93 protein-coding genes and 8 tRNA genes (2 of these 101 cut by a window edge) are annotated in these 115,343 nt (G+C 62.1%); 34 read left to right on the top strand and 67 right to left on the bottom strand.

Annotated elements, in window-relative coordinates:
• Together BLU37_RS17905 and BLU37_RS17900 are read left to right on the top strand one after the other, a co-directional pair.
• Positions 1 to 579, top strand: partial view of a glycosyl transferase family protein gene (locus BLU37_RS17905; RefSeq protein WP_090207147.1) — the 3' portion only. Its footprint begins 423 nt before the window's first position; the window shows 579 of its 1,002 coding nt (coding positions 424-1,002); the start codon falls outside the window, past its left edge; the stop codon is at positions 577 to 579.
• Positions 580 to 669: 90 nt separating this feature from the next.
• The gene (locus BLU37_RS17900; RefSeq protein WP_090207144.1) at positions 670 to 1,668 is read left to right on the top strand and encodes a glutathione S-transferase family protein; all 999 of its coding nucleotides are present in this window, start codon (positions 670 to 672) and stop codon (positions 1,666 to 1,668) included.
• Positions 1,669 to 1,873: 205 nt separating this feature from the next.
• Here BLU37_RS17900 and cysG read toward each other — a convergent pair whose 3' ends face one another.
• From cysG to BLU37_RS17865, 7 genes are all read right to left on the bottom strand, one after another.
• Positions 1,874 to 3,268, bottom strand: coding sequence for a siroheme synthase CysG (gene cysG, locus BLU37_RS17895; protein ID WP_090207142.1), 1,395 nt, complete (start codon positions 3,266 to 3,268; stop codon positions 1,874 to 1,876).
• Positions 3,269 to 4,549 (bottom strand): serine--tRNA ligase, encoded by a 1,281-nt coding sequence (serS, locus tag BLU37_RS17890; protein WP_090207140.1) that lies wholly within the window; start codon positions 4,547 to 4,549, stop codon positions 3,269 to 3,271.
• A gap of 16 nt (positions 4,550 to 4,565) precedes the next feature.
• Positions 4,566 to 4,940, bottom strand: a complete 375-nt coding sequence (crcB, locus tag BLU37_RS17885; RefSeq protein ID WP_090207135.1) for a fluoride efflux transporter CrcB — start codon at positions 4,938 to 4,940, stop codon at positions 4,566 to 4,568.
• Positions 4,937 to 6,262 (bottom strand): replication-associated recombination protein A, encoded by a 1,326-nt coding sequence (locus BLU37_RS17880; protein ID WP_090207132.1) that lies wholly within the window; start codon positions 6,260 to 6,262, stop codon positions 4,937 to 4,939. Before BLU37_RS17880 ends, crcB begins: the two co-directional genes overlap by 4 nt.
• A gap of 20 nt (positions 6,263 to 6,282) precedes the next feature.
• Positions 6,283 to 6,906: an outer membrane lipoprotein chaperone LolA gene (lolA, locus tag BLU37_RS17875; RefSeq protein ID WP_090207130.1), complete on the bottom strand. Its 624-nt coding sequence runs from the start codon at positions 6,904 to 6,906 to the stop codon at positions 6,283 to 6,285.
• Positions 6,907 to 6,964: 58 nt separating this feature from the next.
• Complete coding sequence (locus tag BLU37_RS17870; RefSeq protein ID WP_397428642.1) at positions 6,965 to 9,436, bottom strand: DNA translocase FtsK; 2,472 nt, start codon at positions 9,434 to 9,436, stop codon at positions 6,965 to 6,967.
• 402 nt (positions 9,437 to 9,838) lie between these two features.
• Positions 9,839 to 10,525, bottom strand: a complete 687-nt coding sequence (locus tag BLU37_RS17865) for an MlaA family lipoprotein (protein WP_090207127.1) — start codon at positions 10,523 to 10,525, stop codon at positions 9,839 to 9,841.
• Positions 10,526 to 10,729: 204 nt separating this feature from the next.
• On the opposite strand from BLU37_RS17865, the gene BLU37_RS17860 reads away from it, so the two are divergent.
• On the top strand, positions 10,730 to 11,338 hold the full coding sequence (locus BLU37_RS17860; RefSeq protein WP_090207124.1) for a phosphatase: 609 nt from the start codon (positions 10,730 to 10,732) through the stop codon (positions 11,336 to 11,338).
• 122 nt (positions 11,339 to 11,460) lie between these two features.
• Positions 11,461 to 11,724 (top strand): DUF4404 family protein, encoded by a 264-nt coding sequence (locus BLU37_RS17855; protein WP_010444488.1) that lies wholly within the window; start codon positions 11,461 to 11,463, stop codon positions 11,722 to 11,724.
• A gap of 82 nt (positions 11,725 to 11,806) precedes the next feature.
• On the opposite strand, the gene BLU37_RS17850 is transcribed toward BLU37_RS17855, so the two are convergent.
• The 5 genes from BLU37_RS17850 to BLU37_RS17830 all read right to left on the bottom strand — a co-directional run bounded on the left by BLU37_RS17850 (position 11,807) and on the right by BLU37_RS17830 (position 23,043).
• The gene (locus tag BLU37_RS17850; RefSeq protein WP_090207121.1) at positions 11,807 to 16,666 is read right to left on the bottom strand and encodes an NAD-glutamate dehydrogenase; all 4,860 of its coding nucleotides are present in this window, start codon (positions 16,664 to 16,666) and stop codon (positions 11,807 to 11,809) included.
• Positions 16,667 to 16,985: 319 nt separating this feature from the next.
• Positions 16,986 to 19,856, bottom strand: coding sequence for a glycoside hydrolase family 99-like domain-containing protein (locus BLU37_RS17845; protein WP_232000330.1), 2,871 nt, complete (start codon positions 19,854 to 19,856; stop codon positions 16,986 to 16,988).
• 8 nt (positions 19,857 to 19,864) lie between these two features.
• Positions 19,865 to 21,226 (bottom strand): ABC transporter ATP-binding protein, encoded by a 1,362-nt coding sequence (locus tag BLU37_RS17840; RefSeq protein WP_090207115.1) that lies wholly within the window; start codon positions 21,224 to 21,226, stop codon positions 19,865 to 19,867.
• On the bottom strand, positions 21,216 to 21,965 hold the full coding sequence (locus tag BLU37_RS17835) for an ABC transporter permease (RefSeq protein ID WP_090207112.1): 750 nt from the start codon (positions 21,963 to 21,965) through the stop codon (positions 21,216 to 21,218). The genes BLU37_RS17840 and BLU37_RS17835 overlap by 11 nt, the downstream gene beginning before the upstream one ends.
• 157 nt (positions 21,966 to 22,122) lie before the next feature.
• Entirely contained in the window at positions 22,123 to 23,043 is a 921-nt protein-coding gene (locus tag BLU37_RS17830; RefSeq protein WP_331716677.1) for a glycosyltransferase family 2 protein, read from the bottom strand.
• Between the two features lie 308 nt (positions 23,044 to 23,351).
• On the opposite strand from BLU37_RS17830, the gene BLU37_RS17825 reads away from it, so the two are divergent.
• The 9 genes from BLU37_RS17825 (at position 23,352) to BLU37_RS17785 (ending at position 35,865) form a co-directional block, all read left to right on the top strand.
• Positions 23,352 to 23,708, top strand: a complete 357-nt coding sequence (locus BLU37_RS17825; RefSeq protein ID WP_090207106.1) for a hypothetical protein — start codon at positions 23,352 to 23,354, stop codon at positions 23,706 to 23,708.
• 178 nt (positions 23,709 to 23,886) lie between these two features.
• The gene (locus tag BLU37_RS17820; RefSeq protein ID WP_010446020.1) at positions 23,887 to 24,846 is read left to right on the top strand and encodes an AAA family ATPase; all 960 of its coding nucleotides are present in this window, start codon (positions 23,887 to 23,889) and stop codon (positions 24,844 to 24,846) included.
• An 8-nt stretch (positions 24,847 to 24,854) separates the two neighbouring features.
• Positions 24,855 to 25,799: a DUF58 domain-containing protein gene (locus BLU37_RS17815; RefSeq protein WP_010446019.1), complete on the top strand. Its 945-nt coding sequence runs from the start codon at positions 24,855 to 24,857 to the stop codon at positions 25,797 to 25,799.
• The gene (locus BLU37_RS17810) at positions 25,796 to 26,290 is read left to right on the top strand and encodes a DUF4381 domain-containing protein (protein WP_010446018.1); all 495 of its coding nucleotides are present in this window, start codon (positions 25,796 to 25,798) and stop codon (positions 26,288 to 26,290) included. The genes BLU37_RS17815 and BLU37_RS17810 overlap by 4 nt, the downstream gene beginning before the upstream one ends.
• Entirely contained in the window at positions 26,283 to 27,359 is a 1,077-nt protein-coding gene (locus BLU37_RS17805) for a vWA domain-containing protein (protein ID WP_090207102.1), read from the top strand. The genes BLU37_RS17810 and BLU37_RS17805 overlap by 8 nt, the downstream gene beginning before the upstream one ends.
• The gene (locus tag BLU37_RS17800) at positions 27,356 to 29,119 is read left to right on the top strand and encodes a tetratricopeptide repeat protein (RefSeq protein ID WP_090207100.1); all 1,764 of its coding nucleotides are present in this window, start codon (positions 27,356 to 27,358) and stop codon (positions 29,117 to 29,119) included. Before BLU37_RS17805 ends, BLU37_RS17800 begins: the two co-directional genes overlap by 4 nt.
• A complete protein-coding gene (locus BLU37_RS17795) occupies positions 29,116 to 30,759 on the top strand; it encodes a BatD family protein (RefSeq protein WP_090207097.1) in 1,644 nt (547 codons plus the stop codon). Before BLU37_RS17800 ends, BLU37_RS17795 begins: the two co-directional genes overlap by 4 nt.
• Positions 30,760 to 30,982: 223 nt before the next feature.
• The gene (locus tag BLU37_RS17790; RefSeq protein WP_090207094.1) at positions 30,983 to 32,227 is read left to right on the top strand and encodes an exonuclease SbcCD subunit D C-terminal domain-containing protein; all 1,245 of its coding nucleotides are present in this window, start codon (positions 30,983 to 30,985) and stop codon (positions 32,225 to 32,227) included.
• Positions 32,224 to 35,865, top strand: coding sequence for an AAA family ATPase (locus BLU37_RS17785; protein ID WP_090207090.1), 3,642 nt, complete (start codon positions 32,224 to 32,226; stop codon positions 35,863 to 35,865). The genes BLU37_RS17790 and BLU37_RS17785 overlap by 4 nt, the downstream gene beginning before the upstream one ends.
• A 35-nt stretch (positions 35,866 to 35,900) precedes the next feature.
• Here the strand turns inward: BLU37_RS17785 and BLU37_RS17780 are convergent, their stop codons facing one another.
• The 12 genes from BLU37_RS17780 to BLU37_RS17725 form a co-directional block, all read right to left on the bottom strand.
• The gene (locus tag BLU37_RS17780) at positions 35,901 to 36,107 is read right to left on the bottom strand and encodes a hypothetical protein (protein WP_010446011.1); all 207 of its coding nucleotides are present in this window, start codon (positions 36,105 to 36,107) and stop codon (positions 35,901 to 35,903) included.
• A 279-nt stretch (positions 36,108 to 36,386) separates the two neighbouring features.
• Positions 36,387 to 36,566, bottom strand: a complete 180-nt coding sequence (locus tag BLU37_RS17775) for a hypothetical protein (RefSeq protein WP_010446010.1) — start codon at positions 36,564 to 36,566, stop codon at positions 36,387 to 36,389.
• Positions 36,567 to 36,722: 156 nt separating this feature from the next.
• The gene (locus BLU37_RS17770; protein ID WP_090207085.1) at positions 36,723 to 37,895 is read right to left on the bottom strand and encodes a lactonase family protein; all 1,173 of its coding nucleotides are present in this window, start codon (positions 37,893 to 37,895) and stop codon (positions 36,723 to 36,725) included.
• Positions 37,885 to 38,169 carry a DUF5629 family protein gene (locus BLU37_RS17765; RefSeq protein WP_019361212.1) on the bottom strand — a complete coding sequence of 95 codons (285 nt, stop codon included), beginning with the start codon at positions 38,167 to 38,169 and terminating at the stop codon, positions 37,885 to 37,887. Before BLU37_RS17765 ends, BLU37_RS17770 begins: the two co-directional genes overlap by 11 nt.
• Positions 38,170 to 38,338: 169 nt before the next feature.
• A complete protein-coding gene (locus tag BLU37_RS17760) occupies positions 38,339 to 40,714 on the bottom strand; it encodes an efflux RND transporter permease subunit (protein WP_090207082.1) in 2,376 nt (791 codons plus the stop codon).
• A gap of 34 nt (positions 40,715 to 40,748) precedes the next feature.
• Positions 40,749 to 41,801 (bottom strand): WD40/YVTN/BNR-like repeat-containing protein, encoded by a 1,053-nt coding sequence (locus tag BLU37_RS17755; protein WP_090207078.1) that lies wholly within the window; start codon positions 41,799 to 41,801, stop codon positions 40,749 to 40,751.
• A gap of 338 nt (positions 41,802 to 42,139) precedes the next feature.
• Positions 42,140 to 44,797 (bottom strand): aminopeptidase N, encoded by a 2,658-nt coding sequence (gene pepN / locus BLU37_RS17750; RefSeq protein ID WP_090207075.1) that lies wholly within the window; start codon positions 44,795 to 44,797, stop codon positions 42,140 to 42,142.
• 12 nt (positions 44,798 to 44,809) lie between these two features.
• Positions 44,810 to 45,640 carry a DUF2797 domain-containing protein gene (locus BLU37_RS17745; RefSeq protein WP_026007503.1) on the bottom strand — a complete coding sequence of 277 codons (831 nt, stop codon included), beginning with the start codon at positions 45,638 to 45,640 and terminating at the stop codon, positions 44,810 to 44,812.
• On the bottom strand, positions 45,637 to 45,897 hold the full coding sequence (locus BLU37_RS17740) for a YeaC family protein (protein WP_010446000.1): 261 nt from the start codon (positions 45,895 to 45,897) through the stop codon (positions 45,637 to 45,639). The genes BLU37_RS17745 and BLU37_RS17740 overlap by 4 nt, the downstream gene beginning before the upstream one ends.
• Positions 45,898 to 45,930: 33 nt before the next feature.
• Complete coding sequence (locus tag BLU37_RS17735; protein WP_019361216.1) at positions 45,931 to 46,812, bottom strand: rhomboid family intramembrane serine protease; 882 nt, start codon at positions 46,810 to 46,812, stop codon at positions 45,931 to 45,933.
• A complete protein-coding gene (locus BLU37_RS17730; RefSeq protein WP_172833119.1) occupies positions 46,809 to 47,783 on the bottom strand; it encodes a metallophosphoesterase in 975 nt (324 codons plus the stop codon). The genes BLU37_RS17735 and BLU37_RS17730 overlap by 4 nt, the downstream gene beginning before the upstream one ends.
• The gene (locus BLU37_RS17725; RefSeq protein ID WP_010445996.1) at positions 47,780 to 48,670 is read right to left on the bottom strand and encodes an NAD(+) kinase; all 891 of its coding nucleotides are present in this window, start codon (positions 48,668 to 48,670) and stop codon (positions 47,780 to 47,782) included. The genes BLU37_RS17730 and BLU37_RS17725 overlap by 4 nt, the downstream gene beginning before the upstream one ends.
• Here BLU37_RS17725 and BLU37_RS17720 point away from each other — a divergent pair.
• Together BLU37_RS17720 and BLU37_RS17715 are read left to right on the top strand one after the other, a co-directional pair.
• The gene (locus BLU37_RS17720) at positions 48,566 to 49,726 is read left to right on the top strand and encodes a DUF1853 family protein (protein ID WP_408003603.1); all 1,161 of its coding nucleotides are present in this window, start codon (positions 48,566 to 48,568) and stop codon (positions 49,724 to 49,726) included. The genes BLU37_RS17725 and BLU37_RS17720 overlap by 105 nt on opposite strands.
• Positions 49,727 to 49,894: 168 nt before the next feature.
• A complete protein-coding gene (locus BLU37_RS17715; protein WP_019361219.1) occupies positions 49,895 to 50,446 on the top strand; it encodes a cytochrome b in 552 nt (183 codons plus the stop codon).
• Here the strand turns inward: BLU37_RS17715 and BLU37_RS17710 are convergent.
• On the bottom strand, positions 50,424 to 51,353 hold the full coding sequence (locus BLU37_RS17710) for a 1-aminocyclopropane-1-carboxylate deaminase/D-cysteine desulfhydrase (RefSeq protein ID WP_090207066.1): 930 nt from the start codon (positions 51,351 to 51,353) through the stop codon (positions 50,424 to 50,426). The genes BLU37_RS17715 and BLU37_RS17710 overlap by 23 nt on opposite strands.
• A 227-nt stretch (positions 51,354 to 51,580) precedes the next feature.
• On the bottom strand, positions 51,581 to 53,617 hold the full coding sequence (locus BLU37_RS17705) for an NADPH-dependent 2,4-dienoyl-CoA reductase (RefSeq protein WP_090207064.1): 2,037 nt from the start codon (positions 53,615 to 53,617) through the stop codon (positions 51,581 to 51,583).
• A 210-nt stretch (positions 53,618 to 53,827) separates the two neighbouring features.
• On the opposite strand from BLU37_RS17705, the gene BLU37_RS17700 reads away from it, so the two are divergent.
• Together BLU37_RS17700 and BLU37_RS17695 are read left to right on the top strand one after the other, a co-directional pair.
• A complete protein-coding gene (locus BLU37_RS17700) occupies positions 53,828 to 54,967 on the top strand; it encodes a nitrilase-related carbon-nitrogen hydrolase (RefSeq protein ID WP_010445988.1) in 1,140 nt (379 codons plus the stop codon).
• Positions 54,964 to 56,004 (top strand): AraC family transcriptional regulator, encoded by a 1,041-nt coding sequence (locus BLU37_RS17695; protein WP_026007504.1) that lies wholly within the window; start codon positions 54,964 to 54,966, stop codon positions 56,002 to 56,004. The genes BLU37_RS17700 and BLU37_RS17695 overlap by 4 nt, the downstream gene beginning before the upstream one ends.
• A 425-nt stretch (positions 56,005 to 56,429) precedes the next feature.
• Here the strand turns inward: BLU37_RS17695 and BLU37_RS17690 are convergent, their stop codons facing one another.
• The 20 genes from BLU37_RS17690 to leuC all read right to left on the bottom strand — a co-directional run bounded on the left by BLU37_RS17690 (position 56,430) and on the right by leuC (position 76,469).
• Positions 56,430 to 57,317: a DUF2242 domain-containing protein gene (locus BLU37_RS17690; RefSeq protein ID WP_090207061.1), complete on the bottom strand. Its 888-nt coding sequence runs from the start codon at positions 57,315 to 57,317 to the stop codon at positions 56,430 to 56,432.
• Between the two features lie 374 nt (positions 57,318 to 57,691).
• A tRNA-Asp gene (locus tag BLU37_RS17685) sits at positions 57,692 to 57,768 on the bottom strand.
• Positions 57,769 to 57,882: 114 nt separating this feature from the next.
• Positions 57,883 to 57,959 (bottom strand) — tRNA-Asp (locus tag BLU37_RS17680).
• 72 nt (positions 57,960 to 58,031) lie between these two features.
• Positions 58,032 to 58,107: transfer RNA gene (locus tag BLU37_RS17675), tRNA-Val, on the bottom strand.
• 135 nt (positions 58,108 to 58,242) lie between these two features.
• Entirely contained in the window at positions 58,243 to 59,022 is a 780-nt protein-coding gene (locus BLU37_RS17670) for an SDR family oxidoreductase (RefSeq protein ID WP_090207058.1), read from the bottom strand.
• On the bottom strand, positions 59,019 to 60,230 hold the full coding sequence (locus tag BLU37_RS17665) for an O-succinylhomoserine sulfhydrylase (RefSeq protein ID WP_029533388.1): 1,212 nt from the start codon (positions 60,228 to 60,230) through the stop codon (positions 59,019 to 59,021). The genes BLU37_RS17670 and BLU37_RS17665 overlap by 4 nt, the downstream gene beginning before the upstream one ends.
• Before the next feature lie 62 nt (positions 60,231 to 60,292).
• The gene (purF, locus tag BLU37_RS17660) at positions 60,293 to 61,798 is read right to left on the bottom strand and encodes an amidophosphoribosyltransferase (protein WP_010445976.1); all 1,506 of its coding nucleotides are present in this window, start codon (positions 61,796 to 61,798) and stop codon (positions 60,293 to 60,295) included.
• Between the two features lie 41 nt (positions 61,799 to 61,839).
• The gene (locus BLU37_RS17655) at positions 61,840 to 62,397 is read right to left on the bottom strand and encodes a CvpA family protein (RefSeq protein WP_010445974.1); all 558 of its coding nucleotides are present in this window, start codon (positions 62,395 to 62,397) and stop codon (positions 61,840 to 61,842) included.
• A 94-nt stretch (positions 62,398 to 62,491) separates the two neighbouring features.
• Positions 62,492 to 63,187 (bottom strand): SPOR domain-containing protein, encoded by a 696-nt coding sequence (locus BLU37_RS17650; protein ID WP_090207056.1) that lies wholly within the window; start codon positions 63,185 to 63,187, stop codon positions 62,492 to 62,494.
• The gene (gene folC, locus BLU37_RS17645) at positions 63,171 to 64,478 is read right to left on the bottom strand and encodes a bifunctional tetrahydrofolate synthase/dihydrofolate synthase (RefSeq protein WP_090207053.1); all 1,308 of its coding nucleotides are present in this window, start codon (positions 64,476 to 64,478) and stop codon (positions 63,171 to 63,173) included. The genes BLU37_RS17650 and folC overlap by 17 nt, the downstream gene beginning before the upstream one ends.
• Complete coding sequence (gene accD / locus BLU37_RS17640; protein WP_010445968.1) at positions 64,475 to 65,395, bottom strand: acetyl-CoA carboxylase, carboxyltransferase subunit beta; 921 nt, start codon at positions 65,393 to 65,395, stop codon at positions 64,475 to 64,477. Before accD ends, folC begins: the two co-directional genes overlap by 4 nt.
• 106 nt (positions 65,396 to 65,501) lie before the next feature.
• Positions 65,502 to 66,122 carry a phosphoribosylanthranilate isomerase gene (locus tag BLU37_RS17635; protein WP_010445966.1) on the bottom strand — a complete coding sequence of 207 codons (621 nt, stop codon included), beginning with the start codon at positions 66,120 to 66,122 and terminating at the stop codon, positions 65,502 to 65,504.
• Between the two features lie 63 nt (positions 66,123 to 66,185).
• Entirely contained in the window at positions 66,186 to 67,010 is an 825-nt protein-coding gene (gene truA / locus BLU37_RS17630) for a tRNA pseudouridine(38-40) synthase TruA (RefSeq protein ID WP_010445965.1), read from the bottom strand.
• A 138-nt stretch (positions 67,011 to 67,148) separates the two neighbouring features.
• Positions 67,149 to 69,743: a FimV/HubP family polar landmark protein gene (locus tag BLU37_RS17625; RefSeq protein WP_090207050.1), complete on the bottom strand. Its 2,595-nt coding sequence runs from the start codon at positions 69,741 to 69,743 to the stop codon at positions 67,149 to 67,151.
• 209 nt (positions 69,744 to 69,952) lie between these two features.
• A complete protein-coding gene (locus tag BLU37_RS17620) occupies positions 69,953 to 70,954 on the bottom strand; it encodes an aspartate-semialdehyde dehydrogenase (protein ID WP_090207048.1) in 1,002 nt (333 codons plus the stop codon).
• 180 nt (positions 70,955 to 71,134) lie between these two features.
• Positions 71,135 to 72,247: an aspartate-semialdehyde dehydrogenase gene (asd, locus tag BLU37_RS17615; RefSeq protein ID WP_010445962.1), complete on the bottom strand. Its 1,113-nt coding sequence runs from the start codon at positions 72,245 to 72,247 to the stop codon at positions 71,135 to 71,137.
• A 69-nt stretch (positions 72,248 to 72,316) separates the two neighbouring features.
• A complete protein-coding gene (gene leuB / locus BLU37_RS17610; protein WP_010445960.1) occupies positions 72,317 to 73,399 on the bottom strand; it encodes a 3-isopropylmalate dehydrogenase in 1,083 nt (360 codons plus the stop codon).
• Positions 73,400 to 73,455: 56 nt separating this feature from the next.
• Positions 73,456 to 74,220, bottom strand: a complete 765-nt coding sequence (locus tag BLU37_RS17605) for a class I SAM-dependent methyltransferase (protein WP_090207045.1) — start codon at positions 74,218 to 74,220, stop codon at positions 73,456 to 73,458.
• 176 nt (positions 74,221 to 74,396) lie between these two features.
• Entirely contained in the window at positions 74,397 to 75,041 is a 645-nt protein-coding gene (gene leuD / locus BLU37_RS17600) for a 3-isopropylmalate dehydratase small subunit (RefSeq protein WP_090207042.1), read from the bottom strand.
• 9 nt (positions 75,042 to 75,050) lie between these two features.
• Entirely contained in the window at positions 75,051 to 76,469 is a 1,419-nt protein-coding gene (gene leuC, locus BLU37_RS17595; protein ID WP_010445953.1) for a 3-isopropylmalate dehydratase large subunit, read from the bottom strand.
• 154 nt (positions 76,470 to 76,623) lie between these two features.
• Here leuC and BLU37_RS17590 point away from each other — a divergent pair, with 154 nt between their 5' ends.
• The gene (locus tag BLU37_RS17590) at positions 76,624 to 77,514 is read left to right on the top strand and encodes a LysR family transcriptional regulator (RefSeq protein WP_010445951.1); all 891 of its coding nucleotides are present in this window, start codon (positions 76,624 to 76,626) and stop codon (positions 77,512 to 77,514) included.
• A 66-nt stretch (positions 77,515 to 77,580) separates the two neighbouring features.
• A complete protein-coding gene (locus BLU37_RS17585; protein WP_090207041.1) occupies positions 77,581 to 80,856 on the top strand; it encodes a sensor domain-containing protein in 3,276 nt (1,091 codons plus the stop codon).
• A gap of 160 nt (positions 80,857 to 81,016) precedes the next feature.
• Here the strand turns inward: BLU37_RS17585 and BLU37_RS17580 are convergent, their stop codons facing one another.
• The 10 genes from BLU37_RS17580 to gltX form a co-directional block, all read right to left on the bottom strand.
• Positions 81,017 to 81,466 carry an Hsp20 family protein gene (locus tag BLU37_RS17580; protein ID WP_010445947.1) on the bottom strand — a complete coding sequence of 150 codons (450 nt, stop codon included), beginning with the start codon at positions 81,464 to 81,466 and terminating at the stop codon, positions 81,017 to 81,019.
• A 121-nt stretch (positions 81,467 to 81,587) separates the two neighbouring features.
• On the bottom strand, positions 81,588 to 82,547 hold the full coding sequence (locus tag BLU37_RS17575) for a tRNA dihydrouridine synthase (protein WP_090207039.1): 960 nt from the start codon (positions 82,545 to 82,547) through the stop codon (positions 81,588 to 81,590).
• 77 nt (positions 82,548 to 82,624) lie between these two features.
• Complete coding sequence (locus tag BLU37_RS17570; protein WP_090207036.1) at positions 82,625 to 83,059, bottom strand: acyl-CoA thioesterase; 435 nt, start codon at positions 83,057 to 83,059, stop codon at positions 82,625 to 82,627.
• A gap of 43 nt (positions 83,060 to 83,102) precedes the next feature.
• On the bottom strand, positions 83,103 to 83,936 hold the full coding sequence (locus BLU37_RS17565; RefSeq protein ID WP_090207034.1) for an alpha/beta fold hydrolase: 834 nt from the start codon (positions 83,934 to 83,936) through the stop codon (positions 83,103 to 83,105).
• 30 nt (positions 83,937 to 83,966) lie between these two features.
• Entirely contained in the window at positions 83,967 to 84,506 is a 540-nt protein-coding gene (locus BLU37_RS17560) for a TetR/AcrR family transcriptional regulator (RefSeq protein ID WP_090207031.1), read from the bottom strand.
• A gap of 186 nt (positions 84,507 to 84,692) precedes the next feature.
• Positions 84,693 to 84,768, bottom strand: a tRNA-Glu gene (locus tag BLU37_RS17555).
• A 125-nt stretch (positions 84,769 to 84,893) separates the two neighbouring features.
• Positions 84,894 to 84,969: transfer RNA gene (locus BLU37_RS17550), tRNA-Ala, on the bottom strand.
• A gap of 56 nt (positions 84,970 to 85,025) precedes the next feature.
• Positions 85,026 to 85,101 (bottom strand) — tRNA-Glu (locus tag BLU37_RS17545).
• Positions 85,102 to 85,186: 85 nt separating this feature from the next.
• Positions 85,187 to 85,262 (bottom strand) — tRNA-Ala (locus BLU37_RS17540).
• A gap of 238 nt (positions 85,263 to 85,500) precedes the next feature.
• Positions 85,501 to 86,982 (bottom strand): glutamate--tRNA ligase, encoded by a 1,482-nt coding sequence (gene gltX / locus BLU37_RS17535; protein WP_029534153.1) that lies wholly within the window; start codon positions 86,980 to 86,982, stop codon positions 85,501 to 85,503.
• 224 nt (positions 86,983 to 87,206) lie between these two features.
• Between gltX and BLU37_RS17530 the strand changes: the two genes are divergently transcribed.
• From BLU37_RS17530 to BLU37_RS17505, 6 genes are all read left to right on the top strand, one after another.
• Complete coding sequence (locus BLU37_RS17530; RefSeq protein WP_090207028.1) at positions 87,207 to 88,253, top strand: HlyD family secretion protein; 1,047 nt, start codon at positions 87,207 to 87,209, stop codon at positions 88,251 to 88,253.
• 49 nt (positions 88,254 to 88,302) lie between these two features.
• The gene (locus BLU37_RS17525) at positions 88,303 to 89,793 is read left to right on the top strand and encodes an MDR family MFS transporter (protein ID WP_172833118.1); all 1,491 of its coding nucleotides are present in this window, start codon (positions 88,303 to 88,305) and stop codon (positions 89,791 to 89,793) included.
• Between the two features lie 163 nt (positions 89,794 to 89,956).
• Positions 89,957 to 90,901 carry a 2-hydroxyacid dehydrogenase gene (locus BLU37_RS17520; protein WP_090207022.1) on the top strand — a complete coding sequence of 315 codons (945 nt, stop codon included), beginning with the start codon at positions 89,957 to 89,959 and terminating at the stop codon, positions 90,899 to 90,901.
• 259 nt (positions 90,902 to 91,160) lie between these two features.
• On the top strand, positions 91,161 to 92,987 hold the full coding sequence (locus BLU37_RS17515) for a glycoside hydrolase family 15 protein (protein WP_090207020.1): 1,827 nt from the start codon (positions 91,161 to 91,163) through the stop codon (positions 92,985 to 92,987).
• 186 nt (positions 92,988 to 93,173) lie between these two features.
• Positions 93,174 to 93,677 carry a hypothetical protein gene (locus BLU37_RS17510; protein ID WP_090207016.1) on the top strand — a complete coding sequence of 168 codons (504 nt, stop codon included), beginning with the start codon at positions 93,174 to 93,176 and terminating at the stop codon, positions 93,675 to 93,677.
• 279 nt (positions 93,678 to 93,956) lie between these two features.
• A complete protein-coding gene (locus BLU37_RS17505) occupies positions 93,957 to 95,279 on the top strand; it encodes an Nramp family divalent metal transporter (RefSeq protein WP_090207013.1) in 1,323 nt (440 codons plus the stop codon).
• A gap of 46 nt (positions 95,280 to 95,325) precedes the next feature.
• Here BLU37_RS17505 and BLU37_RS17500 read toward each other — a convergent pair whose 3' ends face one another.
• Complete coding sequence (locus BLU37_RS17500) at positions 95,326 to 97,533, bottom strand: M12 family metallo-peptidase (RefSeq protein WP_090207011.1); 2,208 nt, start codon at positions 97,531 to 97,533, stop codon at positions 95,326 to 95,328.
• A 410-nt stretch (positions 97,534 to 97,943) separates the two neighbouring features.
• Here BLU37_RS17500 and BLU37_RS17495 point away from each other — a divergent pair, with 410 nt between their 5' ends.
• The 3 genes from BLU37_RS17495 (at position 97,944) to BLU37_RS17485 (ending at position 99,625) form a co-directional block, all read left to right on the top strand.
• Complete coding sequence (locus tag BLU37_RS17495) at positions 97,944 to 98,807, top strand: LysR family transcriptional regulator (RefSeq protein WP_090207008.1); 864 nt, start codon at positions 97,944 to 97,946, stop codon at positions 98,805 to 98,807.
• A 163-nt stretch (positions 98,808 to 98,970) separates the two neighbouring features.
• Positions 98,971 to 99,321 (top strand): toxin, encoded by a 351-nt coding sequence (locus tag BLU37_RS17490; RefSeq protein ID WP_090207005.1) that lies wholly within the window; start codon positions 98,971 to 98,973, stop codon positions 99,319 to 99,321.
• Complete coding sequence (locus BLU37_RS17485) at positions 99,311 to 99,625, top strand: helix-turn-helix domain-containing protein (protein WP_090207003.1); 315 nt, start codon at positions 99,311 to 99,313, stop codon at positions 99,623 to 99,625. The genes BLU37_RS17490 and BLU37_RS17485 overlap by 11 nt, the downstream gene beginning before the upstream one ends.
• Before the next feature lie 31 nt (positions 99,626 to 99,656).
• On the opposite strand, the gene hcnC is transcribed toward BLU37_RS17485, so the two are convergent.
• The 6 genes from hcnC to lepB form a co-directional block, all read right to left on the bottom strand.
• Positions 99,657 to 100,925, bottom strand: coding sequence for a cyanide-forming glycine dehydrogenase subunit HcnC (gene hcnC, locus BLU37_RS17480; RefSeq protein WP_090207000.1), 1,269 nt, complete (start codon positions 100,923 to 100,925; stop codon positions 99,657 to 99,659).
• 3 nt (positions 100,926 to 100,928) lie between these two features.
• Entirely contained in the window at positions 100,929 to 102,326 is a 1,398-nt protein-coding gene (gene hcnB / locus BLU37_RS17475) for a cyanide-forming glycine dehydrogenase subunit HcnB (protein ID WP_090206997.1), read from the bottom strand.
• Positions 102,323 to 102,637: a cyanide-forming glycine dehydrogenase subunit HcnA gene (gene hcnA / locus BLU37_RS17470; RefSeq protein ID WP_010445913.1), complete on the bottom strand. Its 315-nt coding sequence runs from the start codon at positions 102,635 to 102,637 to the stop codon at positions 102,323 to 102,325. The genes hcnB and hcnA overlap by 4 nt, the downstream gene beginning before the upstream one ends.
• Before the next feature lie 223 nt (positions 102,638 to 102,860).
• Positions 102,861 to 103,283 carry a hypothetical protein gene (locus tag BLU37_RS17465; protein ID WP_090206995.1) on the bottom strand — a complete coding sequence of 141 codons (423 nt, stop codon included), beginning with the start codon at positions 103,281 to 103,283 and terminating at the stop codon, positions 102,861 to 102,863.
• Positions 103,284 to 103,376: 93 nt separating this feature from the next.
• A tRNA-Asn gene (locus tag BLU37_RS17460) sits at positions 103,377 to 103,452 on the bottom strand.
• A 108-nt stretch (positions 103,453 to 103,560) separates the two neighbouring features.
• Entirely contained in the window at positions 103,561 to 104,229 is a 669-nt protein-coding gene (gene lepB, locus BLU37_RS17455) for a signal peptidase I (RefSeq protein WP_010445910.1), read from the bottom strand.
• 261 nt (positions 104,230 to 104,490) lie between these two features.
• Here lepB and BLU37_RS17450 point away from each other — a divergent pair, with 261 nt between their 5' ends.
• The 4 genes from BLU37_RS17450 to BLU37_RS17435 are packed head-to-tail and all read left to right on the top strand — an operon-like array spanning position 104,491 to position 107,483.
• Positions 104,491 to 105,663, top strand: a complete 1,173-nt coding sequence (locus BLU37_RS17450; protein WP_197678410.1) for a SpoIIE family protein phosphatase — start codon at positions 104,491 to 104,493, stop codon at positions 105,661 to 105,663.
• Positions 105,660 to 106,229 carry a SiaB family protein kinase gene (locus BLU37_RS17445; RefSeq protein ID WP_010445906.1) on the top strand — a complete coding sequence of 190 codons (570 nt, stop codon included), beginning with the start codon at positions 105,660 to 105,662 and terminating at the stop codon, positions 106,227 to 106,229. The genes BLU37_RS17450 and BLU37_RS17445 overlap by 4 nt, the downstream gene beginning before the upstream one ends.
• A 19-nt stretch (positions 106,230 to 106,248) precedes the next feature.
• Positions 106,249 to 106,638 (top strand): DUF1987 domain-containing protein, encoded by a 390-nt coding sequence (locus BLU37_RS17440; protein ID WP_090206992.1) that lies wholly within the window; start codon positions 106,249 to 106,251, stop codon positions 106,636 to 106,638.
• A 23-nt stretch (positions 106,639 to 106,661) separates the two neighbouring features.
• Complete coding sequence (locus BLU37_RS17435) at positions 106,662 to 107,483, top strand: GGDEF domain-containing protein (protein WP_029534248.1); 822 nt, start codon at positions 106,662 to 106,664, stop codon at positions 107,481 to 107,483.
• Here BLU37_RS17435 and BLU37_RS17430 read toward each other — a convergent pair.
• Both BLU37_RS17430 and BLU37_RS17425 read right to left on the bottom strand, forming a co-directional pair.
• Positions 107,462 to 108,787 carry an OprD family porin gene (locus BLU37_RS17430; protein WP_090206989.1) on the bottom strand — a complete coding sequence of 442 codons (1,326 nt, stop codon included), beginning with the start codon at positions 108,785 to 108,787 and terminating at the stop codon, positions 107,462 to 107,464. The two genes, BLU37_RS17435 and BLU37_RS17430, sit on opposite strands and share 22 nt — an antisense overlap.
• A gap of 451 nt (positions 108,788 to 109,238) precedes the next feature.
• Positions 109,239 to 110,435, bottom strand: a complete 1,197-nt coding sequence (locus tag BLU37_RS17425) for an amino acid aminotransferase (RefSeq protein WP_090206986.1) — start codon at positions 110,433 to 110,435, stop codon at positions 109,239 to 109,241.
• Between the two features lie 338 nt (positions 110,436 to 110,773).
• Here BLU37_RS17425 and uvrB point away from each other — a divergent pair, with 338 nt between their 5' ends.
• Together uvrB and BLU37_RS17415 are read left to right on the top strand one after the other, a co-directional pair.
• Positions 110,774 to 112,789, top strand: coding sequence for an excinuclease ABC subunit UvrB (gene uvrB, locus BLU37_RS17420; protein ID WP_090206983.1), 2,016 nt, complete (start codon positions 110,774 to 110,776; stop codon positions 112,787 to 112,789).
• A gap of 44 nt (positions 112,790 to 112,833) precedes the next feature.
• Positions 112,834 to 113,805, top strand: coding sequence for a hypothetical protein (locus tag BLU37_RS17415; protein ID WP_090206980.1), 972 nt, complete (start codon positions 112,834 to 112,836; stop codon positions 113,803 to 113,805).
• Between the two features lie 4 nt (positions 113,806 to 113,809).
• On the opposite strand, the gene BLU37_RS17410 is transcribed toward BLU37_RS17415, so the two are convergent.
• A complete protein-coding gene (locus BLU37_RS17410; RefSeq protein WP_090206979.1) occupies positions 113,810 to 114,385 on the bottom strand; it encodes a hypothetical protein in 576 nt (191 codons plus the stop codon).
• A 190-nt stretch (positions 114,386 to 114,575) separates the two neighbouring features.
• On the bottom strand, positions 114,576 to 115,343 hold the 3' portion of the coding sequence (locus tag BLU37_RS17405) for a diaminopimelate epimerase (protein WP_090206972.1). Its footprint extends 225 nt past the window's final position; only the last 768 of its 993 coding nucleotides appear in the window; the start codon falls outside the window, past its right edge — the gene reads right to left on this strand; it ends in the stop codon at positions 114,576 to 114,578.

Genomic DNA, 115,343 nt, shown 5'->3' with positions numbered 1-115,343 from the left:
GAAACCCTGCAAATCCCGCTGTGTCGCAACTGGCAGGCCGTCGAGCAGGCTCTGACCGCCGGCAATCTCGCGTTTGCACCACTGGGCGATTGGGCGCCGCAACTGCAACGGATGATCGACCTGCGCAATACCCTCGGTCTGCGCTCGCCGATTCACTCGCTGGCGCGCATCCTCAATCCGCTGGGCGCGCGCTGCGGTCTGCAGAGTATCTTCCACCCCGGCTATCAGGCGGTGCATCGCGAGGCCAGCCGGTTGCTGGGCGATACGGCCATCGTGATCAAGGGCGATGGCGGCGAGATCGAGGTCAATCCCGACAGCACCAGCCACCTGTACGGCACGGCCAACGGCGAAAACTGGGACGAGGAATGGCCGGCCCTGTCCGAACAGCGCCATGTCAAACCGGCCTCGCTGGAACCCGAACACCTCAAGGCGATCTGGCGCGGCGAGGTCGAGGACAGCTATCCGCAATTGGCCCTGCTGTCGACCATGGCCCTGGCCCTGCGTGGCCTGGGAATGCCCCGCGAGCAGGCCTTCGAAAAGGCCCGGATTTACTGGAGCAAGCGAGATAAATCGATTTAATCGATCATTCAACCCCAGGATTTGCGCTATTTATTCGAACGATTCTCTTTAGACTGGACTCCAATGCATCACTGCCAAGGAGTTTTTTCAATGGGTCTCTTGATCGAAGGCCGCTGGCATGACCAGTGGTATGAAAGCAGCAAAGACGGCGCCTTTCAGCGCGAGCAGGCGCAGCGCCGCAACTGGGTGACCGCCAATGGCGAAGCGGGCCCCAGCGGCGAAGGCGGCTTTGTCGCCGAGGCCGGCCGCTACCATCTGTATGTTTCCCTGGCCTGCCCCTGGGCCCACCGCACGCTGATCCTGCGCAAGCTCAAGGGCCTGGAAAGCCTGATCGACGTCTCGGTGGTCAGTTGGCTGATGCTGGAGAACGGCTGGACCTTCGACAAGACCCACGGCTCCACGGGCGATCATCTTGATGGCCTGGAATTCATGCATCAGCGTTATACCGCCGACACCGCCGATTACACCGGCCGCGTGACCGTACCGGTCCTGTGGGACAAGAAGCTGAAACGTATCGTCAGCAACGAGTCGGCGGAAATCATCCGCATGTTCAACAGTGCGTTCAACGAACTGACCGGCAATCACTTGGATTTCTACCCCGAAGCCTTGCGCACGGTGGTCGACGAGTGGAATGAGCGGATCTATCCGGCGGTGAACAACGGCGTCTACCGTGCCGGCTTCGCCACCTCGCAATCGGCGTATGAAACGGCTTTCGACGGGCTGTTCGCCGAGCTGGACCATCTGGAGCAGCACCTGTCGCAGCAGCGCTACCTGGCTGGTGAATACCTGACCGAAGCGGACGTGCGACTGTTCACCACGATGATCCGGTTCGATGCGGTGTACCACGGTCACTTCAAATGCAACCTGCGGCGGATTGCCGATTATCCGAACCTGTCGAACTGGCTACGGGAAATGTATCAGTGGCCGGGCGTGGCCGAGACGGTGGACTTTGCCCACATCAAGGGGCATTACTACGCCAGCCATCGGACCATCAATCCGACAGGGATCGTGCCCAAGGGGCCAGAGCAGGATTTCACCGTCAGCCATGACCGCGAGCGACTGGCAGGGCGTGGGGTCTGGAAACAGTAGGCCGCGAGGCTCGCGTCGATCTCTGCGCGTAAACACCAGACCGTCGGTTCCTACAGCGAGGCAGTGCGGACACAAGCCCAACGTACGACACACGACCTGTAGGAGCCGGGCTTGCCCGCGAAGCTTTTGGCGACCTTGACGGCGCCTCCGCAGGCAAGCCTTGCTCCTACAAAGCCAGGAAAGTCGTGCCGTTACAGCGTCGGCGTCAGACTTGCCCCTGGGCGCCTTCGAACCAGGCCAGTTTCTCGCGAAGCTGGACCACTTCCCCGACGATCACCAGCGTCGGCGCACGAACCTCATGCTCCGCCACCAGTTGCGACAGGTTAGCCAGGGTGCCGGTAAACACCCGCTGGTTCACCGTGGTGCCCTGCTGGATCAGCGCCGCCGGCGTATCCGCCGAACGGCCGTGCCTGATCATCTGCTCGCAGATCACCGGCAAGCCCACCAGGCCCATGTAGAACACCACGGTCTGTGCCGGCGCCACCAGGTCGCCCCACGGCAGATCGGTGCTGCCATCCTTCAAGTGACCGGTGACGAAACGCACGGACTGCGCATAGTCACGGTGAGTCAGTGGAATCCCGGCGTAGGCTGAACAACCGCTGGCCGCCGTGATACCTGGCACCACCTGGAATGGAATGCCATGGGCCGCCAGTTCCTCGATCTCTTCGCCGCCACGGCCGAAAATGAACGGATCACCGCCCTTCAGGCGCAGTACCCGCTTGCCCTGCTTGGCCAACTCCACCAATTGCAGGTTGATCTGGTCCTGGGGCACCGCGTGATCGGCGCGGCGTTTACCGACGTAGATACGATCGGCATCCCGACGACACAGTTCGAGAATCGCCGGCGCCACCAAACGGTCGTATAGCACCACGTCCGCTTGCTGCATCAGACGCAAGGCGCGGAAGGTCAGCAGGTCGGGATCACCCGGCCCCGCCCCCACCAGATACACCTCACCCGGCGCATGCGGTGGCGCGCCATTGATCTTCTCCACCAGCAGGCGCTCGGCTTCAGCCCCCTGCCCGGCCAGTTGCCGATCGGCGATCGGCCCCTGGAACACCTCTTCCCAGAACGCCCGACGCTGCTGCACAGCCGGAAACAGCGCCTTGACCTGATGACGGAAACGCGCCGCCAACCCGGCCAATTGGCCATAGGTCGACGGAATCCAGGTTTCCATCTTGGCCCGGATCAACCGCGCCAAAACAGGGGCATCACCACCGCTGGAGACCGCGATCACCAGCGGCGAACGGTCGACGATGGCCGGGAAGATCACGCTGCACAGGGCCGGCGCATCCACCACGTTGACCGGCACGCAACGCCGACGGGCATCGGCAGACACCTGGGCATTGAGCGGTTCATCGTCGGTCGCGGCAATGACCAGCACACAACCGTCCAGGTCGGATTCGACATAACCGCGCAACAGCCTTTCACCGCCGCTACCATCGATCAACTCGCACAACTGGCTTTCAATCTCGGGCGCAACCACCCGCAACACCGCACCGGCATCGGCCAGCAAGCGAGACTTGCGCAAGGCAATCTCGCCGCCGCCGACCACCAGCACACGGCTGCCACGCAGGTTGTGAAACAGCGGAAGAAATTCCATTTAGCCGATGACCTCAATGCCGCCCATGTAGGGCTTGAGCACGCCTGGAACGCGAATCGAACCGTCGGCCTGCTGGTAGTTTTCCAGCACTGCCACCAGGGTACGGCCCACGGCCAGGCCGGAGCCGTTCAGGGTGTGGACCAGTTCCGGCTTGCCGGTTTCGGCGTTACGGAAACGCGCCTGCATGCGGCGAGCCTGGAAGTCGCCACAGTTGGAGCACGACGAAATCTCGCGGTACTTGTCCTGGCTTGGGACCCACACTTCGAGGTCGTAGGTCTTCACGGCGCTGAAGCCCATGTCGCCGGTGCACAGCGCCAGTACGCGATAAGGCAGTTGCAGCAGTTGCAGGACCTTCTCGGCGTTGGCGGTCAGGCCTTCCAGAGCTTCCATCGATTTCGACGGTTCGACCACCTGGACCATCTCGACCTTGTCGAACTGGTGCTGACGAATCATGCCGCGGGTATCACGCCCCGAGGCGCCGGCTTCACTGCGGAAACACGGGGTGTGGGCGACGAACTTCAACGGCAGTTGCTTCGGATCGAGGATCTCGCCGGCGACGATGTTGGTCAGCGACACTTCGGCGGTCGGGATCAGGTACAGATCGGCCTCGCCTTCGCGCGTGATCTTGAACAGGTCTTCCTCGAACTTCGGCAGCTGACTGGTGCCCACCAGGGCCGGAGCCTGTACCAGGTACGGCGTGTAGGCTTCTTCGTAGCCGTGCTCGCTGGTGTGCAGGTTGATCATGAACTGCGCCAGAGCACGGTGCAGACGGGCAATCGGCCCACGCAGCAGGGCGAAACGCGCGCCGGACAGTTTTGCGGCGGTCTCGAAATCCAGCCAGCCGAACTTCTCGCCCAGGGCAACGTGATCCTGGATCGGGAAATCGAAGGCGGTCGGCGTGCCCCAACGACGCACTTCAACGTTGCCGTCTTCGTCGGCACCGACCGGCACCGATTCGTGCGGCAGGTTCGGGATACCCAGCAGGATCTGGTCCAGCTCGGACTGGATGGCGTCCAGCGCGGCCTTGCCTTCAGTCAGCTCGGTGCCCATGTTTTCAACGCTGGCCATCAGCGGTGCAATGTCTTCGCCGCGCTGCTTGGCCTGGCCGATACTCTTGGAAACCGCATTACGCTCGGCCTGCAATTGTTCGGTGCGGGTCTGCACCACCTTGCGCTGGCTTTCCAGCTCTTCGATGCGGGCAACATCGAGGCTGAAGCCACGGGAGGCCAGACGATCCGCTACGTCCTGAAGGTTGCTACGTAACAGTTTGGAATCGAGCATGTCGGTTTCTCGTTATTCAGAGTTTGGTCAAGAACAGGCCGGCCCAGGTTGCGAGCAGCCCGCCGAATACGCTCAGGGCCGCATAGCCCAGGGCAACAAGCCCCTGCCCGCTTTCCAGCAGGCGGATCGTATCCAGTGAAAAGGATGAAAAGGTGGTCAGGCCGCCAACGAACCCCACGATCAGACCGGCGCGGATTTCCACCGGGACCTCGGGACGCAGCAAAAACAGGCCGTAGAGCACGCCAATCACCAGGCAGCCCACGATATTAACGGCCAACGTCGCGGTATAGAAGTGCTTAGGCCAATTGGCGTTGATCAGGTTGCCCGCGGCAAAGCGTATCAAGGTACCGATGATGCCGGCGACGGACACGGCAAGCACGGTACGGATCATGGTTTTCTCCGCTGTCTCGGGCTCTGCCGATCCAATGCAGCGAGGTGATTGAGCTTCTCGCCAATCTTCAACTCCAGCCCGCGCGGGACCGGCTGGTAGAAGGCCTGCGGCTCCAGTTGCTCAGGAAAGTAGTCTTCGCCGGCGGCATAGGCATCCGGCTCGTCGTGGGCATAACGGTATTCCTCACCGTAACCCAGCTGCTTCATCAGCTTGGTCGGCGCATTGCGCAGGTGCAGCGGAACCTCCAGCGAGCCATGTTCGGCGGCACTGGCCATCGCGGCCTTGAAGCCCATGTACACGGCGTTGCTCTTTGGCGCACAGGCCAGGTAGGTGATGGCCTGGGCCACCGCCAGTTCGCCTTCGGGGCTGCCGAGGCGCTCCTGTACGTCCCAGGCTGCCAGGCACAGGCTCAGGGCCCGTGGATCGGCGTTGCCGATATCCTCGCTGGCCATACGTACCACCCGCCGCGCCAGGTACAGCGGATCACAGCCACCGTCGAGCATCCGCGCGAACCAGTACAGCGCAGCGTCCGGATTGGAGCCACGAATCGACTTGTGCAGCGCGGAAATCTGATCGTAGAAAGCCTCACCGCCCTTGTCGAAACGCCGGCGGGTGTCACCCAGCAGACTCTGCAGTAAATCGACGCCGATTTCAGCGCCGTCTTCGGCCAGGTCCGAGGCGTTTTCCAACAGGTTGAGCAGGCGTCGACCATCGCCATCCGCCGCCGCCAGCAGCATCTGGAACCCTTCGTCACCCAGGCTCAACTGACGCTTGCCCAGGCCGCGCTCTTCGCTCAGGGCGCGCTGCACCAGCTTGCGCAGAGCTGCCTCGTCGAGGCTCTTGAGCACATAGACCCGGGCCCGCGAGAGCAATGCGTTGTTCAATTCGAACGAGGGGTTCTCGGTGGTGGCACCGATGAAAATCAGCGTGCCGTCTTCCACATAGGGCAGGAACGCATCCTGCTGGGACTTGTTGAAACGATGGACTTCATCGACGAACAGGATGGTGCGCCGGCCATACTGCCCGGCCTGCTGCTTGGCGACGTCCACCGCCTGGCGGATCTCCTTGACCCCGGCCAGCACCGCCGACACGGTTTCGAAATGCGCCTCCGAGACTTCCGCCAGCAGCCGTGCCAGGGTGGTCTTGCCCACCCCCGGCGGCCCCCAGAAGATCATCGAGTGCAACGCGCCCTGCTCCAGGGCTTCGCGCAACGGCTTGCCCCGGGCCAGCAGATGCTCCTGGCCGACGTACTCATCCAGATTGGTCGCCCGCAGACGGGCGGCCAGCGGCTGGGCGATCGGGGCGCGGCTAAACAGGTCCATGGGCTGCGTTTGAAACCTCTTTATTCCTGGATGACGTCAGCACCCTTGGGGATGTCGAACTTGAAGCGCGCCGCGTCGATCGGCTCGTTGGCCTTGACGGCGGTAAACAACAGGTTGGTACGCTGGCCGACGCTGTCGATCAGTTGCATGTCGTTGACCAGACCGTTGCGGAACGACAGGCGCAGGCTGTCGAACAGGGTGTCCTTGGTTTTCGGCTTGAGCACGAAGTCGATCACGCCGCCGGCTTCCTTGGAGGTGATATCGAAGCTCTCGCTGATCTTCGAGACGTCGCCGGACAGCAACAGTGCCGGGGTCTGGGTCAGGCGCAGGTCAAGTTTCTTGATGGTCACCTGTTCCAGGTCCGGGTCCCACAGGGTCACCTTCTGGCCGTCGGAAACCATGGTCTGTTCCTGTGGCGCATCGGTGTGCCAGTAGAACAGGCCCGGACGCTTGAGGGACATTTCACCTGCGGTTTCCTGCAACTGGGTTCCGCCGCCGTCCAGGGTCAGTTGCGAAAACCGCGCGGTCAGGGTCTGGGATTTTTCGAGCAACTGCGTCAGGCGTGCCACATCCTTCTGGTCGGCATGGGCCGACAAGGTGGTCAACGCCAGAATCGGCAACAACAGCATGCGAATAACACGCATGGGAGTCCTCATGGAATTCGTTTGAAGGATATGCCGCATGATCTCATGCGGCACGGAATCAGTCGCGCATCGGCCCGGGAGCAATGACTTCACGCGAGCCGTTGGTGTTCATGGCGGTCACCACCCCGGCCATCTCCATCGCCTCGATCATCCGGGCAGCCCGGTTATAACCGATCTTCAGCTTGCGTTGGACCGCCGAAATCGACGCCCGACGGCTTTCCAGGACGAACTGTACCGCTTCGTCATACAACGCATCGGTTTCGGCATCGTCGTCGCCACCCCCGCCACCGCCTTCGAAACCGCTGCCGGCTTCTTCGACACCATTGAGGATGTCGTCGTTGTACTCCGGCGCACCGCGCAGCTTCCAGGCTTCAACCACCCGGTGTACTTCATCGTCGGAGACGAAGGCGCCATGGACACGAATCGGCAGGCTGGTACCCGGCGGCATGTAGAGCATGTCACCGTGGCCCAGCAACTGCTCGGCCCCGCCCTGGTCAATGATGGTCCGCGAGTCGATCTTGCTCGACACCTGGAACGCCATGCGGGTCGGGATGTTGGCCTTGATCAGGCCGGTGATCACGTCCACCGATGGCCGCTGGGTCGCCAGGATCAGGTGGATACCGGCGGCCCGCGCCTTCTGGGCGATACGGGCGATCAGCTCCTCGACCTTCTTGCCGACGATCATCATCATGTCGGCGAATTCGTCGACCACCACCACGATGGTAGGCAGCTTGTTCAGCAGCGGCGCTTCGTCGTGGATGCTTTCGCGGTTGTACAAAGGATCGGCGATCGGCTCGCCACGGTCCTGGGCTTCCTTGATCTTGGCGTTGAAACCCGACAGGTTGCGCACGCCCATCTTCGCCATCAGCTTGTAGCGCCGCTCCATCTCGGCAACGCTCCAGCGCAGCGCATTGGCGGCATCCTTCATGTCGGTGACCACCGGGCACAGCAGGTGCGGAATGCCTTCGTAGATCGACAATTCGAGCATCTTCGGGTCGATCATGATCAGCTTGGCGTCTTCCGGGCCGGACTTGAACAGGATCGACAGGATCATCGCGTTGACCCCCACCGACTTACCCGAACCGGTGGTACCAGCCACCAGCAGGTGGGGCATCTTCGCCAGGTCGGTGATCACCGGCCGGCCGCCGATATCGTGCCCGAGGGCCAGGGTGACCGGCGATTTGAAGTTGTCGTACTCGGGCGTCGACAGCACTTCGGAGAAACGCACGATCTGCCGGTCCTCGTTGGGAATCTCGATACCGACGGTGGTCTTGCCGGGAATCACTTCCACCACCCGCACGCTGGTCACCGCCAGCGAACGCGCCAGGTCCTTGGCCAGGTTGGCGATACGACTGACCTTCACGCCGGCTGCCGGCTGGATTTCGTAACGGGTAATGACCGGGCCCGGATGGATCGAGTCCACCGATACTTCGACCCCGAACTCCTTGAGCTTGATTTCCAGCAGGTGGCCGACGGCCGCCAGGGATTCGGGGGAATGATTGAGCTGCTTCTTCTCGGCGGCATCGAGGATGGAGATCGGCGGCAAGGTGCCTTCGACCGCACTGTCGACGAACAGCGGCGCCTGCTTCTCTTTCTCCACCCGCTTGCTCGGCTGCGGCGGCTTGACCGGTGCCGGCATGATCACTGGCGGCACCTGTTTCTCGCGCTCGGACATGTGCTTGCTCAGGGCCTGCTCACGCTCGATCAGGCGTTCCTTGGCCTTGGCCTGCTCGCGCTTGTCGGGCACCGCCGGAGCGACCACCTCGTGGACCCGGTCATCCACCTCGCGCAGTTGCGCCACCAGTTGCTTGCGCTCGATCCGCGCCGACCACCAGCGATTCAGCGCGCCCTGGAACAGTTCGAACAGGTCGAGGGTGATCTTGCCGGTGACATCCATCACCTTGAACCACGACAGGTCGGTGAAGACCGTCAGGCCGAACAGAAACAGGGCAATGAACAACAGGGTACTGCCCTGGATGTTCAAAGCGTTGCGCGCCAGGTCGCCAAGACTCTCGCCCAGGGCACCGCCGGCACCGGCTGGCAAGCCGGTCGGCGAGTGAAAATGGATATGCGCCAGCGCCGCACCGGACAACACCAGGAACACCAGACCGATCAGGCGCCAGGAAAACAGCCAGCCGCTCCACTGCCAGGGCTCGTGACGCTGACGGAAGATCTGATAGGTCTTGATCGCCAGCAGCAACGGAAATACATAGGCAAAGTAACCCAGCACCATGAACAGGATGTCGGCGCTGTAGGAGCCGGCGGGACCGCCGAAATTCTGCACGTCATCGATCTTGCTGTTATGACTCCAGCCCGGATCATCCTTGCCATACGTCAGCAAGGCCATCATCAGGAACAGGCACAAGGCGCCGATGGCAATCAGCGCGCCTTCCTTGAGGCGGTAGTGCAGTTGCTGGCGCCAGAGCGGCACGACTGCTTTAGGCGGTGTTGCGGTGGATTTCTTCAAAACGCGTCTTTTCCTGCGCCCGGGGCGCGCCCAACTGTTGATTGACGACAAAATACTGCCCATTCGGGGCAGATGAACAGCTATCCGGCGAGACCGTGGCTATGTTGATATCAGCCCTTGATGACCGGTCTTTGCCATGCCGGGAACGCTTATCGCTACAAGATGGACATTGTACGGGTTTGCGAGCCCGATGCCACGCGGTTGCCGCTGCTGTGCAGCATAGCCAACCGCGCTGTCCATCCGGTTCAATTTGAGCATGCATTCTCTTTCGTGACAAAGGGTTATGACGTGTTTTCATGATCGGACCCGGGCCTGGGCGCCTGATCGCAGACACGCCGGACGTTTCAATAGCCGACCGTTTACGACCACATTCTCCCCTGAGAGTTGCAACCATACCGATGTGCTGGCCGCGATCGAAAAAAAAGGCGACTCCAGGAGTCGCCTTTTGGCTTGCGGGACCGAAAATCAGAAATCGTCCACGACCTTGCCGTCTTTTACCTTGAACTCGCGGTTCTGCAAATAGGCATTGCGGATGAAGATGTACTTGTCGCCGCTGATCAGCTTCTCGCTCGACAACAGGCTCGCGCGGGTGTCGATCACGTCCAGGCCGAAGGTGATGTTGCGCGCAGGCACGTCATGGATGTAACGGTAGGGTTCGGTGTAGCTGTCGACCACCTTGGCGGGCGCATCCCGCAGAGTGCTCGGGCCGAAGAACGGCACAACCACGTAAGGACCACTGCCCACACCCCAATGACCGAGGGTCTGACCGAAGTCTTCGTCGTTGCGTTGCAGCCCCATCCGGGTACCGACGTCGAAGAGGCCGCCTACGCCCAGGGTGGTGTTGAGCAACAGGCGCGCGGTATCGACACCCGCAGCCTGTGGCTTGAACTGCAGGACGTCGTTGACCAGGTTGCCGACATCACCGAAGTTGCGAAAGACATTGTGAATCCCGTCTTCGAGGAACTGCGGGGTCACGGCCTGATAGCCCTGGGCCAAGGGTTTCAGTGCGTAGGTGTCCAGCACATCGTTGAACTTGAAGATTGGACGGTTGACGCTTTCCCACGGATCTTCGTCCGCCGCTTGCGCGGCAAATGGCACCAGCGCCACGCTGGCACACAGAGACAGTCGAGCTAGACGATCGATCCAGCGCATAAAAAGAAACTCCTTGGATGAGACGGGTACGGGCGCCATGCCCTGACGACTTGCACAATGACCTCAGTATAAAGCGGATACCCGGATTTAGGCAGTATGGCCCGGATAAGTCCTACAAAGAATTACCAATCAGGCTGATAGCAACCCGTCATCCAACTGTAATGGCAGCGCCTTATTCTGCGAAGTCATTTCAGGGACGCCGCCATGCCACTCACCGCCGCCGCACCACTGCCCACGCCCACCGCCCTGCTCTTTGGCCTGACCGGCTGCCTGGTGGACTTCGGTGCCAGGGCCCGGCCCGGCCAGCGCGTCGATGAGCACCGCCACGCCACACCTGGGGCACTGGAAGTATTACAGGATTTGAAACAGCTTGGCGTGCCTTGTGCCTGGATGGACGAATTGCCCCACGAAGTCAGTCTCCCTCTGGCCGCCACCTTGCCTGGCTGGATCAAGCCCGCCGGCGTCGCTCAGCATGCCCGCTGGCCCGCGCCCAATGCCTGCTGGCAGGCGCTGATGGAGCTTGGCGTGCAGCAATTGGAAGGCTGCGTGCTGGTCAGCGGCGAACCACGCCTGCTGCAATCGGGACTCAATGCCGGTCTGTGGACCATTGGGCTGGCCTCCTGCGGTCCCTTGTGCGGCCTGACCCCACTCGAGTGGCAGGCGTTGAGCCGCGAGGAGCGGGAAAAGAAGCGTGGCAAGGCAACCCTGGCGCTGTTCAGCCTCGGTGTGCACTCGGTCATCGATCACCTGGGCGAACTGTCCACTTGCATGACCGACATCGCCCAACGTCGCCTCAAGGGCGAAAAACCCTGATACGAGGATCTTGATCGGGATCAGGCACGGATCGCCCGGGTGGATTACTCTGAATGTCAGGCACAGACCTTTCTCGTCACCAGCAGGTCTATGCCAGAGACTATTCACAGAAGGAAACCACCATGTCGGCCCGCGACCTGCAAGAACAGCTCAATACCCTGCGTGAGCAACTTGAACAGAACCCACCGCTGCCCGAAGAAAAGCGCGCAGACCTGCATGAACTGATGCAACAGATCGAACTGCAGCTACAACTGGAAAGCGCCACCCAGGACAGCAGCCTGTCAGATGGTGTGAACCTGGCGGTGGAACGCTTCGAAATCGAGCATCCGGCAATTGCCGGCACCTTGCGCAATATCGTGCAGACGCTGGTCAATATCGGCGTCTGACCTCCCCCCCCAGATACACCAGACGAAAAAAGCCCCGGCTCTCACAAGCCGGGGCTTTTGGTCTAGCGCTTACCGACGACTATCAGAGCACTGGCTGACCGCTCAATGCCAGGTCCATCAGCTCACGGTTGGCGACTGCGTACATGGCGTAGTCGGTGCCGCTGGCGGCACGGATTTCCACCAGCATCGCACGCCAGCGATCGGCCATGCTCGCGTTCTGCTCCAGCCACAGGGCTACACGGGCCTCCATGTCTTGCGGCGCATCGGCCAGCTTGAGCACCGAGATGGTGATCGCACGCTGCTGCCAGTCGACATCGTCACGGAACGCTTCGCGGGCCTGAGCCTGCCAGTTGTTGGCCACCCGCAGATCGCTGATCTGCTGGGAGTACCAGGTCAGGTCGAGCGCACTGCCGACCGCGAAGTAGGCCCTGGCCACCTCGGCGGCGTCGTGGCCGGTCACATCAGCGGCCTCGATGATCGGCAACAGGGTGTACAGGTGCGTGGTGCCAGCCACCATCCGCGCCAGCAGCTCAGGTACGCCAGCCTCGACGTAGGCCTGGTAGCGGGTCTGCCAGACTTCGCGGGTCGGGCCTTCCAGCAACTCGTCGAGCTTGAGGCCCAACGCCGCCAGGTGCGGACCAAAGTGCGCGACATCACGGGCAGCATCCTGCTCGTTGCGTCGGCTGCGCAAGAACCAGCGCGTGGCGCGACGGCCCAGGCGCATCAGCTCGTCCATCAGCTCCAGCTGGGTCTCGGCCGCAACCTTGTAGTCCAGGGCTTCGATCTGACGGAACCAGTGTGGCAGGTGGAAGATGTCCCGCACGATCACGTAGGCACCCGCCACGTTCGCCGGGCTCATGCCGGTGGACTCCTTCAGGCGCTGCACGAAGGTGATGCCCATGTGGTTGACCAGGTCGTTGGCGATCTGGGTGCTGACGATCTCGCGCTTGAGGCGATGACGACGCATGGCATCGGCGAACTTGCTCACCAGCATCGGTGGGAACGCGGTTTCCATGTCGCGGGTCAGGTACTCGTCGTCCGGTACCTTGGAGTCGAGCAGCGCAGCCTTGAGGTCGATCTTGCTGTAGGAGATCAGCACCGACAGTTCGGCGCGGGTCAGCCCCTGGCCGGCCGCGAAACGCTCGGCCAGTTGCTCTTCCGACGGCAGGAACTCGATGGCCCGGTCCAGCTTGCCACGGCCTTCCAGATCGCTCATCAGGCGCTTGTACTCGGCGATGCGGTCGTAGGCACGACGCGCCGCCAGGGACAGGGCCTGGGTCTGCTTGTAGTTGTTGCCCAGCACCAGGCCGCCGACCTCGTCGGTCATGCTGCCGAGCAACTGGTTGCGCTGCTTCTCGGTCATATCGCCGGCCTGCACCACTTCGTTGAGCAGGATCTTGATATTCACTTCATGGTCGGAGCAGTCCACGCCACCAGCGTTGTCGATGAAGTCGGTGTTGGAGCCGCCGCCATTGAGGCCGAACTCGACGCGACCGAGCTGGGTCATACCCAGGTTGCCGCCCTCGCCCACCACCTTGCAGCGCAGTTCGTTGCCGTTCACCCGTAGCGCATCGTTGGCCTTGTCGCCGACATCGGCGTGGCTTTCGGTGCTGGCCTTGACGTAAGTACCGATACCGCCGTTCCACAACAGGTCCACTGGCGCCTTGAGCAAGGCGTTGAGCAGCTCGGTCGGGGTCAGCTTGTCGGCACGGATGTCGAAGCGCTCTTTCATCTGCGGCGAAATGGCGATGCTCTTCGCGCTACGCGAGAAGATGCCGCCGCCCGCGGACATGATGCTGGTGTCGTAATCGGACCAAGCCGAACGCGGCAGGTCGAACAGGCGCTGGCGCTCGGCGAAGCTGGATGCCGGCTCCGGGTTCGGGTCGATGAAGATGTGCAGGTGGTTGAACGCCGCGACCAGCTTGAGCTTGTCGGACATCAGCAGGCCGTTGCCGAACACGTCGCCGGCCATGTCGCCGATACCGACCACGGTGACGCTGTCTTCCTGGACATTGATGCCGCGCTCGCGGAAGTGGCGCTGCACGCCGACCCACGCGCCCTTGGCGGTGATGCCCATCTTCTTGTGGTCGTAGCCGGCCGAACCACCGGAGGCAAAGGCGTCGCCAAGCCAGAAGCCGTAGTCGATGGCGATGCCGTTGGCGATGTCGGAGAAGGTCGCGGTGCCCTTGTCCGCCGCCACCACCAGGTAGGGGTCATCGTCGTCATGACGCACGACGTTGGCCGGTGGCACCAGGGCGCCATCCTTCAGGTTGTCGGTGATGTCCAGCAGACCGGAGATGAAGATGCGGTAGCAGGCGATACCTTCGGCCGCGATCTCGTCCCGGCTGCCGCCCAATGGCAGGCGACGCGGCAGGAAGCCACCCTTGGCGCCCACCGGCACGATCACCGAGTTCTTCACTTGCTGGGCTTTTACCAGGCCCAGGACTTCGGTACGGAAGTCTTCCTCACGGTCCGACCAGCGCAGACCGCCGCGCGCAACGTTGCCGAAGCGCAGGTGCACGCCCTCGACCCGTGGCGAATAGACGAAGATCTCGAACTTCGGTACCGGCTTGGGCAGCTCGGGAATCGCGTGCGGGTTGAACTTGAAGCTGAAGTACGACTTGTTCTGGCCGTTGGCGTCGGTCTGGTAGAAGTTGGTCCGCAGGGTCGCCTTGATCAGGTCGAGGTAGCGACGCAGGATGCGGTCTTCGTTCAGCACCTGGACGTCGTCCAGGGCACTCAGGATCGCCTGTTCCAGACGCTGCTGCTTGTCGTCCAGGTCCTCGGCGCTGAGCTTGCGGGCCAGGTAGAAACGGGTCTTGAACAACCGCGTCAGTTCGCGGGCGATATCGGTGTGGTTGTTCAGGGTACTGGCGATGTAACCCAGGTCGAAGCCCAGGCGGATCTGCTTGAGGTAGCGGGCGTAGGCACGCAGCAGCGCCACGTCACGCCATGGCAGGCCGGCAGTCAGCACCAGGCGGTTGAACGCATCGTTCTCGGCATCGCCACGGACGATGTGGACGAAGGCGTCCTGCAGGGTGTCGTTCAGTTGCTGGATATCCAGGTCCAGGCCTTCGGCGGCGGTGAAGGCGAAGTCATGGATCCAGAACTCGCGGCCGTTGCTGTGGCGCAGGCGGTACGGGAACTCGCCCAGCACGCGCAGGCCGAGGTTTTCCAGGATCGGCAGGACGTCGGACAGGGCCAGCGGGGTATCGGCATGGTACAGCTTGCAATGCAGCTCACGCTGGCCGGACACCTGGCCCAGCGGCTGGTAGAAGCTCATGACCAGCGGATTGGCTTCGGTCAGGCTCAGCAGGTGCTGCATGTCGACCACGGCCGAATGCGCGGCGAAGCGCTCGCGATAACCAGCCGGGAAGCCTTTCGGGAAGTCCGCCAGCACGTTGGTGCCATGGGCTTCGCCGAAGCTCTCGACCACCAGGCTGGCATAGTCGTCCTGCCAGCTGCGACAGGCCTGGACCACTTCTTTTTCCAGCAGCAGCGGATCGATGTCCAGGCGGTTCTTTGGATCGACCCGCAGGATCAGTTGTACGCGGGCCAGCACGGACTCGGAGAAGAAGGTCCAGAATTCGCAGTCGGTGGCTTTCAGGCGATCCATCAGCACTTGCTGGATCTTCTGGCGCACTTCGGTGGAATAGATGTCACGCGGCACGTAGGCCAGGCAATAGCAGAAGCGGCCGTACGGATCCTTGCGCAGGAACACGCGGATCTTGTTGCGTTCCTGGATCTGCACGATCGACATCACGGTGCTGAACAGTTCGTCAACCGGCGTCTGGAACAGGTCGTCGCGCGGCAGTACCTCGAGCACCTGGGCCAGTTCCTTGCCCAGGTGGGCCTTGGACTGGAAGCCGGAACGGCGTTCGATTTCCTCGACCTTGCGACGGATGTACGGGATCACCCGCACGCTCTCACCGTAGACCGAGGAGGTGTAGAGGCCCAGGAAGCGGCATTCCTTGACGACTTTGCCATCGGCGTCGATCACCCGCACGGAAACGAAGTCCGGGTAGGCCGGACGATGAACACGGCTCGGGTGCGCGGCCTTGGCGAACGACAGCGGGGTCGGTTCGGCGAGGTAGGCGACGGCGTAGTCTTCGATGCGCAGGTCCTCGGCGGTGAGGCCGGCGCGCAGCAACTTGGTCAGGCCGAGGAAGGAGTTCGGGTCGTACGCGATGTGACCGCCATCCTGATCACCCTGGACCACGAACTCTTCGTAGCCGAGGAAGGTGAAGTGGTTGTTCACCAGCCACTCCAGGAAGCTCTTGATTTCGGACTTTTCATCGGCGGCGATGGCGAACTGACTGTTGTCGATGCCTTCGATCAGTTCCCGGACCTTGGCCTTCATCGGTTCGAAGTCGGTGACCGCCACCCGCACTTCCGCCAGCACCTGCTCCAGTTCCCTGGACAGCACGTTCAGTTCGGCGGCGTTGGCGCAACGGTCGATCTCCAGGTACATCAGCGATTCATTGAGAATCCCCTCGCCCTGGGTGCCTTTTGGCAGGATTTCCAGCAGTTCACCCTTGCCACCACGGCGCACGCTGAGCACGGTGGTCTGCAGGGTATGGATGCTGTAGCCGCGGCGATTGAGTTCGGTACGCACCGAATCCACCAGGAACGGCAGGTCGTGATGCAGGACTTCCACGGCGGTGTGGGTCGATTGCCAGCCATGGCGTTCGTAATCCGGGTTGTAGACCCGGACTTGTGGCTGGGCGTGGTCGAAGCGCTCCAGGAGGCGCCAGGCCGACAGGGTACAGCCGGCGAGATCGGAGAGTCGACGCTGGGTCAGTTCATCCAGGGAAATGATGCCGAAGAACTGTTCAGCAAACAGCGCCACTTGTGGCAGTGCCTGCTCGCTGATGTGCTGCGCCAGTGCCGCTTGCAGTTGATGCTGGAAGTCGGCCTTGCTGGCTGCGGTGAAGAACGCCATCTGTGGTACTCCGCTTGGGCTTGTTATATAGAGTGAAACGTCGCGCGTTTTCCCCGAAAAAGGGGACCTTCGGCACTGCGCAGGTGAAGCTTGGGCAGTGCGCAGTGACAAGTTGATGAAGCTGATCGCGACCCCGGGGTCACATCCACGTTCGAAGAGTAGCTTCTTCAGCAGCCGTCGCCGGTTTTACAAGGCGCCGCCGGCAAAGAACTATCCGTTGCGAAGCTTAACGAGAGGGTCGCTACGCGTTCTTGCGACGCTGCGACATATTCGGATATGGCTAGGTAGCTCAAAGGTACAGAAGTTTGCCAAATACCGGTCAACAAGCTTCGACACGATAGCCGGACGCCTCGACCAGCAGGCAGAGCACCCGCTCGATGGCATGGGGTAGGGTTCCGTCGCAGAGTCCGCTTTCCAGGGAGAAATCCGTATCCCGGACCTTGCCCAGAGCTTTCAGCGCCTCGGCCCGGAACCAGAACATCGACCCGGCCGGAAAAACGCCAGGGTGATACTCGATACCCAGTTGCTCGCACAGTGCCAACACCTGGGCCTGGTTGTACTTCATATTGAGTTTCGAATGCGCCAACAGGTACTTCTTCGGCACCAGCATCCCCAACGACTGGTCAGTCTCGAAGCGGGAAACGCATCGCCTGATATCTTCGCTTTCGCCAATCAAGGCTCCCAGGATCTCGTCACGAATCTTGTCGCCATCGGTGCGGTAAGTACTTTTCTTACCGTGGATTTTGCACACCACGATATAACCAAGGTCGGCAATCAACGCCAGCATGTCCAGAAATGGCAGGATATCCCGGCCACGATTTTCTACCAGGGCAACAAAGGCCTCGGGGAATGCCTCAAGCACCTCATCCACCAGATCCTGGCGGGTCACACTGACATACAGGTCGCATCCGACCGCGCTCAGACTCGACAATCGGGCCTGGATACCCGGCCAGACATCCGGGTAATGCAGGTGCACAATCACCGCGAGCGGGTGTTTTCTGCGGTCACCGCACGACCTCAACCGGGAACAGGTACGGACCTCAAGATTCGTGGCCACGTCATGGGTGGCCTGCAGATAGCCATAGCCATATTTGCGATCCGGTTCAAGATGCGTTCCTTCGGCCCATTCGTTCCAGGCGTTGATAAAGACCAATTGTTCATCACCCTGGTACTTGTCCGAGTTCAATACCCGTAGGCAATTCGCTGACAACCACTGTTTGTAGCGCAACAGGCTGAAGTTGTGAAAGATATGACTGTTATTCTGTTTTCTGGCGGTATTGTCCCAAGACAACATGACGCTGCGAAACAACTTGTACTCCGGCTCCGTCGCCCTCACCGCATTTTCCGCCACTTGCTCATAGTCGAATACCACACCGGCAAAATCCCGATTGGAGACCATCACTTGATCGGTCATCGGAGAACTGAGGGTGGTATGGGGTGGAAACTCCATGGCGGCATCGAAGCCAAATATCTCGGGACCCTTGATTCCGAAGGTCTGCGCACAGATCAGATACAACCCTGGAAACCCCTGCGCAGCGATTTCCTCACGCCAGTGCCGGGCCACCTCGGCCATATCGGGGATGATATCGGCGCGGTAGATGATCAGCAGCGGCTTACCCTCGATTCTGATATAGCGGTCATCCTTGAAGTATTTGACGAGATGACGAATAAACGCCAATGAATCATCAAGCCCATGTTCCTGTGCGATCAGCACATCCTGTTCTTGTCCGTCCCAACGACGCGTCCAGTTTTCATTAGCCCACGTCAGACAGAAGGGAATATCGACATTCGGGTTGGCCAGCATCCTCTCCAATGGCGTATCCATCAGAGTCTTTCCGGCAAACCAGTAGAAGTAATAATTGAACCCTGAAATACCGTAGGACTTGGCCAGTCGCGCTTGCTCTTCCATCACTTCGGGAACCCGCAGATCATAGTAGCCAAAATGGATAGGCAGGTGCGGCTGATGGTGGCCGACAAAATTGGGCTGCGCCTTACAGACATTCGACCATTCAGTGAAGCCCTTGCCCCACCACGCATCGTTCTCGGGAAAAGGATGATATTGCGGCAGATAGAAAGCGATCAGCCTGATCGTCGGGTCCAGTTCCGGGTGTTTCTGATAGGGGACAAAACCTTCCGCCATCGACTCAAACCGGATGACGGGAATGTCTTTCGGGGAGTAGCGTTCACCAGACTGCCGACGGCTACGCCACCTGTCGCAGCCATGAGCCTGGCAGCGCCGCAGCAAGCCAACCAGCCCCTCCTCCCGGCGGATGTTCAATAGTTTGCGCAGCCATCGCCTCACATTGCCTCGGCGCCTCAGAGCCGACAGCAATCTGGGTAAAAACGACGAACACCGCCAATAACCGGCTATCCATCGTAATGGCCGGGTTATCCGCCAACTGGTCGAGGCGCGTAGCGCATCAAGCGCCTGGCTGGCGAGAGCACTGTTAAGCTCCTGTTCAGACAGCAGACGCATCAGTTGCGCCCGCTGCGTCAGCGCCTGATCCAGGGCCTCTTCGCCGCGCCGGATCAACTCCATGTCTTCGCTTGACTCCGCCATCCGGGCCGCAATGGCCGGGTTGTCGCAGATCGCGTTGCGGTAACCCCCATGCTGCTCCAGCAGGCGACGGGCATGCACCGTTCGGGCGCACTGGTCCTTTACGAAAATGGCGACAAAGTCATTCCATATGGCCGACGGTGTCTGTGCAGCTTTCCCAACAGGCCGTTCGTTGATGAACGATTCCAACAAGGCCGGCGCGTAACCCTGGCGTCTTGCCCAAGCCACCAGGGCCAGCCCGGCATCCGGATAGAAACGCCAGCAGTCGACCGGATAACGATGGATGTAACCATTGCTCGGTACATTGATGTACAGCAGGCCATCAGGCTTGAGCACCCTGATGATCTCGATAAACAGCTCCCAGAAGAACTCGGCATGCTCGAACACCGAACTGCACACGACGATGTCGATGCTTTGCTCGGCGAAAGGCAATCGATAGGCATCCTCCAAAACGATATCGACGCCCTCGCCTGCCACACAGTCGACGCCGATGTAGTGCACTGACACCGGGCAGACTTCTCTCAGTGAACCGTTGATATTCTGCGCTCCGATATCGACCACCGTGGTCTGGCGCTCCGGCATGACATAGGTATCGAAAAACAGCTTTCCAAGCTCCATTGCCGACGGATGCATAGTCGTCCTTACTGGGTGGCCACATTGAGACTGATATTGATGAACGGGATGCCGATGAGGCCGGTCGAGACCGGATCATGGTGCGAGCGGATCACCAGTGCCTCATGACACCAGTGCAATTGCCGATGGTCGCTCTGTTCGCCGTCGGCGATCGCGACCTGGATGACATAGTCGCCCTTGGCCAGCCAGGGCATGAAGAACTCGAACTCGGCCAACAACAGCGAACCGGCCGACGCCGCACACGCCTTGTCCCGTTGACTGAGGTAGGTGTTGTCGCCAAACAGCGTCTGTCCCAGGCGGTCCTTGACGAAAAAGCCGATGATCGGCCGCTCCAGCAGGACATGAGCCTGGGCTTCGACCCGGAGGGTGACCCGTTCGCCACCCAGAACCCAGGTCAGACCGATGCCGGCGCTATCGTTGAGCCTCACGTTGACGATATGCGCTTGTTCCCCGCCAAACGCACCAGGAGCGTCAGGGTCGAAACGAAAGATTTCCAGGTCATTCCTGAGGGCGCTCGCATTGATCGCATCAGCCCGTTGGTCACGCCACTGCAGGCCCTCATGGCCGTGGCGCCTGATCATGCCTGCATGTTCGTCGGAATCGATCACAACGGGCTCGTTTAGCCCTGCATTCATGGCCTCGAACAGATCGTTCAGGTATGCCTCACAAACCATTCTGGAGGGACCGGCCAACCGCTGTCCGCCCTGATCCAGCCAGATCACGCGATCGCAGAGGTTGATGACCGCCGCGGTATCGTGACTGACAAAGATCAGCGAGTGCCGCTTCTTGAACTGGCGGATAAAACGCATGCATTTCTGCGAGAAATACGCATCACCCACCGAAAGCGCCTCGTCGATTACCAGGATATCGGCATCGACATGAGCGACGACCGCAAACGCCAGACGCACATACATACCGCTGGAATAGGTCTTGACCGGCTGCTCCATGAAGCCACCGATATCGGCAAAAGCCGCAATGGCGGAAAAGCGCTGGTTGATCTCTTCGATACTCAACCCGTACAGCGAAGCCGCCATGTAGACATTCTCACGGCCGGTGAACTCGGCATTGAAGCCTGCCCCCAGTTCCAGCAAGGCCGCCACTCGCCCCTGGACACGAAGGGTTCCCGATGTCGGGCGCAAAGTTCCGCAGATCAATTGCAGCAGGGTCGACTTGCCAGAGCCGTTACGGCCGATGATGCCGATCGCCTCACCCTTTTTCATCTCGAACGACACACCGTTCAGTGCCCGGAATTTGCGACAACGGGACTTGTGCCCCTGAAACAGCATCTGAATCAGCCGGTCACTGGGCTTGCTGTAGAGGGGGTAATACTTGCCGAGCCCTTCGGCAGCGATGGCAATATCAGAGGACATCGGAAAAGCCCCCACGGGTCTTCAGGAAAAACCTCAGGCCGAGCCACGCCACCAGTGCTCCGAGCAGTAGCGACAGGCACCAATCGCCAGGAGCCGGCAAGCGACTCCAAACCGAGACCAACCGCACGTTCTCGATGACCTGGGCCAGCAGATTGAGAGCCATGAGGTGCTGGAAACGTTCGGGCAGTGCGGTAACGGGATAGAAGACCGGAGACAGGAACAGCAGCGCGGTGACCAGCACTCCGACCAAATGACTGATATCTCGCAGGTAGACCCCCAGTGCCGCCAACACCCAGCAGACACCCAGGGTGAACAACAGCAATGGCAATATCGCCACCGGCAACAACAGGGTGGTCAGTGGCGGAATCTGGAAGAGCAGCGCACAAAACACCAGCCAGACGCCCAGGTTGACCAGAAACTGAAACATCGCTCCGGCCAACAGCACCACTGGCAGAATCTCCAGCGGAAAGACGATTTTATTCACATAACTGGCATGGGCTGCGACCACTCCGGGGGCGCGACTGACGGACTCAGAGAACAGATTGAAAACAATCAGCCCGAGAAAAAGAATCAGGGCGAATTCCAAGGGTGAACTGCTGCCCACGCCCCAGCGAGACTTGAATATCCCACCAAATACCAAAGAGTAGATGGCCAACATGAACAGTGGATACATCAGTGACCAGACCACCCCCAATATCGAACCACGATAACGTCCGATAATATCGCGCCGCGCCAACATCAGAATGAGATTTCGGTGACGCCAGAGTCCACTCGACATATCGCTTGTTTTATTCGTCAGCTCATACATTCAATCAATACCTCTGAAAGCAATAACGTGGCCGCCTTTCGACGGACACGAATAAACAGTCACCCGAAAATTAAAACATTGCAGATCTTCAGATTTTTCTAAGCAAGGCAGCCAACCATAATCCGAGATTGCCGCCGACCGTCTGCCGATAGACACCACAACGCCTGATACCGGAGACTCGATGCCAGAGCGGCAGGTCGCGGGCTTCTTTAAATGCCGAAAGTATTTCGATACTGCTTCTATCCAGCCGATGACTCATCGATTCCAGAGCGCGGATATTCTGCCGGTTCCATTCGTGAAAACGGCCATGGACCAACAGGCGTATCCGATGAAAGCGCGCCAGCCAACCGGCATTGCTGCCCACCAGGTTGGCTCCGTGCTGGCGATAGAGCGTCTTGGCCTGGGGATCGTAGAACACCACACCATTCCTGGCCCCGGACACCAGTTGATAGGCCCACCAGTCATGGGAGGCAATAGCCACATCAGCTCCGGCTTCGCGCAGCAGTTCGCGGGCGGCATGGTTGAAGACCATGGTGTTGCCGCCACCAATACTCTGCACCAGGGCGTTTGCAAAATCCGGCGGCTGGGAAAATCGCGGCGATTGGCCGGTGGCGATGCCCAACTCCGAGATCAGCTGGGTACGACCGCAATACAGTGCCGGAACATGTTCGGCAATACCCTGCAACCACATCAGCGCGGTTTCGAGTTTGTCTTCGGTCCAGATATCGTCCTGATCCGACCAGGCATAAAAATCCGCTTCGACTTCAGGACGAAAGGTCAACGACAGGAAGTTGGCGACAAAACCCTTGCACGGACCGGAAAATACTTTCAGGCGTCCAATCGGCCAATCACAGGTACAACGATTGACGATATCCAGGGTGGCATCACTGGAACCGTCATCGGATACCGCCAGGCTCCAATTACGATGACTCTGGCGTTCGAAGGAGTTGATCTGCTCGGCCAGGAATCGCTGGCCATTATAGGTGCACATCAGAATCGAGACTTTCAAGGCCTTATTCCTCCGCCAGAAGATTTTCAGGAAAATCTTGTACCGGACAACGCAGAAACTCGGCTTGGCGATAATTATCAAGACTTCGATGGGTATCGTCTACTGTCAGAAATGACAGGTCTATACGAGAACGCTGAACACAATATGGAATGAGAGAAGTTTTAATTAAGATATTTCGTACAAATAACCCGAACACCTCCAACAGAGTCAAACGGTCGGTGAACGACCTGCCAGCCGCCAGCCAGTCCTGAAAAATATTCCAGACACAGGCAAACTAGCGCATCAACCGCGCCCGACAGGACAAGCCCATGCAACTCAGTACCGCCCACCTCATCGCCAACCCCTGCGACGATGAAGAAGACAACATGGCCATGCTTTGCTGCCACAGCGACAAGGGCGAGATGTTCCTGATGACCCGCTATCCGGACGAGGATGAACTGGAGATCACCCTGGACGGCGAGCCCTCGACCCTGGACGGCATCAAGATCACCCTGAGCGCCACCCGCCTGCTGATCGAAGTCGCGCCAGGCGATGCGGATGTGCTCAATGGTTCGGACCACCTGGAAATTCTCCATCGCACTGACGCGGCGGAACTGGCCGAGGTCGAACAGACGCTCAAGAACATCCTCGACGGCACTGGCACCTACGTCAGCGAGCTGGTCTGAAATCCCCGTGTAGGCCATCCCCCTGAGAAATGACTCTCAACAACGCAGGATTTTTCCCGAAAAATCACAAAAATCCCCTTGTTCGTTAGTCGCCACGACCCTCGATGGATTAAAGTAACGCCCCCGGCGACGACAGGTGTCCCCCTGCTGTCGCCCCCCTCTCCAGGAACACTCATCGATGGAACATCGTGAAGCGCTGCTGGCGCTGCGAACCTTTCTCTCAGCGCAGATTCTCGGCCAGGAAAAGCTGATCGAGCGCCTGTTGATCGCCTTGCTGGCCGACGGTCACATGCTGGTCGAGGGCGCTCCCGGCCTGGCCAAGACCAAAGCCATCAAGGAACTGGCCGAAGGTGTCGAAGCGCAGTTCCATCGCATCCAGTTCACTCCCGACCTGCTGCCCGCCGACATCACCGGCACCGAGATCTATCGCCCGGAAACCGGCAGCTTCGTGTTCCAGCAAGGCCCGATCTTCCACAATCTGGTGCTGGCCGATGAAATCAACCGGGCGCCGGCCAAGGTCCAGTCGGCGCTGCTCGAAGCCATGGCCGAACGCCAAGTCAGCGTAGGGCGCAGCACTTATGACCTGTCGCCACTGTTCCTGGTGATGGCAACCCAGAACCCGATCGAGCAGGAAGGCACCTATCCACTGCCCGAGGCCCAGCTCGACCGTTTCCTGATGCACGTCAAGATCGGTTTCCCCGATGCCGCCGTGGAGCGGCGGATTCTGCAGCAGGCTCGTGGCGAAGCGCTGAACGGCGAGACCAAGCCGGAACGCCGGGTCAGCCAGCAGGCGATTTTCGCCGCACGCAAGGAAATCCTCGGGCTGTACATGGCCGATGCCGTGGAGGAATACCTGGTGCAACTGGTGATGGCGACCCGCAGCCCGGCCAAGTTCGACCCGGAAATGGCCGAATGGATCGCCTATGGCGCCAGCCCGCGCGGCTCGATCGCCCTCGACCGCTGCGCCCGTGCCCATGCCTGGCTGGCCGGACGCGATTTCGTCAGCCCGGAAGATATCCAGGCTGTGCTGTTCGACGTGCTGCGCCACCGCATCATCCTGTCGTTCGAGGCCGAAGCGGCAGGGATCGACCAGGATCGAGTGGTCCAGCGGATTCTCGACGTCGTCGCCGTCGCCTGACCCTGACAATGATCACCCCCCTGCCCGCCGAGCCCGGCATCCGCACCACGCTCGCCGAGTTGATCGAGATGCGTCATCGCGTGCGCGAGGTACGGCTGTTCTCGACGCCAAGCCAGCGCAGCCCGCTGATCGGCCTGCACCATTCGAAACTGCGCGGACGTGGCGTGGACTTCGACCAGGTGCGGGTCTATCAGGCCGGCGACGATGTGCGGACCATCGACTGGCGCGTCACGGCGCGGACCCAGGAACCCCACACCAAGCTGTTCCACGAAGAGCGCGAACGACCGATCTTCATTCTCGTCGAGCAGAGCCGGCAACTGTTCTTCGGTTCCGGGCAGATGTTCAAGTCGGTGCTCGCCGCCCAGGCCGCCAGCCTGATCGGCTGGGCCGCACTGGGACACAATGACCGGGTCGGTGGGCTGGTCTACGGCGACAACGAGCACTACGAAATCAAGCCGCGGCGCAGCAAGCAGAGCCTGTTGCAACTGCTCAACCGGCTGGTGCGGGTCAACCACTCGCTGCACACCGAAACCGCCACCGGCCAGGACACCCTGGGCCTGGCGCTGATCCGCGCGCGGGAAGTCCTGCGCCCGGGCAGTCTGGTGATCGTGATCTGCGACGAACGCGCGCTGACCGATGCCGCCGAACGTCAGTTGAGCCTGTTGTCGCGCCATTGCGACCTGCTGCTGCTGCCGGTGTCCGATCCGCTCGACCACGCCCTGCCCGCCGCCGGTCTGCTGCGTTTCACCGATCGCGGCGCGCGACTGGAACTCGATACCCTGAACCCGGAACTGCGCCAGGCCTATCGCGCCCAGGGCGATGCCCGTGCGGCTCGCTGGGAACTGCTGGCGCAAAAGCTGCGGGTGTTGCTGATGCCCTTGAGCACCCAGGGCGAAATGGTCGAGCAACTGCGCGAGTACCTCAACCCGCAACGGCCAGGTAAACCGTCATGAGCGGCCTGGACCAGTTGCAACCGCTGATCAGCCCGCCCGTGCAGGGTTTCTGGCCACCGGCACCGGGCTGGTGGCTGCTGGCGCTGTTGATGCCATTGCTCGGCGTCGGCCTCTGGTATCTGCGGCGCTGGCTGCTGGGCAAGCGTACGCTGCCGCGTGCCGAGCAGCCGCTGGACCCGCTGCGGCTGGCGGCGCTGGAGGAACTGGCGCGCCTGCCCAAACCTTACGATGGCGCGCCTGCCGGCGCCTGGCTGCAGCAACTCAACGGGCTGCTCAAGCGCCTGTGTCGCAACCACTACCCTGCCAGCCAGAGCCACACCCTCAACGGTCGCCAATGGCTGGCCTTCCTCGACAACCGCTGCCCGGCCGCCGGGCTGACGCGCTGGATGGTGCTGGTCGAAGGCGCCTACAAGCCTGAGTGCAAGCTCGACGACAAGGCCATTGCCGGCCTCAACCAGGCTATCGACACCTGGATCCGCAAGCATGTTTGAGTTCGCCTGGCCGTGGATCTTCGCCCTGTTCCCGCTGCCATGGCTGCTGCGCCTGGTGCTGCCGGCGGCCGACAACGGCGAAGCGGCATTGAAGGTCAGTTTTCTCGCCGACCTCGAAACCCTGGCCCGCCGTCGTGCCCGGCTCAATCTGCCCGGCTGGCGTCAGCAAATGCATTTTGTCTTGCTCTGGCTGTTGCTATTGATCGCCGCCGCCCGCCCGCAGTGGCTGGGCGAGCCGTTGCCGATCGCCGCCAGTGGCCGCGATCTGCTGGTGGCAGTGGATGTCTCCGGCTCCATGGAGTACCCCGACATGCGCTGGCAAGATGAGGACGTCAGCCGCCTGAGCCTGGTCCAGCATCTGCTCGGCGATTTTCTCGAAAGCCGCGAAGGCGATCGCGTCGGGCTGATCCTGTTCGGCAGCAAGGCCTATGTCCAGGCGCCGCTGACGTTCGATCGACGCACCGTGCGGATCTGGCTGGATGAAGCGAAGATCGGCATTGCCGGCAAGAACACCGCCATCGGCGACGCCATCGGCCTGGCCCTCAAGCGCCTGCGTCAGCGGCCGGCACAAAGCCGGGTGCTGATCCTGGTGACCGACGGTGCCAACAACGGCGGCGAAATCGATCCGCTCACTGCCGCCCGACTGGCGGCCGAGGAGCAGGTGAAAATCTATCCGATCGGCATTGGTGCCGACCCGGAGCAGAGCGGCAGCCTGTCCATGCTCGGGTTGAACCCGAGCATGGACCTGGACGAACCGGCCCTCAAGGAGATCGCCCAGGTCACCGGCGGCCGGTATTTCCGGGCCCGCGACGGCCAGGAACTGCAGAGCATCCGCAATACTCTGGACAAACTCGAACCCGTGGCCCAACAGCCGACCCAAGCCCGTCCGGCTCGCGCCCTGTATCACTGGCCGCTGGCCCTGGCGTTGGCCCTGAGCCTGTTGCTGGTGGCTCGCGAACAGTGGCCCGACAACCTGCTGCAGCGCTGGCTCGCACGCAGACGGTTCCTGCCGCAACATCCCGAATGGCGTCAGCGCCTCAAGCGTCTACGCTTGCGGAGGCGCCGATGAGCGGCGACTTCCTGGCTACCCTCTGGCCACATTGGTTCCGCCCCGCCTGGCTGGTGTTGTTGCCATTGCTCGGCGGGTTGCTGTGGCGACTCTGGCATCGGCAGAAACGTGCCGGGCGCTGGCAGATGATCCTGCCGCCGGCCTTCCACCGGGTGCTGCTCAGCGGCGGCAGCGGTCGCGACAGCCGGTTGCCCTGGATAGTCCTCGGATTGGGCTGGACCCTGGCCGTACTGGCCCTGCTCGGCCCGAGCTGGCAGCGGATCGAACAGTCGACCCAAAAACCCCAGGACCCGCTGGTGGTGTTGCTGGAACTGACCCCGGACATGCTCGCCACCGATCTCGCACCGAATCGCCTGGAACAGGCCCGGCGCAAGCTGTTCGACCTGATGCGGGCACGCAGCGACGCGCAGACCGCGATCATCGTCTATGCCGGTAGTGCGCACACGCTGGTGCCGCTGTCCGACGACATGGGCACCAGTCGCAACCTGCTCGATGCGCTCAGACCGTCGATCATGCCCGAACCGGGGAATCGCGCCGACCTCGCGGTCGCCAAGGCCCTGACACTGCTCGAACGCGGCGCCCAGGGTCAGGGGCGACTGCTGCTGATCGCCTCGTCCCTCAGCGAACAGGAACGCGAGGGCATTCGCAAGGCGTTGGATCAACAGCCACACAGCCTGCTGATCCTCGGCATCGGCACCCGTGACGGCGCGCCAGTCGCCCAGGAAGACGGCAGTCTACTCAAGGATGCCCAGGGTGCGATCCGCGTGCCCCGGCTGGACAGCCAGAGTCTCAAGGCCTTTGCCGCCGAAGTAGGCGGACGTTACCGCCAGACCCGCGTGGACGAAAGCGACCTGCGCGGCCTCGGCCTGCTCGACGGCCCACGGCATCTGCGCGACGACGGTCAGCGGGTGCAGCTCGACAGCTGGGAAGACCAGGGTTACTGGTTGCTGCTGCCATTGCTGCTGCTCGCCGCCTGTGCCGGCCGGCGGGGCTGGCTGTTCTGCCTGCCGCTGTTCCTGATGTTCCCGCAGCCGAGCCAGGCGTTCGAGTTCACCGACCTATGGCTGCGCCCGGATCAACAGGGCATACGGCTGCTGGAGCAGCAACGCCCGCTGGAAGCGGCGAAGCATTTCGACGATCCGCAGTGGCAGGGCATGGCCCTCTACGAGGCCGGCGATTATGCCGCCGCAGCACGCAAGTTCGCCGAGGGCGACGATGCCAATGCCCATTACAATCGGGGCAATGCCCTGGCCCAGAGCGGTGAGCTGGAAGCGGCACTGGATGCCTATGAACAGGCGCTCGAACGCCAGTCCGACCTGCGTCCGGCACTGAGAAACAAGGCCCTGGTGGAGCAGATTCTGGAAGAGCAACGCGCCCGTTCGGCGGCCCAAGCGGAAAAACCCGCTGAAACCGAGACCACTGGCGAACCTTCCAGCGCCATTCCAGAAGCCTCACCCGGCAACGCCAATCCCGGCCAGCCGCAGGGAACCGACACCGCGCCGCAGGAGCACGAACAGCCACCGAGCGGTGCATCGGCCGATGCCCCAACCACGCCAAAAGGCGATAATGACGTACCAGGCAGCGAACTGGGCGATGAACAGACCACTCGCCCACCGCTGCGCAGCGCCGCGCAGAACCTCGAGGGCGAACAGCGCCAGGCCCTCGAACAATGGCTGCGGCAGATCCCCGACGATCCGGGCGAACTGCTCAGGCGCAAATTCTGGTACGAACAACAGCTCCATCAGGACAAGACCCGATGATCAAGCGCTTTTCCGTTTTCTTGCTGTGGCTGCTCTGCTGGAGCCTGCCGGCCCACTCCGACGGATTGCTCGCCAGCGTCGACCGCACGCGCCTGAATTCCGGCGAATCGGTGGAGTTGACCCTGGAGTCACGGGATGCCACCCAGTTCGGCAAACCGGACCTGGACCCGCTGACCAGCCAGTTCGAAGTACGCGGCACCCGCCAGGTCAACCAACTGACGACCCTGGGCGATAACAAGCAGGCAACGACCCGCTGGATCATCACCCTGTTGCCACGGCAGAGCGGCAGCGTGGTGATTCCCGCGCTGCAACTGGGTGAACTGCGCAGCCAGCCGATCACCCTGCAGGTGGTACAGAGCGACGAACAGGAGCCGGCCAACAGCCTCGCGCCAGTGTTCATCGAGACCAGCCTCGACCAGGACAGTGTCTATGTCCAGGCCCAGGCGGTACTGACCCTGCACATCTACCATTCGGTGTCGCTGTATGACGACAGCAGCCTGAGCCCGCTGCAAGTGGGCGATGCGCGCATCGAACAACTGGGCGAGTCGCGGACCTACGAGAAACTGATCAACGGCGTGCGCCATGGCGTGATCGAGTTACGCTACGCGATCTATCCGCAGCACAGTGGCGAACTGGTGATTCCGGCGCTGGTGTTCAGCGCCACGCTGGTGGATCCCGGGCAGAGCCAGAGCCAGTCGCCAACCGCTCCCAAACCCGGCAAGCTGATTCACGTCAGTTCGGCGGCCATGACCCTGAACGTGAAACCGCAACCGGCCGCCTGGCCCGCCGATGCCCCCTGGCTACCCGCGCGCAGTCTGAGCCTGGGCGAAAGCTGGAGCCCGGAACCGGATCACAGCCAGGTCGGCGATTCCCTGACCCGCAGCCTCACCATCAAGGCCGAAGGCCTGTCCAGTGCCCAGTTGCCGCCGTTGCCGGCCACCAGCGTCAACGGGCTACGGCGCTATCCGGACCAGCCGCAGTTGAGCAACCAGAACAGCGAACGCGGCCTGATCGGCAGCCGCGAAGAGCGTGAAGCCCTGGTGCCGACCCACAGCGGCACCTTCGAGTTGCCGGCGGTGACGGTGGTCTGGTGGAACACCCACGAAGAACACCTGGAGCGCAGCAGCCTGCCGTCGCGCACCCTACAAGTGACGACCAACCCGAGCCTGGCGGTGGACACCCCGGTCAACAGTCTGCCGGCGAACCTCGCCGCCGACGCGGCGAGCCTGTGGCTCTGGAAACTCAGCACCCTGCTGCTGACCGGCACCACCCTGCTCGGCTTCGGCCTGTGGTGGCGCGCCCGTTCGCAACCGGCCGTACACCGCGCGGCACAGACCGGGCCAAGCCCCCGGACCCTGCTCGACGACCTCAAGCGCACCTGCCTGGCCAACGACCCCCAGGCCACGCGCCAGGCCCTGGACGCCTGGGCCCGGCAACAGCCGGAAACCCTGGCCGAGATGGCGGCACGCTTCGTACCCTTGTCCGATGCCCTGGACGGCCTGAACGGCGCGCTGTACAGCGAATCCGGTCAATACTGGCAAGGCGAGGAACTGTGGCGGGTGGTGCGCGCCATCCCGACCGCCGAACGCGTCCAGGACCCGGTGGGCGACAGCGGCCTGCCACCGCTGTACCCCAAATAACTCCCGGTCTGACGTTTCCCTGGGCATTCCCCTCCTTCTGCCCTGACACCTCCCCCTGTAGTCGCTGACGGTGCGGCTCCTGCAGGGATGGGGCGTCAGCGCGAAATTTCCTGCTGCCCAAAAGCCTGCATCGCCACTCCCCGCGGATTTACCAGTAGACTTGTCGGTCTTTCGCGCCGCCACCTTGTCTTGAGCGGTCGCCACCGTCTTCGCGGAGTTTGCCTTGCGCCTGTTTCATACCTCCGACTGGCATCTGGGCCAGAACCTTCACGGCCAGGAGCGGGATTTCGAACACGCCTGCTTCCTGACCTGGCTGCTCGCCCAGCTCGCCAGCCAGCAACCGGACGTGCTGCTGATCGCCGGCGATATCTTCGATACCGTCAACCCGCCAGTCAAAGCCCAGGAACGGCTCTACGACTTCATCGTCAGCGCCCACGAGCAGCAGCCGCAACTGACCATCGTGATGATCGCCGGCAACCACGACTCCGGCTCGCGGATCGAGTTGCCGGCGCCGCTGATGCGCCGCCTGCGCACCCACGCCCTCGGACGGGTGCTGTGGCTCGAAGACGGCCAGCTCGACAGCGACCGCCTGCTGATCCCGCTGCCTGACGCCAGTGGTGCTATCGCCGCCTGGTGCCTGGCCCTGCCCTTCCTGCGCCCGGCCGAAGTCACCGGCCTGCAACTGGGCGACAACTATCTGCGCGGCATCGGCCAGGTCCACCGCTGGCTGATCGAAGCCGCCCAGGCCAGGCGCCAACCGGGTCAGGCGCTGGTCGCCATCAGTCACGCACACATGGCCGGCGGCTCGGTTTCGGAAGATTCCGAGCGCAGCCTGATCATCGGCAGCGCCGAGGCCCTGCCCGCCAGCCTGTTCGATGTCAGCGTCAGCTACGTCGCCCTGGGCCATCTGCACAAACCGCAGAAGGTCAACGGCGAAGAGCGCATCCGCTACAGCGGCTCGCCGATCCCGCTGTCGTTTTCGGAAATCGGCTACAAGCACCAGATCCTCGATATCGTCCTCGACGGCGAGCAACTGGTCAGCGTCGAACCCCGTCTGGTACCGCGCGCGGTGGATCTGCAACGCATAGGCCCACTGCCCTTCGCCGACGTTCTGGAGCAGCTTGGCGATCTGCCCGATGTCGACCTGCTGGCCGACCTGCCGCGCCAACCCTGGCTGGAAGTGCGGGTGCGCCTCGACGAGCCGCAGCCGGACCTGCGCCAGCAGGTGGAAACCGCCCTGCAAGGCAAGGCCGTGCGCCTGGTGCGCATCGCCGCCGAATACGCCGGCAGCGGCGCACGCGAGGGCGACGAGGATGCCGAACACCTGGTCGACCTCGACCAGCTCAGCCCCCAGGACCTGTTCAGCCGTGCCTGGCAGGACAACTACGGCAGCGATGTGGATCAGCCGACCCTCGATGACTTCGCCCTGCTGCTGCAGGAAGTCCAACTGGAGGACGAGCAGCCATGAAGATTCTCGCCATTCGCCTGAAGAACCTCGCCTCCCTGGCCGGACCGTTCGAACTGGATTTCACCGCCGAGCCGCTGGCCAGCGCCGGTCTCTTTGCGATCACCGGACCGACCGGCGCCGGTAAAAGTACCTTGCTCGACGCCCTATGCCTGGCGCTGTTCGGCGCGGTACCACGGTTGAACAACGCCTCACGCGATGCCAAGGTGCCGGATGCCGAGGGCGAAATCGGCACCGGCGACCCGCGCACCCTGCTGCGGCGTGGCACTGGGGCCGGCTTCGCCGAGGTCGATTTTGTCGGTATCGACGGCCGCCGCTACCGCGCCCGCTGGGAAGCCAATCGGGCCCGGGACAAGGCCAATGGCAAGTTGCAGGCCAGCCGCCAGAGCCTGCGCGACCTCGACAGCGACCAGTTGCTGGCCAGCCAGAAAGGTGAGTACAAGACCCAGCTCGAAGCCTGCCTGGGGCTGAACTTCGAACAGTTCACCCGCGCCGTGCTGCTGGCTCAGAGCGAGTTCAGCGCCTTCCTCAAGGCCGACGACAACGAACGCAGCGAACTGCTGGAAAAGCTCACCGACACCGCGCTCTACACCCGGCTTGGCCGCCGTGCCTTCGACAAGGCCAAGGAAGCCCGCGAAGCCCACAAGCTGTTGCAGGACCAGGCAGTCGGCGTCACCCCGATGAGCCCCGAGGCCCGTGCCGAACTCGACGAGCGTTTCCACAGCGCCCAGCAACAACTGGAATTGCACAAGGCCCAACTGCGCCAGCTCGAACAGCAGCACAGTTGGCTCAAGGAACTGCAGCAGTTGCAGGACGCCCGTCAGGCAGGTGCCGAACAGCTGGAAAGCGTCCAGCAGCAATGGCAGACGCTGGCCGACGAGCGCCTGAAGCTGGCACGGCTGGAGCAGTTGGCCCCGCAACGGCACCAGTTCGCCCGCAAGCTGGAAATAGATGGGCAACTGACGCCCCTGGCCGAACAGATTGCCCGTCATCGCCAGCAGCATGACGTCTTGAGCGAACGCCAGGCACAACTGGAACAGGACCTGGCTGCGGCCCAGGTTGCGCTGAACACCGCGCAACAACAGCAGAGCCATTGTGCGCCGCTGCTGCGCCAGGCCTTCGCCGAACAAGGCAACCTCGCCCACCTGGTCAAGGACGCCGCCCTCGCCGCACAGGCGCAGGCCAGCGCGCAGCAGGCCCGGGACCAAGGTCAGAACACGATCCAGACGCTACAGGAGCGGCAACAACAGGTCGCCGAACGTCTGCAACAGATCGCGGCACAACTGGAGCAAAGCACCGACCTCGCCCATTTGAGCGAAGCCTGGAATGCCTACCGCGATCGCCTGCAGCAGTTGATGCTGGTCGGCAACCGGCTCAACCAGGGCCAGGCCGAATTGGCCGGCCTCGAACGCACTGCCAGTGAAACGGCGCAGGCACTGGCCGCGCAGAAACAACAACTGGAAGTGCTGTACCAGGAAGCCGCCGCCGAACCGGACGCCGTGGCCGAGCAGATCGGCATTCTCGGCGGTCTGCTGCAGGATAACCGCAAGCAACTGCGTGCGGTCGAGGACCTGACCCGGCTGTGGTCCAGCCAGCAGGAGCTGGACAAGCGCGCCACCGAGTTGCAGCAACGCCTGACCCAGGCCCAGCAGGAGCGTGAGCGTCTGACCCAGGACGGGGTCAAGGCCAAGGCCGAACTGGTGGTGGCCGAACAGACGTTCAACGTTACCCGTGAACTGCTCGAACGCCAGCGCCTGGCCCGCAGCGCCAGCGTCGAGGAACTGCGCGCACAGTTGCAGGATGATCAGCCCTGCCCGGTCTGCGGCAGCCACGAACACCCTTATCACCAGCCCGAAGCGCTGTTGCAGAGCCTGGGCCGCCACGACGAAAGCGAACAGGCCAAGGCTCAGGCTGCGGTGGATCGGCTCAAGGAAAAGCTCACCGAACTACGCGCCGAAGTCGGTGGGTTGATTGCCCAACAGAAGGAACTGCTGGCGCAACAGGAACACCTGACAACCCAGCAACAGGTCCTGGCTCCCAGCCTGGAAGCGCACCCGCTGGCGCCCCAACTGCTGGACCAGCACGCCGACCAGCGCGAGGCCTGGCTGGAGCGGCAAACCAGCCAACTGAACCAGAACCTGACGCGCGACGAGCAGCGCCAGAACGCCCTGCTTACCCTGCAACAGGATGCCGCGCGGCTGACCCAGCAGTTGCGCCAGGCCGAAACCGCGCACCAGCAGGCCACGCAACAACTGGACAACCAACAGCGCGAACTGGCCGCCGACCGCCAGCGCCTGGACGACGAGCTGGCGGCCTTCGCCACCCTGCTGCCCGCCACGACCCTCGCCGCCCTGCGCAACGAACCGGCGGCGACCTTCGTGCAACTGGACCGGCAGATTGCCGAACGCCTGCAGCAGTTGGAGCAGCAGCGTGACGACCTCACCGAGCAACAACAGCGTCAGCAGGCGCTGGAAATGGAACAGGAGCGCCAGCAGGGCCGCGAGCAGCAGTTGCAAGCAACCCTGCAACAGTTCGAGACCTTGTCTGCACAACAGCAGGCCAGCCAACAGCAACTGAGCCAACTGCTGGGCGAGCACGACAGCGCCGAACATTGGCAGCAGCAACTGGAACAGGCGGTGGAACAGGCGCGCCAGGCCGAAACCGGCACCGCCCAGGCCTTGCAGGAAACGCGCACCCAACAGGTGCAGATCGCCGCTGAACTCAAGGCCCTGCAGGAGCGCCAGCAGGCGCTGGAACAGGACGCCAGCGCACTGGCTGGCAAGATCGCCGAGTGGCGCGCCAGCCATCCGGAACTGGACGACAGTGGCCTGCAAGCCTTGCTCGAACTGGACGACAACCAGGTCGGCGAATTGCGCCAGCGCCTGCAACAGAACGACAAGGCCATCGAACAGGCCCAGGTACTGCTGCAGGAACGCGAACAACGCCTACAGGCACACCAGGCCCAGCACAACGGCCACCTCGATGCCGAGCAATTGAGCAGCGCATTGACCGAACGTCAGCAGCAGTTCGCCGCCAGCGAACAGCAATGCGCCGAACTGCGCGCCGAACAGGCCGACGACCAACGCCGCCAGAACGCCAACCAGGCACTGGCGCAGCGAATTGCCGAGGCCTATGCCGAATACCAGCGCTGGGCCCGCCTGGATGCCTTGATCGGCTCGGCCACCGGCGACCGCTTCCGCAAACTGGCCCAGGCCTACAATCTTGACCTGCTGGTACACCATGCCAACGCTCAGCTACGCCAGTTGGTGCGCCGCTATCGCCTCAAGCGCGGTGGCAGTATGCTCGGATTGCTGGTGATGGACACCGAGATGGGCGACGAACTGCGCTCGGTGCATTCATTGTCTGGCGGCGAAACCTTCCTGGTGTCGCTGGCCCTGGCCCTCGGGCTGGCCTCGATGGCCTCCAGCACGCTGAAAATCGAATCGCTGTTCATCGACGAAGGCTTCGGCAGTCTCGATCCGCAATCGCTGCAACTGGCGATGGATGCTCTCGATGGCTTGCAGGCTCAGGGCCGCAAGGTCGCGGTGATTTCCCACGTGCAGGAAATGCACGAGCGGATTCCGGTGCAGATCCAGGTGCAACGTCAGGGTAACGGACTGAGCACGATCGAAGTGAAATGAGGCCGGCCAGCGATTAAGCCGATAGCGCGGGGGGATCAGGCCCCCGCGTCGGCAGTGTGCGCGAGCACGCCGGCGGACTGGGTCTTGTGTTCGAGCGGAAGTGACGGCGACGCCACCTGGATGGCCGCATCGGTCGGGGTGTGGGCCAGGGAGGACAGACTGACGATGACCACCATCACGACATACAGGCCAATAGCCAAGTAGGCGCCGTGTCGAGCAGAAGTCAGAAGGTTACTGGCCATGGTGTTTTTCTCCACAGGCGGTTGTCATGCCTATAGGATCCATCATAACCGCTTAACTAAATAGGCAACTATTTAAATAGTCGTCATCAGTAATATTAATCTTTGAAGAGTCAATAACTTAGCGCCAAATTCAATGTCACGCGCCATGACACTTGTTGCCCGACTCAAACCAGACAGCCACACGACAACGCCGGGGCGAATTCACTCTCATGGCAGGCGGTCAGTGGACCTACTGCCGAATGAGTGCATTCGCACCGGCGTTGCGCAAAGGTCCAACGCTCAGTGTTGAGCCTTGTGATCCAGGGCAGCATAGAAGTTGGCACTCTGCTGCAGGTACTTCTGGGTATAGCTCTGGGCGTGGGATTTTTTCTCACTGATCTCCACGCTGGCACTGGCTGGCAGGGCAACGCTGGCGGAGACGGCGGAAGCGGCGATGATGGAGAAAAGATTGAAGTTCATGGCGAAAACCCTCGAATGTCAGTTGGCTTGCTTGCCCTTTCAGGCCGTGAGTCCAAAGTACATCCGAGGGTGATCGGGTTGAAATTCATTGAAGCAGTAGCGGATATCAGCGTTATTAATAGAAGTGCAAGCCCCTTGTAAACCGAGGGCTGCGATCTATTGTCGCAGCAGGAAACCAAGGTAGCTCGGGGCATCGAAGGGCAAGGTCTGCACGGTTTTGCCCAGCAGGCCGGTGTCGGCATCGCGCTCGATCACGACGATCTGATTGCTCTTCTGGTTAGCCACCAGCAGGAACTTGCCACTGGGATCGAGGGCGAACTCGCGCGGGTGGTCGCCGTCCACGGAGCGTCGTTGCAGTTCCTTCAATTCGCCGCTGGCCGGGTCGATGGCAAAGACCAGCAACTGGTTGGCCGTGCCACGGTTGCTGACATAGAGGAACTTGCCGTCCTTCGATGCGTGCAGGGCGGCGGCGGCCTTGTCCGACAGCGGCTGCTGATCGGCCAGTTCGACCCGCTGCTTCTGGGTGAGCTTGCCGTCCTGATAGTCGAATACAGTGATCTGCGCGCTCATTTCGCTGGTCAGCCAGGCATGCTTGCCATCGGCACTGAACAGCAGGTGACGCGGCCCGCTGCCGGGCGGCAACTGCACATAGGCCGGGGTAGCCGGGGTCAATGGCCGTTCCGGGTTGGCCTTGGGATCGTATTGGTAGACGAAGATCCTGTCCGCCCCCAGGTCGCAGGCGAAGACAAAACGCCCGTCCGGCGACGACACCACCGAGTGCACGTGCGCCGACGCCTGTCGCTCCAGGTTGACCAGGCTGGCCGGGTGGCTGCTCAGTTGGACCGGCGGCGACAGTTTGCCCCTGGCATCCACTGGCAGGGCCGCCAGGCTGCCGCCCGGATCTTCGAGTACCGAGTAGTTGGCGACGAACAGGTAACGCTGGTCACCGCTCAGGCTGGCATGGGTCGGCTCGTTGCCGAGGCTCTGCACCTGGTTGATCAGCTTGAGCTGATGGCTCTTGGGATCGATCCCATAGCTGCTGACTCGACCCACCGGATCCTGCTGGCCCGGACCGTTTTCATTGACCGCGTACAGCCGGCGCTGATCGGCGGACAGCGTCAGCCAGGACGGGTTGGCCGTCTTGATCACCTGCAACGGCTTGGGGTCGAGCTTGCCGGTGCGGCTGTCGAACTGCAGGCGGTAGATACCTTCGCTCTTGCCAGCGGTGTAGGAACCGACCAGCAACTGGACGGTATCGCCCGATGCCGCCAGGACCGGCATCGAACCGATGCTGCCGGCCATCAGCAGGGGCCAGAATTTACGCATCATCCTGTTCATCGTCCTCTTCCTCCTTGGCGCTGAACGCGCTCATGCACACCAGACGATGCTCGCCGGACTCGCCGACCAGCACCCAGCTTTGCAGGGCCTCGTCGAAGGCAGCAGCCCGCACCTGGTCCAGGCTGAACGCCCAGCGCTTGGCGGCACGGCCGTCCATGCACTCGATCAGCAGGCCGGCCTCGTCGAGGGTGAAATCGAAGGCATGCAGGCCGTCGATTTCCAGCATGTCGCAGGCTTGAAGGGCAGTGAGCAAGGTGTCGGTCATGGCGGTTTCTATCATTTTTCGGGAAAGGGGCAATGATAGGCGATATTGCGTTGCAGCGGGTGCGGCGGTGAATGGCCGCCGGAGGCGGTTCGCGGGCAAGCCCCGCTCCTACTGGGACCGATGTGGCCTGTGCAGGAACAGGGCTTGCCAGCGAAGCGTTTCAGCAGCGTCAGTGAGCCAGCAACGAACCGCCCACCTTGCCCGCCAGTTTCTCCGGCTTGATCAGGAACCGCGCCAGCGCCGGCAGCAGCCACAGTGCGCCGAACATGTTCCACAGGAGCATGAAGGTCAGCATCAGGCCCATGTCGGCCTGGAACTTGATCGCCGAGAAGATCCAGGTACAGACGCCGATCGCCAGGCACAGGCCGGTGAACAACACCGCCTTGCCGGTGGAGCGCAGGGTCTGGTAATAGGCCTCCTGCAACGACAGCCCGGCGCGCAGGAAACTTTCCAGGCGACTGTAGATGTAGATCCCGTAGTCGACGCCGATCCCCACGCCCAGCGCCACCACCGGCAGGGTCGCCACCTTTACGCCGATGCCCATGAAGGCCATCAGCGCGTTGCCCAGCACCGACGTCAGCACCAGTGGCAGAACGATACACAGGGTCGCCGCCCAGGAACGGAAGGTGATCATGCACATCGTCGCGACGCAGAGGTACACCAGCACCAGGATGGTCAGTTCCGCCTGCTTGATCACTTCGTTGGTGGCCGCCTCGATCCCGGCATTACCTGCGGCGAGCAGGAACTCCAGGCCATCCTTGTTGTTTTCCCGGGCAAAATCCTGCACTGCATGGACCGCACGGTCGAGGGTCGCGGCCTTGTGATCGTTGAGGAACACCAGCACCGGCGCCAGGGAGCAGTTGTTGTTGTACAGGCCATCGGCGCGGGCAATCGAGTTGTTCAGCACATCCGGGTTACGCGACAGGGTTTCCCACTTCAGGTTGCCCTCGTTCATGCCCTTGATCATCTGCTTGGACACGGTGACCAGGGAAATTGCCGACTGCACACCCTCGGTGTTCTGCATTTTCCACATCAGTTCGTCGATCGGCGCCATGGCCGCATAACGCGAACAGCCCTCGGATGCCGTCTTGACCATCACCACCAACACGTCGGAACTGGTGGAGTAGTTGTTGATGATGAAGCTGTTGTCCTTGTTGTAGCGCGAGTCGGGGCGCAGTTCCGGCGCGCCCTGGTCGAGGTCGCCGATCTTCAGGTTCTGGCTGTACCAGAGGCCACCGCCGAAGGCCAGCAAGGCCAGGGCAATGGACACCGGGGCGACCTTGGGACTGGCGAAGTTCGACAACAGGCGCCAGAACGGATGCTCGCGGGTCGCGTCCTTCTTGCTGCGCTCGACGGCCTTCTGGCTGATCCCCACATAGGAAATCGCCACCGGCAGCAGGATCAGGTTGGTAAACACGATCACCGCCACACCGATCGAGGCGCCAATCGCCAGCTCGCGGATTACGCCGATATCGATGATCAACAGTGTGATGAAACCGACCGCATCGGCGAGGATTGCGATCATCCCCGGCAGGAACAACTGTCGGAAGGTACGCCGCGCCGCCGTCAGGGCGTTGTCGGCCTCGCTGGACTGCAGGGCGATGCCGTTGATTTTCTGCACGCCGTGGGAAATACCGATGGCGAAGATCAGGAACGGTACCAGCATCGAATACGGGTCCAGCCCGAAGCCTGCGGCATGCATCAGCCCCAGTTGCCAGACCACCGCCACCAGGGTGGTGATCAGCACGGCGATGGTGCTGCGGATACACCAGGTGAACCAGTACAGCAGCACCAGGGTGATGACGAAGGCCACGCCGAAGAACAGCACCACCATGATCAGGCCGTCGATCAGGTCACCGACCTTCTTGGCGAAACCGACGATGTGGATCTTCACATTGGGGTTCTGGGCTTCGAACTTGTCGCGGATTTTCTCTTCGAGCTGATGGGAGAACTTCTGGTAATCGAGCTTGACCAGCTTGCCCTGATCCTGCGGGTCCGGGTAGGACTCCAGCAACGGGATATCGACGATGCTCGACTTGAAGTCGTTGGCCACCAGGCGCCCGACCTGGCCGGACTTGAGTACGTTGTTGCGCAACTGGTCGAGGCTGTCGGCCGAGCCGTTGTAGCTCTGCGGGATCACCTCGCCACCGGCGAAACCCTCCTCCGTCACTTCGGTCCAGCGCACGCTGGGGCTCCACAGCGACTTGAGGCCGGAACGGTCGACGCCGGGGATGTAGAACACCTCGTCGTTGATCTGGCGCAGGGTGTCCATGTAGTCCTTGGTGAAGATGTCGCCATCCTTGGCCTCCACCGAAACACGCACGGTGTTGCCGAGGTTGGCGAGGTCGTTGCGGTGCTCCATCATTTTTTCAATGAATGGATGCTTGAGCGGAATCATCTTCTCGAAGCTGGTGGACGGACGGATCAGCGTCGCCTGCCAGAACAGGAAGACACTGACCAGCAGGCAGATCAGGATCACTGCCGGGCGGTTGTTGAAAATCAGGCGTTCGAGAAACGTCGCCTTGTCTTGATGATGACTGCTCATATGACACTCCCCGCCTTCTTGTTATTGGCCCTGCTCACTTGCCCAGCTCACTGCCGGTTGGCGAGGTGACGTGCGCACCGCCCTGACCGACCAGGATCAGGTTGCCGTTGCCGGCGGTGGTGACCGCCGATAAGGAAATGCGGTCGGGACGATTGAAGATGCTGAAGGTCACGCCATCATCGGTGCTGCGGATCACGCTGCCACCATTGCCGACGATCACCAGCGAGCCGTCGGCCAACAGGGCACCGCCGGACAGGCCGAACTCCAGCGCACCGCGAGCGGCCTTGAGTTCGACCGGTTCCCAGGTGGAGCCGAAATCGCTGGAACGATAGAGATTGCCGCGCAAACCGTAGGCCAGCAGGGTTGCCGGTTCGGCGGTGCCGAGCACACCGAACAGCGAGCCCTGGTAGGGACCGTCAAGGCGCTCCCAGGTCTGGCCCCAGTCGGCCGAACGGAACATGCTGCCCTGCTCGCCGACGATGAACAGCCCCGAATCCTTGACTGCGGCGATGGCATTGAGGTGGTACTGGTCTTCGTTGTCGAGGCGGTCGCTGGCGTCTTCCCAGTGCTGGCCGCCGTCGGTGGTTTCGAGCAAGGCCCCATAGGCACCAACGGCAAAGCCGGTGCTGGCATCCTTGAACCAGACGTCCAGCAGCGGCGCTTCGCGCTTGAGGTCTTCGAACTGCTTGTTCCAGGTGGCGCCACCATCGCTGCTGGCGAGGATCTGCGCGTCATGGCCGACGGCCCAGCCGTGTTTGTCGTCGACGAAGTAGACCGCCGTGAGCAACTGCCGGGTCGGTACCCGGGCCTGGGTCCATGTGGTGCCCTGGTCATCGGAAAACAGGATATGCCCGCGATCGCCTACGGCAACCAGACGGGTACCGGCATGGACCACATCGAGCAGGAGGCTCTTCGCGGCTTTGAGTGATTCGATGGAATAGACACTGTCGGCGGCGCCCGCCTCTGCGGCGAATGCCGGACCGGTCATCAGCGCCAGCCCGGACAGAGAGAGCATCGAGGTCAGCAAGACCACACGCCGCCAAGTCGGCGGACGGCGGGAACCCGTACCCTTCACAGGCTCATTCATAGACCTTTCCCCCCATTATTATTGTTAGGTCATCTAACCTTTCAGGGCGCCTTCGAGGGCATTTTCATCGTTGTGGTTCGTCTGAAACCAGCAATCTAGAGCCCCTTCCACAACTGGAGCTATCCTATCGGGCTTTGGAATCGCCTGACAATCGACGCCACGTTATCTTTTGTTAACCTGGCGCGTTCGCGGAGGACATGAATATCGAGGCATCAGAGGGGATGATGAACAAAGGCCACGAATGTGGCCTTTGCAGAGGGGGCGGATAGCGATACTGCTGCCGTGCAAGGCAGCCACTACGCTGGGGCAATACTCAACCCCGGACAAAACGTGCGCTGTCAGGCCAGGCTTTTGCTGACCACCTCAAAGACGTCCGCCGAAAGTTCGCCCGAAGCACGGATGCGCTCCAGTTCGGCCTTCATCAGCGCCTGGCGAGCCTTGTCGTATTTGCGCCAGCGGGTCAGCGGCGCCAGTTGGCGCGAGGCAATCTGCGGGTTCAGCGCGTTGAGCTGGATCACGATCTCCGCCAGGAAGCGATAGCCGGAACCGTCCGCCGCATGGAAGTTGATCAGATTCTGCCCGGCAAACGCACCGATCAGCGCGCGCACCTTGTTCGGGTTGCGCAAGGTGAAGGACGGATGCTCCATCAGGGCCTTGACCCGCTCCAGACCACCCGGCCGCGTGCTGCCGGCCTGGACGCTGAACCATTGGTCCATGACCAGCGGATTGTCCTTGAAGTGCTCGGCAAAATCGGCCAGGGCCTTGACCTTCTCCGCCTCGAACGGCGAGTTCACCAACACCGCCAGGGCGGTCAGGCGCTCGGTCATGTTGTCGGCGGCCTCGAACTGCTCCAGAGTCGCAGCCAGCACTTGCGGCTTGCCACTGAGCATCAGGTACGACAGCGCGATGTTCTGCAGCGCACGACGGGCGAAATGCTCGTTCTCGGCGATGTAGGCGGTGTTCTTCGACACCTCGCGGTTGGCCTGGTAACGCTGCCACAGACCGTCGAACAGCTGCTCGGCCAGTTGCTGGCGGGCGAACTCACGGGCCGCATGAATCGAGTCGACCTCCGCCACTTCGCTGATCTCGGTGAGATACGCCTCACTCGGCAATGACAGCATCTCGGCAACCATCGCCTGGTCCAGTTGCTCGTTGGCCAACACGCTGCGCAGCGCAACGACCAGGCGCTGATCGAGCACCAGCGGCTCACCCTTGTGGTGCTGCTCGATCAGTTCCTGCAGCACCTGCACCGACAATTGCTGACCCGCGTCCCAACGGTTGAAACCATCGCTGTCATGCTGCATCAGGAACATCAGCTGGTCGCGGTCGTAGGGGAAGCTCAGTTTGACCGGCGCCGAGAAACCGCGCAGCAGCGACGGCAACGGTTTGGCGGCCACACCGACAAAGGTGAAGGTCTGTTCGGCTTCACTCACCGACAGCACGCGGCTGGTGGCTCCCGCTGCCGACTCACCCACCAGTTGCAGGGCGATTTCACCGCCCTGGGCATCCAGCAGGCCCAACTCGACCGGAATCACGAACGGCAGTTTTTCCTGCTTGTCCGGGGTTTGCGGGCAGCTCTGGCGGAAGGTCAGGCTGTAGGTCTGCGCCTGCGCATCGTAGCGTTCGCTGACCGCCAGACGCGGCGTGCCGGCCTGGCTGTACCAGCGCTTGAACTGGGTCAGGTCGACACCGTTGGCGTCTTCCATGGCCTTGACGAAGTCATCACAGGTCACCGCCTGGCCGTCATGGCGTTCGAAATACAGATCGCTGCCCTTGCGGAAACCTTCGGCACCCAACAGGGTGTGAATCATGCCGACCACTTCCGAGCCTTTCTCGTAAACGGTCAGGGTGTAGAAGTTGGAGATTTCGATGAAGCTGTCCGGACGCACCGCGTGGGCCATGGGACCGGCGTCCTCGGCGAACTGATGGGTGCGCAGGTAGGCGACATCCTGGATGCGCTTGACCGTGCGCGAGTTCATGTCCGAGGAGAAACCGGCATCGCGGAACACGGTGAAACCTTCCTTGAGCGACAGCTGGAACCAGTCGCGGCAGGTCACGCGGTTGCCCGACCAGTTGTGGAAGTATTCGTGGGCGACGATCGCCTCGACCCGCTGGTGGGCGGCATCGGTGGCGGTTTCGGCGCGGGCCAGCACGGCACTGGAGTTGAAGATGTTGAGACCCTTGTTCTCCATGGCGCCCATGTTGAAGTCGTTGACCGCAACGATCATGAAGATGTCCAGGTCGTACTCACGGCCATAGACCTCTTCGTCCCAGCGCATGGACTTCTTCAGGCTGTTCATGGCGTGCTGGCACTTGTCGATGTTTTCCGGCTCGACATAGATGCGCAGCGCCACATCGCGCCCGGTCATGGTGGTGAAGCTGTCCTCGACGCACCACAGGTCACCGGCCACCAGCGCGAACAGGTAGGCCGGTTTCATGAACGGGTCTTCCCAGGTCGCCCAGTGCCGGCCGTCATCCTGCGGGCCAGTGCCAATCGGGTTGCCGTTGGACAGCAGGACCGGGTACTGATGCTGCTCGGCGACCACCGTGGTGGTGAACCGGCTCATCACGTCCGGGCGGTCGAGGTAGTAGGTGATCTTGCGAAAGCCCTCGGCCTCGCACTGGGTGCAGAACATGCCACTGGATTTGTACAAGCCTTCCAGCGCGGTGTTGCTCTCCGGGTGGATCTTCACGCTGGTGTCGACGGTGAAGGTCGCGCTCGCCGGGTGCAGGGTCAGGTGGTTCTCGTCCAACTGGTAGTCCGAGGCGGCAAGCTCACGGTCGTCCAGGCTGACCGACAAGAGTTCGAGCAACTGGCCGTCCAGTACCAGCGGCGGCAGCCCTGCCCCGCGTGACGGGTTGCGGCGCATCAGCAGTTGCGCATGGACCAGGGTATGGTCCTCGAACAACTCGAAGGTCAGGTGCGTCTCGTCGATCAGGTACTCGGGGGCCTGATAGTCCTTCAGATAGATCATCTTCGGCTGTTCGGTGCGCATGGGTGCGTCCTTTTACTGATGTACGGCGAGCTGGTAGGCCGTGTATTTACGGATATTGATCACGCCGGTGTCGAAGATCAGGTATTGGCCCTTGATCCCCATCAGCGTGCCTTCGGCAATCGGGTTCTTGTCCAGGTTGAAGCTGACGATCTTGGTCGGGTAAGCCTCGATCGGGTAACGGATTTCCAGGGGCTCGATGTCCAGCACCGGCTGAATCGCCTGGAGACCGAAACGCTCCTGAAGAGCCAGCAGGCCCTCGGCGCAGGACTCGAACAACTGGTCACGTACCTGGCGCAGGTCCACCGCTGGTGCATCGCCCTTGAGCAAGGCGCGCCAATTGGTCTTGTCGGCCACCTGGCTGCGGAACAGGTCCTCGACGAAGCCGGACTGCTGACGGGTCGCCACGCGCATGATCGGCAACGCCTGGCTGGCGCCCTGGTCGAGCCAGCGGGTCGGCAACTGGGTGGCGCGGGTGATGCCGACCTTGATCCCCGACGAGTTGGCCAGGTAGACCACATGGTCGGTCATGCAGAACTGTTCACCCCAGGCCGGCTCGCGGCAGGTGCCGGCGTCATAGTGGCAGCGTTCCGGACTCATGATGCAGGTGTCACATTGCGCCAGCTTGGTCATGCACGGGTAACAGTAACCCTGGCTGAAACTGGTCTTGGTCTTGCGCCCGCAATGGCTGCAATGGATGGCGCCGAGAAACTCCAGGCGCAACTTCTGGCCGATCAACGGATTGACCGGCACCTCGCTGTCACCCAGGCGAAACGTATATTGCACGGTCGAGGCGTCCAGACGCGTCGACATCTTGCTGACTGCACCACGGCCTAGCTCGATCAATGGATGGCATCCGACTTGAACAGGATGTTCGGGATCGACTCGGACTTCGACGCACATTCCTGCGGGCCCATGTAGCCGGTACGTTGGTCTTCCGGCAGGTTCTGGGTTTCCCAGGCGATCATCGCCTGCAACGACAGCTCGCGCTGCTCGGTGGTGAGCTTGCGGCCATCGGACCATTTGCCGATTTCCACGGCCAGTTTCAGGCTCTGGTAGATATCGGGGGTGATGTTTTCAATCATTTCGCTGAAAGAGGACATTAAAAGTCTCCAGACTTTTTCAAGACATTTGAATCAGGCAGCCAGTCTACGCCGGGACCACAGCCCACCCAACAGACCGGTGAAACATCCGATGAGCAGCCCGCCGACGTGGGCACCGTTGGCGATTTCGCCGAAGCCGATCAGCGAGATCAGCCCGGAGAGGCACACCAGCAACCAGATCAGCATCATCGCCAGTACGCCACGGGGCAGCCGGTAGACCGGGTTGGGCGCCAGCCACTGGTAGATCCAGCAGTGGCCGAGCAGGCCATAGAGCACGCCGGACAGGCCACCGAACAGGGTCGGGCCGCTGACGTAGTATTGGCTGAAGTTCGACACCAGGCTGAACAGCAGCGTCAGCCCCAGCAGATTGATCCCGCCCTGGTGCCGCTCGATGCGCTTGCCCAGCTCCCAGTACCACATGCCGTTCATGGCAATGTGCAGAAAGCCGAAATGCAGCAGCATCGGCGTCACCAACCGCCACCATTGCCCCGCTGCCAGACCATCGTCCAGGGGGGTGAAGCGGATGTACTCGCCGCTCACCTGGAAATCGAGGAAGGTGAACCAGTGCACCATCGACAGGTTGTCGCCCAGCCAGGTGATCACGCCGACCACCAGGGTCAGCAACAGGACCATTGCGGTGACCGGGCTGTGGCGCACCTGAAGGGCCAGGCTCGGACGGCTCGGCGCGGACGCTACAGGTGCCGGTGGCAACACCTCCAACTGATTGTGCGGATCGCCCTCGGGAAAACGCTGATAGAGCGCCAACACATCGGCGCTGGCCGACTCCGGCACCCACAGTACCTGCTCACCACCCTCTTCGGTGACGCGGTGCGGCACCTGCAGGCGTTGCAGCAGTTCGACGAAACCACTGAGGTCGGTACCCAGTGGCAGACGCAGGATGGCAGTGGCGGTCATCTCGGAACCTCGGGGCGCTCGACATCGACCCAGACGAACTTGTTCGGGTCGAGTTGGGTTTCCGCATCCAGGCGATAGGCCGCCAACTTGCCATACAGCACCGCACTGTAGTCCAGGCAGGCCAGGTTCGGTCGGATCGGCATCGGCCGACCACTGCGCCAGTAGTGCCCGACGAACAGCATCGGTTCCTCCAGGCCGTAACGCAGCAAGGCGTTTTTTTCGTGCGGCGACAGTGGCTTGCGCGCCACCTGCTCGGGCAAGGCGTCGGGCTGGAAGACGATATCGCCATAGGTCTGCGGATCGTCCTCCCAGAATTTGGTACGGAAGAACGCACGGGTCAGGCCGTCGCCGCCGGTCAGGGTCAAGCCGTCCGGCAGGCGCATGTCGGTGCCGCGCAGCAGGCGGTTGAATACGGTGCAGGCAAAGCTGCCGGACACCGCCGAAGCCTGGACGAAATGCTCGTCGATGCGACCGTGCGGATATTGCGCACGCAGCGGTTCGATCAACCCGGCATCCCAACAGGCATGGACGACACGGAACCGTCCGGCATCGAGAAACAACGGCAACTCATAGAACCAGCCGAGGAAATCATGCCAGTCGCCCGGGTGCCCTTCGAACTGGGTCAGGGTTTCCTGCAGCAGACGAACATGGCGCGGCGTGTGCTCACGGACGAACTGCTTGCCGCTGCCAGGCGGCGCCTCGGTGGTCCAGCCCAGGGCATTGAACTCGTGGTTGCCCATGATGCACAGCGCCTGCCCGGCCTCGACCATGTCGTGGACGATATGCAGCGCCTCGCGGATCCGCGGGCCTCGGTCGATGATATCGCCGAGGAACACCGCCATCCGCGAAGGGTGACGCCAGACCCCCCCCAGTTTGTGATAACCGAGCATGTCCAGCAGATGTTCGAGAGTATGAGCGCAACCGTGCACATCACCGATCAGATCGTAGCCACGCGCGGGATCGAGCATCAGTCGTCTCCACCGCCCAACCGGCTGCCCCAGCCGAGTTTGGTCCTGCAGACTTCGTAGTAGTTGTGATCCAGCGGGTGGATCAGCCGCAGTTTCTGCGGTTTCTTGCTGATGGTCACCGTATCACCCGGCGCACAGGTGAAATGGTTCTGACCATCGCAGGAGACTTGGGGGTAGATCTGCATGTCCCGGGATACCACGATTTTCAACTCGCTGTTGCCATCCACCACAATGGGGCGGCTGGACAAGGTATGGGGGTACATCGGCACGATCACAATAGCATCGAGCTTGGGATGCATGATCGGGCCGCCGGCCGACAGCGCGTAGGCGGTGGAACCGGTGGGGGTGGCGACGATCAGGCCGTCGGCCTTCTGGCTGCAGACGAACTGGCCGTCGATATACAACTCGAATTCGATCATCCGCGTCGACTTGCCGGGATGCAGCACCACGTCGTTCAGCGCATCGCCCTGGCCGATGGCTTCCGCATGGCGGCGCACCTCGGCTTGCAGCAGGAAGCGGTTCTCCACCAGGTAGTGACCGTCCAGGACCTTGGCCACTTCGACTTCGAGGTCATCCGGGCGAATGTCGGTGAGAAACCCCAGGTTGCCCCGGTTGATCCCCAGCACCGGCACGTTGTGCCGCGCCAGCGCACGCGCAGCGCCCAGCAGGCTGCCATCACCGCCAACGACGATGACCATGTCGCAGACCTCGCCGAGCATCTTCCGCGAAGAGGTCTGCAGGCCATGGCCCGGCAGGACTTCGGCGATGGTGTCTTCGAGGATCACATGCATGTGCCGTTCGAGAAGAAAGCGCTTGAGGCGGCGAACGGTATCCAGCACCTGCGAACTGCCCAGGCGGCCAATGATGCCGATATTGCGAAATTGCTCCATGGGGCTCCTGAAAAGGTTCTGCGGCAGGCAAAAGAACGATTATGGGCGAAAGCCGGCCTGAGACAAAATCCTTTCAGCCTTGAAGCAAACGGCTATGCTCGCAGAATGATCCTGTTTCCCGGCTTGCTCAACCTCCCCCGACAGTTGCGCCACCCCGAAGTGCGCGACCTGGCCTGGGTCATCCTCGCGCCGCCGATGCTCGTCGATACGCCCGGGCCACAGCGCCATCCGCTGGCCGGCAGCGACTGGGTGCAGGCACCGCAGCAACTGGAACGCTGGCTGCGGCAACTGGACCATGATCCTGAGCCCTTGCAGCACTGGCTGGCCCAGGCCGCCACGCGCCGGCTGGGGCTGTACTACGAGCGACTCTGGCAGTTCGCCGTACGCCATGCCCCGGGGATCGAACTGATCGGCGCCAACCTGCCGATCCGCCGTGACGGCCACACCCTCGGCGAACTCGATATGCTGCTGCGTGACCGCGATGGCGTGCATCACCTGGAACTGGCGATCAAGCTCTACCTCGGACCGCAACAGGGCCGTGGCGAGGAACCGCAGAACTGGCTCGGCCCCGGCTGCCATGATCGCCTGGATCGCAAGCTGACGCACCTGAGCCAACACCAGTTGCCCATGTCTGCACGCGCGGAAAGCCGCGAGACCCTGGCGGCACTGGGCATCGGCGCGTTCAGTGCGCAGTTGTGGCTTGGGGGCTACCTGCTCTATCCATGGCCCGGCAATGCCTGCCCGCCGCGGGGTGCTCACCCGCAACACCTGCAGGGGCGCTGGCTGCATCAGCGCGACTGGGCGGACTTTCGCATGCAGAGCCCTCCCGGCCGCTGGCAACCGCTGCCACGCCATGCCTGGCTGGCCCCGGCGAACTATCCCGACGATCAGGCCTGGACCGAAGAACGACTGGATGACTGGCTCGCTCAGCTCGATCCCATGGCGCCGGCCCAATTGCTGGTCCGCCTGACGCAAAACACCGACGGCGATTGGGCAGAAGCCGAGCGGCTATTTCTGGTGGCCGACCTGTGGCCGAATATACCGGGCTCGGCCTGAACCGAGTGCCAGACTGACGCCACCTGATCGCCGATACGGACGATTGAAGCCCCTCCTGCGCCCTCAACGCTCAGCCTCAGGCGAAGGGTTCAAAAAAGTATTAAAGTGCAGCAAAGACTCCGTTGCCAAAAAGCGGAGCTTCACGCCGTGATGAGTGAGGAACAACGTATGCCCTGGAAGAATAGCGACAGCCGCTACAGCAGCCTGTCTATTGCCCTGCACTGGCTGATGCTGGTGCTGCTGGTGGCTGTCTACTGCTGTATCGAATTGCGCGGCCAGTTTCCAAAGGGCAGCGGTGGCCGGAGCTTGATCGTCGAGTTTCACTACATGCTCGGGCTGACCGTGTTCCTGCTGGTCTGGCTGCGACTGGTGGCGCGGGTCATCGGCATGGCGCCGAAGATCGTGCCAACGCCACCGACCTGGCAGACGCTGCTGGCGAAGCTGATGCACATCGCCTTGTACCTGTTCATGATCGCCACGCCACTGCTGGGCTGGCTGGTGGTCAGCGGCCAGGGCCATGCCGTGATGTTCTATGGCATCGACTTGCCGACGCTGATCGCCGAGAACCGCCCACTGGCCAAGGAAATCAAGGGCTGGCATGAGCTGGCCGGCAGTCTCGGCTACTGGTTGATCGGCCTGCACGCACTGGCCGGGCTCTATCATCACTATGTCGTGCGCGATAACACCCTGGCGCGGATCATGCCAAAGCTTCACCGATGAAACCGCGACGTCCCTGCAACCCGCCGGTATGAACGAAGACCAGGCGGGTGCCGGGGGCGAACTGGCCACTGTTGACCTGCCGGTGTAGTGCCATCAGCGCCTTGCCGGTGTAGAGCGGTTCCAGCGGCACGCCGCTCTGTTCTTCACTGCGGGAGATGAACGCCTGCAAATCGGCATCGATCCTGGCGAATCCACCACGGCAGGCGTCGACCAGCTCATAACCGCCGTCGGTCATTGCGGCCTCCTCAAGAATCCTCGCCATCGATGGCGCGACCCCGTGGTCGCCCGGTACCGCCAGTGCCGCATGCACCGTTCGCCGACCCGCTTCGGCCAACACCAGACCGGCAGCGGTGGTACCGGTTCCGGCCGCCAGCCACCACCCGTGGAAGTCCGCCCAGCCGAGTTGTGGAAGTTGCGCCTCGACCATTTTGCGCAGAACCGCACAACCGAGCGCCCCCGCCAGCCCGCCACCGCCCTCGGGCACCGCATGCAGATGCGGGTAGCGGGCTTGCCAGGGTGCCCAGAAGCCCGGCTCATGGCGCTTGCGATAGCCCTCGTAGCCGAGCCAGTGCAGTTCCATGCCGAAGGTTTGCAGATCGAGGACAGTCGGGGTTTGCAGTGGATGCCCGCGTAGCAGGCCGACGGTGGCAAAACCGAAGCGCCGGCCCGCTGCGGCCAGGGCATGCAAGTGATTGGAATGGGCACCACCCAGGCTGATCAGCCCTTCGGCCTTGGCCTGGCGGGCGGCGGCGAGGTGCTCGGTGAGCTTGAACCACTTGTTGCCGCTGATCAGCGGGTCGATCCGGTCCAGGCGCAGGACGGCCACCTCGACGCCGGCCCGGGCGAGCCAGTCGAGGTGCAGGGGTTCAAGCGGCGCGTGGGGGCGCCAGTCGGGCGGTGGCAACATCGGGTGAAGCTCGCGAGGCAATGTGACGCCAGTCTATCAGCCTCTGAAGGTGTATCGACTGCCGTTCCCGGGAACCCAGTGGCGAGCGGACTTGCTCGTGCTCGGCCGCGAAGCGGGCGCAGGACCGGCTATCGCGGCGTATCTGATGCCCTGCGGGCTCAGGCTTTGGGGCTGCTGCGCACAAGTCCTCTCACCACAGGATGTATTGGCCTGCTTGTAGCGGGCCTTCAGAGCTCGGCAGCCAGCCGCGAACCCTGGTTGATCGCCCGCTTGGCATCCAGCTCCGCCGCGACATCCGCGCCACCGATCAGGTGCACGTTCTGACCCGCCGCCAACAAACCGTCCTGCAACTCGCGCAGCGGATCCTGGCCGGCACAGATGACCACGTTGTCCACCGGCAACACCTGCGGTTCGTCCTCGCCAATCCGGATGTGCAGGCCCTCATCATCGATTTTCAGGTACTCGACGCTGTTGAGCATCTGCACCCGCTTGTTCTTCAACCCGGTGCGGTGAATCCAGCCGGTGGTCTTGCCCAGTCCATCACCGACCTTGGACGCCTTGCGTTGCAGCAGGAACACCTGACGCGCCGGCGCAGGGACCTCGGGCTTGATCCCGGCAACACCGCCCCGCGCCTCGAGCCGGGTATCGATGCCCCACTCGTGCCAGAACGCCTGGCGATCCTGGCTGGTGGCAACGCCCTGGTGCACGAGGAACTCCGAAACATCGAAACCGATTCCGCCGGCACCGATCACCGCGACCTTGTTGCCTACCGGCTTGCGCCCCAGCAACACATCCAGGTAGCTCAGCACCTTGGGGTGATCGATTCCGGGAATGGCCGGCAGTCGTGGTGCGATACCGGTGGCCAGCACAATCTCGTCGTAACCACCGGCGACCAGTTGCGCAACGTCGACACGGGTATCGAGGCACAACTCGACCTGGGTGGTCTGCAGCTTGCGTTTGAAGTAGCGCAGGGTTTCGTAGAACTCCTCCTTGCCCGGCACCCGCTTGGCGACGTTGAACTGGCCGCCGATCTCGCTGGCAGAGTCGAACAGTGTCACCTGGTGCCCGCGCTCGGCGGCCACGGTCGCCGCCGCCAGCCCGGCAGGGCCGGCACCGACCACGGCGATCTTCTTGATCTGCCGGACCGGCAGGTAGTTGAGCTCGGTCTCATGGCAGGCCCGCGGGTTGACCAGGCACGAAGTCAGCTTGCCGCCGAAGGTGTGGTCCAGGCAGGCCTGATTGCAACCGATACAGGTATTGATTTCATCGCCACGCCCGGCTGCCGCCTTGTTGACGAAGTCCGGGTCGGCCAGGAATGGCCGGGCCATGGAAACCATGTCGGCATCGCCTTCAGCCAGCACCTGCTCGGCGATTTCCGGGGTGTTGATGCGATTGGTGGTGATCAGCGGAATCGACACCGAGCCACGCAGTTTGGCGGTCACCTTGGTGAACGCAGCGCGCGGCACCTTGGTGGCGATGGTCGGAATCCGCGCCTCGTGCCAGCCGATCCCGGTATTGATGATCGTCGCGCCGGCCTGCTCGATAGCCTTGGCCAGTTGCACGATCTCTTCCCAGGTACTGCCGCCTTCAACCAGGTCCAGCATCGACAGACGGAAGATGATGATGAAATCCGTGCCGACCGCTTCACGTACCCGCCGGGCGATTTCCACCGGCAGACGCATGCGGTTCTCGTAGCTGCCGCCCCAGCGGTCGGTACGGTGGTTGGTGTGGGCGGCAAGGAACTGGTTGATGAAATAGCCTTCAGATCCCATGACCTCGACGCCGTCGTAACCGGCGAACTGGGCCAGGGTCGAACAGGTGACGAAATCGGCGATCTGTTTCTCGATCCCCGCCTCGTCCAGCTCCTTCGGCTTGAACGGGTTGATCGGCGCCTGGATCGCGCTCGGCGCTACCTGTTTCGGACTGTAGGCATAACGCCCGGCATGCAGGATCTGCATGCAGATCTTGCCGCCTGCCTCATGCACGGCGCGGGTGACGCTGCGGTGCTGCTCCGCTTCCTCGCGGGTGGTCAGTCGCGCGGCGCCGGAGTACACACCACCTTCCTCGTTCGGCGCGATGCCGCCGGTGACCATCAGGCCAACGCCGCCACGGGCACGCTCGGCGAAATAGGCAGCCATGCGCTCGAAACCGCCGGGCTTTTCTTCCAGGCCGGTGTGCATCGACCCCATCAGGGTGCGGTTGCGCAGCGTGGTGAAGCCCAGGTCGAGCGGGGCCAGCAGATGCGGGTACGGGGTGGCGGTCATGGCAACTCCAGAACAGGCGAAATCACGGAATGCGGGGGCTCTGCGGCTCCCGTCAGGTGTATGAGTGGCACATTAAAGAGCCGCCGGGGACGGCTCAATGATCGAAACTGACAAGTTATTGATCCAAATGCGCAGCAACGCTTGGCAACGGCGTCCATGGGCCCTACCCTAGTCGATGAATTCCGCCCAAGGCCGCCAGCTTTAGCTTCCATGCGCAAATTTTTTGTCGGTATCCTGCTCATTGCCCTGATCGCCGCGCTGACCAGCTACGGCCTCTGGACCCAACAGCGCAGCAGCGGCCACTACCTGTCCGATCTGCGGATCCGGCTCGCGCTGAACCAGGGTGTCCCCGGAGAACATGGCAACCTGCTGGGCATCCAGCCCGAGCTGTTCCCCAGCGACTACCAGAGCCTGCCACGCCTGCACCGCAAGCTCGCCGCCTATCTGCAACAGGCGCGCAGCCTGGGCCTGCTCAACGCCCGAACCGTGGTGGTATTGCCCGAACATGTCGGTACCTGGCTGGTGCTGCGCGGGGAAAAGGACGATATCTTCCAGGCGCTCAACCAGCAGGAGGCGATGAACTGGCTGATGGCCGGTAACCCGCTGAAGTTCACCCATGCCCTGTTCAAGGCCAAGGGCCGCAGCCGCCTGGACGATGCCCGCCTGCGCATGAAGGCCCAGGCCATGGCCAGCGACTACCAGGCGCTGTTCGGCGGCCTGGCGAAAGAATTCGGAGTGACCCTGGTGGCCGGCACCCTCCTGCTGCCGACACCCTTCGTCGAACAGGGCACGCTGAAGTTCGGCAGCGGCTCGCTGTACAACGCCAGCCTGACCTTCGGCGCCGATGGCCGCCCACTCGGCCAGCCGCAACGCCAGTTGTACCCGACCTTCGACCAGCGCGGCTACGTGCTCGGCGCCGCCGACCAGGCGATGAACGTCGTCGACACCCCCGCCGGCCGCCTGGGCATCCTGATCGGCAGCGACAGCTGGTACCCGAACGCCTACCGCCAACTCGACGCCCTGGGGGTCAAACTGATCGCCGTGCCGGCCCATGTCACCGGCAAGGGCAGTTGGGAGCGACCTTGGCGCGGTTTCAGGAGTGCGGTCACGCCGCCCGAGATCGGCCTGCGTCCCGGCGAACTCAGCGAGGGCGAAGCCTGGCATCGACTGACCCTGAACGCCCGGCCGGCGGACAGCCAGTCCATCGCCAGCCTCACGGTGTTCCTGCGCGGCCAACTCTGGGACCAGCGCAGCGCCGGACAAAGCTTCATCAGCTACAACGGGCAGATTCTCACCCAGGACGACGCCGCTGGGCGCGGCGCCCGCCTGATCAATCTGTGGCTGCCATGAAGCCGGTGGCCATGCGCCTGGGCGACCTGTCAGTAGGCTTTGTTCACAGCCTGGCCGATGCGGTACGCGAACGCGGTCACGATCCCGAGGCGTTGCTGGAACAGTACGGCCTGGACACGGCCCGCCTGGCCGAGCCTGGCGCACGACTGTCGATCCCGCGCTACATGCGCCTGGGCCACGCCGCCATCCAGCTCACCGACAACCCGGCGCTGGGCCTGCACATGGGCCGCCTGAGCCGCCTGAGCCAGGCCGGACTGGCCGGCATCACTGCAGCCCAGGCACCGACCGTCCGCGAAGCCGCCCGCGCCCTCACCCGCTTCGAACCCCTTTACGGTTCCAACTACCGTGGTCAATCGAGCTTCCACGAGGATACCGAAGGGGCCTGGCTGCGGTTCTATTCGATCAGCCCGTACAACGCCTACAACCGCTTCGTGGTCGACTCGATCATCGCCGGCTGGCTGAAGCAGTTGTCCAGCGTCGCCGGCCAACCCGTACGGGCCGAACGGATCGAGATCGAGTTCAGCGCTCCGGATTACGCCGCCGACTATCACCTGCTCGGCGACAGCCCGGTGCATTTCGGCGCCGAGATCAACCAGCTACGCCTCGACCAGGCCAGTCTCGGCCTGCGCAACCCGGAACACTGCCCGAGCACCTGGCGGCACCTGCTGCAACTTTGCGAAAGGGAACTGGAACAGTTGACCCGCACCCGCAGCCTGCGTGAACGTATCACTCAGTTACTGGGGCCGTTACTCAATGGCGGCCGGGAACCCGACCTGGAGGAAGTGGCGGCGCGCCTGAAGCTGCCGACCTGGACCTTGCGGCGCAAACTGGCCGAGGAAGGCACGCAGTTTCGCGCGATTCTCAACGACACCCGTCGTGACCTGGCGATGACCTACATTCGTGATACCGAACTGGCTTTTGGCGAAATCGCCTATCTGCTCGGTTTTGCTTCGGCCGAAGCCTTTCAACGCGCCTTCAAACGCTGGAACGGCCAGACCCCCGGCGAATTCCGCCGCAGTCAGCGCCATTCCGCCTGAGCAAAAAAAAACGCCACCGTTTACAGCTCGGTAGCGTCGTCTGCCGGTTCGACAGGGTCCATCTCGAAAGCGTGGTATTCGAGCAGTTCTTCTTGATAATCATCCATTGTGAAACTCCTTGTATTCGCAGGTATAAGCGCTGGTATGACTGACCCGCAGAGCCAGCATAAGTTGCCCATGTGAAGAAAAAATGAAGCGCTCCATTACCAGACGTGCTCCTTGCTAGAAAAACTAGCAGATGGGTCAGGTTTTTTGCCAGTCATTTTTTGTTCATACGAAAAGGAATGCGTTCACAATCAGACAGCCGGCTGCTTTAGCGAGTACCGGCACGGATGAGATGACTGTTCGAATGAGCCCCCCAGGCCATCAGTCGCTACGCAATCGAGGTCGACAAACCCGATCGCGCAGCGATCTGAAACCCGGCCTCACTGAGCCGGCTTGGCCGCTTCGGTGGTGGCCGGGACCGTTGCCGGGGTGGCTTCGGCAGCCGGCGTCGTCGTCTCCGGAGCAGATTCAGCCGGTTTTTCGCTGGCCGGTGTCGCCGGGGCGCTCGGCGCGGCTTCCGGCAGCAGCTTCACGGCTTCCGGAACCGCCGGGGCGGTCAAGACCGGGGCACTGGGACTCGGCTCAACGTGGCCTGGTGCGGCATGAGCAGGCTCTACCGGAGCAGGCTGGGCAGCCTTGGCCGGTTCTGCAGCGGCTTCGGGCTTGACTACAGGTGTAGTGCTTTCCGGCATGCCCAACTCGGCCTTGGGTTTGTCATCGGTGTGTTGCTCTTTCTTCACTTCCGGCGGCAGGAAAAGCTCCACCAGAGTGAAGAACCGATCATAGAACTGCGCCGAGGACACCGTTTCACTGGCGACCTTGACCATCGAATCGTCCGTCGAACCGATCGGCATGGATACCGACCCCAACACACCCACACCCAGGCTCGCGGAGTTATTGACCTTCTTCAACGCGTAGCGGTCCTGCAGGGCGTTGGCAAACATGGTCGAACGCTTGCCGCTGCTGCCATCGGGCGCACAGACGATGCTGAAACTGATTTGCAGGTGAGTCTCGCCGGTCTGCTGAAAACTCTTGTTGCCGGTGATCAGCTTGGGGTCGCTGCTGGTGATGATGTAACCCTGACTGAGCAAGGCACGCCGGGCAGCTTCGCAGGAAGCCTTGTCGCTCACCGAATAGTTGCGTGAGAAGGTTCCGGAATCATCGAAATTCTCATGTTCATAAACGGCGGTCTTGGGCGAGGAGCAACCTGCGGCGCCCACCAGCACCAAGGCCAAGGCCAGGGTACGCAAGTGGAATGATGTCGACATTGATAATCCTGAGTAAAACGGTCCGGGGCGTATTGTGCATCAGATCGCCATGCCAGAGCGCGTGCTTTAGTGTGTTAAACACTGTACGACAGCGTTTTTTCAGGAAAAAGACCTTCGCTCAAATGGTCGATCAATACCCGCAGTTTTGCAGAGGCATGACGACTTGACGGCCACAACACCCGGAAAGTTCCGCTGCGCCCCAGGTAATCGCCCAACGCGCACGCCCATCGGCCACTGCCTGATGGATCATGTACAAGGGTGGCCTGCACAACCGGCCCTGAAATCCGGATGCTTTTTCAGAGGCAAAAAAATGCCCCGACTGGTCGGGGCATTTTCTGTCGCTTCGAGGAGTTCAAGGGCCTCGAAGCCTTGTATGGCGCAGCGGACGGGACTCGAACCCGCGACCCCCGGCGTGACAGGCCGGTATTCTAACCGACTGAACTACCGCTGCGTATCGCTCGGACTTGCGTCCGTTTGAAACCTTTAAAACCCGTGACAGGAAAGCTTCGGTGCTTTCGTTGTCGCAGATTGTCTATCTTGACCGACAGGCAATCTGTACAAAATATGGCGCAGCGGACGGGACTCGAACCCGCGACCCCCGGCGTGACAGGCCGGTATTCTAACCGACTGAACTACCGCTGCGCGTCGGTTGGAGGTTCTTCACAGAACTTCCGATTCTCTTGCGAGACTCTTTCTTGCGAAAGACTCAAGAAGTGGTGGGTGATGACGGGATCGAACCGCCGACCCTCTGCTTGTAAGGCAGATGCTCTCCCGGCTGAGCTAATCACCCTTTGCTTCGCTGAGGCCGCGAAATTTACGCAGGTAGAGAACCTAAGTCAATAGCCCGCTTGAAGTTTTTCTGAAAAAGACACATTCATGTCAGTTCCGGCAGCACAAAACCTCAGGCCCTGCGGGCTACAGCGCCCTACTCGGAATAAATCATCTTCTTGCTCATGCCACCGTCGACCACGAACTCCTGACCGGTGACAAAGCCCGCGCTTTTCGAAAGCAGCCATCCGACCATCGCCGCCACATCCTCGACCGTCCCTACCCGACCCACCGGGTGCTGGGCATGATCGCTCTCACTCAGCGGCTCGGCCCTGCGCTGCGCGGGATCGCGGGCATCGATCCAGCCCGGGCTGACCACGTTCACCCGGATCTCCGGGCCGAGGCTCATCGCCAGCGCATGAGTGAGTGCCAGCAAGCCACCCTTGCTCGCCGCATACGCTTCGGTATCCGGCTCCGACTGCGAGGCCCGGGTCGAGGCAATATTGACGATGGCGCCGCAGTGGGCGCGCAAGTAAGGCACACAGTGTTTGGCTAGCAGCATCGGCCCACTGAGATTCACCGCCAGGACCCGATTCCAGTGCGCCAGATCGAGACTTTCGAGGGTGATGTTGTGCGGGTCGGCAATCGCCGCGTTGCACACCAACGCATCGAGTCGGCCGAACCGGCCCAGTACCTCGGCCACGCCACGCGCCACTTGCGCTTCGTCGGCGACATCCATGGCGATAAAGCAGGCGTTCTCGCCAAGGACTTCAGCCACCTTGGCACCGCGCACGGGGTCGCGGTCGGCCAGTACCACCTGCCAGCTTTCGCTGATCAGCCAGGCGGCAATACCCAGCCCGATACCCCGCGCCGCACCAGTCACCAGCGCGACGCGGCCGTTGCTGCCAACGCTCGCGCCGAAAGCCAACTCGATCACAGCGCAGCCAGACCGCGCGCGAGGTCGGCTTGCAGGTCAGCCACATCTTCCAGGCCGACTGCGACCCGGATCAGGCTGTCGCGGATACCCGCCGCTTCACGCTCCTGCGGCGACAGACGGCCGTGGGAGGTGGTGCTCGGATGGGTGATGGTGGTCTTGCTGTCACCCAGGTTGGCGGTGATCGAGATCATCCGAGTGGCATCGATGAAGCGCCAGGCGCCTTCTTTGCCGCCCTTGACCTCGAAACTCACCACTCCACCGAAACCACGCTGCTGACGCTGGGCCAGTTCGTGTTGCGGATGGCTCTTGAGGCCGGCGTAGTGGACTTTCTCGATGCCGTCTTGCTGTTCCAGCCATTCGGCCAGGGCCAGGGCGCTGGCGCAGTGGGCACGCATGCGCAGGTTGAGGGTTTCCAGGCTCTTGAGGAAGATCCAGGCATTGAACGGGCTGAGGCTCGGCCCGGCAGTGCGCAGAAAGCCGACGACTTCCTTCATCTGCTCGCTGCGACCGCACACCACCCCACCCATGCAACGACCCTGGCCGTCGATGTACTTGGTCGCCGAATGCACCACCACGTCCGCACCCAGCTTCAGCGGCTGTTGTACCGCAGGCGTGCAGAAGCAGTTGTCGACGACCAGCAGCGCGCCCCTGGCATGGGCGATCTGTGCCAGGGCGGCGATATCCACAAGCTCGGCCAACGGGTTCGACGGCGACTCGACGAACAGCAGCTTGGTATTGGGCTTGATCGCCGCGTCCCAGCCGGACAGTTCCGCCAGCGGCACGTAGTCGACCTCGACACCAAAGCGCTTGAAGTACTTCTCGAACAGGCTGATGGTGGAACCGAACACGCTGCGCGACACCAGCACATGGTCGCCGGCGCTGCACAGGCTCATGACCACGGCCATGATCGCCGACATGCCGGTCGAAGTAGCCACGGCCTGCTCGGCGCCTTCCAGGGCGGCAATGCGCTCTTCGAACGAACGCACGGTCGGGTTGGTGTAGCGCGAATAGACGTTACCCGGCACCTCGCCGGCAAAGCGCGCGGCCGCATCGGCGGCAGTACGGAAAACATAGCTGGAAGTGAAGAACAACGGATCGCTGTGCTCGCCTTCCGGAGTACGGTGTTGACCGGCACGAACGGCCAGGGTGTCGAAGGCTACGCCGTCGAGATCGCTGTCCAGCCGACCGGCATCCCATTCCTGACTCATGCTGCCACTCCTTGCTCAATCTTTGGAAGATACAAAACCGGCCCCTCAGGGCCGGATTCTACTCAGTTGTTGTACAGATCGATGATCGCACTGACCGCCTGGGTCTTGGCCTTGGACGCGTCGTTGCGCGCCTGCTCGATCCGGTTCAGGTAGTGCTCGTCGATATCGCCGGTAACGTACTTGCCGTCGAATACCGCACAGTCGAACTGCTCGATCTTGATCTTGCCACCGCCCACGGCCTCGATCAGGTCCGGCAGGTCCTGATAGACCAGCCAGTCGGCACCGATGAGGTCGGCAACGTCCTGGGTGGTACGGTTGTGGGCAATCAGTTCGTGGGCACTCGGCATGTCGATGCCGTAGACGTTCGGGTAACGCACGGCCGGCGCCGCCGAGCAGAAGTAGACGTTCTTCGCGCCAGCTTCGCGGGCCATCTGGATGATCTGCTTGCAGGTGGTGCCGCGCACGATGGAGTCATCCACCAGCATCACGTTCTTGCCACGGAACTCCAGTTCGATGGCATTGAGTTTCTGCCGCACGGATTTCTTGCGCGCCGCCTGACCCGGCATGATGAAGGTCCGGCCGATGTAGCGGTTCTTCACGAAACCTTCGCGGAACTTCACGCCCAGGTGGTTGGCCAGTTCCAACGCCGCAGTACGGCTGGTGTCCGGAATCGGGATGACCACGTCGATGCCATGGTCAGGACGCTCGCGCAGGATTTTATCCGCCAGCTTTTCACCCATGCGCAGACGCGCCTTGTACACCGACACACCATCGATGATGGAGTCCGGACGCGCCAGGTACACGTGTTCGAAGATGCACGGGGTCAGGCTCGGATTGGTCGCACACTGACGGGTGTGCAGCTTGCCGTCTTCGGTGATGTAGACCGCTTCGCCCGGTGCCAGGTCGCGGATCAGGGTGAAACCGAGCACGTCCAGGGAAACGCTTTCGGAAGCGATCATGTACTCGACGCCTTCGTCGGTGTGACGCTGGCCGAACACGATCGGACGAATACCATGGGGATCGCGGAAGCCGACGATACCGTAGCCGGTGACCATCGCCACGACAGCGTAACCGCCGACGCAGCGGTTATGCACGTCGGTTACCGCCGCGAACACGTCTTCCTCGGTCGGCTGCAGCTTGCCGCGCTGGGCCAACTCGTGGGCGAACACGTTGAGCAGCACTTCAGAGTCGGAACTGGTGTTGACGTGACGCAGATCGGACTCGTAGATCTCCTTGGCCAACTGTTCGACGTTGGTCAGGTTACCGTTGTGCGCCAGGGTGATGCCGTACGGCGAGTTGACGTAGAACGGCTGGGCTTCAGCCGACGTCGAGCTGCCGGCAGTCGGGTAGCGCACATGGCCAATACCCATGTGACCCACCAGGCGCTGCATATGACGCTGCTGGAAGACGTCACGGACCAGCCCGTTGTCCTTGCGCAGGAATAACCGGCCATCATGGCTGGTCACGATACCGGCAGCGTCCTGGCCGCGGTGCTGGAGCACGGTTAGCGCGTCATACAGCGCCTGATTGACGTTCGACTTACCGACGATACCGACGATGCCACACATGCGACGCAACCCCTACTTAATGAAACTGAACTGAACAACGCTTACTGGGCGGGTTTGCCCGGCAAGAGATGCTCCTTGAACGGAAGGTCAGCGGGTACGCTGATTCCGCTGGCCAGCCACTGACTGCTCCACCCCAATATGAGGTTCTTTGACCAATCTGCAACCATTAGAAATTGTGGCACGAGCCGGGACTCCTGCCACCACGGATCCTGCTGCACCGGCCCGAGGCTGAGCAGCCCGACCGCGACGACCACCAGCAGCGCGCCACGCGCGGCGCCGAAGGCCATGCCGAGAAATCGATCGGTCCCGGACAGACCGGTGACGCGAATCAACTCGCCGATGAGATAATTGATCATGGCGCCGACCAGCAGGGTCGCGACGAACATGATTGCACAGCCCGCGATCACGCGAGCCGAAGGTGTCTGGATATAGTCGGTGAGGTACACGGACAACGAGCCACCAAACATCCAGGCGACCACGCCAGCAATGATCCAGGTGAGCAGGGACAAGGCTTCCTTGACGAAGCCGCGACTCAAGCTGATCAAAGCAGAAACAGCGATTACCGCGATAATCGCCCAGTCAACCCAGGTAAATGGCACAGTGCAGCCTACGAACGTTTGAGGCGGCGCATTTTAGCAGAGCGTCGCCTCGCTGGTAAGGCGCTTGTTCGGTGGATTTCGTACAACCCGGCGCTTAACCGCGCTCGGGCTGGAAACGAACGACAAAACCTTTCAGATTTTGCTGACGACCGAGCAGGTCACGCAGGCGATCAGCCTCCGCACGCTCGATCAGGGGACCGACAAATACCCGGTTCTTGCCATCGGCGGAACGGATATAGGCGTTGTAACCCTGGCTACGCAAGTTCTTCTGCAGGCTCTCGGCGCCTTCGCGGCTCGACAGACTGGCCAACTGCACCGACCAGCTGATGGGCAGGCCGTTGGGATCGACACGATTTTGCGTGGTATCGAGCTTCGCCACAGGCTGGGCAACGACCTGGGCTGGCGTCTGCGCAGGCGCAGCAGCGGGCTTGGCGGCAGCAGCAGCTGCCGGAACGGCCGGCTTGGTTGCCGCCGGTTTTGCCGCCGCAACGGCTGGAGCGACCGGCGTTGCAGTCGCCGGTTTGGCCGCAGGTGCTGTCGGAGCAGCGACCACCTCCTCGTCCTCGGGTGGCAATGAATCCTCAGGCAGGCTTTGCGGTTCAGGCACAGCTACCGGCTCGACGTGTACCTGAGGCATGACCGGGGCTTGCGGTGCCGCCGGCGGATCGACCCGCACCTGGCGCTGCTCGTCCTGACGGGAAAACAGCATCGGTAGAAAGATCACTGCCAGCGCCACCAATACCAGCGCGCCAACCATCCGCTGCTTGTACGTTCTATCCAGCAATGCCATGTGCAGCTTCCTCCGTGGCGCGCCGAGCCAGCCATTCCAGCGCCTCGGCTACGCAAAAGAACGATCCGAACAAGAGGATCTCATCATCGACCGAGGCCTGGGCGCACTGCCCTTCCAAAGCCGCCGCAACACTTTCGTACGCCGTCACCGACGCACCACGAGCCTGCAAGGCAGCCTGCAACTCGCCAGCCGGGCGACTGCGTGGCGATTGTAACGGCGTCACGGCCCACTGCTGCACCTGAGCATCCAGTTGCGAGAGCACGCCGTCAAGATCCTTGTCCGAGAGCAGGCCGAACACCGCCAGACGCCGCCCGACCAGGGGCTGACGCGCCAGACGCTGGGCCAGGTACTCGGCAGCGTGGGGATTATGCCCGACATCCAGCATCAACCTGACCGCCCGCCCCTGCCAATTGACCGTCCGCCGGTCCAGCCGACCGACAATTCGCGTGGCTTGCAGGGCCGCGGCGATGCGTTCAGGCTGCCAGGGCAGTTCCATCAGCGCGTAGGCCTGGAGCGCCAGGGCGGCATTCTCCATGGGCAGGTCCAAAAACGGCAGATCCTGCAGTTCGAGCGGCTGCCCCTTGCTGTCCAGACCGCGCCACTGCCAATACCGGTCCGTGGTCGCCAGGTCAAAATCACGACCGCGCAGGAACAACGGGCTGTTCAGCTCATGCGCCTTGTCCAGCAGCGGCTGGGGTGGACTCAGATCGCCACACAACGCCGGGCGCCCGGAACGGAAGATGCCCGCCTTCTCATAAGCCACGGACTCGCGGGTATCGCCCAGGTACTCGACATGGTCGACGCCGATGCTGGTCACCAGCGCAAAGTCGGCGTCCACCACATTGACCGTATCCAGACGCCCGCCAAGACCCACCTCAAGCACCACGGCGTCGAGCTGTTCACGCTCGAACAGCCAGAGTGCAGCCAGAGTGCCCATCTCGAAATAGGTCAGGGTGGTGTCGCCCCGCCCCGCCTCAAGCGCAGCGAAGGCCTCGCACAGTTGGGCATCGCTCGCCTCGACGCCATTGATCTGCACGCGCTCGTTGTAGCGCAGCAGGTGGGGCGAGCTGTAGACGCCGACCTTGAGGCCTTGCGCCATCAGCAACGAGGCGACGAAGGCACAGGTCGAGCCCTTGCCGTTGGTACCGGTCACGGTCACTACCCGAGGCGCCGGCTTGCCCAGCCCCATACGGTGCGCTACCTCTCGCGAACGCTCCAGCCCCATATCGATGGCCGATGGATGCAGTTGCTCCAGGTAGGCGAGCCAATCGCCCAGGGTACGCTCGGTCATACGTTGGCCGGTGCCGGAGGAACGACGACAGGTTCGACAGGTGCCGCCACGTACACAGGCGTCGGCAGCCCCATCATCTGGGCCAGCAGGCTACCCAGGCGCGGACGCAGTTCCTGGCGCGGGATGATCATGTCGATGGCACCGTGTTCCAGCAGGAACTCACTGCGCTGGAAGCCTTCTGGCAGTTTCTCGCGCACGGTCTGCTCGATCACCCGCGGACCGGCGAAGCCGATCAGCGCCTTGGGTTCGCCGACGATCACGTCGCCGAGCATCGCCAGACTGGCGGAAACACCACCGTAAACCGGGTCGGTCAATACGGAAATGAACGGCAGGCCCTCTTCGCGCAGGCGTGCCAGCACGGCGGAGGTCTTGGCCATCTGCATCAGCGAGATCAGCGCTTCCTGCATCCGCGCACCGCCGGAAGCCGAGAAGCAGACCATCGGGCAGCGCTTTTCCAGGGCGTAGTTGGCGGCACGCACGAAACGCTCGCCAACGATGGCCCCCATGGAGCCCCCCATGAACGAGAACTCGAACGCCGACACCACGATGGGCATGCCCAGCAGCGTACCGCTCATCGAGATCAGCGCGTCTTTCTCGCCCGTCTGCTTCTGCGCTGCGCTCAGGCGGTCCTTGTACTTCTTGCCATCGCGAAATTTCAGGCGATCGACCGGTTCCAGGTCAGTGCCCAGCTCAGCGCGGCCGTCGGCGTCGAGGAAGATATCGATGCGGGCGCGAGCGCCAATGCGCATGTGGTGATTGCACTTGGGGCAGACGTCGAGGGTCTTTTCCAACTCCGGACGATAGAGCACCGCATCGCACGACGGGCACTTGTGCCACAGACCTTCAGGCACCGAGCTCTTCTTCACCTCGGAACGCATGATCGAAGGGATCAGTTTGTCTACTAACCAGTTGCTCATGCTTTCTTTCTCCAATTCGTTTTCGGCCCGTCGAACAACCGGGCCCGCCTGTTTTCTGTGGCGGTAAGCATGGACGGCGGCAGATTGCCGCCCGTCACATCGGCGATCAACTGGCGCGTACCGCCTGGATGAACGCCTTGATCTTTGCGGGGTCCTTGATGCCCTTGCTCTGCTCGACCCCGCCGCTGGTATCCACCGCATACGGCCTGACCTGGGCAATGGCCTGCGCCACGTTGTCCGCAGTCAGGCCGCCGGCCAGGATAATCGGCTTGCTCAAGCCTTGCGGCACCAGAGACCAGTCGAATGCCTCGCCGGTTCCGCCCGGCACGCCTTCGACATAGGTGTCGAGCAGAATCCCGCTGGCACCGGGATAAGCCCGGCAGGCCGCAGCAATGTCATCACCGGCCTTGACCCGCAACGCCTTGATGTACGGACGGTGAAAACCCTCGCACTGCGCGCTGGTTTCATCGCCATGGAACTGCAGCAGGTCCAGCGGCACGGCATCGAGAATCTCTCCCAGCTCGCAACGGCTGGCATTGACGAACAGCCCCACAGTGGTCACGAACGGCGGCAGCGCGGCAATGATGGCCCGCGCCTGCTGGAAGGTCACCGCCCGAGGGCTCTTGGCATAGAACACGAAACCGATGGCATCGGCTCCGGCTTCGACTGCGGCCAACGCATCTTCAATACGGGTGATCCCGCAGATTTTGCTGCGAACGGCGGACATATCGTCAGAATCCCAAGGTTTTCCGTATAAAGGCCCGGATGGTAGCAAATGCTTTTCCAGGCGTCAGCCGGCAAGCTCCGAGAATCCGGTCAGGAAGTGTGGCCCGATATAACGTTCGGGCAATTCGAACTCGTCGCGGTACTCCACCTGCACCAGATACAGACCGAACGGGTGGGCCGTCACCCCGCCAGTGCGGCGAATGCGGCTCTCCAGCACCTCACGCGCCCATTCGACCGGGCGCTCGCCGGCACCGATGGTCATCAGCACCCCGGCGATGTTGCGCACCATGTGATGCAGGAAGGCGCCAGCACGGATATCGATGACAATCATCTTGCCGTGCCGGGTCACCCGCAGATGATGTACTTGCTTGATCGGTGACTTGGCCTGGCACTGCCCGGCACGGAACGCGCTGAAGTCGTGGGTACCGACCAGGTAGCGCGCGGCTTCGGCCATACGCTGTTCGTCCAGCGGACGATGGTTCCAGGTGATTTCCTGGTTGAGATGCGCCGGACGGATCTGATCGTTGTAGATCACATAGCGATAGCGTCGGGCTATGGCCTTGAAGCGCGCATGGAAATGCGCCGGCATGACCTTGGCCCAACTGACGCTGATGTCATGGGGCAGGTTGATATTGGCGCCCATGGTCCAGGCCTTCATCGAGCGCTCGACCCGGGTATCGAAATGCACCACCTGGCCGCACGCATGCACCCCGGCATCAGTGCGCCCTGCGCACATCAGCGAGACCGGCGAGTCAGCCACCTTCGACAGGGCATCTTCCAGGGTTTCCTGAACCGACAGCACACCGGACGCCTGGCGCTGCCAGCCCCGGTAGCGCGAGCCTTTGTATTCCACGCCCAGGGCGATTCGGAAAAAGCCTTCGGCCGCCATTTCGGCGGCCGGGTTATCTATATTTGCCAAGAACTTGCAGCCTGATGATTTACGCAAAGGCGTGCATTATAAGGCGCGCGCCCGTAACGACAACGGCAGCCCGAAGGCTGCCGTTGTTTTTGCTCCGACCGGATCGACTCAAGCCAGGCGCTGGAGCATTTCCCTGGCCTCGCTTTTTTGCGCCTCACTGCCTTCGCTCATGACTTCGGCCAGAATGTCGCGGGCGCCATCCTTGTCATCCATGTCGATGTAGGCCTGGGCCAGATCGAGCTTGGTCGCGGCCTCGTCGGTTCCCGAGAGGAAATCGAACTCCGGCTCGTCATCCCCCAGCGCGGCGTCCTGCTCGGTGAAGCTCGAGGTTTCCAGGGCCGGCTGCTCAAGGCTCTGAGACAGACGATCCAGCTCGGCGTTGACATCGTCCAGCTCGTTGGTGAAGGCGTTCGGTCCAGTGTCAGCCAGCAGATCGTCGACCAATAGATCGTCAGCCGTCAGGTCATCAGCGGCCAGATCATCGGCCAACGACAGATCGAAGTCCGACGGCAGGCCCAGGTCATCCAACGCATCAAGGGTCGGCACCTCACCTTCCGGGGCCTTGGGATCATCGGCCAGCCCGAGCAGGAAGTCATCGTCGGCCTGGACGGCGGCAACCGGATCATCGCCACCCAGGTCCAGATCAAAATCGGACAGATCGTCCAGACTGCCCTTGGTTTCAGTCTGCTGCGCCAGCACCGACTCGAAACTCAAGTCGTCGTCGAGCTGCAGATCATCCAGGCTGTCCTCGACAACCGGGGCGGCAACAGGAGGCACTGCCGGAGAAACCGCCTCCAGGTCATCCAGACTCAGATCGAAGTCATTGTCGAAATCATCCACTACCGGGGCCGGTTGCGCGGCAACCACAGGCTCCGGAGCAACGACCGGGGCCGGCTCGTCATCCTGCAGCAACTCCTGGACGAACTGCTCATCCAGTTCGGCGGCAACCGCAGCCGCACCCAGGCCCGCGGCGGCCACGACCACCATGGCCGGGAAGCGGCTCTTGAGTTGCTCGACCTGGGCCTGGCTCTCGCCATTGGCAGCCAATTGCCGCTCCTGGCGAACGAACCCATCGCGATCGCCCTGAAGACCATAGACTTCCATCAGTTTCAGGCGCAGATCGCTGCGTTGCGGTTCGAACTTGAGCGTTTCTTCCAGCAGATCGGCCGCCTGGTTCAGATGACCACGCTCGATATGCAGCTCAGCCTGACCCAATACATCGGTCGGACGTTCAGCGACGGGAGCCGGCGCCGGGGCCGGCGCCAACTTTACATTGGGAGCAGGCACCTCCAGGCCCTCGAAACTCCCCTCTGGCATATCCATGTCGGCGGCGAAATCGGTTTCTTCAGACAGTGCCCGAGCCATGCGCTGGTGCTTCTCGGCTTCCTGCTGGGCCTTTCGACGACGGACCAGCAACAACAGGAGCAGCAAGGCCACCAGCACCACGGAACCGGCGATCAGCCCCATCATGACAGGGCTGGACAGCAGGTCGTCGAGCTTGCGCTCTTCGGTCGGCGTCGGCTGGACTGCCGGCTCGATCGGCTTGACCGCCTCGGCAGGCGCCGGTGTAGGTGTGGCGGCGACCGAAACAGGCTTGGCCACCAGTTCGGCGGACACCGCCGGCTGAGTCGCAGCAGGTGCCGGAGCAGCCGCAGCGGCCGCGCCTTCGGCCTGCAACTTGGCCAGTTGATCGTTCTTGAGGTCAATCAGACGCTGCAGTTTGTCCAGTTGGCTCTGCAGGTCTTCCATGCGGCTTTTCAGCTCGGCATTGTCGCGACGGGTCGCGTCGAGGCTTTCCTGGGTCACGGCCAACTTGTTGCTCAGGGCCTTGCTATCGCCAGCCGCGCCTTTGCCTTTTTTGCCGCTCTCGGCCGATACCAGGCTCAGCTTGTCCTTGCGCTCGCCAGCGGCGGGCGCACTCTCGCCGCCATTGTGGCGAGTGGCATCGAGCTGCTGCTTGCCGGCAGCATGGTCTGCACGACGCCCATGACGCCAGGCGGCATTCTGTGCCGCGACCTCGGCAATCGCCTTGGGTTGCGCCAGAGCCGTACTCTGGACCTTATCAGGCATACGCAACACTTGGCCGGTCTTGAGACGGTTGATGTTGCCATCGATGAACGCACCAGGGTTCAACGCCTGGATCGCCAGCATGGTCTGCTGCACAGAGGCGCCATTGCGCTCTTTCGCCGCGATTTCCCAGAGGGTGTCCTTGGCGCCAGTGGTGTACTGCCGGGCCTTGGTTGGCGCGGTAACCGGCGCATTCGGGGTCACGGCCGGCTTGGCGGCATCACCGGCCGGTGCGTACTTCGACGGATCGAGCAGCACGCTGTAATCACGCATCAGTCGGCCTTGGGGCCACTGCACCTGGACCAGAAAACGCACATAGGCTTCAGACAGCGGCTTGCTCGAGGTCACTCGAACCACGCTGCGCCCGCTGGGATTGATCACCGGCGTGAAGGTCAGGTCGTTGAGGAAGTCCTGGCGACTGACGCCTGCGTCGCTGAACGCCTGAGGAGATGCCAGGCTGGGAACGATATCGGAAGCGCTGAGGCCACCGACATCCTGCAATTCGATTTCCACCAGCAGCGGCTGGTTCAGAGTCGACTTGAGGGTCATCTCCCCCAGCCCAAGCGCATGCGCCATACCGGAAGACAGCGCCGAAGCGGCCGCTATTGCTAACACCAGTTTGCGAACTTGAACCATCAGCCTCTTCCTTTGTTTGTGCATTCCTCGGCCAGCGAGAAGGTGGTGTAGCTGCCTTGCGGCAGGGTGCGCAGCCCCGTGGAGGCAACCGCATCACCGTGTCGTTGCCGATGTCCCCTGCAAGTGCCCAAGGGGCAGCTCACCTTCAGCAACCAGTCTGAGCATAGCGCCAGGCCAGAATCATTCTGCAAATTGTCGCCAAGTATCTTTTACAGCGGGTCTTTTATCAACAGCTCAGCCAGTTGTACGGCGTTTAGCGCGGCGCCCTTGCGAACATTATCGGTGGTCAGCCACAGATTGAGCTGCGACGGATCGTCCACACCGTGACGAACCCGTCCGACATAAACCACATCCTGGCCCACTGCATCACCGACCGCAGTCGGATAATCGTCGCCGTCGACCCACTCGATACCCTCGGCGGCTTCAAGCGCCTTGTTCACCGCTTGCAGATCAATATCGGCGGCGGCCTGCAACGACACACTATAGCTATCGCCAAAAAACACCGGGGCTTGAACGCAAGTGACTGAAATTTTTAGTAAAGGTGCTTCCAGCAGTTCACGCAACTCGTTAACCAGGCGTTTTTCCAGGGCAACATGCCCCTCGGCGTCCGGTTTACCGACCAGGGGCAGCAGGTTGAAGGCGACCTGACGGTCGAAGAAGCGCGGTTCCAGCGGACGCATATTCAGCAACTCGGCGGTTTGCCGCGCCAGTTCAGTGACCGCCTCGCGCCCCTGGCTGGACATCGCCAGGCAGGACGTCAGGCTCACCTGGCGGATATCCAGCAAACCCTTGAGCGGTGCCAAAACCACTGCCAGTGCGGTGGCCGAAGCGCTGGGGCTGCCGACCTGCACGGGCTTGCCCAGACTCGACAGGACTGCGGCATTGGCTTCCGGCACCACCTGAGGGACCGGCAACGCCCCCGACAGATCGATCACCGCACAGCCGGCAGCGGTTGCCCGCGCAGCGAAACTGAGGGTGACCGCCGGGCCAGCGGCAAAAAACACCAAACGGGCCTTGGCAAAGTCGAATTCGTCGACTTCACGGACACGGACGTTCTTGCCCCGAAAGGGTACCGAGTGCCCCGCCGACTCGCTGCTGGCCAACAGGTGCAGGTTGGCCACCGGGAAGTCCCGCTCTTCGAGGATCTGCACCAGGGTTTCACCGACCGTGCCAGTGGCACCGATCACGGCAATATCAAGGGGCTGACTCATGGGATTCTCCTCAGGCAAAACGGCGGGAGCGGCACTTTACCCGTGACCGGGCGGCCAGGCAATTTCTCGGTACGGCCACAAGTCGGTCACCTTGCCCCTGTAGGAGCAGGGATCGCACCACAGGAAACAAAAAGCCCGCGTCTCTTGCGAGGCGCGGGCTTCATTCAAGCCTTCAGCGAATCAACGCTCCAGCAGGATCCGCAGCATGCGCCGCAGCGGCTCGGCAGCGCCCCACAGCAGTTGGTCGCCGACAGTGAACGCGCCGAGGAACTGCGAGCCCATGTTCAGCTTGCGCAGACGTCCCACAGGAATGTTCAGAGTACCGGTGACCTTGGTCGGACTCAGTTCCTGCATGCTGATTTCACGCTGGTTCGGCACCAGCTTGACCCATGGGTTGTGCTGACTGATCAGGCCTTCGATGTCGGCCATCGGCACATCCTTGTTCAGCTTGATGGTCAGCGCCTGGCTGTGGCAACGCATGGCGCCGATGCGCACGCAGATACCATCCACCGGGATCGGGCTCTTGAAACGACCGAGGATCTTGTTGGTCTCGGCCTGGGCCTTCCACTCTTCGCGGCTCTGGCCGTTCGGCAGTTCCTTGTCGATCCACGGAATCAGGCTGCCAGCCAGCGGCACGCCGAAGTTCTCGGTTGGATAGCCTTCGCTGCGCATGGTTTCGGCCACCTTGCGGTCGATGTCGAGAATGGCGCTGGCCGGATTGGCCAGGTCATCGGCGACTGCGGCATGGGTCGCACCCATCTGCCGGATCAGTTCACGCATGTTCTGCGCGCCCGCACCGGAAGCGGCCTGATAGGTCATGGCGCTCATCCACTCCACCAGGCCGGCCTCGAACAGCCCGCCCAGGCCCATCAGCATCAGGCTGACGGTGCAGTTGCCGCCGATGAAGTTGCGCGTACCGGAATCCAGCTGCTGGTCGATGACCTTGCGGTTCACCGGGTCGAGCACGATCACCGCGTCATCCTGCATACGCAGGCTGGAAGCGGCGTCGATCCAGTAACCCTGCCAGCCGGCTTCGCGCAGCTTGGGGAAAACCTCGCTGGTGTAGTCGCCGCCCTGGCAGGTCAGAATCACGTCGAGGGTCTTCAGCTCTTCAATGCTGTAGGCATCCTTCAGCGGAGCAATATCCTTGCCCACGGACGGACCTTGGCCACCGACATTGGAGGTGGTGAAGAACACCGGCTCAATAAGATCGAAGTCCCGCTCTTCCAGCATCCGCTGCATGAGCACGGAACCGACCATACCGCGCCAACCGATCAGACCTACACGTTTCATCGCAACTACACCTTATTACAAAAGTGGGTCACCGCTTCCGGGGATGAAAGAGGCGGTGGGCCCGAGAGATTACAGATTACGCAGCGCCTCGGCTACTGCGTCACCCATTTCCTGCGTTCCAACCTTGGTGCAGCCCTGCGACCAGATGTCGCCGGTGCGCAAGCCACGATCGAGCACCAGGCTCACCGCCTGCTCGATGGCTGCTGCCGCATCGTGCAGGTTGAAGCTGTAGCGCAGCATCATCGACACCGACAGGATGGTCGCCAGCGGGTTCGCGATACCCTGCCCGGCGATGTCCGGAGCAGATCCATGGCAAGGCTCGTACATGCCCTTGTTGTTGGCATCGAGGGACGCCGAGGGCAGCATGCCAATGGAACCGGTGAGCATCGAGGCTTCATCGGAAAGGATGTCGCCGAACATGTTGTCCGTGACAATAACATCGAATTGTTTGGGCGCGCGTACCAGTTGCATGGCGGCGTTGTCGACATACATGTGGCTGAGTTCGACGTCCGGGTAATCCAGGGCAACCTGCTCCACCACTTCACGCCACAACTGGCTGGACGCCAGGACGTTGGCCTTGTCCACCGAGCAGAGCTTCTTGCCACGCACGCGGGCCATGTCGAAGCCGACACGGGCGATACGGCGGATTTCGCTTTCGCTGTACGGCAGGGTGTCGTAGGACTGGCGCTCGCCATTCTCCAGTTCGCGGGTACCGCGCGGCGCACCAAAGTAGATGCCGCCGGTCAGTTCGCGAACGATCAGGATATCCAGGCCCGAAACGATTTCAGGCTTGAGGCTCGAGGCATCGGCCAGTTGCGGATAAAGGATCGCCGGACGCAGGTTGCCGAACAGGCCCAGTTGCGCACGAATTTTCAGCAGGCCGCGCTCCGGACGAATGTCACGCTCGATCTTGTCCCACTTCGGCCCACCGACTGCACCCAACAACACCGCATCGGCGGCTCGGGCACGCTCCAGGGTCTCGTCGGCCAGAGGCACGCCGTGCTTGTCGATGGCTGCGCCGCCGATCACGTCGTGGCTCAGCTCGAAGCCCAGGCTGTATTTCTCGTTGGCCAGTTCCAGCACCTTGACCGCTTCGGCCATGATTTCCGGACCAATACCGTCGCCTGGAAGAATCAGAATCTGCTTGCTCATGCTTTCCTCATGTCATCTGTCGGTGCGCCCGGGGTACCGGGCAACCTGGAAAAAGTCTATCGTTCGGCCCACAGCACCAGTACATCGGTACTAAACGAACCATCGGCCTCAATCTCAAAATATTCCCGCACTTCGCTGCCCATCGCCTGCTGCAGGTCGCGAATCGCCACCCGCAACGGCGCCGGCGTACGCATGCGCTCGACCCAGGAGCTGTACTCCAGACGCAAGCGTTGGCGGCTGATGCTGCGCACGTGCAGGCCCGCTTCACTGACCTGACGCGACCATTCAGCAGCCGAGTAATCGCGCACGTGGCTGGTGTCGCGCAGCACCTCGACGGTCTGCAGGTAGGTGTCGAACAACGGACTGCCCGGCGACATTACGTCGATAAACGCCGCCACGCCACCTGGCTTCAACACCCGCCGAACTTCCCGCAGAGCCAGACCGAGATCGCTCCAGTGATGCGCCGAATAGCGGCTGAAGACGAAATCGAACTCACCATCGGCGAACGGCAGGCTCTCGGCCGCACCACACACCGTGACGATATTGTCCAGACCGCGCTCGCGGGCGGCGACGCCGACCACGTCGAGCATCTGCTGCGAGAGGTCATAGGCTGCCACCTTGGCAACCAGCGGCGCGACGTGAAAGCTCACATGCCCCGCCCCGCAGCCCAGGTCCAGCACTCGGGCGTCGGCGTGCCCGGCCAGTGCCGCCTGGAGCAGCGCGAACTCGGCACCCTGGGCGTGCACGGCGCTGCTCAGGTAGGCAGAGGCCTGTTCGCCGAACTGCTTTTGTACCACTTGGCTATGGGCATTGCTGGTCATGGGGTAGTCCTTCTGTCGTGTTGCCAGGGCTTTGCTGGGGGTTGAGGGCCTATTCGCGGGCAAGCCCTGCTCCTAAAGTTCTGTGTCGTACACCCATCTTGCGTACGCCTCCAACCTGTAGGAGCAGGGCTTTTCGGGGCGCCGAACCGCCGCGAACGCCCCCTGCCTACATCAGATCAGACGTCGCGAAACAGCCAAGGCTGGCTGGCACGATGCTTGGCCTCGAACGCCGCGATCGCCTCACCGTCCTGCAGGGTCAGGCCGATGTCATCGAGGCCGTTGAGCAGGCAGTGCTTGCGGAACGCGTCGAGCTCAAAGTGATAGACCTTGCCATCGGGACGGGTCACGGTCTGGGCCGCAAGATCGACGGTCAGTTGATAACCCGGGGTGGCCTCGACCTGCTGGAACAGCTCATCGACTTCGTCGGCACTGAGAATGATCGGCAACAGACCGTTCTTGAAGCTGTTGTTGAAGAAGATATCGGCATAGCTCGGCGCGATGATGCTGCGAAAACCATACTCTTCAAGGGCCCAAGGCGCGTGCTCGCGGCTGGAACCACAACCGAAGTTTTCCCGCGCCAGCAGCACGCTGGCCCCCTGGTAGCGCTCGGCATTGAGCACGAAATCCTTGTTCAACGGACGCTTGGAGTTGTCCTGATAGGCGTAACCCACATCCAGATAACGCCACTCGTCGAACAGGTTCGGACCGAAGCCGGTACGTTTGATCGACTTGAGAAACTGCTTGGGAATGATCTGATCGGTATCGACGTTGGCACGATCCAATGGCGCGACGAGACCGGTGTGCTGGGTAAAGGCTTTCATGGTTTTTCCTCAGATCAATTCGCGAACGTCGATGAAACGGCCGTTGATGGCAGCCGCTGCGGCCATGGCCGGGCTGACCAGGTGGGTACGTCCACCGGCCCCCTGACGCCCTTCGAAGTTGCGGTTGGAGGTCGAGGCGCAATGTTCGCCGCTTTCCAGGCGATCCGGGTTCATTGCCAGGCACATCGAGCAGCCGGGTTCACGCCACTCGAAACCGGCTTCGAGGAAAATCTTGTCCAGGCCTTCCGCTTCGGCCTGAGCCTTGACCAGGCCCGAGCCCGGCACCACCAGCGCCTGCTTGATAGTCGACGCAACCTTGCGACCCTTGGCGACCTCTGCGGCAGCACGGAGGTCTTCGATCCGCGAGTTGGTGCAAGAGCCGATGAACACCCGGTCCAGCTGGATGTCGGTGATCGCCTGGTTGGCGGTCAGCCCCATGTACTTGAGCGCGCGCTCGATGGAACCACGCTTGACCAGATCAGGCTCGCGCGCCGGGTCCGGTACGTTCTGGTCGACAGCGAGCACCATCTCCGGCGAGGTGCCCCAGCTGACCTGGGGCTTGATCTGGGCAGCATCGAGTTCGACCACGGTGTCGAACACCGCATCGGCATCGGACACCAGGTCTTTCCAGGCCTCGACAGCCAAATCCCACTCCGCGCCTTTCGGGGCGAATGGGCGATCCTTGACGTAGGCGACGGTCTTTTCGTCGGCCGCCACCAGCCCAACACGGGCACCGGCTTCGATGGACATGTTGCAGATGGTCATGCGGCCTTCGATGGACAGGTCGCGAATCGCGCTGCCGGCGAACTCGATCGCATGGCCGTTACCACCGGCGGTGCCGATCCGGCCGATCACCGCGAGGACGATGTCCTTGGCGGTCACGCCGACCGGCAATTGCCCTTCGACACGAACCAGCATGTTCTTCATTTTCTTGGCCACCAGACACTGGGTGGCAAACACGTGCTCGACCTCGGAGGTGCCGATACCGTGGGCCAGGGCGCCGAAGGCACCATGGGTCGAAGTATGGGAGTCACCGCAGACCACGGTCATGCCCGGCAAGGTCGCGCCCTGCTCCGGGCCGATCACGTGGACGATGCCCTGGCGCACGTCGTTCATCTTGAATTCGGTGATGCCAAACTCATCGCAGTAGTCGTCGAGGGTCTGCACCTGAATCCGCGAGACCTCATCGGCAATCGCCGCGATGCCGCCCTTGCGCTCGGGGGTGGTCGGCACGTTGTGGTCGGGCGTGGCGACGATCGAGTCGATACGCCAAGGCTTGCGCCCGGCCAGCTTGAGGCCTTCGAACGCTTGCGGCGAGGTCACTTCGTGAATGATGTGACGGTCGATATAGATCAGCGACGACCCATCATCGCGCCGTTTCACTTCATGGGATTCCCAAAGTTTGTCGTAAAGCGTTTTGCCGGCCATCGGACGTTTCCTCATCAGCTTGTTTCTATGCCCCGGGTTTATTGATGAGTGTTCTCAATAACCCTTTGGCTTGTGAGGTCGATGCTATGAGGTTAGAGTGAATAACTCAAATTCATAATTTTTATGCTTTGGATAGCCATCTGGAATACCGATCATGGACCTGGCCAACCTCAACGCTTTTATCGCCATCGCCGAAATCGGCAGCTTCTCCGGCGCCGGCGAACGCCTGCACCTCACCCAGCCAGCCATCAGCAAACGGATCGCCGGATTGGAGCAGCAACTCAACGTCCGCCTGTTCGATCGGCTGGGTCGCGAGGTCAGCCTGACCGAAGCCGGCCGCGCCCTGCTGCCCCGGGCCTACCAGATTCTCAACGTGCTCGATGACACCCGCCGGGCGCTGACCAACCTCACCGGCGAGGTCAGCGGCCGCCTGACTCTGGCAACAAGCCATCATATCGGCCTGCACCGTCTGCCCCCACTGCTGCGGGCCTACACCCGGCAGTACCCAAAGGTGGCATTGGATATCCAGTTTCTCGACTCGGAAGTCGCCTACGAGGAAATTCTCCACGGACGAGCGGAACTGGCAGTCATCACCCTGGCGCCGGAACCGCATCACCTGGTCCGTGCCGTACCGGTCTGGGATGACCCGCTGGATTTCGTCGTTGCGCCCGAACATCCACTGACCAGCAACGCCCACGTCAGCCTGCGGGACATCGCCCACCGACCGGCGGTATTCCCCGGTGGCAACACCTTCACCCACCACATCGTTCACCGTCTGTTTGAGGCCCAGGGCCTGACGCCGAATATAGCCATGAGCACCAACTATCTGGAAACCATCAAGATGATGGTTTCCATCGGCCTGGCCTGGAGCGTGCTGCCACGCACCATGCTCGACGAGCAGGTGGCGGCCATCCCTTTGCCGGGCATACAGCTCAGTCGCCAGCTAGGCTATATCTTGCATACCGAACGGACGCTGTCGAATGCCGCACGGGCCTTTATGACTTTATTGGATGCGCAGGCGGATTTGCCGACCTCCATGGCATAAGCCGTTTCTGTCTCAGCCCTGGCGTCTTGCAGCAATAACGTGCCTTTCACCCAAGGACTGCTGTTGATGCCCAAGAACGCTAGCCGTATTCCGCCCTTGCCGCGCATTTATGCCCTTGACCCTCACGAGTCGGAAAAGAGCTGGGAAAGCGCCCCACAGTTGCTGGCCGCCCTCAATGGCGCCCGTCTGGGTGCCTGGTCCTGGAATATCGAGAACGGCCAGGTCAGCTGGTCTCGTGGAACCCAGGCACTGTTCGGTTTCGATCCGCATCAACCGCTGCCCAACGACATCGACTACCTGGACCTGCTACCCGAGGAAGACCGCGCCCGCACGCTGCGCGCCTTTCACGCGGTGCTGGCCGGCGAGCCCGTGGAACGGGCCATGCACCACCGTATCCGCTGGCCGGACGGTAGCCTGCACTGGCTGGAAATCAATGGCAGCCTGCTGCCGGACAAGGACGGCAAGCCACGGATGATCGGCGTGATCCGCGAAGTGACCCAGCAACGCCAGCGCGAACAGGCCCTGAGCAGTTCGGAGAAACGCTTCGCCACCCTCTTTCACCTGAGCCCCAACATGGTGCTGCTGACCCGCGAGGAAGACGGCCTGATCAGCGAGGCCAACCAGTATTTCGAAAGCCTGTTCGGCTGGCCGGCGCTCCAGGTGATCGGCATGACCACCGTGGAACTGGGCCTGTGGGTCGACCCGCAGGAACGCGAACGGCTGGTCAAGGCCCTGCGCACGCGCGGCGAACCGGTCAGCCAGGAGGTCCAGTTCCGGGCCAGCAACGGCCAGATCCACGACGGCATCCTCAGTGCCCAACGGGTCGAACTGGAAGGCCAGGCCTATCTGCTCAGTACCTTTCTCGACACCACCGAACGCAAAAACGCCGAGCAGGCACTCAAGGACAGCCAGGAACGCCTTGATCTGGCGCTGGACTCGGCGCAGTTGGGCACCTGGGACTGGCATATTCCCAGCGGCATGCTCTACGGCTCCGCACGCTCGGCCCAGTTGCATGGCCTGGAAGCCCAGCCCTTTCATGAGTCCTTCGAGGCGTTCTTCGACGGCGTGCCCGCCAAAGAGCGCGAAAACATGCGCAATGCCTATCGCAGTCTGCGCGAAGGTCCGGCGGGCAACTATCAGATCACCTACCGGATCGAAATGAACAACGGCAGCTCACGCTACCTGGAAAGCCGCGCCCGGCTCCACCGCGACAGCAAGGGCAATCCGTTGCGCATGGCCGGCACCCTGCTCGACATCACCGAACAAGTGGAACGCGAACAGCGCCTGCAAGCCTCGGAAGAGAAGTTCGCCAGCCTGTTCCAGGCCAGCCCTGACCCGATCTGCGTGACCCTGCTGAACAGCGGTCAGTTCATCGAGATCAATCCGGCCTTTACCCAGACCTTCGGCTGGAACATTGACGAGATCCGCCACCGCAGTGCCGAACAGATCGGCCTCTGGGAGGACTCGACCAAGCGCCTGCAACGCATCCAGCAGGTCATCCGCGACCAGGCGCTGAACAACGTTGCGGTCATCGTGCACCACAAGAGCGGCCAGCCCCTGACCTGCGTGATCAACAGCCGGCAGATCGAGGTCGAGCAGCAGCCCTGCATCGTCACCACCCTGCGTGACATCACCCAACAGCAGCGCGCCGAGGCCGCGCTCAAGGCCAGCGAGGAGAAATTCGCCAAGGCCTTCCATTCCAGCCCCGACGCCATCACCATCATCGAGCGCCAGAGCGGGCGCTATCTGGAGGTCAACGATGGATTTTGCCGGCTGACCGGCTATTCCAGCAGCGAAGTCATTGGCCGCACCCTGTATGAACTGGGTATCTGGGCCGACCACAAGGAGCGCACCTCACTCCTTGAAGAACTCAAGGAGCGCGGACATGTCCCCCATCGCGACATGCTCGGACGCAACAAGCGCGGCGATGTACTGACGGTGGAGGTGGCCGTCGAGCCGATCACCCTCAACGAGACCGCCTGCCTGCTGATGACCGCCCGCGACATCAGTTTGCTGAAGAACGCCCAGGCCCAGATCCGTCACCTGGCCTACCACGACCCGCTGACCAACCTGCCCAACCGGGCCATGCTGATGGATCGCCTGAGCCAGCAGATCGCCCTGCTCAAGCGCGATAACCTGCGCGGCGCCCTGCTGTTTCTCGACCTGGACCACTTCAAGCACATCAATGACTCGCTCGGCCACCCGGTGGGCGATAGCGTGCTCAAGGTCATCACCGCCCGCCTGGAAGCCAGCGTACGCGTCGAAGACACCGTGGCACGGCTCGGTGGCGACGAGTTCGTGGTACTGCTCAGCGACCTTGAAGGCTCGCGCCACGAGGTCGCACAAAAGGTCCATGACCTGTCGGACACCATTCGCGAACTGCTGGCCGAACCGATGTTCCTCGACGGTCAACGCCTGCAAGTGACACCGAGCATCGGCGTAGCCCTGATACCGGACCATGGCAGCACCCCCGCCGACCTGCTCAAGCGCGCGGATATCGCGTTGTACCGGGCCAAGGACTCCGGGCGCAATATCACCCAGATGTTCCACAGCACCATGCAAAAGGCTGCCAGTGAGCGCCTGCGCATGGAGAACGACTTGCGCCAGGCCCTGTCACGGGGCGAGTTCAGCGTGCACTTCCAACCCCAGGTGGATGCCCGTGACAATCGCATCGTCGGCGCAGAAGCCCTGGTACGCTGGCATCATCCGGAACTCGGCGCGCAATCACCCAATGAATTCATCAAGGTCCTGGAAGACAGCGGACTGATCCTGGAAGTCGGCACCTGGATTCTCGACCATGCCTGCGAGGCATTCGGCCTGCTGCTGCGCCAGGGGCTGATCGCCCACTCTTTCAACCTGTGCGTGAATATCAGCCCACGGCAGTTCCGTCAGGCCGACTTTGTCGAGCGGGTCGAGCGCACCCTGCTGCTGCACAATGTGCCGTCCTCGATGCTCAAGCTGGAAATCACCGAAGGCATCGTGATCCAGAACATGGAGGACACCATCAACAAGATGCGGCGCCTGAACAAACTGGGCGTGAGCTTTGCCATGGACGACTTCGGTACCGGCTATTCATCGCTGACCTATCTCAAGCGCCTGCCGGTGGACGCGCTGAAAATCGACCAGTCGTTTGTCCGTGACGCCACCCATGATCCCAACGATGCGGAAATCATCCGCGCGATCGTCGCCATGGCTCGCAGCCTGGGGTTGATGGTGATTGCCGAGGGGGTGGAGTTGCCGGAACAGTTGATGTTTCTCGAAGGGCTGGGGTGCCATCTGTACCAGGGCTACCTGCACAGTCGGCCACTGCCGCTGGAAGAGTTCAAGCAGCTCCTGGAGTGAACCTCCTTGCACGGGAGGAAATGAGGCTGTGTGGTATGGAATGAGCTTATGTGGCGACCCGAAAAGCCCGCTCGCCACGAGGTCGGCATTCATCTCAAGGTATCAACCCAAAAAAATACAAAACCCCGCCGAAGCGGGGTTTTGTCTTGCTGGCTCGAGCTTAGTGCTGCAGGGCCGGTTGCTGCGTACCATTGATCTGGATGCGCTTGGCTTTCGCCTCTTCCGGCACGACCCGCAGCAGGTCGATGTTCAACAGACCGTTGCTCAGTCCGGCAGCCTTGACCTCGATATGGTCGGCCAGACGGAAAGACAACTTGAAAGCACGCTGTGCAATGCCCTGGTGCAGGTAGCTGACGTGTTCAGCCTTGGGCTCACGCTTGCCACCGCTGACGGTCAACACACCCTTCTCGACTTGCAGCTCCAGGTCTTCTTCCTGGAGACCGGCGGCAGCAACGACAATGCGGTACTGGTCTTCGCCGTGCTTTTCGACGTTGTAAGGAGGGTAGCTGCTGCCCGGTTCATTACGCAGTGCGGTTTCGAACAGGTCGTTGAAACGATCGAAGCCAACAGAGGAACGGAACAGTGGAGCCAGAGAAAATGCAGTAGTCATGTCAATCTCCTGAAATTCAGCGAGTCGTTTGATTCGCGACCCGAATTCGGCATCGCGTAACCCTTAGATAGGAACGCCCAAACGCATTTCAAGAGAGTGTTGAAAAATTTTTTCAGCCCGCTTAGGCGGCCTCGGATACCGGTACCTGCAACAGACGGCTGACCATGTCGCAGTCGGTCTCGCGGCGTACGAGTGTGAACAACTCCACCGCCTGCGGGTAATTGCGCGTGAGCATCGCCAGCCATTGCTTCAGGCGACCCGGCGCCTGGCGCGGCGTGAGTTGCGCCCGAGCCTGGAGCCAGAAGTCCTGGAGCAGCGGCAACAACTCGGCCCAACTCATCTCGACCACCTCTTCGCCAGCTCGCGCCGCGACGATCTGCCGAGCCAGGTCCGGACGCGACACCAGGCCGCGACCCAGCATGAAGTCCTCGGCGCCGCTGACCTCGCGGCAACGCCGCCAGTCTTCCACCGACCAGATGTCACCATTGGCGAACACCGGCACCTTCACCACGTCCTGCACCCGCGCCACCCATTCCCAGTGGGCCGGCGGTTTGTAGCCATCGACCTTGGTCCGCGCATGCACGACGATCTGCGACGCGCCGCCTTCAGCCAGGGCCGTGCCGCAGACCAGCGCGCCATCCGGACTGTCGAAACCCAGACGCATCTTCGCCGTCACCGGGATATGGGCCGGGACTGCCCGACGCACATGCTCGACGATGCGGTTGAGCAGTTCCGGCTCCTTGAGCAACACCGCCCCGCCACGGGACTTGTTCACGGTCTTGGCCGGGCAACCGAAGTTCAGGTCAATCACCTGCGAACCCAGCTCGCAGGCCAGCGCCGCGTTTTCGGCCAGGCACACCGGATCGGAGCCCAGCAGTTGCACGCGCAGCGGCACACCGGCCGCAGTGCGGGCGTCGGTGAGCAGCTCGGGGGCGAATTTGTGGTAGTAGGCCGGCGTCAGCAACGAGTCGTTGATGCGGATGAACTCCGTGACGCACCAGTCGATGCCGCCTACGCGCGTGAGGACATCGCGCAGGATGTTATCGACCAACCCCTCCATGGGCGCCAGGGCAATTTGCATGGGTGACTCTCATTGAAAAAAGGCGGATACCGAAAGGCGCGGCAGTTTACGGGGTTCCGGGCCAAATCGGTACACCCTCAGACCGACAGCACCGCCGGCCCGTAGCCTTGCAGAAATTCCTGCGGCATGCGCTTGGGCTTGCCGCTGGACAATTCGATGCAGACAAAGGTGGTTTGCGCGCGCAGCAGCGTCAGGTTGTCGCTGGGACGCACAAGTTGGAAACGCCGGGTCATCTTCAGGCGCTGATCCCAATCGACAATCCAGGTGGCCAGTTGCAGCTCGTCGCCTTCGTAGGCGGCAGCCAGGTAGTCGATTTCATGACGCACCACCGCCATCGCCCGATCCAGTCGGCGATACTCGCTCAGATCCAGGCCCAGGCGCTGGGAATGACGCCAGGCGCAACGCTCAAGCCAGGTGACGTACACCGCGTTATTGGCGTGCCCGAGACCATCGATATCCTCGGCAGACACCTGCAGGTCAAGGGTGAAGGATGTCGCCAGATCCCAGCTCATGTACCGCTCCCGGTCGATTCAAAGACCGGGGCAGTGTAACGGATCAAGCTGATTGACGCTGCGCCAGGCGACGCCCTGCCAACAGCGCCAGGACGCCCTCGATCAACCGCGGATCGGCCAGCACCCGCTGATGGCCGCCGCTTTCCAGGCGCAACAGGCGGCTATCGAACCAGGCCTCGTGAATACGCTGCGATTCATCGACCGCCACCAGCCGATCGTCTTCGGCGTGGACGATCAAGCCCGGCATGTCCATCTGGTAATGCTCGATATCCAGGTGCTCGGCGCGCATGCCGACATCCCGTTCGACTTCACGAATAAACGCCGAACGCGCCCGTGGCGGCAGCCCGACGTAGCGGGCAAACCCCCGCAGCACGCCCAGCACCCGCGCTGGCGCGGCAATACTGACCAACACCTCGGTACGCAAGCCGAGCTGGGTCGCGAGCATCGCGCTGGCTCCACCCATGGAATGACCGATCACCGCCTGGAGCGGCGGTAGCTCGGCGGCTGCTTCAAGCAGCGCCCGCGCAAACGCCACCACATTCGCCTCACGCCCAGGCGACTGGCCATGGGCCGGGCCGTCGAGGGCCACGGCGGTATAACCGGCCGCCACCAGCGCCTCGATCAGACTGGCGAACTGGGTCGGCCGCCCTTCCCAGCCATGCATCAGCAATACGGTCGGACCCTGCCCCCAACGCAGCGCCGACAAGCCGAAACGCAAGGTCATCCGCTCGGCCGTTGCCAGCAGCGGCAACTCCCAGTCCCGAGGCAAACGCTCACGGGGCGTCATGAAAACCTGGCGCATCCGACTCGCGGCAACCCTTGGCGCCACGCGCCCCAAGGTACCGTTGATACCACGAATCCAGCTCAACGTATTCATCGCGTATGACCTCAGCCCAGGACCAAAGCTTCAGCGCACTGCCGACTTGGCAGCACGCAACATTCTGTCGGACAGCTCGCCCGGACCCAGCGCCCGGGCAACGGCCAGGCCGCCAATCATCAGGGCGATATCGGCCAGGGCCTTGTCGGTATCCTCGGGGCTGGCCGCGAGCTGTGCGACCATCAACTCCACATGCTCGTTGAGTGCTTCGCGAAAGCACGCTGGCAGGCTGCCGATCTCACCCACCACGGCAGGCAGCGGGCAGCCCCGCTCGACAGCATCGCGGTGCTTGCGCGACAGGTAGAACGCAGCAATCAGTGCTCGTCGTTCTTCGCCACCCAACTGGTCGTCGACTTCCTCGATCTTCGCTCGACGCTGCGAAAGCAATTGCTTGAATGCTTCGAGCATCAACGCATCCTTGCTCTCGAAATGCGCGTAGAAGCCGCCCACGGTCAGGCCGGCGGCAGCCATCACCTCACTCACGCTAGGCTCGGCCGGGCCACGCTGGATCAACGCGGCGCTGGCAGCCTGCAGGATTCGTTCGCGGGTCTGAGCCTTTTTATCGTTCATTGCCATCTCCAAGTATTACGTCGAAAATATTATTCTCATAATATTTTTTCGCAAGGTTTTCGCCTGACCGTTGGTCCGACTGAGAGAAGCGAAAAGGGATTCAGGGCGAAAAGGCTAAACGCCAGAAAAACAAAAGGGCCATTCAATAATGAATGACCCTTAAAAACCCCGCAGAGCGGGCAATCGTGGCGTCCCCTAGGGGACTCGAACCCCTGTTACCGCCGTGAAAGGGCGGTGTCCTAGGCCACTAGACGAAGGGGACGCAAACCCTTCTTGCATTACAGGAGTCGGCTTGTTGGCGACTTCGACTGCCAGGTGACCTTGATCAACCTGCAGCACCTGCAACATCAGCTCAAGACCGGTGTGGCCAGACCTTGAACCGTAAATTGGTGGAGCTAAGCGGGATCGAACCGCTGACCTCTTGCATGCCATGCAAGCGCTCTCCCAGCTGAGCTATAGCCCCGGATTTTTCGCCTTGCGGCGCAGCGACATCGAGTTGCAATGTCACTTGTGTAAAGCTGGCGTCCCCTAGGGGACTCGAACCCCTGTTACCGCCGTGAAAGGGCGGTGTCCTAGGCCACTAGACGAAGGGGACGTAACCCTTGTGTACCCTATCGGCGCTGGTTCCGATTCGTGGTACAAACTCCAGGTCAGTGTAGCGCAACCTGAAGCTTCTAAATTGGTGGAGCTAAGCGGGATCGAACCGCTGACCTCTTGCATGCCATGCAAGCGCTCTCCCAGCTGAGCTATAGCCCCACAATGTCAGGCTTCACGTCATGTCAGCGTTGCCGCTGTGTTTCCGTGTTGCCTTGTGGACGGGGCGCATATTAAGTGCGACCCACTGCCCTGTCAAACTTTTTTTGAACAAATTCCAAAAGATTTTTCCGCGATAACAATCACTTACCGCCCTCCCCCGGAAAACCGGGGGTTGTCGACCACGCCCACAACCCGTGAATCCGCTGGTGGCGTGGCCATGACCGGCTCAGGCGCTGATTCAGGCAATAGTGCCCAGCAGCTTTTCCCATTCCTTGTTTTCTTTCTTCGATACGCCACCCAGCAGTTCCAAGGCCTGACGCAGCCGGAAACGCGTCAGGTCCGGGCCGAGGATTTCCATCGCGTCGAGCACCGATACCGAGCTGGCCTGCCCGGTGATCGAGGCGAAAATCAGCGGCATGGCATCACGCAGCTTCAACTCCAGGGCATCGACCACCGCCTGAATGGTCGCGGTGATGTTGTCCTTCTCCCACTGGCGCAGGCTTTCCAGCTTCCAGAGGATCAGTTGCATCAGTTTGCGCACATCTTCGGGCGAGAGCTTCTTGTGCTCGAACAACCTGGCGTCCAGCGGCAGACTGCCAGCGAAGAAGAAATTCGCCAGGGGCGCGACCTGGCTGAAGGTCTCGACGCGGCTCTGCACCAGCGGCGCGATCTTCATCAGGTACTCGGGATTGAACGCCCAGTTCTGCACCCGGCTGGCGAACTCTTCCACCGGCAGGTCACGCAGCCACTGGCCGTTGAGCCACGACAGCTTCTCGATATCGAAAATCGGCCCACCGAGGGAGACACGGGACAGGTCGAAGTGGTCGACCATTTCCTGCAGCGAGAACTTCTCGCGCTCGTCCGGCATCGACCAGCCCATACGGCCCAGGTAATTGAGCATCGCCTCGGGCAAAAAGCCCATGCGCTCGTAGAAAGTCACCGAGGTCGGGTTCTTGCGCTTGGACAGCTTGCTCTTGTCCGGGTTACGCAGCAGCGGCATGTAGCACAGCTGCGGCTGCTCCCAGCCGAAGTACTCATAGAGCAGGATCAGCTTGGGCGCCGACGGCAGCCACTCTTCGCCACGCAGTACGTGGGTGATGCCCATCAAGTGATCATCGACCACGTTGGCCAGGAAGTAGGTCGGCAGACCGTCGGTCTTCATCAGGACCTGCATGTCCATCCGATCCCACGGGATCTCGACATCGCCACGCAGCATGTCCGGCACCACGCAGACGCCTTCGCTCGGCACCTTCATGCGGATCACATGGGGTTCGCCAGCGGCCAGGCGACGGGCCACTTCCTCTTTCGACAGCAGCAGGGCGCGGCCGTCGTAGCGTGGGGTTTCGCCACGGGCCATCTGCTCGGCGCGCATCTGATCCAGCTCTTCGGCGGTGCAGAAGCACGGGAAAGCATGCCCCATGTCGACCAGTTGCTGGGTGTACTGCTTGTAGATCTCGCTACGCTCGCTCTGCCGGTACGGGCCGTGCGGGCCACCGACATCCGGACCTTCGGCCCAGGTGATACCCAGCCATTTCAGCGCATCGAAAATCTGCTGTTCGGACTCGCGGGTCGAGCGCAACTGATCGGTGTCTTCGATCCGCAGGATGAACTCGCCACCGTGCTGCTTGGCAAAGCAGTAGTTGAACAAGGCAATGTAGGCGGTGCCAACGTGGGGATCGCCAGTAGGCGACGGCGCGATGCGAGTGCGGACAGTGGTCATGAGCGGTCTCGAAATAGAGATAAAACAAAGGACGAATGGTAACAGGACGACCACCTTCGCCTCCAGCATGGACACCAGGCAGAGGGCATATAAGCCAAGCTTCGCGATAAAAATGGCGCCCTGCCGATAAAAACCGGCTTTCTCCGTAGGTGGCATTTACCCATCAGTTGCGCTGTGCCAGATTTATCTACCGAGAAGTTCACTAATTATTTCGATCGTTGCCCATGCCTGCCCAACTCAAACGCCGCCTGTTCGTGTTCCTGCTGCTCGTCCTGCTGATCGCCCTCGGTTTCTTCGCCGAGTGGTTCTGGCGTGGACGCTTTTATGAAAGCACCGACAACGCTTATGTCCAGGGCGAGATCACCCGGGTTTCCAGCCAGCTCGCGGCCCGTATCGACCAGGTGCTGGTGGCCGACAACCAACATGTCGAACAAGGCCAGTTGCTGGTCCGCCTGGAGGGCGCCGACTTCCAACTGGCGGTCGAGCGGGCCAATGCCACCCTCGCCACCCGCGAAGCCGAACGGCTGCAGGCGCAGAGCAAACTGACCCAGCAGGCCAGCCTGATTGCCGCCGCCGACGCCCAGGTCGCTGCCAGTCAGGCCAGCCTGGGCCGTTCGCAGATCGACCTGTCGCGGGCGCAAACCCTGCGCAAGCCCGGTTATGTCTCCGAGGAGCGGGTCACCACTCTGTCCGCCGACAACCACATCGCCCGCTCCCAGGTCGCCAAGGCCCAGGCCGACCTGCAAAGCCAGCGCCAGCAGGTCAATGCCCTGACCGCCGAACTCAAGCGCCTCGACGGCCAGATCGCCAGCGCCCGCACCGAGCTGGCCCAGGCCGAACTGAACCTGAGCCGCAGCGAAATCCGCGCGCCGATCAGCGGCATGGTCGGCCAGCGCGCGGCTCGCAACGGCCAGTACGTGCAGAGCGGCGCCTACCTGCTGTCGATCGTTCCGGATCAGGACATCTGGGTCCAGGCCAACTTCAAGGAAACCCAGATCGGCCACATGCGCCCCGGACAAAGCGCCACGCTGCGGTTCGATGCCTATGAAGACACACCGATCCAGGGCCGGGTCGACAGCCTGTTCGCCGCCTCCGGCGCGCAGTTCAGCCTGTTGCCACCGGACAATGCCACCGGCAACTTCACCAAGGTGGTGCAGCGGATTCCGGTCAAGCTGATCTTCGCCGCCGACAACCCGTTGCACGGCCTGATCCGACCGGGCATGTCGGTGACCGTCAAGGTCGATATCCGCGACACCGCCAATGGCCGGTGATGCGCTGATCCGCGCCGTCGCCGAACCGACCCGGCGCGACTGGATCGCGGTGATGAGCGTGATGCTCGGTGCTTTCATGGCAGTGCTCGACATCCAGATCACCAACTCCTCGCTCAAGGACATCCAGGGCGCCCTGTCGGCGACCCTGGAAGAAGGTTCGTGGATTTCCACTTCCTACCTGGTGGCCGAGATCATCATGATCCCGCTGACCGCCTGGCTGGTGCAGTTGCTCTCGGCCCGGCGCCTGGCGACCTGGGTCTCGCTGGGCTTCCTCGCCTCGTCGTTGCTGTGTTCGATGGCCTGGAACCTGGAAAGCATGATCGTGTTCCGTGCCATGCAGGGCTTTACCGGCGGCGCGCTGATCCCGCTGGCCTTCACCCTGACCCTGATCAAGCTGCCGGAACACCACCGCGCCAAGGGCATGGCGATGTTCGCCATGACCGCCACCTTCGCCCCCTCGATCGGCCCGACCCTGGGCGGCTGGCTCACGGAAAACTGGGGCTGGGAATACATCTTCTACATCAACATTCCGCCCGGCCTGATCATGATCGCCGGCCTGCTCTATGGCCTGGAGAAAAAGGACGCCCACTGGGAACTGCTCAAGAGCACCGACTACGCCGGAATTGTCACACTCGGCATCGGTCTGGGCTGTCTGCAGGTCTTTCTGGAGGAAGGGCATCGCAAGGACTGGCTGGAATCGCAGTTGATCCTGAGCCTGGGCAGCATCGCCGTGCTGAGCCTGATCACCTTCGTGATCCTGCAACTGTCCAAGCCCAACCCGCTGATCAACCTGCGCATCCTGCGCAACCGCAACTTCGGGCTGTCGAGCATTTCCAGCCTGGGCATGGGCGTAGGCCTGTATGGCTCGATCTACCTGCTGCCGCTGTACCTGGCGCAGATCCAGAATTACAACGCCTTGCAGATCGGCGAGGTGATCATGTGGATGGGCGTGCCGCAACTGTTCCTGATTCCGCTGGTGCCCAAACTGATGAAGCTTGTTTCGCCAAAACTGCTCTGTGCCCTGGGTTTCGGCCTGTTCGGGTTGGCGAGCTTTTCCTCGGGAGTGCTCAACCCGGACTTCGCCGGCCCGCAATTCAACCAGATCCAGATCATCCGAGCCCTCGGCCAGCCACTGATCATGGTCACCATCTCGCTGATCGCCACCGCCTACATCCAGCCCCAGGATGCCGGCTCGGCCTCCAGCCTGTTCAACATCCTGCGCAACCTCGGCGGCGCCATCGGCATCGCGCTGCTCGCCACCCTGCTGGATGCGCGAACCAAGGCCTATTTCGACTACCTGCGCGAAGCCATCGTCCCCTCCAACCCGCAAGTGGCCGAGCGACTGGCACTTTTGACGCAGAAGCTTGGCAGCGAGACGGCCGCGCTGGGCAAACTCAGTGAAATCACCCACCAGCAGGCAATGATCATGGCCTACAACGACGCCTTTCATTTCGTCGGGATCACCCTGGGTATCAGCATGCTCGCGGTGTTGCTGACAAGGGCACTGCCAGCAGGCGTCAAGACCGGTGAGGCGCATTGAGCCTGAACGCCCACAACACCCGGTGCAGCCCCTCCCACTCTGCAACAGCCGGTTTGCCGGCTCATGCAGGGCAGCCTGCCGAGGGATGATTTTTGGGGCTTGCCCGCAACAGGCCCCAGCGGTAGCTTGGCCGACATCAACTGGCCGACTGGCGGAGAGCCGCATGTCCAACGTAGTACTGGTGCTGACGGAAACCGTCAACGAATACCTGCCAATCATCGAACGCCAGGGTTTCGAGCTGATCCTGGCGCCCAACAACGCTCTGCGCGCCGAAGCCATCGCCACCCATGGCCAACGGATCAAGGCGGTGCTGACGCGTGGCCCGCTCGGTCTGTTCGCCGATGAGATCGCCGCCCTGCCGCTGCTGGAAATCATCTGCGTGATCGGTGCCGGTTACGAAAAGGTCGACCTGCAGGCGGCCAGACAACGGGGCATCGTCGTCACCAACGGCGCCGGCGCCAATGCCTCGTCGGTGGCTGATCACGCCATGGCCCTGCTGTTGTCGCTGGTGCGTGACATTCCACGGGCCGACGCCTCGGTGCGCCGTGGCGAATGGCGCAAGCTGATGCGCCCGTCGCTGGGCGGCAAGCGCCTGGGCATTCTCGGCATGGGCGCCGTCGGTTTGGCGATTGCCCAACGTGCCGCACTCGGTTTCGGCATGTCGGTGAGTTACCACAATCGCCGGCAACGCGAAGACCTCGAATATACCTATTGCGCCACACCGGCCGAACTGGCTGCCGCCTCGGACTACCTGATCATCGCTACACCGGGTGGCGCCGCGACCAACGGCCTGATTGGCAAGCCGGAGCTGGAGGCCCTGGGCCCGGACGGTTTCCTCGTCAATATCGCCCGCGCCAGCGTGGTGCTCACCGACGAACTGGTGACGGCGCTGGAGCAAGGGCGGATCGCCGGTGCGGCACTGGATGTGTTCGACGACGAGCCGAATGTGCCGGACGTGCTCAAGGGCCTGCCCAATGTCGTGCTGACACCCCACGTCGCCGGTCTGTCGCCGGAGGCCTCGCAGGCAACGGTCAGTCTGGTGGCGCAGAATCTGCTGGCGTACTTTTCCGGCCAACCGGTACTCACGCCTGTTGCACTGCCCGAGTGATGACGCAGTGAGCGAGAGGCCATGATCGATCTCTTTCCCCACGCCCCACGGGTACTTCCTGCATGGAACGCCCTTCCCGCCTGCGGCACCTTAGCCTGCCTGCTGCTGAGCCTTTCGCCCCTGGTCCAGGCCGCCGAGGCGCCAGAACAGTAAACCGCTATCGGCCTGAACTTCCGTCGAGCAATACCGGTCAGCTCAGTGAGTGCCGCCAACCCGCACACTCACCGCAGCCTGTTCCCCGACCCGGAGTCTCGCGGCCATGACCGATCACCCCCAGGAACCCCAGAGTCCCATCGAAGCCCACGGCGTCATCGGTGACATGGGCAGCGCCGCGCTGATCAATGACCGCGGCAGCGTCGATTTCTTCTGCTGGCCGGCCTTCGACAGCCCGGCGATCTTCTGCGCCCTGCTCGACAGCCCCGACGCCGGGATCTTCCAGCTGGCGCCTGACCTGCCCGACGCGCGGCGCGAGCAGATCTACCTGCCCGACACCAATGTGCTGCGCACCCGCTGGCTGAGTGCCCAGGCGGTGGTGGAAATCACCGACCTGCTGCCGATCAGCGATAACGAGGATGACCTGCCCCTGCTGATCCGTCGCGTCCGGGTGGTCAGCGGCCACGCCAGGTTCCATATGTGCTGCGCCGTGCGGCATGACTATGCGCGCGCTGCGACCATGGCCCGGCTTGATGGCGCCGACGTCTGCTTCGACGCCCCCGGCCAACCGAGTCTGCGCCTGTGCGCCGACCAGCCGTTGCGCCTGGAACAACAGGCCGCCGTTGCCACCTTCGAGTTGGGTCAGGAGCAGGAAGCCGAATTCCTTCTCGGCGCCGTCGATGATCCACGGGTCAAGCTCGGCGAGAGCGGCGTCGCGCTGCAACATACCCTGACCTTCTGGCAGCACTGGATCGGCCGCTCCACCTACCGGGGTCGCTGGCGCGAGGCGGTCAATCGCTCGGCACTGGCCCTCAAGCTGCTGACTTCGCGCAAGCACGGCGCGATCCTGGCCGCAGCAACCTTCGGCCTGCCGGAAAGCCGCGGCGGTGAACGCAACTGGGACTATCGCTACACCTGGATCCGCGATGCGTCATTCACCGTCTATGCCTTCATGCGCCTGGGTTATGTCGAGGTGGCCAACGACTTCATGGGCTGGCTGCGTCGGCGCATCGACGATGGTTGCGACCAATCCGTCAAACTCAACGTCCTGTATGCCATCGATGGCAACCAGCAACTGCCCGAGATCGAGCTGGCGCACCTGTCCGGTTACGGCAATGCCCGCCCGGTACGCATCGGCAACCAGGCCTGGGAACAGGTCCAGCTGGATATCTTCGGCGAGTTGATGGATGCGGTGTACCTGACCAACAAATACGGCGAAGCCATTTCCCATCAGGGCTGGCTGCGCGTCGGCCAGATCATCGACCACGTCTGCGCCAACTGGAACAAGCCGGATGTCGGTATCTGGGAAATGCGCGGCGGCAAACATCACTTCCTGCATTCGCGGCTGATGTGCTGGGTAGCCCTGGACCGCGCCATCCGCCTGGCGTCCAAGCGCTCGCTGCCGGCGCCGTTCGCCCGCTGGGACGAGACCCGTACGGCAATCCACAACGATATCTGGAGCAACTTCTGGAACGCCGAACACGGGCACTTCGTCCAGCACACCGGCGGTACCGGGCTGGACGGTTCGATGCTGCTGATGCCCCTGGTGCGTTTTGTCGGTGCTACCGATCCACACTGGCTGGCGACCCTGGATGCCATCGAGAAAAGCCTGGTGCGCGACGGCATGGTCTATCGCTACCGCAACGATGACCATCCCATCGACGGCCTGCCGGGCAACGAAGGCGCCTTCGCCGCCTGCTCGTTCTGGTACGTCGAATGCCTGGCCCGCGCCGGTCGCGTGGAACAGGCGCACCTGGAGTTCGAGCAGTTGCTGCGTTACGCCAACCCGCTGGGGCTGTATGCCGAGGAATTCGATCCCCAGGCACGGCACCTGGGCAACACGCCGCAAGCCCTGACCCACCTGGCACTGATCAGCGCGGCCTGCTTTCTCGACCGCAAGCTCAGCGGCGATGTGACGCCGTGGCAGCCTTGAACGACAGGGCTGAGGGTGTTTGTATGAAGTTTGTAACGAAACTGAATATATTTAATTACCGGTCGATACAGTTGATTAGAATTCTTTCAAGAACCCTACAATCGACAGGATATTTCCCATGGTTTTCTCAACAGAAACCCGGCAGGACGCCAAGGCCACCAGCCACCTGAGTGCTGGAGGTCGCGTATGAGCGTAGGTTCGATCACCGCCTGGGCCACCGAGATGCGTTCACGGGTTCTGAAGCAAGGCACCGCAGCGGCGGAAAAGGCCGCCAAGCAGGAGGTCAAGACCCGCGATGTCCTCAAGGACGTCAAGCCGGACCCGACAGCGCTCGACACGGTCAAGATGGCCAAGGACAAGCTGCAGTCGAAGTTCCAGGGCTTCGATGCGAAATCGGTTACCCCCGAGCAGTTGGCCAAGTACAGCGATGTGCTCAAGGAACAGGGCCTGATCAGCGCCTCTACCGCGAACCTGCTCTCCACCGCTGGCGCGCAGAAGAAACCAAACGATAAATTCAACGCCCTGGACTACTTCGCCAACCAGATCAGCGCGTTGCAAAACAGCCCGACGAAGAACGACCAGTTCTCCAGTTACATGATCCCCGAGTACAAGCGGGCGATCAACGTGATGCTCAATCTGCAACAGTTCGCCAGCTCCGGCGCCAGCCTCTCGATCGACACCAAGGCCTGAGCGCCCGGCATTCACCCGTGGCGCCAGACGTCACGGGCTCCTGACCCCTTTCCCTACCTTGGCACGCATGACTCGCCAGACCTTTTCCTGTGTCCAGCGCGCCCTCATGCGCAAATGATTTTTATCTATCAATGTAAATAATTATTATGTAGATTCATGCCCGACGAATTCGCGCACACTGGAGCACCCGCAAGATGCCGAACACAACCCGTCGGGCTTGGGCCACAGGCTGCAAGCGTCTAAGCTGGGGAACCTCCCTACCCAGCCTTGGATCGCCGTGTGAAATTCAGTCTGCCCAAAGTTGCCACCGCCCCTTTCTGCCCTTCTGAAGTGAACGGCTCGATCGCCGTCGACAGCAGCGCGCCGTTCTTCAAGCGGGCGCTGCGTTTCGCCGGCCCCGGTCTGCTGGTCTCCATCGGCTACATGGACCCGGGCAACTGGGCCACCGCGATCGAGGCCGGCTCGCGCTATGGCTACAGCCTGCTGTTCGTGGTGCTGCTGGCGAGCCTCGCAGGCATGGCCGTGCAATGCCTGTGCTCACGCCTGGGAATCGCCACCGGCCGCGACCTGGCGCAACTGTGCCGGGATCGCTACAGCCGCCGCTCGACGATGGCCCAGTGGCTGCTCGCGGAAATTTCCATTATTGCCACGGACCTGGCCGAAGTGCTCGGCTGCGCCCTGGCCTTCCACCTGCTGCTGGGCTGCTCGCTGACCTTCGGCATCGTCCTCACGGCCTTCGATACCCTGCTGATCCTGGCCTTGCAAAACCGAGGTTTCCGACGTCTGGAAGCGATCATGCTGGTGCTGGTAGCGACCATCGGCGTGTGCTTCTTCATCGAACTGGTCCTGATCAAGCCCTACTGGCCGGCTGTGTTCGACGGTTTCAAACCATCGGTCTCAGCGCTGAGCGAAACTGCACCGCTGTACCTGGCCATCGGCATCCTCGGGGCCACGGTGATGCCGCATAACCTCTACTTGCACACGTCCATCGTTCAGACCCGACTGGTCGGCAACGACCTTGCCAGCCGACGTGATGCCGTACACCTGGCACGCTTCGACACCATCGGCTCGCTGGCCCTGGCACTGCTGGTCAACGCGGCGATCCTGATTCTCGCAGCGGCGGCCTTCCACCAGTCGGGGCACACCGATGTGGTGGAAATCCAGGACGCCTATCACCTGCTCGACCCGCTGGTGGGCGGGGCCTTCGCCAGTATTCTGTTCGGTGTCGCGCTGCTGGCCTCGGGGCAAAGCTCGACCTTCACCGGCACCATTGCCGGCCAGGTGATCATGGAAGGCTACCTGAACCTGAAGATCCCCTGCTGGCAACGCCGCCTGATCACTCGCGGGCTGGCGCTGATCCCGGCTTTCATCGGCGTCTGGCTGATGGGCGAAGGAGCCGTGGGCAAGTTGCTGGTGCTGAGCCAGGTGGTCCTGAGCCTGCAACTGCCTTTTGCCCTGTACCCGCTGATCCGCCTGACCAGTGACGAACGCCTGATGGGCGAGTTCGTCAACCGCTGGTACACCAAGGGCCTGGCCTGGCTGCTGTTCGTCGCGATCAGCACGGCGAACATCTGGCTGATCGCGCAGATTTTCAGCGAATGACCCGCCAGCGCCCCGAACCCGTTCGGGGCGTCTGCTCATCCATGATTCATGGGCAAGGGTGGTCACCCAGCAGTGTCCAGGCCGCCCCAGGGGGAGCGGTGTTGACCCAGTACTTGGCCTGGTACGACTTGCCCGCGTGGATCACCTGGTTGCCAGCGACATAAGGCCGCCCGGCCTGCCACGGCACCGGCAGTGCGCTGACCAGGGTAAAGGCATCGGTCTTGTCCGGTGAAACACCACGGCTCGACCAACCGGCTCGCCAGATCACTCCATTGTGCTGCACCGTATCGCCGCCAACGTACGTCTTGAGCGAATCCCATCGCGGATATTGCCCGGCGCCCGGATCGCTCGGAACACAGCCGTCTCCGCCGCCGGAACCGGCGACAACCCGGACAACCTGGGTTTTCACAGCCTCGCGGCCCTGGGCGTCGCGCACGCTGAGTTGCACCGTACGCTGACCGACCGTGGCCGGTGCGATGGCGACAATCCGCTGGCTGCTGGAACTGGCAGGGGTGAAGTCGGGCAAGCGCCATGTGTAAGCCAGTTGATTGCCGGTCGACGCCGCTGCCGAAAAATCGAGGGGCTTGCCGACTTCGACCTGCTCATGGGCGGTGATAATGGCCACGGGAACCAGGCTGACCGGCTCGGCGTTGACGTTCACGTCCTGGCTGTCGCTCAGTTCGTCGCTATTGGTCACGGTCAGGCGGAAGGTGAAATGGCTGCTGCGGTTCACCGCCGGTATGCTCGCCCGCGCCTCCCTTGCCGAACTGCCGGCGATACTGACGTCTGGCGTGCCGTCGGTCTGTTCCCAGCGATAACGCAACGCCCCTCCCGCCGGGTCGGAAGACTGCGAGCCATCGAGTCGCACCACCTGTGCACCGAGCACCGCAGAAGGCTCCGCCCGGGCAACCGCATAGGGCGGATTGGCCTCCACCGGATCAGGGTAGAAATTCGCCACCACGGGTGCGCGCACGCCCCAGACCCGGGCGTTGTCACTGACATTCACCACGCCCAAGGGCGCCTCCTTGTAGGTGCGATAGGGGTTGGACCAGTAGTTGATCACCGTGCAACGCGAACAGTAAGGCGCCATGATCGTCGACCAACGCAGATCGCCCGAGGTTTTCTGATGACCGGAACCATAGGGAAACGCATTGCCTTGCGCCTCCTCCGGTGTATGGTCGGCACCGATGTTGTGGCCGATTTCGTGCTGGACCGTCGTGCCGTCCGAGAAGCATGTCCAGTCGATCGCGCCATAGGCCGTGGCCTTGCTCGAATTGAGCGTGGCCAGGCCGCAATAGGAACGGATATCCGCCACCAGCACCACCAGGTCCGCGCGGTGTTCATCACGTAACGCCCAGGTCGGGGCCCCGAGGTCCGGGTCCGACCGGCTCTCGATCTTGTCCAGCAACCGATCGCCGTCTGCCTGGGCCTGCTGGGCATACTTGAGGATATAGGTACCAGCGCTCTCGAACCGGGTGGGAATACCACTGTTGACGAAGGACTGATTCGACTCCTCCATCACCAGCGCAGCCTGGGCCTGTAGCCCGGCCTCGCCGCCGAGCCTGTCCACCGCCAGGGGCGTGGCGACGATCATGACCCGGATCGTGCTGATCCCGTCACGCGGGCGCGACGCGGCGACCGCCTCCGAAGCTGGCACGTCCGCGCCCTTGCCGCTGACATGCCGGCGCTGATCGGAACCCTCATCGAAGTGGCGCTTTTTGCTGGGGTCGACCTGCACCAGAACCTGCCCTCCCTGAGTGAGTGGCAGGATTCTATGTACCTCACCGCCCACCCGGATGATCCCGGTGATCTGATCAGCGTTACGCACCAGAATCACCGAGTTCAACTCATCGATCAGCCGCTCGTCTTCGGCAGCAACTCGACTGTTCTCCCCCGGGACGAAGACCTCACCTCGCCAGACCGACCCACTGGCGTTGGTGCGATAAAACAGCTTGCGCGCGCTGACCACCCGGCCATTGCCCAGCGGTATGCGCAACACATCGAGTTGATCGGACAACAGATCGGCATTGGCCCGGACCCGTTGTACCGAGCTGAACGCCTGGGTCTCCAGAACCGCCGACAACGCCGGATCACCGCTTTGCCGCATCTGCTGTGGCGATTGCGCGGGCTCGATCGTCAGAAAGCTGTCTGCCGCCCATGAGCCGGGGGCAACGATCAACAGACAGAGAATCCACGCGAAGCCGCTGTAGCGTTTCCATGAACCGGATCGCGCACCAGACAGGTGAAAAGTCATGACACTCTCCCATTCGAACGGACAAGGCGCTGCCTTGGCAGTTCGCACATGTATGTTTTCGTGGGGTGCTGGTGACGATCGACTACGCGCTACAACATGATGGGGGCGCTGACACGCACCCTACGACTCAAACACCTGCTCGCGGGCATTCGAAAGCCGTTTCAATACGACGGGAGCTGACTGGATAACCACGCCTACTGCCTTTCCCAAGTGAAACAGACGTCCGGCCTTGACCAGTACCCTGGACAGTAAAGGGCCTGTTGCACTGCACAGGAGAGTCTAGACATAAAATCGCCGGGTACGCGAACCGACCCGATAATTGTTCCCCCCACGCATCACCGATCCAGGCGACACGGGCGGCGTAGACCCGATCCGATTACACTGTGCTACCCAAGGCTTCCGGATGCCCCATGGACATCGACCTCGCCCGCACCTTTCTCGAAATCGCCCGCTGCGGCAGCCTGGTGGCCGCCGCCGAGAAACTGCACGTGACCCAGACCGCGATCACCGCACGGGTACAGAAGCTCGAGAGCCAGCTCGATGCCAGATTGTTCGTACGCAATCGCGCCGGCGCCCGGTTGACCGCCGACGGCGAGGCTTTCGTGGTCTACGCCAATCAACTGGTAGAGACCTGGGATGCGGCCCGGCGCGATCTGCCGTTGCCGGAAGGGTTCAACAACGTGCTGCACATCGGCGGCGAAGTCAGCCTGTGCAACCCGCTGATTCTCAGTTGGGCCAACGCTTTGCGCGAACATATCCCGACCCATGCCCTGCGCACGGAAATCCGTGATGGCGAGCAGTTGCTGCGCCAGCTCGAACTGGGTGTGCTCGATGCCGCGCTGGTCTATCAGCCAGCCTACTGGCCGGGGCTGCAGGTGGAGCAGTTGCTGGAGGAAAAACTGATCCTGGTGCGCTTGACGGAAAAGCCCGAGCCCTATGTGTATATCGACTGGGGTGAAGGCTTCCGTCGCCAGCACGACGCTGCGCTGCCGGACAAGGCCCGCGCCGCCGCCAGCTTCAACCTGGGCCCGGTGGCTCTGCAGTTCATCCTGGGTAACGGTGGCTCCGGCTATTTCCGCACCCGCGTGATCCAGAGCTACCTGGACAGTGGTGTGATGGAGCGGGTGCCCAAGGCACCGGAGTTCAGCTACCCGACCTATCTGGTATACGCCCGCGAGCGGGACTCGGCCGCCCTGCAGAAAGCCTTCGAGCTTCTACGCGAAATCGTCAAGGCCGACACCGACTGGTCCCAGCGCTGGGACCCGATGATCTGAGTTTCATCAAAGCGGCACACCACATTCTCCCTTCAGACGCACTCCATCGCCCAAAGCCATAGACCTGCCAGAAAAGTCCGACAAATCAGCTGTCAGGCCTCAACTAAGGTGAAAACAGATACAAATTCTCCATTTCATTCTATACGTAGATAGCGTACAAATAATGAATGCTCTGTTTATCGAATTGCCGCCTTTCGAACGTCACCGCAAAACCTGTCTGGGTGATGAAGCCTTTCGCTGTTTTCAACTGGCGCTGATGCATAACCCTGAAGCCGGTGACGTGATTCAAGGTACCGGCGGGTTGCGCAAGGTGCGTTGCATGGACATGCAGCGGCAGAAAGGCAAGCGGGGCGGCATCCGGGTGATCGACTACTGGTGGCCGCAAGGTGCGCGGTTCTGGCTGTTCACCCTGTACGACAAGGACGAGCAGGACGACTTGAGTTCACAACAGAAAACCGTGCTGAAACGGCTTCTGTTCCTGGAGATAGAGGCAAGAAAACATCATGAAACGTGACATCTTTGCAGAACTGGTCGAGGGCTTCGATGCCCTGGCCGACGAGCGCCAGGGGAAAGTCACCCTGCGCACCCACAAGGTCCAGTTGAACAAGCTGCAGCCGCTCGGTGCCGAGGAGCTGGTGGCCATTCGTAATCAGTTGAAACTGTCGCGGGCCGTGTTCGCCATGTACCTGCGCACCAATACCCGTACCCTGGAGAACTGGGAACAAGGGCGGGCCCGGCCGAATGCCCAGGCCACGACCTTGATCCGGCTGGTGGAGAAGTACCCGGAGACGGTAGAACACCTGGCGTCCCTGGGTTGAGTGGCGGGAGCGGCGAGCGCTCCCGCGGACTTCAGGCGTGCTCGAGATTCTTCTGGGGCACCTGCTTCACGACCGCCGCCGTTTCGAACCGATCCGCCAGGAACGGTGTGATATCCAGCGGCAACGGTTTTTCATTGACCAGGCGCTCAAGCATCACCCCGGTGATCGCCGAGGTCAGGATCCCGGTGCGGAAATGGCCGCAGGCATTGAGATACCCCTCGACACCCGCCATCGGCCCCAGGATCGGCAATTCATCCGGCGACCCCGGGCGCAGGCCAGCCCAGCAGCGCTTGAGGTTGACGCCCTGCAACTGCGGCACGCAGCGCACGGCGCCCTGCACCAGCCCGGCCACTTCCGGGAACGTGGTGCTCACGTCGAAGCCCTTGTCCTCGGTGGTGCTGCCGATCAGGATCTCGCCGTTGTCCTTCTGCGCCATGTAGCAGTCACTGGTGGTCAGGCAACCGCGTAACAGAGCGGGCATGCGCTCGGTCAGGAGGATCTGTCCCTTGACCGGCTTGACCGGAATCGCGATCCCGGTGGCCTGCTGGCTGAGTTCGGCAGCCCAGGCCCCCGCCGCGTTGATCAAGGTGGAGCAATGGAACTCGCCCTCTTCCGCTGTCCGAACACCACTCACACGACCGCCCTGGTGCAGCACATCGGTGACGTTGGTGTTGAAGAACAGATCGACACCGTTCTGCCGCGCGCCCTCGGTATAGGAGTCCGCCAGGCGGAACGGGCTGAGCTGATGGTCGCAGAGAAACTCCAGCGCGCCTTGCGCTTCGCCGCTCACCGCCGGCTCGGACTCGCGCAGGGCGTCCCGATCCAGCCAGCGCAACTGATCCGCCAGATGCGGGATGTGCGAGACGATATGTTCGGCGTACAGGCGATCCTCGTCGTCATAAATCACGTATTTCAAGCCAGTGCGTTCGAACTTGCAGTCCATGCCATGGCGTTCGAGCAACTCGCGGTGCAACTGCGGGTACAGCGCATTGGACTGCAAGGCAAAGTCAAAGAACGACTGCGGCAGGATATGCGGGGTACTGGAATCCACCACCACCGCCGCGCCATGGGCTTCGCGACGGCGCCGGGCGGACATCATGCGAAAGAAGATCACCCCGCAGCCCAACCCCACCGACTCACCGATGGCCCACAGGCCTCCGGCGGAGGCGCGGGTCGCATTGCCCGGACGCTTGGCGTCGATCAGGGCGATCCGCAGGTTTTTCTCTCGGGACAGGTGATAGGCGCAGGAAGCACCAATCACACCGCCACCGGCAATCACGACATCATAGGTTCTGCTCATGGTTCAGGCGTCCTTGCCCAGTTGTTCGAAGGCGGAAAAAGGAATCGGCTCGATCGGAAAACGTGGCCGCAACCAGCCGACATCGGCGCGGCCGGTGGCGTCCCGCAGGCGGTCACTGCAGTAACCGACACACATCCGCCCCTGGCAATCGCCCATGCTCACACGGGTGCGCATCTTCAGCGAGGCCATGTCCTGCACCCCCTGGGACAGCGCAAGGTCGATGTCGGCACGGGTCGCATGTTCACAGCGGCAGATCACGGTGTCGGGCCTGGCCAGATCGATCTGTCGCGTGCCTCGGCGGGTATAGCGGTCGATACCGGAGCGGAACTTGCGGATCTTCGCCAACTTGTCGAGATAGCTCTGACGCAAGGCCAGAGCTGTCTCGGCATCGAGTACGTCACGCTGCATCAGGATGGAAACGGCGGCGATCCGTCCGGCCAGCATCGCCGCTTCGCCACCGCGAATCCCGCCCATGTCGCCGGCCAGATGAATATGCGGCTCGCTGCTCTGCTGCCAGACATTGGTCTCGGCAAACAGGTAGCCATCAGCATTGAAGGCATGAGCCAGGCCCATCTGCTGGCTGAGCTGGGTCCGTGGAATGAAACCGTAGCCGACCGCCAGCGTCTGGGCCTCAAGCTGATGCGCGCGCGCCAGATCCGGTTGCCAGTCTGCGGAATACGGTGCCAGGGTCACATGGGTCAGTTCGTCTTGCCCCTGTGCCTGGACCACGCCCCAGCCATAGTGCATGGGGATGCCATGTCGCTTCAGGTAGGCGAGCATGCTCAAGCCATCGAGAAACATCTGCGGCTTGTTCAGCAGGGCCAGGCTTTCCCGGGCAATGCGACCAAAGGCGCAGGCCTCGTAGACACCCGCCACCGGCACACCCGCCGCATGCAGTTGGCAGGCCACCAGCGGCAGCAGCGGCCCGGTGCCAGCAATGACCGTCGCGCCCAGCGGCTTGACCACGCCACTCTTGATCTGCAACTGCAGTCCACCCAGCAGCATCACCCCGGGCAGGGTCCAGCCGGGAAACGGCACGTTGCGCTCATGACAACCGGAGGCCAGCAACAGTTGCGGATACTCGACCGAATACAGGGACTCATCGGCATCCAGCGCCATCAGCGTCCGCGCGCCCTCGCCACCGACGATGCGGGTGTTGAGGCGCACATCGACCCGGTCCGCACAGGTGGAGAATTCACCATGCAGTTTTGCCAGGGTCGAACTGTAGCGCGTCCCCAGGTAATCGAGATCGACGCCGCTGCGCAAGGGGCCGCGATAGACCACACCGCCCAGGCGCGAGGCTTCTTCGAACAGCACGCTGGACACCCCGTGGCGGGCCAGCTCGATGGCTGCGGACATACCTGCCGGGCCACCGCCGACAATCACCGGAAGCAGGCTCATAGCACCTCCAGAGCAGCAAACCGGCTGACCCCGGTCTCGATACGCATACCCGGTTTCACCAGGGTCTGGCAGGCCCGGCGTTTGAGCCGGCCATCGATCGATACCAGGCAACTCTGGCACACGCCCATGCCGCAGAAGGCGCCGGCCAGTTGCCCGTGGTCGTTGCGCGAGACCTGGCGCAAGCCCACCGACTGCAACACCGAAAGCACGGTCTCGCCTTCTGCCGCGGGCACATCCTGGCCATTGAGATGGAGGGTCATATCCGCTCGTTGAAGCGGCTGGATATCGTATTTTCGATCCAGGTTCTGCATGTTCTGCATCATCCATGATTGACGTGAGTGGACTACCACCCTGCGCCGGGCACTTCCTGGCCTGGCCGCAACACACATGGGGCGTATGACGGCCACAGAGTGGTGGTTCGCCGCATTGCGGTGAACCGGTGTACATTCACGTTAAGGGGTTGTGCCACGCAAAACCTTGATCCAGGCCACTAAAGGTGAGGATAACCCTACCGGCCGTCAGGTCGCTGAGCGCCTACTCGGCAACCGCCTGCAACAGCCACTCGCCGTCGCGCTCCACGATCAGCCCCGAGGCCATAAGCAGCGGACGCAGGCGGATATGCAGCTCAGGCTTGACGAACTCCTGCACCTTGAACAGATCCAGCAGGCCAGGCACTTCCAGATCGACCTTGAAGAACGACAGCCAGGCCTTTTTCAACGCCAGCAGCACGTCACTCGGGGTGGTTCTGGCGAACTGGCGATTGACCACCTTGCCCAGTTCGAAAGTGTGCTGGAAGGCATAGCCGGTCTCGACACCCGAACTCTCGACGCAGCGCAGGCATTTGCACGGACCGTCGGCGAAGGCCTGGAGCAAAAAGGCATTGAAGTCCATCACGGGTTTGAGGGAGAGCCGCTTGTCCACCTGAAACAGATCATCCTGCTGGGCCATTTCTGCCATGCTGATTTCCTCGACGGTAAGTGACCGCCACTCGCGGCCGCCTGAATTTCGGGCAAAAAAAAACCTGCATCGCTGCAGGTTTTTTCTTCTATCTGGCTCCACAACCTGGACTCGAACCAGGGACCCAATGATTAACAGTCATTTGCTCTACCAACTGAGCTATTGCGGAATGCAAGCTATGTTACTGATATAAAAAGAGAAGTCAACCCCTGATCGGCGAAGCGCCAAACCCTGCGACGTCCCGTTGCGGCGCAACCTCCCCTCGCCACAAACCCCATCAGAGAATCCGCTTGCCGGTACGGTCCAGACGCGGCATCCAATGGCCGAGGATGTCGGCCGATACCACGATGTGATGGGCCCGGCCGATCAGCAGGCGACGTGGGACAAAGCCGATATAGCGCGAGTCGGCACTGTTGTCGCGGTTGTCGCCCAGCATGAAGTAGCTGTCCGCCGGCACGGTGATCGGCCCGAAATCCCGGGCAGCCGCCACGCCACGCAGGAACTGCACGCGACGCTCGCTGTGGTCGGAAACTTCGGTCACCGATACACCGGGAATATTCACCGCATGAGCGCCCGGCTCGGCAATGTCCCGGGCATCGCTGTAGTGCGCCGCCACACCATTGACGAACAGCACTTCGTTGCGCATTTCCAGCACATCGCCCGGCACACCCACCAACCGCTTGATCAGCCGCACGCCATCCTTGGGCGAGGTGAACGTGACCACGTCCCCGCGCTGTGGATTGCCCAGCGCCGCCAGGGAAATATCGCTCAAGGGCAGCTTGAGATCGTAGGCCAACCGATTGACCAGTACCACATCGCCCTCAAGCAGAGTCGGACGCATGGAGCCCGAAGGAATCGGGTTCCAGTCCGCCATGGAAGTCCGGAAGATGCCGAAACACAGGAGAAAGATCAGCAGCCCACGGTTATTGACGATCCAGCGCTTCATGACGACCTCTGAAAGGGATGACGTTTTCATCGATTCTTGTAGCACCCATCTCGGGCCGAGCCAAGTTTCCTGGTTCGGGAACTTCCCCCTGGAACGCCAGTGGCCTGGAGAACCAAACGAGAGATCGTCATACAAGCGTCACATTGGCGAGATAGCGTTGTGCCTTCACTTTGCCCGGCGATTCCCAGCATGCGTGCAGAAAGCTTCTCCTTCATGCGCCCACAACGCTCCAGAGAGCACCGCTGCGCCGGTGATCTGTGCATGGAAATGCCGGCGATCGACTGCAACAGCACCAACGCTCTGGTGATGGAAGCCTTCAGCTCGCAGAAGGAAATGGCCTGCCTGGCGGTGGTGGAGGACACCCGGCCCATCGGCCTGATCAACCGTACGATCTTCCTGTCGATGATGAGCAAGCCGTTTCACCGCGAGCTATACGACAAGAAGAGCTGCATCGCCTTCATGGACAAGGAGCCCTTGATCGTCGATGCCGACATGAGCATCGAGGCGTTGACCTTCAAGACCGTCGAGTCCGGCGAAAAGGCCCTGTCCGACGGTTTTATCGTCACCCGTGACGGTCGCTTCGCCGGATTGGGCAGCGGTCTGCAATTGATGGCGGTGGTGGCCGCCATGCAGGCCGAGAAAAACCGCCAGATCATGCAGAGCATCGAATACGCCAGCGTCATCCAGCGCTCCATGCTGCGTGCCTCGCGGGACACCCTCAAGGCGACCCTGGAAGACGCCGTCCTGCTGTGGGAACCGCGGGATGTCGTCGGCGGCGACTTCTACCATTTCTGCGCCTACCCCGATGGCTGGTTCGGCGCAATCGCCGACTGCACCGGCCACGGCGTGCCCGGCGCCTTCATGACCCTGATCGCCTCCTCGTCGCTGACCCAGGCCCTGGCGCGGCTTGGCCCGCGCGACCCCGGCGCGCTGCTGGCGGCGGTGAACCGCAGCGTCAAGGAGCTGCTGGGACAGGTGCACAGCAGCGATGGCACCCCCGAATCCGACGATGGCCTGGACGCCGCGTTCCTCTGGTTCGACAACGCCAGCCAGACCCTGAGCTTCGCCGGCGCACGCATGGCGCTGCACGTCCTGCCGGCCGCCGCCGAGCAGATGGAAACCCTGGCGGGGCAACGGGTCGGTGTCGGCTATGTGGACAGCGCCATCGACTATCAATGGCCGGTGAGCCGCATCACATTGGCACCGGCCAGCCTGGTGTTCATCGCCACCGACGGCCTCACCGACCAGATCGGCGGCCCGCGCCAGATCGCCTTCGGCAAGAGCAAGGCGTTCAACACGATAGTGGAACACCGTCATCAGCCGGCGACCGTCATCTGCGAAGCCCTGCAACGCACGCTGGCCAATTGGCAAGGAGAGCAGGCACGGCGTGACGACCTCACCCTTTTCTGTGCGCGTCTTGGAAACGAACCATGATCAATTCGAATGCTGCCCACCCCGATTACCACTTCTTCGACCTGGCACAACAGCGCAATGTGATTTTCTATCACATGGGCTATTTCTCCCACACCATCGTCAGCGCGATGGCCGAGGTGGTCCGGCTGCAACTGGAGATTTCCGGAGTGAACGGACCGACGCGGCGCAAGCTGTTTTCGTCGTTCGTGGAGCTGTCCCAGAACATCATTCACTACTCCTCCGATTCGCTGCCAGAAGAACCCGGCGAAGAGTCGGCGTTGCGCCAGGGCGCGGTGTGCATCAGCCGTGAAGGCGACCGCCACCTGATGCTCTGCGCCAACCCCATCGCCACCCGTGATGTCGAGCGTCTGCGGGCCAAGCTGGAACCGCTGCGCAACATGTCACTGGAAGAGATCAAGCAGGCCTACAAGGTCACCCTGCGCGCGGAAACTCCGGTGGAAAGCAAGGGCGCGGGCCTCGGTTTCCTGACCATGGCGCGCGACGCCAGCGCGCCGCTGGAGTTCGACTTCTACCCACGAGCGGACGAGCCGGAAACCACGCTGTTCTGCCTTAAAGCAACTATCTGATTAGAGTGACGCAATCGCCATGGATAATTTCTACATTGAAGCAACCGCCACCTCACCGGAAGTCGACTTTCGTTTCGATCAGAACCTGCTGACGATCAAGGGCGAGTCCTATCCGGAAAATGCCGCTGCCTTCTATGCTCCCGTCCTCCAGCAACTGCGCGCTTACCTCGAGTCCAGCGAGGACACCACCATTACCATCCACATCGCGCTGGCGTACTTCAACAGTTCCAGCACCAAGATGCTGTTCAGCATCTTCGACGCACTCGACAAGGCAGCCCAATCGGGCAACGAGATGCAGGTGAACTGGTACCACGATGAAGAAGACGAGACCATCTTCGAATTCGGTGAAGAACTGAAGGCCGATTTCACCGCGATCGTCTTCAACGACCACGCCACTACCCTCCAGTGACTCGTTAAAGAAGGATGATGAGCATGACCGCTTCAGTCACTCGCGTCGGTATACAGGCACAGGATGAGGCCGTACCCGACCTGTTCCGCAGCGAAACTGACGCCCTCGAACACGCCCGTTCGATCCTCGCCCTGACTGAAGCCGGCGCGCCGGTTTACCAGCAGGCACTCGCCGACCTGACCGTTCACTTTGAACGCCTGATGCGCGAGACACGACGACTGATCAGGCGCAGCGACCGCGCCGAACGAGAGATGAATACGCTCAACGCCCAGTTGCAGACCCTGGCGAGCCAGCTCGAATACCGCGCCACCCACGACGCCCTCACCGGCGTGCTGAATCGCGGCGCAGTCATCGACCTGACCGTAGAGGCCCTGCACAAAACCGGAGCGGTGATGGTGGTGCTGGACATCGACCACTTCAAGCACATCAACGACGAGTTTGGCCATCCCGCCGGTGATGCAGTGATCCAGGGAATCGTCGACTGCCTGCGACAGATCGTCGGTAACGCCGGGTTCATCGGCCGCGTGGGTGGCGAGGAATTTACCGTGCTGATGCCCGCCGGTACGCTCGAGGCCGGTCTGGCCTTGGCCGAAAATCTGCGTGCAGCGATTGCCGCGCATGTCTTCGGTCCCCCCGTGAACCGGCAGATCACCGCAAGCTTCGGCGTCAGTGCCAGCCCTCTGGGCACCAGTTTCGACTGCGCCTATGGCCAGGCGGATGCGGCGTTGTACCAGGCCAAGCGCGCGGGCAGGAACCGCGTGGAAGCGGCGCGAACGGACGCGCCGCAGCCTGCGGGAGAAGGCCCCCTTCTCCCGCCCACGGATCAGAAGATCGAGATCGGATAATCGGCGATCAGCCGCAGCTCATTGTTGTTGCCTTCGGCCTGGTCGGCATTGCCCCGGTGGAACGACTGGCGCAGGCGCAGGGACAGATCCTTGGCCGGCCCTCCCTGCACCACGTACTTGGCCTCGACATCGGTTTCATGGTGCTCGCCATCGGCCCCGTAGCCATAGGCCCGATACGGGCTGTCAGCAGCCATTTTGGTGCCATCAATGTCATCACCGTGGATGTAGCGGGTCATGAAACTCAGGCCCGGCACCCCGTAGCTCTTCATGTTCAAGTCATAGCGCGCCTGCCAGGATTTCTCGCCCGGACCGTTGAAGTCCGAGTACTGCACCGAGTTCGCCAGCAGGATCGAATCGCCGCCGTCACCGGGGCCGTTGGTACCGAAGCCGACATAGTCGAACGGCGTATCGCCGTGCACCTTCTGGAAGGCCAGGGTCACCGTGTGGGCCGTCAGGAAGGTGTAGGCGGTGGCAAAGGAGAACGTGGTGTTGTTGATCGCTCCGGCCTTGGCCTGGCCCTCGTCAAGGGTACGATAGAGGTTGAAGTCGAAGTTCAGCGACTGCCCCGGCGAGAGCGGCAAGGTGTAGTTGCCGTTGGTGTAGTACTGGCGCCAGATGTCCTGGAACTCCGAACCGTAGAGGGTGAAGTTCAGGTTGTCGGTGACGCTGTACTTGCCACCCACGTAGCTGACCGCGTTGGTCGGCACGTTGGCGTAAGTGGCGTACAGGTCATGATCGTGACTGGTGCTGACTACCCCTGTGCCGCTGGTGAAGTGGCCGGCCTCCAGGTCCAGTCCCTTGATCTCGCTGCTGAGCAGGTCGAAACCGGTGGCGGTTTCCGGGATCAGCCGGGTGCCGCCAGCGGCGAATACCGGCGCGGTTGGCTGCATGTCGCCGTAGCGCAGCTCGGTCTTGGAAACCCGCAGCTTGAGCGCGGCACCGGCCTTGGCATAGTCATCCTCGGGCGAGCCGTCGCGGCCTGTCGGCAGGTTGCCGGTGCCTGCGGTGCCAGGGCCGCCATCGAGCTTGATGCCCCAGTAGCCGAAGGCATCCACGCCGAAACCGACGGTGCCCTGGGTAAAGCCGGAGCTGTAGTTACCGAATATGCCCTGGGTCCAGTCCTTGAGGTCGGACTTGCCATCCTTGCGATCACGGTCGAAGTACTGGTTCTTCAGGTGCAGGTTGAGGCTGCTGCCCTCGACGAAACCCTTGGCGTCGCCCTGGTCGGTGATGGAGTCCGCCATCGCGACCTGGGCCAGCCCCAGCGATACCGCCAGTGTAAGCAAGTTGATCTTTACCGACATCGTTATTATCCCCTGGTTAATGAAGTTTCACTCTTTTCTTGGTACGAACGACAACGCACACGCCGTCATCCGCGCGGAGAGTGGAAACCTGATGCATTGAAAATGGCAGAGTGACCCGAAGGCCAAGGACAACTTTCACACGTGCAGAAGCGGGGATCTGGCCGGGCCTTGCCTGTCGCGCTCCGAGGCTTTCCCTGTAGGCGTTTGCGATAGAAACCGGAACATTTCAGGCCACCGACCAGAGGCCTCTATTGTTATTCTTTACTGCCGGTTTCTATATATAGTTTTCTATTGGACTGAACCATGTTCGAAGAGTTAATTAGCCATGAAAGATTGTTCATCGATAATTAACTCGACGCAGCAATGTGTTCAGGACGGGACAGACAAATAAAAAAGCCCGCATCGCTGCGGGCTTCTTCACATCCAGATCAGCAGAGAATCTGCCGCCAGATCAGATCACCTGAACAATGGCCTTGACCACAGTCTCGATGTTGCGCTGGTTCAACGAGGCCACACAGATCCGCCCAGTATCCAGGGCATAGATACCAAACTCGTTCTTCAACCGCGCTACCTGCTCCACCGTCAGACCCGAGTAGGAGAACATCCCACGCTGACGACCGACAAAGCTGAAGTCCCGCTTGGCGCCATGCTGGGCCAGCAGCTCGACCATCTGCATGCGCATGTCACGGATGCGATCACGCATCTCACCCAGCTCCGCTTCCCACTGGGCGCGCAACTCAGGGCTGTTCAGCACGGTCGCCACGATAGTCGCACCGTGGGTCGGCGGGTTGGAATAGTTGGTCCGGATCACGCGCTTGACCTGGGACAGGACGCGGGCAGTTTCTTCCTTCGACTCACTGACGATCGACAGCGCCCCCACACGCTCGCCGTACAGCGAGAACGACTTGGAGAACGAGCTGGAAACGAAGAAGGTCAGGCCCGACTCGGCGAACAGGCGCACAGCGGCGGCGTCCTCGTGAATACCAGCGCCAAAGCCCTGGTAGGCCATGTCGAGGAACGGCACCAGGTCCTTGGACTTGACCACGTCCAGCACGTCCTGCCAGTCGGCCGGAGTCAGGTCGACACCGGTCGGGTTATGGCAGCAGGCGTGCAGCACGACGATGGACTTGGCGGGCAGTGCGTTGAGGTCTTCCAGCAGGCCGGCACGGTTCACGCCGTTGCTGGCGGCATCGTAGTAGCGATAGTTACGCACCGGGAAACCTGCGGTTTCGAACAGCGCGCGGTGGTTTTCCCAGCTCGGGTCGCTGATCGCCACGGTGGCGTTGGGCAGCAGTTGCTTGAGGAAGTCGGCACCGATCTTCAGTGCACCCGTCCCACCGACCGCCTGGGTAGTGAGCACACGACCCGCCGCGATCAACGGCGAATCCTGACCGAACAGCAGGGTTTGCACGGCCTTGTCGTAGGCCGCGATACCGTCGATCGGCAGATAACCACGGGAAGCATGCTGAGCCGCGCGCTGGGTTTCGGCTTCGACAACGGCACGCAACAGTGGAATCTTGCCACTTTCGTCACAGTAGACACCCACGCCCAAGTTTACCTTGTCGGTACGGGTATCGGCATTGAATGCTTCGTTGAGACCCAGGATAGGATCGCGTGGTGCCATTTCGACAGCGGAGAACAGGCTCATTATTGCGTCGGCTCTGAATGGAGGATGGTCGGGGGGTGACAGCGCTCCAGCCGATTGCACTAGAGCGGTGCACAAACGGGGAGCTAGTATAGAGGCCATCACCGACGAGGGCGACCGGCTATCGTCGGATTCCGACAAGTTTTTTTGATTTATTTTACGCCGATCGTCGAAATGCAACCTTCGCGTCCGACAGGCGTCTGCCTTGAAAGCGATCAGACGAAACACCACATCCAGGCTTATGATGCTTTCTTCCCCGACATGCCGTCGTGGGCGATCTTTCTCGTTGCTGCGCGGCCCGCCGGGCAGCAGTGCCCGCGAGGCACGTCAAGAGGTACGTTATGTCCCAATTCCAGCTCGTCACCCGCTTCCAGCCCGCCGGCGACCAGCCCGAGGCAATCCGCCAGATGGTCGAAGGCATCGAGGCAGGACTGGCCCACCAGACGCTGCTCGGGGTGACCGGCTCGGGCAAGACCTTCAGCATCGCCAACGTGATCGCCCAGGTCCAGCGCCCCACCCTGGTGCTGGCACCGAACAAGACCCTCGCCGCGCAGCTGTACGGCGAATTCAAGTCGTTCTTCCCGAACAACGCTGTCGAGTACTTCGTTTCCTACTACGACTACTATCAGCCGGAAGCCTACGTGCCCTCCTCCGATACGTTCATCGAGAAGGACGCATCGATCAACGACCATATCGAGCAGATGCGCCTGTCGGCGACCAAGGCCCTGCTCGAACGCAAGGACGCCATCATCGTCACCACGGTGTCCTGCATCTATGGCCTGGGCAGCCCGGAGACCTACCTGAAGATGGTCCTGCACGTGGACCGCGGCGACAAACTCGACCAGCGCGCCCTGCTGCGCCGCCTGGCTGACCTGCAGTACACCCGCAACGACATGGACTTCGCCCGCGCCACCTTCCGGGTGCGCGGCGATGTGATCGACATCTACCCGGCCGAATCCGACCTCGAGGCGATCCGCATCGAACTGTTCGATGACGAAGTCGAAAGCCTGTCGGCCTTCGACCCGCTGACCGGCGAAGTGATCCGCAAGCTGCCGCGTTTCACCTTCTACCCCAAGAGCCACTATGTGACACCCCGGGAAACCCTGCTCGAAGCGGTCGATGGGATCAAGGAGGAACTGCAGGAACGCCTCGAGTACCTGCGCAGCAATAACAAGCTGGTGGAGGCCCAGCGGCTGGAGCAACGCACCCGCTTCGATCTGGAGATGATCCTCGAACTGGGTTACTGCAACGGTATCGAAAACTACTCGCGCTACCTCTCCGGACGGGACTCCGGCGCCCCGCCGCCGACCCTCTACGACTATCTGCCGGCCGACGCCTTGCTGGTGATCGACGAGTCCCACGTCAGCGTTCCGCAGGTCGGCGCGATGTACAAGGGCGACCGCTCGCGCAAGGAAACCCTAGTGGAATACGGCTTCCGCCTGCCCTCGGCGCTGGACAACCGGCCCATGCGTTTCGATGAATGGGAAGCAGTGAGCCCGCAAACCATTTTCGTCTCGGCAACGCCCGGCAACTACGAGGCCGAACACGCCGGTCGGGTGGTCGAACAGGTGGTCCGCCCCACCGGTCTGGTGGACCCGCAGATCGAGGTCCGGCCGGCGCTGACCCAGGTCGACGACCTACTCTCGGAAATCAACAAGCGGGTGGCGATCGAGGAACGCGTGCTGGTCACCACCCTGACCAAGCGCATGGCCGAAGACCTGACCGACTACCTCGCCGACCACGGCGTCCGGGTGCGCTACCTGCACTCGGACATCGACACCGTGGAACGGGTGGAAATCATCCGCGACCTGCGCCTGGGTACTTTCGATGTGCTGGTGGGCATCAACCTGCTGCGCGAAGGCCTGGACATGCCCGAAGTATCGCTGGTGGCGATTCTCGACGCGGACAAGGAAGGTTTCCTGCGCTCCGAACGTTCGCTGATCCAGACCATCGGCCGCGCCGCGCGTAACCTCAACGGTCGCGCGATTCTCTACGCCGACAACATGACCGGTTCGATGCAACGGGCGATTGGCGAAACCGAACGGCGTCGTAACAAGCAGATCGCCTTTAACGAAGCCAACGGCATCACCCCCAAGGGCGTGTTCAAGGATGTCGCCGATATCATGGAAGGCGCCACCGTGCCCGGTTCGCGCAGCAAGAAGCGCAAGGGCATGGCCAAGGCCGCCGAGGAAAACGCCCGCTACGAAAACGAACTGCGCTCGCCGAGCGAGATCACCAAACGCATTCGCCAACTGGAAGAAAAGATGTACCAACTGGCCCGCGATCTGGAGTTCGAGGCAGCCGCACAGATGCGCGACGAAATCGCCAAGCTGCGTGAGCGCCTGTTGAACGTCTAGCCCTCAGCCGAGAATGCCCGATATCAGCCGCCGATGGACCGAGCATGAAATTCGACAAAGCCTATTGCGTCAGCCTGGACGAGAAACTGACGATCTATGACGTTCGCGACCTGAACTTCGATGAAACCGTGGCCTTCGACTCGGCCACGCAAACCTTTCAGTGTCCCAACGATGCCTGTCGCAACGCGTTCGACGCGGGCAATCACCTGACCACCTACAATGCCCGGCGGGTGCGTTTCAAGCGCACGCCACACTTCAAGAACACCCCCAACACCCGGCACCTGGCGGACTGCCCCTACCTCAGCCCGGAAACCGCACCCGAGACACTCGACCCGGACCAGTCGCCGGGCGAGGCCGAAGGCGAGCAGAATTTCCCGGTGGAACTGCTGCTGAACCGTCGCGTGTACAACCGCAGGCAGGCCGTACCGGAAGCGGCCGATCTGCCGGCGGCAGCGCAAGTGGCACGCCCTGCCACCGACACCGGCCCCCACCACAGCCCCAGAACCGCGCCGACCCGCACCAGCGTGTTCGCCCATCCGGTGGAGTGCTTTGTCTCCAACTTTGCCAACAAGGACCTGCTCAAGCGCATGCCGCTGACCATCAGCGACGTGAGCCTGAACTACAACGCCTTCTTCAAGAAAGTCGAGTACTGCCAGGACCGCCAGGGGCTGATCTACTGGGGCAGGATCAAGGAAATCAAGGACTACAAGAGCAGCTTCAGCGTGGTCTTCGACAAGCCGGTCTGGGCCGACCGCAAGCGCTATTCAGTGAATGTCTACCTGAGCAAGAGCCTGATCGAAAACTATCGCCAGCGCACGGCGTTCCTTGAGGAAATCAAGAGCGTGATCGACCAGGCCGATGACCACCTGTACTGTTTTTTCTACGGGGTCACACCGGAACTGAAAGAGGTGCCGAGCAAGAAGAACCCGGAGCAGACCTTCAGCGTCTTCAGTTGTGAAATCGAGAATCTGGACCATTTCCTGATTCGCCAGGCGCCCGACCTCGAAACCCTGTAGCGGTTTACTCGGCCGAGGCCGGACGTGCGACCGGAGCACCCGCCCATTGATAGGTCTTGTGGGCAGCGCAACGACTGTCGGCGGCCTTGGAGCGGTCGAAGATGAACTCGAAGGTCACCGCGCCCTGATAGTCGGTCCGCACGATCCGGTTGATGTCCAGCAGGTGCCAATTGCCATCCTGCTTGAGTGAGTCCGGCGAACTGTAGACATCGTTGCCCCTGACCACGCCCTGACGGTTCACCGTGTCCAGATGGAAATTGATGTTGGCCTTGTCACCACCGCCCTGGCCACCGCTGCGCACGATCCGATACCTCACCGCGCTGACATCGAAATAGGCCGAACCACCGGCGGCGGCGAAGGCCACGCGCGACTCCAACTCACCCCTGAAGCGTCCGACCGAACAGGAAAAATAATCGGTACGGGTTCCGCCCAACACTTCCGCCGGAGACGGCTCGACCCCGTCGGGGGCCGTGGAGGACGCGGCGATAGGCTCATCACCCGTTTGCGCCCCGTTGACTACTGCCGCAAACACCAGTCCCGCACACAACACCATACCGCACACACCTTTGAGCGCTTTCATCACAAATTCCATTTGATCGGGTTGAGAATCCGGGCCCGTTCTTGTGGCCCGGTCCGGGACCGGCCGTCATCGGCTGGCGGCCCCGTCGATTCATCAAGCCAAAAAGCACCTTGGGCGGACAAGGGCGCAACGCCCCGACAACGAGAGAGGCGAATCCGAACAACGCGTCAGCGGTGTTTTGTCGTGACGATCAGACCTGGCGCCGGGCAGCACCAAACAGGTGGACACTCTGCAGTTCACCCGCCTGCTCCACCAGGCGAATCGGCGCGGTACCTCCCGGCATTTCGACCCGAACCTCGCCGGCGTCGACCCAACCGACCCGCCACGCGGCGCAGGCCACCGCGCTGGCACTGGTACCCGACGAAGCCGTCGGCCCTTCGCCCCGCTCGAACACCCGCGCCTGCAGATGCCCCGGCGCCTGAAGCGTCGCCCACTGCAGATTGATCCCGGCCGGACAGGGCTCGCCTTCGCCCACTGGCGCTGCAAAGGCAATCGCGGTCAACCCCGATTCCAATAGCGTCTCCAGCATCTGCGCGTTGCTCGGCAATGCCGAAACAGTCTCGACCAGGGTCACGCAATGAGGATTGCCGACCCTTACGAATTGGCTGTGTTGCCAGGCGTCATTCAAGCGCACCAGAGGGGCCACACGACTCAGTGGGCGTCCATTCAATTCGCTGTCCCCGGTGCCGAAGGCGGCAACCGCTGCGGGACCGAACTGCGGCGTGCCCAGTGCCAGCCAGAATCCCGGCTGCCCCTCGACCTGCGCTGGCTCCACCACCGTGGCGACGGGAGAAACGCCACCCGGCTGATCGTGATGGACCCGCAACAGGCTGCTGCCCTGCGCCGATAGCAGCCCCTGCTCACTCAATGCCTGGGAAAAGATCGTCAGGCCGTTGCCACTGCGCTCGGCCAGGGTGCCATCGGTATTGACGATCAACAGGTCGAACGGCGCCGACGA

Origin of the sequence: Pseudomonas asplenii, from assembly GCF_900105475.1 — a bacterium.
Lineage (GTDB): Bacteria > Pseudomonadota > Gammaproteobacteria > Pseudomonadales > Pseudomonadaceae > Aquipseudomonas > Aquipseudomonas asplenii.
Note: the sequence above shows the minus strand (reverse complement) of the source record. Positions and strands in the feature narration are given on the sequence as shown.

Bases quoted from the DNA above. Each gene is read 5' to 3' on its own strand.
- BLU37_RS17900 (WP_090207144.1), top strand. From the start codon at position 670: ATGGGTCTCTTGATCGAAGGCCGCTGGCATGACCAGTGGTATGAAAGC.
- cysG (WP_090207142.1), bottom strand. From the start codon at position 3,268: ATGGAATTTCTTCCGCTGTTTCACAACCTGCGTGGCAGCCGTGTGCTG.
- serS (WP_090207140.1), bottom strand. From the start codon at position 4,549: ATGCTCGATTCCAAACTGTTACGTAGCAACCTTCAGGACGTAGCGGAT.
- crcB (WP_090207135.1), bottom strand. From the start codon at position 4,940: ATGATCCGTACCGTGCTTGCCGTGTCCGTCGCCGGCATCATCGGTACC.
- BLU37_RS17880 (WP_090207132.1), bottom strand. From the start codon at position 6,262: ATGGACCTGTTTAGCCGCGCCCCGATCGCCCAGCCGCTGGCCGCCCGT.
- lolA (WP_090207130.1), bottom strand. From the start codon at position 6,906: ATGCGTGTTATTCGCATGCTGTTGTTGCCGATTCTGGCGTTGACCACC.
- BLU37_RS17870 (WP_397428642.1), bottom strand. From the start codon at position 9,436: ATGGGCAGTATTTTGTCGTCAATCAACAGTTGGGCGCGCCCCGGGCGC.
- BLU37_RS17865 (WP_090207127.1), bottom strand. From the start codon at position 10,525: ATGCGCTGGATCGATCGTCTAGCTCGACTGTCTCTGTGTGCCAGCGTG.
- BLU37_RS17860 (WP_090207124.1), top strand. From the start codon at position 10,730: ATGCCACTCACCGCCGCCGCACCACTGCCCACGCCCACCGCCCTGCTC.
- BLU37_RS17855 (WP_010444488.1), top strand. From the start codon at position 11,461: ATGTCGGCCCGCGACCTGCAAGAACAGCTCAATACCCTGCGTGAGCAA.
- BLU37_RS17850 (WP_090207121.1), bottom strand. From the start codon at position 16,666: ATGGCGTTCTTCACCGCAGCCAGCAAGGCCGACTTCCAGCATCAACTG.
- BLU37_RS17845 (WP_232000330.1), bottom strand. From the start codon at position 19,856: ATGCATCCGTCGGCAATGGAGCTTGGAAAGCTGTTTTTCGATACCTAT.
- BLU37_RS17840 (WP_090207115.1), bottom strand. From the start codon at position 21,226: ATGTCCTCTGATATTGCCATCGCTGCCGAAGGGCTCGGCAAGTATTAC.
- BLU37_RS17835 (WP_090207112.1), bottom strand. From the start codon at position 21,965: ATGTTGGCGCGGCGCGATATTATCGGACGTTATCGTGGTTCGATATTG.
- BLU37_RS17825 (WP_090207106.1), top strand. From the start codon at position 23,352: ATGCAACTCAGTACCGCCCACCTCATCGCCAACCCCTGCGACGATGAA.
- BLU37_RS17820 (WP_010446020.1), top strand. From the start codon at position 23,887: ATGGAACATCGTGAAGCGCTGCTGGCGCTGCGAACCTTTCTCTCAGCG.
- BLU37_RS17815 (WP_010446019.1), top strand. From the start codon at position 24,855: ATGATCACCCCCCTGCCCGCCGAGCCCGGCATCCGCACCACGCTCGCC.
- BLU37_RS17810 (WP_010446018.1), top strand. From the start codon at position 25,796: ATGAGCGGCCTGGACCAGTTGCAACCGCTGATCAGCCCGCCCGTGCAG.
- BLU37_RS17805 (WP_090207102.1), top strand. From the start codon at position 26,283: ATGTTTGAGTTCGCCTGGCCGTGGATCTTCGCCCTGTTCCCGCTGCCA.
- BLU37_RS17800 (WP_090207100.1), top strand. From the start codon at position 27,356: ATGAGCGGCGACTTCCTGGCTACCCTCTGGCCACATTGGTTCCGCCCC.
- BLU37_RS17795 (WP_090207097.1), top strand. From the start codon at position 29,116: ATGATCAAGCGCTTTTCCGTTTTCTTGCTGTGGCTGCTCTGCTGGAGC.
- BLU37_RS17785 (WP_090207090.1), top strand. From the start codon at position 32,224: ATGAAGATTCTCGCCATTCGCCTGAAGAACCTCGCCTCCCTGGCCGGA.
- BLU37_RS17780 (WP_010446011.1), bottom strand. From the start codon at position 36,107: ATGGCCAGTAACCTTCTGACTTCTGCTCGACACGGCGCCTACTTGGCT.
- BLU37_RS17775 (WP_010446010.1), bottom strand. From the start codon at position 36,566: ATGAACTTCAATCTTTTCTCCATCATCGCCGCTTCCGCCGTCTCCGCC.
- BLU37_RS17770 (WP_090207085.1), bottom strand. From the start codon at position 37,895: ATGATGCGTAAATTCTGGCCCCTGCTGATGGCCGGCAGCATCGGTTCG.
- BLU37_RS17765 (WP_019361212.1), bottom strand. From the start codon at position 38,169: ATGACCGACACCTTGCTCACTGCCCTTCAAGCCTGCGACATGCTGGAA.
- BLU37_RS17760 (WP_090207082.1), bottom strand. From the start codon at position 40,714: ATGAGCAGTCATCATCAAGACAAGGCGACGTTTCTCGAACGCCTGATT.
- BLU37_RS17755 (WP_090207078.1), bottom strand. From the start codon at position 41,801: ATGAATGAGCCTGTGAAGGGTACGGGTTCCCGCCGTCCGCCGACTTGG.
- pepN (WP_090207075.1), bottom strand. From the start codon at position 44,797: ATGCGCACCGAACAGCCGAAGATGATCTATCTGAAGGACTATCAGGCC.
- BLU37_RS17740 (WP_010446000.1), bottom strand. From the start codon at position 45,897: ATGTCCTCTTTCAGCGAAATGATTGAAAACATCACCCCCGATATCTAC.
- BLU37_RS17735 (WP_019361216.1), bottom strand. From the start codon at position 46,812: ATGACCGCCACTGCCATCCTGCGTCTGCCACTGGGTACCGACCTCAGT.
- BLU37_RS17720 (WP_408003603.1), top strand. From the start codon at position 48,566: ATGCATGTGCCGTTCGAGAAGAAAGCGCTTGAGGCGGCGAACGGTATC.
- BLU37_RS17725 (WP_010445996.1), bottom strand. From the start codon at position 48,670: ATGGAGCAATTTCGCAATATCGGCATCATTGGCCGCCTGGGCAGTTCG.
- BLU37_RS17715 (WP_019361219.1), top strand. From the start codon at position 49,895: ATGCCCTGGAAGAATAGCGACAGCCGCTACAGCAGCCTGTCTATTGCC.
- BLU37_RS17710 (WP_090207066.1), bottom strand. From the start codon at position 51,353: ATGTTGCCACCGCCCGACTGGCGCCCCCACGCGCCGCTTGAACCCCTG.
- BLU37_RS17705 (WP_090207064.1), bottom strand. From the start codon at position 53,617: ATGACCGCCACCCCGTACCCGCATCTGCTGGCCCCGCTCGACCTGGGC.
- BLU37_RS17700 (WP_010445988.1), top strand. From the start codon at position 53,828: ATGCGCAAATTTTTTGTCGGTATCCTGCTCATTGCCCTGATCGCCGCG.
- BLU37_RS17695 (WP_026007504.1), top strand. From the start codon at position 54,964: ATGAAGCCGGTGGCCATGCGCCTGGGCGACCTGTCAGTAGGCTTTGTT.
- BLU37_RS17690 (WP_090207061.1), bottom strand. From the start codon at position 57,317: ATGTCGACATCATTCCACTTGCGTACCCTGGCCTTGGCCTTGGTGCTG.
- BLU37_RS17665 (WP_029533388.1), bottom strand. From the start codon at position 60,230: ATGAGTCAGGAATGGGATGCCGGTCGGCTGGACAGCGATCTCGACGGC.
- purF (WP_010445976.1), bottom strand. From the start codon at position 61,798: ATGTGTGGCATCGTCGGTATCGTCGGTAAGTCGAACGTCAATCAGGCG.
- BLU37_RS17650 (WP_090207056.1), bottom strand. From the start codon at position 63,187: ATGGCATTGCTGGATAGAACGTACAAGCAGCGGATGGTTGGCGCGCTG.
- folC (WP_090207053.1), bottom strand. From the start codon at position 64,478: ATGACCGAGCGTACCCTGGGCGATTGGCTCGCCTACCTGGAGCAACTG.
- accD (WP_010445968.1), bottom strand. From the start codon at position 65,395: ATGAGCAACTGGTTAGTAGACAAACTGATCCCTTCGATCATGCGTTCC.
- BLU37_RS17635 (WP_010445966.1), bottom strand. From the start codon at position 66,122: ATGTCCGCCGTTCGCAGCAAAATCTGCGGGATCACCCGTATTGAAGAT.
- truA (WP_010445965.1), bottom strand. From the start codon at position 67,010: ATGGCGGCCGAAGGCTTTTTCCGAATCGCCCTGGGCGTGGAATACAAA.
- BLU37_RS17625 (WP_090207050.1), bottom strand. From the start codon at position 69,743: ATGGTTCAAGTTCGCAAACTGGTGTTAGCAATAGCGGCCGCTTCGGCG.
- BLU37_RS17620 (WP_090207048.1), bottom strand. From the start codon at position 70,954: ATGAGTCAGCCCCTTGATATTGCCGTGATCGGTGCCACTGGCACGGTC.
- asd (WP_010445962.1), bottom strand. From the start codon at position 72,247: ATGAAACGTGTAGGTCTGATCGGTTGGCGCGGTATGGTCGGTTCCGTG.
- leuB (WP_010445960.1), bottom strand. From the start codon at position 73,399: ATGAGCAAGCAGATTCTGATTCTTCCAGGCGACGGTATTGGTCCGGAA.
- BLU37_RS17605 (WP_090207045.1), bottom strand. From the start codon at position 74,220: ATGACCAGCAATGCCCATAGCCAAGTGGTACAAAAGCAGTTCGGCGAA.
- leuD (WP_090207042.1), bottom strand. From the start codon at position 75,041: ATGAAAGCCTTTACCCAGCACACCGGTCTCGTCGCGCCATTGGATCGT.
- leuC (WP_010445953.1), bottom strand. From the start codon at position 76,469: ATGGCCGGCAAAACGCTTTACGACAAACTTTGGGAATCCCATGAAGTG.
- BLU37_RS17590 (WP_010445951.1), top strand. From the start codon at position 76,624: ATGGACCTGGCCAACCTCAACGCTTTTATCGCCATCGCCGAAATCGGC.
- BLU37_RS17585 (WP_090207041.1), top strand. From the start codon at position 77,581: ATGCCCAAGAACGCTAGCCGTATTCCGCCCTTGCCGCGCATTTATGCC.
- BLU37_RS17580 (WP_010445947.1), bottom strand. From the start codon at position 81,466: ATGACTACTGCATTTTCTCTGGCTCCACTGTTCCGTTCCTCTGTTGGC.
- BLU37_RS17575 (WP_090207039.1), bottom strand. From the start codon at position 82,547: ATGCAAATTGCCCTGGCGCCCATGGAGGGGTTGGTCGATAACATCCTG.
- BLU37_RS17570 (WP_090207036.1), bottom strand. From the start codon at position 83,059: ATGAGCTGGGATCTGGCGACATCCTTCACCCTTGACCTGCAGGTGTCT.
- BLU37_RS17565 (WP_090207034.1), bottom strand. From the start codon at position 83,936: ATGAATACGTTGAGCTGGATTCGTGGTATCAACGGTACCTTGGGGCGC.
- BLU37_RS17560 (WP_090207031.1), bottom strand. From the start codon at position 84,506: ATGAACGATAAAAAGGCTCAGACCCGCGAACGAATCCTGCAGGCTGCC.
- gltX (WP_029534153.1), bottom strand. From the start codon at position 86,982: ATGACCACTGTCCGCACTCGCATCGCGCCGTCGCCTACTGGCGATCCC.
- BLU37_RS17530 (WP_090207028.1), top strand. From the start codon at position 87,207: ATGCCTGCCCAACTCAAACGCCGCCTGTTCGTGTTCCTGCTGCTCGTC.
- BLU37_RS17520 (WP_090207022.1), top strand. From the start codon at position 89,957: ATGTCCAACGTAGTACTGGTGCTGACGGAAACCGTCAACGAATACCTG.
- BLU37_RS17515 (WP_090207020.1), top strand. From the start codon at position 91,161: ATGACCGATCACCCCCAGGAACCCCAGAGTCCCATCGAAGCCCACGGC.
- BLU37_RS17510 (WP_090207016.1), top strand. From the start codon at position 93,174: ATGAGCGTAGGTTCGATCACCGCCTGGGCCACCGAGATGCGTTCACGG.
- BLU37_RS17500 (WP_090207011.1), bottom strand. From the start codon at position 97,533: ATGACTTTTCACCTGTCTGGTGCGCGATCCGGTTCATGGAAACGCTAC.
- BLU37_RS17495 (WP_090207008.1), top strand. From the start codon at position 97,944: ATGGACATCGACCTCGCCCGCACCTTTCTCGAAATCGCCCGCTGCGGC.
- BLU37_RS17490 (WP_090207005.1), top strand. From the start codon at position 98,971: ATGAATGCTCTGTTTATCGAATTGCCGCCTTTCGAACGTCACCGCAAA.
- BLU37_RS17485 (WP_090207003.1), top strand. From the start codon at position 99,311: ATGAAACGTGACATCTTTGCAGAACTGGTCGAGGGCTTCGATGCCCTG.
- hcnC (WP_090207000.1), bottom strand. From the start codon at position 100,925: ATGAGCAGAACCTATGATGTCGTGATTGCCGGTGGCGGTGTGATTGGT.
- hcnB (WP_090206997.1), bottom strand. From the start codon at position 102,326: ATGAGCCTGCTTCCGGTGATTGTCGGCGGTGGCCCGGCAGGTATGTCC.
- hcnA (WP_010445913.1), bottom strand. From the start codon at position 102,637: ATGCAGAACCTGGATCGAAAATACGATATCCAGCCGCTTCAACGAGCG.
- BLU37_RS17465 (WP_090206995.1), bottom strand. From the start codon at position 103,283: ATGGCAGAAATGGCCCAGCAGGATGATCTGTTTCAGGTGGACAAGCGG.
- lepB (WP_010445910.1), bottom strand. From the start codon at position 104,229: ATGAAGCGCTGGATCGTCAATAACCGTGGGCTGCTGATCTTTCTCCTG.
- BLU37_RS17450 (WP_197678410.1), top strand. From the start codon at position 104,491: ATGGAAATGCCGGCGATCGACTGCAACAGCACCAACGCTCTGGTGATG.
- BLU37_RS17445 (WP_010445906.1), top strand. From the start codon at position 105,660: ATGATCAATTCGAATGCTGCCCACCCCGATTACCACTTCTTCGACCTG.
- BLU37_RS17440 (WP_090206992.1), top strand. From the start codon at position 106,249: ATGGATAATTTCTACATTGAAGCAACCGCCACCTCACCGGAAGTCGAC.
- BLU37_RS17435 (WP_029534248.1), top strand. From the start codon at position 106,662: ATGACCGCTTCAGTCACTCGCGTCGGTATACAGGCACAGGATGAGGCC.
- BLU37_RS17430 (WP_090206989.1), bottom strand. From the start codon at position 108,787: ATGTCGGTAAAGATCAACTTGCTTACACTGGCGGTATCGCTGGGGCTG.
- BLU37_RS17425 (WP_090206986.1), bottom strand. From the start codon at position 110,435: ATGAGCCTGTTCTCCGCTGTCGAAATGGCACCACGCGATCCTATCCTG.
- uvrB (WP_090206983.1), top strand. From the start codon at position 110,774: ATGTCCCAATTCCAGCTCGTCACCCGCTTCCAGCCCGCCGGCGACCAG.
- BLU37_RS17415 (WP_090206980.1), top strand. From the start codon at position 112,834: ATGAAATTCGACAAAGCCTATTGCGTCAGCCTGGACGAGAAACTGACG.
- BLU37_RS17410 (WP_090206979.1), bottom strand. From the start codon at position 114,385: ATGAAAGCGCTCAAAGGTGTGTGCGGTATGGTGTTGTGTGCGGGACTG.